This window comes from Georgenia muralis (assembly GCF_003814705.1).
In the GTDB taxonomy this organism is placed as follows: domain Bacteria; phylum Actinomycetota; class Actinomycetes; order Actinomycetales; family Actinomycetaceae; genus Georgenia; species Georgenia muralis.
The window spans coordinates 4,048,085-4,143,265 of the sequence record NZ_RKRA01000001.1 but is presented as its reverse complement, the minus strand read 5'-3'; the positions used below and the strand labels follow the sequence as shown (position 1 = coordinate 4,143,265).

The window sequence follows — 95,181 nt, the reverse complement described above, 5'->3', positions numbered from 1 at the left end:
TCCTGACGTCCCGCACGGGTCCCGGCCGCACGGTTCCCAGGCCGCGTCCCGCACGGTTGGGCCGCGTCCCGCACCGTCCCCAGGCCGTGACCCGCACGGTCCCCCGGGCCGCCCTGCTCGTGCGCGACCCCGAGGTCCTCGCGGCCCGCACCCGCACCGACAACGACATCTTCTACAACACCGACGGCGGTCTGCCCAGGGCCGAGCGTGAGCTCGCGGCCACCGCGACCAGCCGCCTCAACGGGTGCGTCTTCTGCGCCTCGGTCCACTCCCGCTTCGCCGCGCACCACTCGCGCCGTCCCGAGGACGTCCAGCGACTGCTCGACGAGGGCGTCTCCGCCGACCTCGGACCGCGGTGGGACGCGGTGGTCGCCGCTGCGGTCGCGCTGAGCAGCACCCCGCCCACGTTCGGCGCGCAGGAGGTCGGCGCGCTGCGCTCCGCCGGCCTCGGCGACCTCGAGATCGCCGACCTCGTCCATGGCGCGTCCTTCTTCAGCTGGGCCAACCGGCTCATGCTGTCCCTGGGCGAGCCGGCGGAGCCAGGCGTGTGAGGCAGTCCACATCCTGGTGCAGTCCACGCACCGGGACGGATGGTTGACACCTGAAGCGACGCCCACCTAGTGTCATATCGAGGTCAAGAGCGTCAGCGTCCAGCCCCGGCTCGCTGGCCGGCAACCCCCCACGTGCGGGGGGTGCCCCGGGTGATGACCTGGTCCCGCGAGTGCGCGGGACAACCGCCGAGCACGAAGGAAACTCAGGACGAATGAACACGCACCAGGGCCCCGGGCAGAACGTCTTCTCGCCGCGCCGCTCGATGTGCATGTGCATGTGTCGTCCCGGTATGTCCCTCTGACGACATACCCCGCGACGCCCCGGCACCTGCCGACGCGTCACCCCTGATCTCGAGCCCCCCGCCGCGGGCGATTGGCACGCCACGCGCGGGACCGGCCGGTCAGCCTTCCTTCCGCCGCGCCCATCGCCGGCGCGCCGACACCTGGATGTGTGCTCCCATGACCGCTCTGCTGCCCCCGCGTTCCGAGAACCGCCCCGCCCTGGTCGCCCTCGACCTCACCGCCCTCGGCGTCACCGCCGACGACGACCTCGGCGCGGACCTGCCCGTCGCCAAGGCCGACCTGGCCCGGCTCGCCTCCTACACCCGCGCCGCCCACGAGGCCGGCGCCGACTTCGTCGCCCTCGGCGAGGGCTTCCGTCTGCGCACGGACCGGGTCCTGCGTCCGGAGTCGTGGCTGGACCCCGTGGTCGCCGCCCGCCGCATCGGCCCGCACGCCGGACCGGGCGGGCTCGTCGCCGCCGTTCCGGCCGGCGCGGACCTGCGCCCCGTCGCCGCCGAGCTCGCCCAGGTGGGCCTGGTCGGCACGGCCTGGGCCGGCGTCCAGACCCGGGCCGGCGCCCCGGCGGCCCGCCTCGCCGGTGAGGAGCGGCCCGCCCGCGGCACCGGCACCCGCGTCGTCGTCGAGGTCCGCGACGAGGGCGACGTCGAGACCGCCGGCTCCTTCGCGGACGTCGTGCGCATCCGCGAGCAGGATCCCGCGTGGGCCCGTGAGCTCCGTTTCGCGGTGCGCGCCGCCGCCCGCTCCGCCGGGCGGGGGGACATCCCGGTCCTGGTCGACCTCCACGCCGTGGTCTCCACCCAGCGCAGCGCCGCTGTCGAGCGGGCCGCCCTGGTCGCCGACATCGCCGGCGGAGCCCCGTGGGCCGGGGCGCTGGCGGGCGTGGGCACGGTCGACGACGTCGCCGACACGATCGAGGCATGGGTGAGCGGCGGGTCCGCGGACGGGGTCGTCGTCGTCCCGGGCTCGGTCCCGGCCGACGTCGCCGCCCTCGTCCACGGGCTGCTGCCGGAGCTGCGGGGCCGCGGACTCCTGGCCACCCCGGCGGTGCGACCGGTCCGCCAGGCCCCCGCGCCGGCTGCCCGCGTCCCGGCAGCCAGGCGACCCGCCGCCGCCCGGGTGGCCGTCCCCTCCTGACAGGTCCGGTCCTGGACGGAGGCGCAGTCCTGGACGTGCGCCGTCACGGCGCTGCGGGCCGGTCCGCGGTGTCACGACACCGCGGACCGGCTCACGGCTCCTCGCGCCGGAAGATGATGATGAGGACCCGCAGGACGAGGATCACGGCGACGACGAACAGTGCGGTAGCCAGCACCGTGTAGAGGTTCACCGTGCCGGTGACCATCGGCCCGCCGGTGACGCTGAAGAGCACCACGGACATCATCCCGGCGGTCGCGCCGAGCACGGTGAGCAGGGTGCGGTGGACGAGGTGGGTGACGATCTGCCGGTCCCGCGGGTCGGCGAAGAGCCGGACGTTGGCCGTGAGGCGGCCGTGCTCGACGGCGTCGGCGATGCGGTCCACCCGCCGGGGGAAGCGGCGCAGGACCGGCAGCAGGCCGCTGACCTCCTGCTCCAAGGTCTCCTTCAGCCGCGCGGCGCCGGTGAGCCCCGCCATCCGCTCACGACCCATCCCCTTCGCCTCGGTGACCAGGTCGTAGGAGGGGTCGATCGCCCTCAGGGTGCCCTCGAGGGTGGCCATCGCGCGGAAGACGGCGGCGACCTCGGGCGGCACCCCCAGGTGGAAGGAGTTGATGAGCGCGAAGAGGGACGTGAACGCGGCGGCCCCCTCGGCGGAGCCGCCCGCCGCGTAGCGCAGGATGAGCACCCCGAGGGCCTGCTCGAGGTTGCGCTCGTCGATGTCCTCGGGCCGCTCCACGAGCTCGAGGAGCGCGTCGGTGGCCGCCATCGAGTCACCGGTCCCCACCGCGGCGAGGAAGTGGCCCATCGCCTGGCGGGTCTTGGCCCCCAGCCGGCCCACCGAGCCCAGGTCGAGCATGGACAGGGTGCCGTCGTCGGCCACCAGGACGTTGCCCGGGTGGAGGTCGACGTGGAAGATCCCGCTCTCGAGGAGCTGGTCCATGACCGTCTCGAGCAGGGTGCGGGCCAGCGCCGCCCGGCGCTGCGGGCCCAGCGCGGCGAGCACCTCCTGCGCAGAGCCGACGGGCAGGCCCGGGAGGCGGTCCATCACCAGGACCCGCGGTCCGCTCAGGCCCCGCACCGGGGTGGGGACGACGATCCCCTCCCTGCCGTCGAGCGCGGCGGCGACGCCCAGCATGTTGTCGCGCTCGATGGTGAAGTCCAGCTCCTCGCGCAGCGCGGCGGAGAACCCGTCCGCGAGGTCGACCAGCCCGACGTCGTGGCCCCAGTCGGTGCGGCCCTCCAGGGTGGTGGCGAGGCGGGCGACGATGTCGAGGTCCCGGTCCACGTCGTGCTCGATGCCGGGGCGCTGGACCTTGACGACCACCTTGCGCCCGTCGTGGAGGACGGCGGCGTGGACCTGGGCGACCGAGGCCGCGGCGAGAGGCGTGGGGTCGAGCTCTCGGAAGATCTCGCCCGGGTCGCGGCCGGTCTCCGTGGCGATCGTCCCGCGGACCACCTCCCAGTCGACCGGGGCGGCGTTGTCCTGGAGCTGGACGAGCTCGTCGATGAGCTCGCGGGGGAGCAGGTCGTTACGGGTGGAGAGCTGCTGGCCGAGCTTGACGAACGTCACGCCGCCGTCCTCGAGGGCCCGGCGGAGCGAGCGGGCCAGGTCCCGGCGCTCGGCGACGGTGCCCAGCGCGAGGTGCCGGCGCCCGCGCAGGAACCTGCCCAGGCCGTGCCGGGTCGCGATGCGCAGGATCTCGACGTACCGGCCCGAGCGGGTCATCCGGGCACGCCAGCTGCGCCAGGCGTCGAACGGCCCGGGCAGCGTCCCCTCGGGCACGAGGAGCTCCGCCAGCACGATGAGGACCATGGCGACGACGAACGTGAAGGCCCCGAGCAACGTCAGGTACAGACCGAGCTCCACCGACGGCACGGTGAGGACCGGCTCGCCCACGAGGGCGTCCAGGAGGGGGCGGGAGACCCAGATGGCGACGAGCGTGGCGACAGCCGTGCGCAGGAACGACACCCGCACCCCCAGGAGCCGTCGGACCACGCCCATGAAGAGCAGCGTGAAGACGACGTAGGACACGACCGCCAGGACACCGATGAGGCCACCTTGCTCGTTCACGCCCAGCAGTCTTCCAGCCCGCCGCGCTGTCGTCCGCCGAGTCGCGCGGGCCGGCCGGGCCCCCCGTCACGTCGAGCTGGGGGTTGTTGTCGCCCTGAGACCCTCGCGACCGCAAGAAGTCACAGGTCGACGACGACCGGCGAGATCACCTGCGACGCGCGGCCAGCAGGTAGCCGCCCGTGCCGGCGAGCAGCGCCAGACCTGCCGCGGCCGCGAGGAGGGCGAGGATCCCGGTGCCGTCGAGCACGAGCACGCCGGGCGAGAACGTGGCGTCACTGAGCGGCGTGTACGCCGTCCACCCGAACCGCCGCGGCCGCAGCGCGAACCAGGCTCCGGCCGCGAGCAGGACCACGCCGAGGAGTGCGAGGGCGAGGGGCTTGCGCATCTCGTCGACCCTATCGGGCGGCCGACGGCCGCGAGCCGGTCAGGCCGACTTCTTCTCCGTCTTCGCGCGGGTGGTCCGGGGCTTGCTCTCGGTCTCGGTGGACCGGCCGGTCCGGGACGACGAGGCCTTGGTCGTCCTGCCGCTGGAGCCGCCGGACTTCGCGCCGCTGGACTTCGCGCCGCTGGACCCCGCGCTGGTGGAGCCGCCGGACTTCGCGCTCGTGGAGCCGCCGGACTTCGCGCTGGTGGAGCCGCCGGACCTCGCGCCGCTGGACTTCGCGCCGCTGGACCGGGCGGTGCTGCCCGACCTCGCGTCCGACTTCGCCGCGGTCTTCGCGGCCCCACTCCGAGCAGTGGAGCTCTTGGCCGGAGCCTTCGCGGAGGAGCCCTTGGTCGTGGAGCCCTTGGCGGCCGATCCCTTGGCCGGGGTCCGCGCGGACGTGGACCGCCGACCCTCGGTGCCGGTCGCCCCTTCCTCCTCGTCCACCTCGGCTGCCGAGTCCTTCTCGTCGTCGGCCGCCTCCTCGGCGGCATCCTCGCCACCGGCCCGCTTGCCGCGGGACGCCGCGACGGAGCGACGCAGGGCCTCCATGAGGTCGAGCACCTCCCCGCCCTCCTCCTCGGCCGGGGCGCCAAAGGTCTCCTCGGTGTCCAGGGCCTCGCCCTGCTCGAGCTTGGCCTGGATGAGCTGCTGGAGCTGGACCTGGTACTCGTCGGTGAACGTGCCCGGGTCGAAGTCGGACTCGAAGCTCGACACGAGCGCCGCCGACATCTCCATCTCCTTGCTCGACAGCGTCACGGAGTCGTCGATGTCGAAGTCGGCCGCCCTGACCTCGTCCTCCCACAGCAGGCCCTGGAGCACGAGCACGCCGTCGCGCACGCGCAGCGCACCCAGCCGGGTCTTCTGCCGCAGCGTGAACGTGACGACGGCGGTCCGCTCGGTCTCCTCCAGCGTCCGGAGCAGCAGGACGTAGGACTTCGAGGACTTCGAGTCCGGCGCCAGGTAGTAGGCGCTCTGCATCATGATCGGGTCGATCTGCTCGCTCGGGACGAACTCGATGACGTCGATCTCCCGGGAGCGCTCCACCGGAAGGGACTCGAGGTCCTCGTCCGTGAGGACGACGGTGCGGTCGCCGTCGTCGTACGCCTTGTCGATGTCGGAGTAGGGCACCACCTCGCCGCACTTCTCGCAGCGGCGCTGGTACCGGATCCGGCCGCCGTCGGCGTCGTGGACCTGGTGGAGCGAGATGTCGTGGCTCTCGGTGGCGCTGAACAGCTTCACGGGCACGTTCACGAGACCGAAGGTGATCGCACCCTTCCAGATCGCGCGCATGGGTCAGCCTTCCGACGTCGGAGCGTTGCGCCCAGTCAACCGCCCGGCGTGTCGTGACGCCACCCCATCCGACCTGCGACCTTGCCGTCCGCCGCCGCCCTCAGTCGTCGCGCTCCTCCTCCAGGACCGCCAGCACGTTGCCCGCGGGGTCGGTGAACCACGCGATGAGCGGACCGCCCCCACGGAAGATGCCGTCGTCGTCGGTCTCCACGGCGGTTCCCCGGTAGTGCTCGAAGGCCACCCCGCGGGCGGTGAGGTCGGCGACCGTGGCCGGGAGGTCGGGCACGGGGAAGTGGATGACGGTGTAGGAGGCGGGGGTGTGGTCGGGCTTCTCGTACGCCATGACCTCCGCCCCGCCGGGGATCCGGAGGGAGAGGATGCCCGGCATGGCGCCCTCGGAGACCGAGAGCCCGAGCACCCCCTCGTAGAAGTCCTTCGCCGCGGCGGCGTCGTCCACGGAGAAGCTGCTGAAGGCCTTGGTGTCCTCGAACATCTCGTGCTCCCTTGCACTCGGTGCCCTCACGATCCCACCGCGGGGCGGGTCGTGTCGACGGCGTCACGCCGGGCCGGACGGCGCCGTTCGGTATAGAACTGACCCATGACCTCCTTGCACACCGTTCCCGACATCACCCTCAACAACGACGTCCTCATCCCGCAGGTCGGGCTCGGCGTCTTCCAGGTCCCCGACGGCAGTACGCAGGAGGTGGTCGAGCACGCCCTCGAGCTGGGCTACCGCCACGTCGACACCGCGGCCGCGTACCGCAACGAGGAGGGTGTGGGCGCTGCCGTGCGGGCGTCGGCGCTGCCGCGCGAGGAGCTGTTCATCACCACCAAGCTCCGCAACGGCGACCAGGGCCACGACTCGACGCTCAAGGCCTTCGACGCCTCACGCCGGGCGCTGGGCCTCGACGTCGTCGACCTCTACCTCATCCACTGGCCGCGGCCGGACCTGGACCTGTACGTCGAGACCTGGCGCGCGCTGGAGAAGCTCTACGCCGAGGGTGCGGTCCGCGCGATCGGGGTGTCGAACTTCCTGCCCGAGCACCTCGAGCGGCTCGTGGCCGAGAGCGACGTCGTCCCGGCGGTCAACCAGGTCGAGCTCCACCCGACGTTCCAGCAGCCCGCCACGCTCGAGGCCACCCGCCGGGCCGGCGTCGCCGTCGAGGCATACTCCCCGCTGGGCCAGGGCCGGGACCTCGAGTCGCCCGCGGTGACCGAGGTCGCGGCCGCGCACGGGGTGACGCCCGCCCAGGTGGTCCTGCGCTGGCACGTCCAGCAGGGCACGATCGTCATCCCCAAGTCGGTCAACCCGCGCCGGATGGTGGAGAACATCGACCTCTTCGGCTTCGAGCTGAGCGACGAGGAGATGGCGGCCGTCGTGGGACTCGACTCCGACGAGCGCATCGGAGCGGACCCGGCGACGTTCAGCTACTCGCAGTACTGACTCGAGGGCCGGGCGTCGTCCCGGTCGGGCTGCGGCCGAGGCGCCCCTGCCGGTGGGCCCGGCGCGTCGCTTTGGTACGGCCCGGCATGTGCGGCCCGGTGGCCGGCGGCTCTCCGGTCACCCTGTTCACGCGGGTGGTGTCACGCGGTCACACTTCACGCGGGTGATGTCGCGTTGTTGCGACGGTTCGGCCACCGCGAACAACCGCACCGTGACATCCCGTGCTGGCCGACCGGTGCCTCGTCGAGTTGGACGTTGTGGTCGTCGGGATGACCTCCTGGACGACCACAACCCCCAACTCGACGACTGCACACCAGGCCGACACGTCCGAGACGGCGCACCCCCTGGCTGCGGCTACGGTGCGCACCCCCTTGCCTGCGCCTGCGCCTAGGGCTGCCCGGCGCCCCGCCGGGTCGCACCGCACGCGGACAGGCGGTTCTCGGGGTCGATCTTCGGCACGATCGTGTCGAAGATCGACTTCAGCTGGCGGGTCTGCTCCGGGCTCAGCCCCTCGAAGACGAGGCTCCGCACGGCGTCGACGTGCCCGGGCGCGGTCTCGACGACTTTCTCCCAGCCCGCGTCGGTGAGCCCGGCCATCGTGCTGCGCCCGTCGCCCGGGACCGGCCGGCGCTCCACCCACCCGCGCGCCTCGAGGCGGTCGACGAGGTGGGACAGGCGCGACATCGACATGCTCGCCATCTCCGCGAGCCGCCGCATCCGGATCTGCCGCTCGGGCGCCTCGGAGAGCGCCGACAGGACCACGTAGCCGCCGTGCGTGAGGCCGGCGTCGCGCTGGAGCTGGGCGTCCAGGGCCCCGGGCAGCAAGAGGATCGCGGCCATGAGGGACCGCCACGCCTGCTCCTGCTCGGCCGTGAGCCACACCGCGGAGTCGTCGTCCATACCCACCAGGGTACCCGTGGGTCTTGACCGTTCAACGGTGTGCGGCGGCCGAGCGGGGGTGTGTGGCGGGCCGAGCGGGGGCGCGTGGCGGGCCGAGCGGTGTGCGGCGGGCCGGGCGGTGTGTGCCGGGCCGAGCGGTGTGTGGCGGGCCGAGCGGTGTGCGGCGGACGAGCGGGGGCGCGTGGCGGGCCGAGCGGGGGTGTGTCGCGGGGTGCAGCGGCCGAGGCGCGAGCAGGGCAGTCACCCAAGATGGTTGACAGGTCAACTAGTGCCAGTTAGAGTCTCAGTTGTACCTTCAAGTAATCAGGCCCCGCCGCCCCACGGTGAGGCACGTCAGCCCGAGAGGACCCCATGGGCCTGTTCGATCTGTTCCGCCGCACGCGTAGCGCGGACCCCGCGCCGCGCAGCGCGGCGACCACCGCCTCTGAGACCACGCAGGACACCACCCCCGAGACCACCCAGACCACGACCCCGAGGAGCACCATGAGCACCCTGACGATCATCGGCGCCGGCAACATGACCCGCGGCATCGCCACCCGCGCCCTCGCCGCCGGCCACACCGTGCAGATCCTCGCCCGGGACGCCGAGGCCGCCGCCGCGCTGGCCGCGGAGCTCTCCGGCGACGTCACCACCGGTCCGGTGGACGCCCCGATCGCCGGCGACGTCGTCGTCCTCGCGCTGCCCTACGGCGCCGCGCTGGAGGTGGCGGGCCAGCTGGGCCAGGCGCTGGCCGGCAAGGTCGTCGTCGACATCACCAACCCGGTCGACTTCGCCACCTTCGACACCCTCGTCGTGCCCGCCGGCACGTCGGCCGCGGAGGAGATCGCCAAGGCCGCCCCCGAGGCGAAGGTCGTCAAGGGCTTCAACACCACCTTCGCCGGGACGCTCGTGTCCGGTGAGGTCGCGGGGCAGCCGCTCGACGTGCTCGTCGCCGGTGACGACGACGCCGCCAAGGCCGAGGTCATCGCGCTCGCCGACTCGGCCGGCATGCGCGGCGTCGACGCCGGCCCGCTGCGCCGCGCGCAGCAGCTCGAGGCGGTCGGCTTCCTGCACATGACCCTCCAGGGCACCCTCGGCAACACCTGGAGCACCGGTGTGAAGGTGCTCGGCGCCTGACCGACGCCTCAGCCAGGTCACCGGCCCGGGCCGGCGCACGACTCGCGCCCGCCCGGGCCGGTCTGACCCTGGACGGCACGGACGCCGTGCCTCCTTGCTCGACAGCACACCGGTCCGAGCGGCCGGCCGACCCACCAGGAGCATCATGACCGTGTTCGCCGTCACCGGAGCCACCGGCCCCTTCGGACGCACCGCGATCGACCAGCTCATCAGCAGGGGGGTGGAGCCGTCCGACGTGGTGGCGGTCGTGCGCACGCCCGAGCGTGCCACCGACCTGGCTGCCCGGGGTGTCCAGGTGCGCCGGGGCGACTACGACGCGGCCCTGGACGACGCGCTCGCCGGGGTCGACCGGCTGCTCCTCGTCTCGGGCTCGGAGGTCGGACGGCGGGTGCCGCAGCACCGCAACGTCGTCGAGACCGCGGGGCGGGCGGGCGTCTCGCGCATCGCCTACACCTCGGTGCTCCGCGCCGCCGAGACGCCACTGGTCATCGCCCCCGACCACCGGGCGACCGAGGAGATCCTGGCCCGCTCCGGGATCGCTCACTCGGTGCTGCGCAACACCTGGTACACGGAGAACTTCACCGGGGCGCTCGCGGCGTACACCGCCTCCGGTGCGGTGACGCACGCCGCGGGCGCGGGCCGGGTCGCCGCGGCGACCAGGGCCGACCTGGCCGAGGCGGCCGCCGTCGCCCTCATGGAGGACGACGGCGGTGACATCGTCCGCGAGCTCGCCGGCCCGGCGTTCACCTACGCCGAGCTGGCCGCGGCGGTCAGCGAGGGCACCGGGACGAGTGTGGTCGAGCGGTCGGTGTCGGCGGAGGAGCTGTCGGCCGCGCTCACCGCGGCGGGCCTCGACGCGCCGACGGCGAGCTTCCTCGTCGCGGTGGACGCCAACATCGCCGAGGGTGCGCTGGACGGCGACGCCGCGGAGCTGGAGTCGCTGCTCGGCCGCCCGGCCACCACGTTGGCCGACGCGGTGCGTGCGGCGCAGGGGTGAGAGCCGACCGCCGGCTCAGCCCGTGAACCGCGCGAGCAGGCCGCGCCGCCGCTCCTGCTCCACCGGGTCCGGGACGGGCACCGAGGCGAGCAGGCGCTGGGTGTAGGGGTCCTCGGGGGAGCCGAGAACCTGCTCGCCGGTGCCCTCCTCGACCAGACGCCCGCGGTAGAGCACCGCGATGCGGTCGGCGAGCATGCCCACGACGGCGAGGTCGTGGCTGATGAACAGGGTCGCGAAGCCCAGCCGCTCCTGGAGCTCGGTGAAGACCTCGAGCACCCGCGCCTGGACCGAGACGTCCAGGGCCGAGGTGGGCTCGTCGGCCACGAGCAGCTCGGGGTCCAGCGCGAGCGCCCGGGCGAGGGACGCGCGCTGGCGCTGCCCGCCGGAGAGCTCGTGCGGGTACCGGGCGCCGTAGGACGTGGGCAGGTGGACGGCGTCGAGCAGCTCGCGCACCCGCGGCCGGGCGGCGGCGAGGTCGCGCGCGCGGCCGTGGACGACCAGCGGCTCGGCGATGCACTCGTCGATCGTCAGCAGCGGGTTGAAGCTCGTGGCCGGGTCCTGGAAGACGAACCCGATCCGCGCCCGCAGGGGCCGGAACCCCCGCTCGCGGAACCCGACCATCTCGTGGCCCAGCACCGACAGCGACCCGCCGGTGGCGCGGGTCAGCCCCGCGATGGCCCGGCCGATCGTCGTCTTCCCGGACCCGGACTCGCCCACCAGCCCCAGGACCTCGCCCGGCGCGATCTGGAAGGACACCTCGTCCACGGCGCGGAAGCCGCCCTGCCCGAGCCGGCCCGGGTAGTCGATGGTGAGCCCCCTGGCGCTGACGACGGCGTCGACCCCGCCGGCGGCGGTGGCGGCGGCACTGTCGGCGGCCGCCGCGGCGACGGCGTCGGCGCCCGAGACGTGCGCCCCGCCGCGCGCCGCGGGGGAGGGCCCGGGTGCCCAGGCCTTGGTGTGCTCCCCGAGCTTGGGCACCGCGGCGAGGAGGGCCCGGGTGTACTCGTGCCGCGGGTCGGCGAAGAGCTCACGGGCGTCCGCCTCCTCGACGACCTCGCCCTTGTACATCACCGCGACCCGGTCGGCGAGGTCGGCCACGACGCCCATGTTGTGGGTGATGAGGACGATCGCCGAGCCGAACTCGTCGCGGACACGGCGCAGCAGGTCGAGGATCTCGGCCTGCACCGTGACGTCCAGGGCCGTGGTGGGCTCGTCCGCGACGATCACCTTCGGCCCCAGCACGAGCGCCATGGCGATGACGATGCGCTGCTTCTGCCCGCCGGAGAACTGGTGGGGGTAGTGGTCCACCCGCTTCTCCGGCTCGGGGATGCCGACCCGGCCGAGGATCTCCACCGCGCGGGCGCGGGCCTCCTTGCGTGAGACGTTGCCGTGGGCGCGCAGGCCCTCCACGATCTGCCAGCCCACGGTGAAGACCGGGTTCAGCGCGGTGGAGGGCTCCTGGAAGATCATGGCGACGTCGCGTCCGCGCACGGCGCGGAGCTGCTGGGCGTCGAGCTGGACGACGTCGTTGCCGGCCAGGACGACGGCGCCCTCCACGTGCGCGGTCTCGGGCAGCAGGCCGAGGATCGAGCGCGCGGTGACGGTCTTGCCCGAGCCGGACTCGCCGACGATCGCCAGGACCTTGCCCGGCTCGACCGTCAGGCTGACCCCGTCGACGGCGACGACGGGGGCGGCGTCGGTGGCGAAGGTGACGTGCAGGTCGCGGATGTCGACGACGGAGCTCATGCGGTCGCTGCCTTCGGGGTCGGCGTCGTGGCCCGGCGCCGGATGCGCAGACGCGGGTCGGACAGGTCGTTGAGGGACTCCCCGACGAGGGTGATCCCCAGGTTGAGCAGCACGATGGCGGCGCCGGGGAACACGCCGGTCCACCAGATGCCCGAGGCGACGTCGGACAGTGCCCGGTTGAGGTCGTAGCCCCACTCGGCGGCGGCGGTGGGGTTGATGCCGAAGCCGAGGAAGCCCAGGCCCGCGAGGGTGAGGATCGCCTCGGAGGAGTTGAGCGTGACGATCAGGGGCAGCGAGCGGGTGGCGTTGCGCAGCACGTGCCGGGTGAGGATACGGGTGGTGGGGGTGCCCACCACCCGGGCGGACTCGACGAACGGCTCGGACTTCAGCCGCACCGTCTCGGCGCGCACCACCCGGAAGTACTGCGGGACGAACACCACGGTGATCGACAGCGCCGCGGCCATGATGCCGCCGAGGAAGCTCGACTGCCCGCCGGAGATGATGATGGAGACGACGATCGCCAGCAGCAGGGTGGGCATGGCGTAGATCGCGTCGGCGATCGTCACGAGCACCCGGTCCAGCCAGCCACCGAGGTAGCCCGAGACCAGCCCGAGGGCCACGCCGAGGAAGATCGAGGCGACGACGGCGATCACGACGGTGAGGATCGCCGTCTGCGAGCCCCAGATCACCCGGGAGAGGACGTCGTAGCCGCCGACCGTGGTGCCCCACAGGTGCTCCGGGGACGGCGGCGCCTGCCGGGGGAAGCTTCCGTCGGGGCCGCTGAGCTGGTTGTAGCCGTACGGGGCGAGCACGGGGGCGAGGACGGCCAGGAGGACGAACCCGGCCACGAGGACCAGGCCCGCCACGAGCATCCCGCGCTGCAGGCCCACGCTGCGGCGCAGCTGCCACACCACGGGCAGCTTCTTCCACCGCGGCTCGGCGGCGGTGCCGTGCGGGACGGCCGTGGCGGGCGCCTCCTGGACGAGCTCGTCGGCGTCGGGGGCGGCGCTGCCGGGCACCGCGGTCCCCAGGTCGGTGCCGGTGTGGTCGTCGGCGCGCATCAGTACCTCACCCTCGGGTCGACGAGCGCCGCGACGACGTCGACGACGAAGTTGGTCACGGCCACGATGACCGCGAGCAGCGCCACGATGCCCTGCACGGCGACGAAGTCGCGCGAGGCAAGGTACTGGGCGAGCTGGAAGCCCAGCCCGCGCCACCCGAACGTCGTCTCGGTCAGGACGGCGCCGGCGAGCATGAGCGCGATCTGCAGGCCCATGACCGTGATGATCGGGATGAGGGCGGGCTTGTACGCGTGGCGGCGTACCAGGCGCGACTCGGCCACGCCGCGGGAGCGGGCGGCGTCGACGTAGTCCATCTGCAGCGTGCCGATGAGGTTGGTGCGCACCAGCCGCAGGAACACCCCGGCGGTGAGCAGGCCCAGCGCCGTGGCGGGCAGGACGGCGTGGGCGAGGACGTCGGAGATGAGGTCCCAGCGCCCGGTGCGCAGGGCATCGATGATGTTGATGCCGGTGGACCCGGAGATGCGCCCGAGGACGAGCTGGACGTCGGTGCTCGCCCGCCCGCCCAGGGGGAACCAGCCCAGCCAGACGGAGAAGACGAGCTTGAGGATGAGACCCAGGAAGAACACGGGGGTGGCGTAGGCGAGGATCGCCGCGACCCGCAGCACCGCGTCGGGCCACCGGTCGCGCACGTAAGCGGCGACCATGCCCAGCGGCACGCCGAGGACGAACGCCACGACGAGGGAGAACAGGACGAGCTCGAGCGTGGCCGCGCCGTAGGTCAGCAGGATGTCGCTGATCTCGCGGTTGTCCGTGATCGTGCGGCCGAAGTCCCCGGTGAAGACCTGCCCGAGGTACTCCACGTACTGCACGAGGATCGGCCGGTCGTACCCGGCCGCCGCGAGCCGTTCGGCGAGCTGGTCCGCACTCAGCCGGCCGCCGACCGAGGCGGTGATGGGGTCGCCGGCGACCCGCATGAGCCCGAACACGAGCGTCACCAGGATGAAGATGGTGGGGATGATGAGCAGGAACCGCACGAGGATGTAGCGGCCCAGGCCCGACCCCCCGCCGGTCTTCGCGGCAGCGGTGCTGCCGACGGCGCGGTCGTCGACGATCGTCACGGACGTCTCCTCTCACGCGCGAACGGGATGCCGCCGGTGGGCGGCATCCCGTTCGCGGGTCGTCAGCCTCGGGTCAGCGGGGCGTAGCGGAACTTGAACGACGCGTCGAGCGTGACGCCGTCGATGTCCGTGCCGGACACCGCGACCTGGGCGCCCTGGAGGTAGGGCAGGGTCGAGAGCTGCTCGGCCACCGTGGTCTGGATCTCCTCGATGAGGGCGGTGCGCTCGGCCTCGTCCTCGGTCGTGGCCTGCTCGAGGATGAGCTCGTCCACGGCCGGGTCGGAGAAGTGGTTGCCGAGGAAGTTCTCCGTGAGGAAGAACGGGGTGAGGTAGTTGTCGGCGTCGGAGTAGTCCGGGAACCAGCCGAGCTGGTAGGCCGGGTAGAGGTCCTCGCGGCGCTCGGTGGAGTAGGTGTCCCACAGGGTCGACTGGAGGGTGACGTCGAAGATGCCGTCGGCCTCGAGCTGGGACTCGATGAGGGCGTACTCCTCGTCGGAGGAGGCGCCGTAGTGGTCGGGGCTGTACTGCAGGCTCAGCGCGACCGGGGTCTCCACGCCGGCGTCGGCGAGGACCTGGGCGGCCTGCTCGGCGTCGGGTCCGCCGTCGCCGTCGCCGTAGAGGTCCTTGAGGGGCTCGACCGCACCGGTGAGGCCCTCCGGGACGTAGGAGTACAGCGGGGTGAAGGTGCCCGCGTAGATCTCCTCGGACAGGGCGTCGCGGTCGAGCAGGTGCGCGGCGGCCTGGCGCACGGCCAGCGCCTTGTCCTCGTCGGCCTCCTCGGTGGTGGCACCGAAGGGCTGGGTGTTGAAGTTGAAGACGATGTAGCGGATCTCCCCGCCGGGGCCGTCGTGGACGACGACGTTGTCGTCGCCGCGCAGGTCCTCCAGGTCGGTCGGGCTCAGGGAGCGGAACGCGACGTCGACGTCGCCCTCCTGGACGGCGAGCTTGAGCGAGGTCTCGTCGGCGAAGTACTGGGCGGTGACGTTGGCCGTCTCGGCCGGGCCCAGGACGCCCTGGTAGTCCTCGAACGCCTCGTAGGCGATGAGCTCGTTCTCGGTGTAGTCGGTGATGGTGTACTGCCCCGCGAAGGCGTTGCCCTCGACGATCTCGTCGGCCGGGGTGAGCGCGTCGGCGGCGAAGACGTCCTCGTCGACGATCGGGCCGGCGGGGGAGGAGAGGATCTGGGGGAAGATCTGGTCGTTCTCGCTCTTGAGGTGGAAGACGACCGTGAGGTCGTCGACGGCCTCGGTGCTGTCGAGGTTGTACAGCAGCGACGACGGCCCGTTGCCGTCGGCGATGGCGAGCTGGCGGTCGAAGCTGAACTTCACGTCCGAGGCGGTCAGCTCGTTGCCGTTGGCGAAGGTCAGGCCCTCCTTGAGGGTGACCGTGTACTCCGTGGGGGAGGTGAACTCGGCGCTCTCGGCGATGTCGGGCTCGACGTCGGGGCTGCCGTAGGGAGTGTTCATGATGAACGGGAAGACCTGGTTCTGCACCGCGAAGGAGCCGTTGTCGTAGCTGCCCGCGGGGTCCAGGGAGGTGATGACGTCGGTCGTGCCGACGGCGATCGCCTCGGAGCTGCCGCCGCCGTCGGTCCCGGCGTCGCCGCCCGCGGCGTCGTCGGGGCTCTCGGTCTCGGCGCAGGCGGCGAGGACGAGCGCGAGGGCTGCGGAGACGCCCAGGGCCGTCAGGCCTCGGCGCCGGTGTCCAGCTGATGCCATGGTCCACTTCCTTGGTTCGATGATCGGCCCGGGCCGACGTCGGTCCGGCCCTGGGCGGGTCCGACCCGCTCAGGTGTGGAGGACTGTCTAGCACAGGTGTGTTTCGGGGAAGGGGCCCCCTGACGATCGTCGCGGAATCGCAACCAACGAGAGATGCGGCCGGAAGGATGCGCAGGTCAGCGGCGCGCGCCACGATGAGGCATGCCCGCGACCACCCAGACGGTGAGCATCGACGGCCGCCGCCTGCGGCTGAGCAACCTCGAGAAGGTCCTCTACCCGGCGACCGGCACCACGAAGGCCGACGTGCTCGCCTACTACGCCGAGATCGCGCCGTACATGCTGCCGCACTGCGCCGGCCGGCCGGCCACCCGCAAGCGCTGGCCGGACGGGGTGGGCACGGACGACGAGCCCGGGGCGGTGTTCTTCATCAAGAACCTCGAGGCCGGGGCGCCCGAGTGGGTGGTGCGGGCGGACATCGAGCACTCCTCCGGCCCCAAGACCTACCCGCTCGTGGACAACCCGGCCACGCTCGCCTGGCTCGCGCAGGTGGCCGCCCTGGAGATCCACGTCCCGCAGTGGCGCTTCGCCCACGACGGCACGCGCCACAACCCCGACCGGATGGTGCTCGACCTCGACCCCGGCGAGGGCGCCGGGCTCGCGGAGTGCGCCGAGGTGGCCCGGTGGGCGCGGGATCTCCTGCGGGGGATGGGCCTGGAGCCGGTGCCGGTGACCTCGGGCTCCAAGGGCATCCACCTCTACGCGGCCCTGGACGGCACACACACCTCGGACGAGATCAGCGCCATCGCGCACGAGCTCGCGCGGGCGCTCGAGGCCGACCACGGCGACCTCGTCGTCTCGGACATGAGGAAGACCCTGCGGGCCGGCAAGGTGCTCGTCGACTGGTCGCAGAACAACGGCAGCAAGACCACCGTGGCGCCGTACTCGCTGCGCGGCCGGACCCGACCGACCGTGGCGGCCCCCCGGACCTGGCGCGAGCTGGCCTCGCCCACGCTGCGCCACCTCGAGCTCGCGGAGGTCCTCGACCGGGCCCGGCGGCGCGGGGACCCCATGGCGGCGATGTTCCCCGCCCGGGACGGCGAGTTCGGCCAGGGGGTGCCCGGTCACGACTTCCTCGGCACCTACCGCTCCATGCGCAACCCCGGACGCACCCCCGAGCCGGTGCCCGACGCCGTCGCCCCCACCACCGGCGCGACCCAGACGTTCGTCATCCAGGAGCACCACGCCCGCCGGTGGCACCTGGATTTCCGCCTCGCCCACGACGGTGTGCTGGTCAGCTGGGCGCTGCCCAGGGGAGTGCCCACCGACCCGGCCCAGAACCACCTCGCGGTCCAGACCGAGGACCACCCGATGGAGTACGGCTCCTTCGCCGGGACGATCCCCGAGGGGGAGTACGGCGCCGGGGAGGTGCGGATCTTCGACTCCGGCACGTACGAGTACGACAAGTGGCACGAGGGCAAGGAGGTCATCGTCAGCCTCACCGGGCAGGAAGGTGGCGGCCTCGAGACCGACGGTCCCGGGCGGACCGCGCGGCTCGCGCTCATCCACACCGGCGGGCGCGGTGGGCAGGAGCCGCGCAGCTGGCTCATCCACCTCATGGCCGACGGCCGGCGTGCTGCGCCGTCGACGGAGGCGCCGTCGACGGCCACCGCGGCTCAAGGCACCGCGGCTCAAGGCACCGCGCCGAGAGGCACCGCGCCGAGAGGCATTGCGTCGAAGGGCACCGCGCCGCGGAGCCCGGTGTCGAGGAGCCCCAGGGCTGCGCCGGGGCCCGCCGGGTCGACGTCGCCCCGGGCCGCGAGCCGCGCCGCCCGCCGTGACGTGCCCTCGCCGATGCTCGCCACCGCCGGCGACGTCGGCGACCTCTCCGCCGGGCACGACTGGGCGCTGGAGATGAAGTGGGACGGCGCCCGGGCGGTCGTCGTCGTCGAGGGCGACGACGTGCGCCTCCTCAGCCGCAACGGCAACGACGTCACCAAGCTCTACCCCGAGCTCGCCGACGTCGCCGGCTGCCTCACCGGCGCCGGCGAGGCGGTCCTCGACGGCGAGATCGTCGCGCTCGACCGGCGCGGCCGCCCGAGCTTCTCCCTGCTCCAGCAGCGGTTCAACCTGGTCCGGCCCCGCGACATCGAGCGGGCCCGCGCCTCCGCGCCGGTCCACCTCATGCTCTTCGACCTCCTCGAGGCCGACGGCGAGTCGTACCTGCGGCGCACCTACGACGAGCGGCGAGCGCTCCTGCGCGAGCTCGTGGACGCCTCCGCCGACTCCCGGGTGGAGGTCCCCGAGGCCTTCGACGGCGACGTCGACGCCGCCATGGCGGCGAGCCGGGCCTGGGGCCTGGAGGGGGTCGTCGCCAAGCGGCGGGACTCCGCCTACACCCCCGGGCGGCGCTCGGGCGCCTGGGTGAAGATCAAGCACACCCTCTCCCAGGAGGTGGTCGTGGTGGGGTGGCGACCCGGGCAGGGCAACCGCTCCGGGGCGGTCGGCTCCCTCCTGGTCGCGGTGCCGGGGGACGACGGCGAGCTGCGCTACGCCGGGCGCGTGGGCACCGGCTTCACCCAGCGGGAGGCCCGCACCTGGGCCGAGGAGCTCTCGCGCCAGGAACGGCGGACCCCGCCCGTGGCGGACGTGCCCCGCCCGGACGCGAAGGACGCCCGCTGGGTCACCGCGAACCGGGTCGCGGAGGTCGAGCTCTCGGAGTGGACCGGCGAGGGCCGGCTGCGTCACCCGCGCTGGCGCGGGTGGCGACCCGACAAGGAGCCCGCGGACGTCGTCGTCGAGTCGCGATGACCACCGCCCCGGGAGGGCGTGGGGGCGGGAGAGCGAAGCCTTGCCTGCGTTGCCGCGGGGCCGGGGCCGGTGGTGTGCTGGGCCCATGACGCAGACCCCGCAGGCCCCGGTCGAGCCGCACACCCGGACCAACCTCGCCCAGCGTCTGAACTGGCTGCGCGCCGGCGTCCTGGGCGCCAACGACGGCATCGTCTCCACGGCCGCCGTCGTCGTCGGCGTCGCCGGTGCGACGTCCGCGACCGGACCCATCGCGACGGCCGGTGCGGCGGCACTCGTCGGCGGGGCGATCTCGATGGCGCTGGGCGAGTACGTCTCGGTGAGCAGCCAGCGCGACAGCGAGAAGGCGCTCATCGCCCGGGAGACCCGTGAGCTGGCGGAGGACCCCGAGGGTGAGCTCGACGAGCTCGCGTCGATGTACGAGGCCAGGGGCCTCACCCCGCGCACGGCCCGTCAGGTGGCGACCGAGCTCACGGAGGTCGACGCCCTCGCCGCCCACCTGTCCATGGAGCTCAACATCGACCAGGATGACGTCGTCAGCCCGTGGCACGCGGCGTTCGCCTCGGCGATCGCCTTCACGCTCGGTGCGGTGCTGCCCCTCCTGGCGATCCTCCTGCCCGGGCCCGGCGTGCGGGTGCCGGTCACGTTCGTCGCCACCCTGGTCGCGCTCGCGGCCACCGGGACGGTGGCCGCGTGGATCGGCGGCGGGTCGAGGGCCCGGGCGGCGGCCCGGGTGGTCGTCGGCGGAGCGCTGGCGCTCGCGGTGACCTTCGCGGTGGGCACGGCGCTCGGTACCGCGGGGGTCGTGTGAGCCCGGGACCCGCCACGTCGGGCACGACGCATGGGGCGGGTGCGGCCGTCGTCCGGGAGGTGGCGTGGGACCACCCGGCGGCCGTGGCGCTGCGCGCCGGCATGGGCGCCGAGATCGACCCGCGGTACGCCGACCAGGCGCACCGGCTGGGTCCCGCGCTCAGTCCCGACCCGGCGGAGATGGTCCTGACGCTCGTCGCGTTCGACGGCGAGGTGCCCGTCGCGTGCGGGTCGCTGCGGCACCTGCCCGAGCCGGTGGACGTCGCCGGCGTGGCCGCGCCGCTGGAGGTCAAGAAGCTCTTCGTCGCCACCACGCACCGCCGGCTCGGCCTCGCCTCGCGCATGCTCACCGAGGTGACCGCCGCGGCGACCCGCCGGGGAGCCGGGGCGCTCGTCCTGCACACCGGGACCCGTCAGCCCGAGGCGGTCGCCCTGTACGAGGCGGCCGGCTGGGCGGTGATCCCCGTCTACGGCGAGTACGCCGTCATCGCCGACGTCAGCCTCTGCTTCGGGCGGGTGCTCGGCCCGGGCGGGTAGCCGCCGGCGCTCAGGGGGCGGCGGCGCGGCCGGCGTACCGCCCCAGGACGTAGTCCCAGCCGGGGTCGTACTCCGTCCGGGCGAGCTCGCCGTCGGGCCGGGCGGACCACCGGGAGTGGGTGAGCTCGACCCGGGTGCCGCCGTCGGCGGGCACGAAGGTCACCTCGAGGTGCGTGGCCTCCTTCTCGGGGTGCCCGGGGAACCAGTCGAGCGCGACGCGCCCCGGGGGTTCCCAGGCGGTCACGCGGCCCCACACCTCCGACCGGCCGTCGTCGACCCACTCGGTGACGGCGCCGCCGACGGTGCCGTCGACGAGGACGGCGTGGGCGTGGTCCTCACCGACGGAGTGGGAGTCCAGCGGCCACCACCGGCTCATGCCGGCCGTGAAGAGCTCGAACGCCTGCTCGGGCCGGAGCGGGACGACGAGGGACTTGACCAGGGGGGCGTCGGCGTCCGCGGGCTCGTTGCTCATGGCGGCCTCCTTGCTCGGTCCCACGGTAGTCCGCCCCGGGCGCGGGGCCCAGGGCGGCCGCCGGCGGGGCCGGGCCGCAGGCCGGTGACCAGCCGCGCTCGAGGTGCCGGGCTCAGCGGGCGTGCACGGACCCGGCGCCGTCGACCTGCTCGGTGACGTCCGCGCCGCCGGCGTAGGAGATCGAGCCCACGCCGTCGACCCGGGCGTCGAGCGAGCCGGTGACCAGGACGTCGGCGCTGCCGGCGCCGCCGACGACGACCTCGGCGTCGACGGAGTCGAGGTTCTCACCGGAGTAGGTGCCGACCCCGCCCAGGGTCACGGACTGGCGCTGCGCGCTGCCGACGAGCTCGACCTCCCCGGCCCCGTCGATCGCGACGCGCAGGACCTCGACGTCGACGCCGTCGGCGACGATGCGGCCGGCTCCGTCGAGCGAGACGGCGAGGGCGTCGCCCGGCTCGAGGAGGGCCTCGACGTCGCCCGCGCCCCCGACCGTGATGCCCTGGACCTCCGGCAGGACGACGTCGTAGGTGATGTCCTGGTTGGCCATGCGCAGGCCGCCGCCGCGCACGTCGAGGTGGAGGACGCCGTCGCGGACCTCGGTGACGACGTCGTCGAGGACGTTGCGGCCGGCGGTGACGCGCAGGGACGGCTCTGCGCCGACGGTGAGCCGGACCCGGCCGAAGCCGTCGAGCTCGACGGCGGTGACGGCGCCGTCGATGTCGCGGTCCTCGCCGGTCCGCGGGCCGGAGGTCAGCGGCGTGGAGCAGCCGACGAGGAAGACCGAGCTGACGAGGGCGGCGATGAAGAGGGGGAGACGGGGGAGCAGCATGAGAGTTCCTCGGTTCGTGTTCGGGGTCGTCTCGAGCCTGGCACCGGCGAGGTGGGCGGTCATCGGGGATCGGCCCTGAACGGTCCCTGAGATGCCCCCTGACCCGTGCCCCGCGGCCGGCCCGTCCCGCTCGGGGTCCCCACCGCCGCGCGCGTCGGCTCTCGGCCGCGATCGGGGCGGCGGCGGCGCGCCCGACGCGCCCGGACACGCCGGGGGGAAGCCGCGGCGCGATCGTGACCTGCGCCGACATCGCCTGTGTCGCACCTCACCCGTCGGTTGCCCCGGTCCCGGCTCGCGGCCCAGCAGAATCCGTGCCGGCGCTCGAAGAGGCCACCGTCGAGAGGAACACCGTGATCAAGCAGTCCACCGCCCCGGCCGCCGGCCGCCGGCTCACCTTCGCCCTCCCGGCCGACCACCCGGCCGGCGTCGTGAGCGTCGTCGGGACGTTCAACGACTGGACCCCGGGCGCGCACGTGCTCAGGCGCCGCAGCAACGGCACCATGTCCGTCGCCGTGACCGTGCCCGCCGGCACGGACGTCCACTTCCGGTACCTGGGCGAGAACGGCACCTGGTTCGACGACCCGGACGCCGACCGCATCGCCGCCGACGGCGGGTACGTCACCCTGTAGCCGGGTGACGGGCCGCGCCGGACGTGCTCCCGCACGTCCGGCGCGACCCGTCCCGGGCGGCTCAGTGCGCCAGCGTCCAGCGCTCCTCGACGCGTACCGGGTGGCGCAGCCACGTCCCGAGCTCGCGCAGCGCGCGGCCGGTGGGGCCGGTGGGGCGGGGCGCACGGGGCCGTGCCTGCAGCCGCCGGTAGCTCTCGGCCTCGGCGATGAGCTCGGCGTGGCGGACGGAGCTCAACATCACGGTCGCGTATCCCCAGCTGTGGTCCACGGTCCATCTCCTGGTGCTCGTGTCTGGCGTCGTCGCCTCGGCACTGTGGTGCCGGGTGGGTGGTCGGAGCGGGTGACCCGACCCGGGAGTAACCTGTTAGCAATGTGATACAGGTTACCCGAGATGTAACCCTATGACAAGGTGTTGCGGGTTACAACCATGGGGTGCGCCCTTCTGTTCCCGTCCCGGTGGCGGATGGGGGTCCGATCTCATGTAACCCCAAGAGCGGGTGCGGGGGGTTACCATGGCGGTATGGCCACCGTCCCGCGGCTCGACATCACCGCCGTCGTCGACTTCGTCAACCACTACTCGGTCCGTGCCCGCCGGGCGGCGCACGACGAGGACAAGGGCTACCGCGCCCTCGACGAGGTGCTCGGGCCGGTCGCACAGGACCTGCCGCCGCTCGCCGTCGGGAAGCTCCACGCCTTGGCAGACGACGCGTACGAGGTGTTCGTGAGGTCCGAGCACGGCGAGGACGTCACGGCGGCGGTCAACGACCTGCTCGCTCCGGCCGGACCGACGCCGCGCCTGGGCACGGACGGCCAGATCGCCTGGGAGGTCACCGACGGCCGCGCCGCCCTGCGCGCCGCCCTCGGGGTGGGCCTGCTCGACTGGGTGCACGTGCGCGGCGAGGACCGGCTGGGCCTGTGCCAAGGGGTGCGGTGCGCGGACGCCTTCGCCGACTCCTCGCCGGCCGGCCGGAAGAAGTTCTGCTCGGCCGGGTGCCTCAACCGCCACAAGGTGGCCGAGCACCGTCGGCGCGCGGCGGCCCGGCCCGCGTAGCGCTCAGGGCCGGGCGCGCCGAGCGGTCGGCGTTGCCGGGGATCATGCCGGGGAGCATTCGGCGGCGGTGCGCCGTCGAATGTCACCCGATCCGCTGCCTCTTCCCCACTGAGCCGGTGAGGGCCTGGGACCGACCGGACCGAGCCGGTGAGGACCCTGTGGGACCGACCGGGCGACAGGGCCCGCCCAGCGACGGCGACAGGGCCCGACCCCGTGCGGGGTGGGCCCTGTCGGTCGTGCGATCGCGGGGGGCGCCGCGCCAGGAGGCGGGTCAGCGGCCGCCGCAGCGCGTCAGTGGTGGTGGCTCTCCTCGTGCTCGGCGATCTGCTTGCGCACGTCGTCCATGTCCAGCTCGCGCACGCCGTCGACCAGCTGCTCGAGGGACTTGGCCGGCAGCGCCCCGGCCTGGGAGAAGACGAGGATGCCGTCGCGGAACGCCATGAGCGTGGGGATCGCGGTGATCTGGAGCTGCTGGGCGAGCTCCTGCTCGGCCTCGGTGTCGACCTTGGCGAAGGTGATGTCCGGGTGGGTCTCCGACGCCTCCTCGAACACGGGGGCGAACCGCTTGCAGGGCTGGCACCAGTCGGCCCAGAAGTCGACGAGGGTGATGCCCTCGGCGCTGACGGTCTGCTCGAACTGCTCCAGCGTGATGTTCTTGGTAGCCATGCTTCCTCTTCCGGGTCGGCGGACGGCGGGTCGGTCTCAGTGGTGTCAACACTGCCGCGCCGAGATCATTCCGGCACGCCGGTGCGAGGTGGGCCACCCCCGCGGGACCGCCCGAGCTCGTACCCCACGAGGAGAGCGAGGGTCAGTGCGGTGATCGGCAGGGCGAAGACGAGCATGACCGTGCTGAACGGCGCGAGCGCGTCGTGCCCCGCGGAGTCCAGGAGGAGGTAGGCGGCGTAGGCGGCGTAGTAGGCCACGAACAGCGCCGCCTCCCAGCGGGCGACCGTGAAGCCGGTGAACGCCACCGGCAGCAGCGCCACCGCGACGGCCACCATGACCGGCAGGTCGAACCGGACCGCGCCGGGGTCGACCGGGACACCGCCGGGGGCGAGCACGGCTGCGCCGCCCATGACGGCCCCGATGTTGAAGATGTTCGACCCGACGACGTTGCCCACCGCCATCTCCACCGAGCCGCGCACCGCCGCGATCACCGACGTCGCCAGCTCCGGCAGCGAGGTCCCCACCGCCACCACCGTCAGACCGATGACGAGGTCGCTCATGCCCAGCGCGGTGGCGACGTCGGTCGCGCCGCTGACCATCCACCGCGCCCCGAGGACGAGGAGGGCCACCCCGGCGGCGACGCTCAGCAGGTCCAGGACCAGGCGCCGGGGTGTCCGCGGAGCCTGGTCGGCCGGGACGACGTCGGACCGGCGGCTCCCCAGGACCGTCCACACGACGTAGCCGAGGAGGACCGCCATGAGGACGACGCCGTCGACGGGTGTGACCGCACCGTCGAGCGCGAGGAGCAGCAGGAGCACGGACGTCCCGATCATCACGGGCACGTCGCGGCGCACGAGCGCGCTGCGCACGGCGAGGGGCAGGATCAGCCCGGACACCCCCAGCACGAGCAGGACGTTGACGACGTTGGACCCCACGACGTTGCCGACCGCCAGTCCGGGGCTGCCGGAGAGGGCGGCGTCGACGGTGACGGCGAGCTCGGGCGCCGAGGTGGCGAAGGAGACGACGGTGAGCCCGACGACCAGGGGGGACATCCCCGCCGCACGGGCGAGGCCACCGGCGCCGCGGACGAGCACCTCCCCGCCGAGGACGAGCAGGACGAGGCCGGCGAGGAGGAGCAGGACGGTCACGAGCACCAGGGTGCTGGGCCGCCGCCCCGCGCGCACCTGGGACGGGTCCGTTCGTGAGACGGGGCCTGCCACCGCGGGGTCGGCGCGTCTAGCCTGGGTCCATGAGCGAGACGATGACGACCGCACCGGCCGGCGCGACCGGTCCGGGCCCCGACGCCCACGCCGCCGTCACGGCGATCGCGCGCGAGGCGAAGAAGGCCTCCCGCGTCCTGGCCACCGCCACCCGCGCGACGAAGGACGCGGCGCTCCACGCGATGGCGGAGGCGCTCGTCGACGCCTCGGACCGCATCGTCGCGGGCAACGCCGAGGACCTCGAGCGGGGCCGGCGGGGCGGGATGAAGGAGTCCCTCCTCGACCGCCTGGCGCTCGACCCGCTCCGGGTCGCCGCGATCGCCGACGCCCTGCGCGAGCTGGCCGCCCTGCCCGACCCGGTCGGGGAGGTCGTGCGTGGATCCACCCTGCCCAACGGCCTGCGGCTGCGGCAGGTCCGTGTGCCGATGGGCGTGGTCGGCATGATCTACGAGGCGCGGCCCAACGTCACGGTGGACGCCGCCGGGCTGGCCCTGAAGTCGGGCAACGCCGTCATCCTGCGCGGCGGGTCGGCGGCCGCGAGCTCGAACGAGGTCATCGTCGAGGTCCTCGGCGACGCGCTGGCCGCTCAGGGGCTGCCCCGCACGCTCGTGCAGTCCATCGACGCGTTCGGCCGGGCGGGCGCCGTCGAGCTCATGCGCGCCCGCGGACTGGTGGACGTCCTCGTGCCCCGGGGCGGTGCCGACCTCATCCAGACCGTGGTGCGTGAGTCCGTCGTGCCCGTCATCGAGACCGGCGTGGGGAACTGCCACGTCTTCGTCGACGCCACGGCCGACGTCGCCAAGGCCGTGCCGATCGTGCTCAACTCCAAGACCCAGCGCACCGGGGTGTGCAACGCCGCGGAGACCCTCCTCGTCCACCGCGACGTCGCGGCGACCTTCCTGCCGGCCGTGCTGGCCGCGCTCGGCGAGAAGGACGTGACCATCCACGGGGACGAGGCCACCGCCGCGGCCCTGCCGGCCGGGCTGCGCTTCGAGCCCGCCACCGAGCGCGACTGGGAGACCGAGTACCTCTCGCTCGACCTCGCCGTGAAGGTGGTCGACTCCCTCGACGAGGCGCTGGAGCACATCTCCCGCTACTCCTCGGGCCACACCGAGGTGATCTGCACGCAGGACGTCACCTCGGTGCGCCGGTTCACCACGGAGCTCGACTCCGCGGCGCTCATCGTCAACGCGTCGTCGCGTTTCACCGACGGCGGCCAGTTCGGTCTCGGCGCCGAGATCGGGATCTCCACGCAGAAGCTTCACGCCCGGGGGCCGATGGGGTTGGCCGAGCTGACGACGACGACGTGGATCGTCGAGGGCGACGGCCAGATCCGTCAGTAGGGGCTAGCGGTCGCTCGGACCGGCCGCTGGGAGGCAGACGCCGTCGGTGCACCAGCCTGCGTCCGGGTCGGGCGCCAGGAGCTCCAGGCCCCCGGGCTCCAGGTTCCCGAGCCCCAGGCTTACCGGCGCCACGGCCGCCGGCGGCAGGGAGCGGACGCCCGGGTGGCCCGACCGGTCGGCCGCGCCCACGGCGCTCATCGCACCGCCCCGGCGGGTGCCGCGTCCTGGGTGCCGACGTCGCCGGAGGGTCCGTCGCCGACATGTGCAGCGGTGCGTCGCTCATCGGCGACCTTGCGCAGCACGGACAGGAAGGTCTCGGGGGACTGGGCGCCCGAGACGCCGTAGCGCCCGTCCACGACGTAGAACGGGACGCCGGTGATGCCCAGCCGTCGCGCCTGGTCGATGTCCTCCGCGACCCGGTCGGCGTAGGTGCCGGCGGTCAGGGCCGCGCGGACGTCCTCGGCGTCCAGGCCGACCTCGGTGGCGAGCTCGACGAGGTCGTCGAGGTGGCCGACGTGCCGGCCCTGCTCGAAGTAGGCGGAGAAGAGCGCCTCGACCATCGGCAGCTGCTTCCCGCGCTCCAGCGCGAGGTGCATGAGCTCGTGCGCCTTGAGGGTCTTGGTGTGCCGCACGGCGGCGTAGTCGTAGCGCAGCCCCTCGGCGGCGGCGAGGGCGGTGACCTGGGCGAGCATCTGCTCCACCTGCTCGGCGGGGAGGCCCTTGTGGCCGGCGAGGAAGTCCGCCGCGCTGCCCGTGAAGTCGACCGGGGTGTCGGGGGAGAGCTCGAAGGAGTGGTACTGCACGGCGACCTCCCCGTCGTAGCCGGCGACGGCCCGCTCGAAGCGGCGCTTGCCGATGAAGCACCACGGGCAGGCGACGTCGGACCAGACGTGGACGGAGATCGGTTCGCTCATGACCGGGACAACACCCTCCGAACGGCGGTTGTTCCGTTCCCGTCCGATTTCCCGGCCCGGCCCGGCTGCGGCACGGCCACCGCCCGGTGGCCCGGGTGACGGGACGGCTCCCGACGGATATTGGTCCGGCCAAACCCTGGCGGAGCGCTGGCCGTGTGCGCTCTCATTGTCCGATGACCTTCTGCAGCCACCTCGACACCATCGACCACGACGTCGTTCCGGACGCCGCCCCGGGGTGCGAGGACTGCCTGCCGATGGGCGCGACGTGGGTGCACCTCAGGGCCTGTCAGGCGTGCGGGCACATCGCGTGCTGCGACTCCTCGCCGAACCGGCACGCGACGGCCCACCACCGCATGACCGCCCACCCGATCGTCCGGTCCTACGAGCCGGGCGAGGAGTGGTTCCACTGCTACCCCGACCAGCTCACCTTCGAGCTGCACAACGCCCCCACCGCCCCCTCGCACGCCTGACGGGCCGGGCGCCGCACGCCGACGTCGCGGCCGACCGCCCCGTGGCGCCGCCGCCGCGGGGCGTCCCGCCGCCCCGCCGCCCCCGCCGTGCGCGTCGCCCCGCCGGACCGTACGGTCGTCGCACCGGACACCAGCGAGGGGGAACCATGGCTGAGACCGCCGTCGACGACGCCCTGTGGGACGACTTCCACGGGCTCGTCACCATGACCGCACCGGAGCTGCGCGAGTGGCTCACCACGACAGCCGGCGGGCAGGACGTCGAGGCGCTGCCCGACCACGCCGGCCCCGAGCGCTCCCGGGCCCTCCTGGAGGTGCTCGACCGGCCGCGGGAAGAGCTGAGCGACGACGACGTCGTCGTCATGCGCTCGGTCGTGGAGGAGATCCGCAGCCTGCTGGAGGGGGGCGCGGCGGACCCGGACCGGGAGGCCACGCTGCGCTCCCTCGGGCACGACCCGTCACGCTGACCTGCGGCTTCTCTCGCAGCGGGCCGGCGCGACCGGACCGACAGATCCGGGCGTGCCACCTGTGAGACATCCCCTGTTCACACGAGGGGCCATGGTGAGGGACGATGGAGGCATGGCCTCACATGCACCGACCGGTCGGAACTACCTCCCCAACAGCCCGTTCAACGCCGGGCGCGCGGCCGAGGTGCGCCCCGGTGACCCCATCCCGGTGGGCGAGCGCGTGTGCCACGAACGGCACGGCGTCGGCCGGGTCGTCACCCTCGAGGCGGACACCGTCGTCATCGACTTCGGCGGCGGTCACCTGCGTCGCGTGGCCCTCAACAGCCCCCGGCTCGAGCGCCTCTGACGTTCCTCGCCCCTCGGCGAGCTCGAGCGCCTCTGTCACACCTCGGTGAGCTCGAGTGACGCTCACCTCACCCCAGCTCGGTGAAGAGCGTGAGGTGCAGCCCCGCGGGGACGTCGAGCCGGGCATTGAGGGAGTCCCACGGCGTGCGCACCGGCGGGGCGACCAGCTCCGCGCCCGCCGCCACCGCCCGCTCGGTGGTCCCCGCCGAGTCGTCCACCTCCAGCGCGAGCCGGATGTGCGGGGCCACCTGGCGCCCGACCTCGACGTCGTCGATCATCCGCTTCTGGGCCGGGTTGGCGATCTCGAGGGTCGCGCGGCCGGCGTCGAGGATGACCACCGACGCCCCTCCCTCGCCGGCGTAGGCCTCCTGCTCCGGCATGCCGAGGACGTCGCGGAAGAACGCGACCGCCTCGTCGTAGTCCTCGGCCTCGACGACGACACGGAGCTGGCGTACCTGGCCCATGCCGGTAGCCAACTCCTCCACGTGTGTCGGGGCAAGAGCGGTGACGGGAGTGCGGAGCCGCGCCGCCCGGGGGAGGATGTCGTCCCGTGACGACCTGGCACGAGCACGCGATCTTCTGGCACGTCTACCCCCTCGGGGCCCTCGACGCCGAGCCCGTCCTCGAGGAGGGCGCACCGGTCACCCACCGGCTGCCGCGCCTGGTGGAGTGGCTCGACTACGCCGTGGAGCTGGGGGTCTCGGGGCTGCTCCTGGGGCCGGTCTTCACCTCCCGCAGCCACGGGTACGACACGATCGACCACTTCGAGGTCGACCCACGCCTGGGTGACCGCGCCGACCTCGACGCGCTCCTCGCAGCCGCCCACGACCGAGGGCTCAAGGTCGTCCTCGACGGGGTCTTCAACCACGTGGGCTCGCGTCACCCGCTCTTCCTGCGGGCCCTGGAGGGCGGCCCGACGGCGCCCGACGCCGCGCTCTTCCGCCTCACCTGGCCCGAGGGGGGCGGCGAGCCGGCGCACGAGAGCTTCGAGGGCCACGAGGCCCTCGTCGCGCTCGACCACGACGACGACGGCGTCGCGGAGCTGGTGACCGAGGTGATGGAGCACTGGCTGCGCGCCGGGTTCGACGGCTGGCGGCTCGACGCCGCCTACGCCGTCCCGGTCCCCTTCTGGCAGCGGGTGCTGCCCGCCGTGCGGGCCGCGCACCCGGAGGCCTACCTCCTCGGCGAGGTCATCCACGGCGACTACGCCGGATTCGTCGCGGGGTCCGGGGTCGACTCGGTCACCCAGTACGAGCTGTGGAAGGCGATCTGGAGCGCCCTCAACGACGCCAACCTCTACGAGCTCGACCACGCGCTCACCCGCCACGGGGAGATGCTCGAGACCTTCGCCCCGCAGACCTTCGTCGGCAACCACGACGTCACCCGCATCGCCACCCGACTGACCGACCGCCGTCACCTCGCCCACGCGCTGGTCGTCCTCCTCACCGTCGGCGGGACGCCGTCGGTCTACTACGGCGACGAGCAGGCGTTCGAGGGGGTCAAGGAGGAGCGCCTCGGCGGCGACGACGCCATCCGGCCCGCCCTCCCGGAGCGGCCGGCCGACCTCGCGCCGTACGGCTGGGACACCTACCACCTCCACCAGGAGCTCATCGCGCTGCGGCGCCGGCACCCGTGGCTGCACCGGGCGCGCACCGCCGGCGTCACCCTGTCCAACGAGGTCCTCGCGTACGAGGCACGTGACGGCGAGAACCGCCTCGTCGTCGCGCTCAACATCTCCGACGAGCCCGCGGAGGTGCCCGTCGTCGGCACCGTGGTCGCGGGCCAGGCGGAGGTGGCGGGCGGGGCGGGCACGCGCGTGCCCGCGCACGGCTGGGCGGTGCTCGAGCCCTGAGCGGCCCTCGGGTCCGCAGCCGTCGGGTCCGCTGCCGTCGGGTCCGCCGCCGTCGGGACGACCCCTGTTCAGGGGGAGCCGGGCGGCCGTACGGTGAGCCCACCCGGCGAGCGTGAGGAGCGGTCATGAGCCACTACACTGTCCTGCGGGACATGAGCCTGGCCCGTCCGGCCGACCCCTGGCGCGGTGCGGCGGCCGAGCGCGGCCCGTCCGGCCCGGCGGTGCCGTCGGTGGAGACGGCGGAGCTGGACCGGTCCGACCTGCGTGAGCTCACCCGGGACCCCGAGGTCCGCGCGGTCGCCCCGGTCATCCCCACCTCGCTCATCTTCCCGGTCCCCACCGCCGGACCCGCCGCCACCGCCGTCCCCGGACCCACCTGGGGGGTGACCGCGGTGGGTGCGGACGTCTCCGCGCGCACCGGCGCGGGCGTCACGGTGGCGGTGCTGGACACCGGGATCGACGCCGCCCACCCCGCCTTCGCCGGGGTCGAGGTCGTCGAGGAGGACTTCTCCGGCTCGGGCAACGGCGACCGCCAGGGGCACGGCACGCACTGCGCCGGGACGGTCCTCGGCCGGGACGTCGGCGGCACGAGGATCGGTGTGGCGCCGGGGGTGAGCCGCGCGCTCATCGGCAAGGTCCTCGGCGACGACGGCGGCGGCACCTCCGAGATGATCTTCCGGGGCATCCAGTGGGCGCTGGAGCAGGGCGCCCGGGTGACCTCGATGTCGCTCGGGTTCGACTTCCCCGGGCTGGTCCAGCGCCTCGTCGACGACGGCTGGCCCGCCGACCTCGCCACCTCCGCCGCCCTGGAGGGCTACCGCGCCAACCTGCGCATGTTCGACGCGCTCATGGGCCTCGTGCGCTCGCAGGCCGCGTTCGGTCCCGGCATGATCCTCGTCGCCGCTGCCGGCAACGAGTCGCGGCGCACGGTCGACCCCGACTACGAGATCGGCGTCTCCCTGCCGGCCGCCGCCGACGGCGTCGTCTCCGCCGGGGCGCTGGCGCAGGGCGCCCAGGGGCTGGAGATCGCCCCCTTCTCCAACACCTTCCCCGGCATCGCCGGCCCGGGTGTGGACGTGCTGTCCGCCGAGGCGGGCACCGGCGGGCTCGTCTCCCTCAGCGGGACGTCGATGGCCACCCCACACGTCGCGGGCGTCGCCGCTCTGTGGTGGGAGGAGGTCGGTACCTCCGCGCTGCCCTACCGGGCGGACACGGTCGCGGCGCGGATGCTCGCCCGCGCCGACGTCACGGCGCTGGCCCCGGGGGTCGACGTCGCCGACCGTGGGGTGGGGCTGGTCCGCGCGCCCTGAGCCGCGCGGCGGTGACCAGCGGCACAGGCCGGCAGGGGCCCGGGCCGGGGGAGCGGACCACGGCGGCGGATATCCTCGTCATCGCCCGCCGAGCGAGAGGTCGTCCATGCCCACCAGCCCTCCGGCGGAGGCGCGCGGCCTGCGCCCGGCCCTGCCGGGCCTGCTCGCGCTCGCGCTGGCGGTGTTCGTCGCCATCACCACCGAGATGCTGCCCGTGGGGCTCCTGCCCCAGATCGGCCGCGACCTCGGTGTGGGGGAGGGCCGCGCGGGCCTGCTGGTGACCGTCTACGCCGTCATGGTCGCCGTTCTGGCGGTGCCGATGACCATGGTGACGGCGCGGCTCCCGCGCAAGCCCGTGCTCCTGGCGACCCTCGTCGGGTACACGCTGAGCAACGTCCTCGTCGCGCTCGCCCCCGGCTTCGCCACCCTCGCCCTCGGGCGGGCGCTGGGCGGGGTCTCCCACGCCCTGTTCTTCTCGGTCGCCATCGGGTACGGCCCGCGCCTGGTGCCGCCGCTCCTCGTCGGCCGCGCCATCACGATCGTCCTTTCGGGCGCGTCCCTGGGAAACATCCTCGGCGTGCCGCTGGCCACCTCCATCGGAACGGCGATCGGCTGGCGGCCCGCGTTCGTCACGGTGGCCGCGATGGCCGCCGCGCTGACCGTCGTCGTCGCCCTCCTGCTGCCCGCGGCCGAGGGCGTGCCACGGCGCACCGGGCCGCGCCCGACCCGGTCGTGGTGGCGCCCGACCATCACGGCCGTCGGCGGGGCAAACGCCCTCGTCTTCCTCGGCCACTTCGCCGCCTGGACCTACATCGCCCCGCTGCTCCTCGCCGCCGGCGCACGGGAGAACCAGGTCGGTCCGGTCCTCCTCCTGCTCGGCGGCGTCGGCATCGTCGGGGTCTGGGGGGCGGCGCTCTTCGTCGACCGTCGGCCCCGGGCGGGGCTCGTCACCACGCTCACGGCGATGGTCCTCGCGCTCGTCGCCCTGTGGCTCGGGCAGGACTCGCTGGGCTGGGTGGTCGCGGCGGCGGTGCTGTGGTCCGCGGCGATGGGCTCGGTGCCGACCCTGACCCAGGCGGCCGCCCTGCGCACCGGGGACGTCGGCCCGGACATCGCCGGCGCCCTGGTCAACGGCACGTCGAACCTGGGCATCGCCGTCGGCGCCGCCCTGGGTGGGTTCGTCGTGGGCTCGGCCGGCGTCGGGCCGGTCCCGCTCGTCGCTGCGGGCGTGCTCCTCGCGTGCCTCGTGGTGATCTTGCTCGCACGGCGCGGGTTCCCCACGCGGCCCTGACGCGCCACCTGCGACGTCGTCCGGCCGAGAGCTCTCGGCGGGGCCGCGACACCGTCGCCCGGTACGCGTTCGGCCTCCACGACCGGGCGCCGACCGTGCAAGACTGGCCCCCTCTCAGGACCGTGGTTCGGAAGGATCTTCGATGAAGAGCTCGCTCATGACGTTCGCCGCCCAGGAGGCCGAGCAGGCCGCCGAGGCGGCCGAGGTCAGCCCGTACCTGCTCGGCGGGATCACGCTGGTGGCCTTCCTCGTGCTGCTGCTCTTCGTCTACGGGTTCCGGAACATCCGTACCCGCCACCGCTGAGCCCGTGCCGGACGCGATGAAGGACCGCGCGAAGCGCCGGGTCGGTGTCATGGGTGGCACCTTCGACCCGGTGCACCACGGGCACCTCGTCGCGGCCAGCGAGGTCTCGAACACCTTTGGGCTGGACGAGGTCATCTTCGTGCCCACGGGCATCCAGCCCTTCAAGGTCGACCGCGAGGTCACCGAGGCCGAGCACCGCTACCTCATGACCGTGGTGGCGACGGCGTCGAACCCGCGGTTCACCGTCTCGCGGGCGGAGATCGACCGGCCCGGCACCACCTACACGATCGACACGCTGCGCCGGCTGCACGCCGAGCTGCCCGACGACGAGCTCTACTTCATCACCGGCGCCGACGTCCTGCCGGAGATCCTCACGTGGAAGGACGCGGACGAGCTGTGGTCGCTCGCCCACTTCGTGGGGGTGACGCGGCCCGGTCACGAGCTCGACCTCGGTGCGCTGCCCTCGTCGGGCGTCTCGCTCATGGAGGTCCCCGCGATGGCGATCTCCTCCACCGACTGCCGCGCGCGGGTCGCGGCCGGCCAGCCTGTCTGGTACCTCGTGCCCGATGGTGTGGTGCAGTACATCAACAAGTACGGCCTGTACCGCGACGGGGCGGCGCCCCACGGGCGGACGGGCAGCAGGAACGAGGGCACGACGGCGGGGCTCCCGCCTCGGCGTGCCGTGGGGGCCGAGCAGTGAGCGAGCAGCAGGAGAGCCGCGGGGAGCGCCGCCGCCGGCGGCAGGTGCAGGAGGAGGCGCGGCGCGCGGCCGAGGCCGCCGGCGAGGTGCGCATCACGCGCAAGGAGATGCGTCGGCGTGCCCTCGAGGAGCAGGCACGCCTGGAGGCGATCGCCACCGGTGAGCTGCCGCTCGTCGGCGAGGACGGCCGCCAGCTCGCGCCCGAGGAGGCGCTCCGGCTGGCCGGCGCCGCTGCGCGCGACGCCCGCCCCGCTCAGCCCGACCAGCCCGCGCAGCCCGACCAGCCCGACCAGGGTGACCATCCCGCTCAGGTCGACCAGGCCGACCAGCCCGAGCAGGGCAACCAGCCCAACCCGGTGGACCGGACCGGACAGCCGGGTTCCGCCGACCGGCGGCCCGCCCAGCGCGCCGTCGTCCGCCGGCCGGTCGTGCGGACGCCCCCGATGGCGAAGGGCGTGCGGACGCTCGACTCCACCGGGACGATCACCGACGTCCAGCCCGTCACGCCAGCCGGGCCCGAGCCGGCCCCCGCCGCCGCGCGCACCGGCGACGTGCCGCGCCCTGAGTCCGTACCCGAGCCCGTGGCCGAGGTCAGCGCTGACCCGGTGTCCTGGGAGTCCGCCGTCTCCCTACCCGTGGTGCCCGACGACGAGCACACGATCCGCGTGGAGGACCACCTCGCGGAGCACACGTCCGAGCCCGAGGCGGCGCGCACCACCGAGCCTGAGGGCGCGCACCTGCCCGAGAAGGCCGACCGGGCGGCGGACGGGACGCGATCAGCGGGCAGCGAGCCCCGCACGGCGACCGGGGGCTTCGCGTCGCCACGCTGGTCGGCGGTGTCCGCGTCGTCGCCGGACGCCGTCTCCGAGGTCGACCGCACCGTCGCGATGCCGCCGGTCTCGCCGCGCTCGGCGGGCTCGGCCCGCTCGGCGGCGAGCAGGCCCGAGGCCTACGCCGCTGCCGCCCTCGCGGCGGAGGACGACGACGACGCGCCGCTGCGCCCGAACTGGTCACCGGTCAGCGGCTTCACGGCCGCCTCGGGCTCCTCGCCCGACGAGGCCGAGGCCACCACCAGCCGCCGGGACCGGCGAGAGCCGGCGCCCCGGCGCTCGATGCGTGAGCGGGTGGCCGCGGTCGCCGACCAGGTCTCGGCGGCCAGCGCCGCGGAGGCCGAGGACGACGCCGCCTACGTCGAGGAGATGCGTCCGCGCAACCCTGCCGCGTCGGTGGTGCGCATCGTCGCGCTCGTCCTCGCCGCCGTCATCATCGGCCTCCTCATCGGCCTGCTCGCCTTCCGGGACCCGGCCGGGGCCGCTGAGGCCGACCACGCCGCGGCGGCGGTGATGCGCGACACAGCGGGCGGGACCGGCGGCGTGGGTGTGGTGACGGTCCCGTAGGATCGCTCTTCAGCCCCCGTTCCGTCCTGAGGAGTCCCGTGTCCGCTGACGACAAGTCGCGCCACCTCGCCGTCGTGGCCGCGCGCGCCGCGGCCGACAAGAAGGCCAAGGAGATCATCGCGCTCGACGTGAGCGAGCGGCTCGTGCTCACCGACGTCTTCCTCGTGGTGTCCGGCAGCAACGAGCGCCAGGTCAAGTCCATCGTCGAGGCCATCGACGAGGCGCTCCACAAGGAGGGTGCGCGGACCGTCCGCAAGGAGGGTGTCACCGAGGCCCGCTGGGTGCTCATGGACTACGCCGACATCGTCGTGCACGTCCAGCACGAGGAGGACCGCGAGTACTACGCGCTCGAGCGCCTGTGGAAGGACTGCCCGGTCGTCGAGCTCCCCGCCGACCTCTACGCCGCGGCGGAGGACGAGGCCGGCGACTCATGACCGCCGGCACGGTCGTCCTGTGGCGCCACGGCCAGACCGACTTCAACAAGGAGCAGCGACTGCAGGGGCAGGTGGACATCGCCCTCAACGACGACGGACGTCGGCAGGCGACCCTGGCGGCGACCGCGCTGACCGGGCTCGAGCCCACCCGCATCATCACCTCCGACCTCGTGCGCGCGACCGAGACGGCCAAGGCCCTCGCCGACCTCACGGGCATCGTCCCGGTCCCGGACCCCCGGCTGCGCGAGCGCAGCTTCGGCGCGTGGGAGGGCCTGACCCAGGGCGAGATCAAGCAGGGCTGGCCCGACGCCTTCCAGGCGTGGCGCCGCGGCCGTGAGCCCGAGGGCGTCGGCGCGGAGACCCGCGGCGACTGCGGCGCGCGCGTCGCGCAGGCCGTCGTCGAGGCCGCTGCCGATCTCGGCGAGCACGACACCCTCGTCGTCGTCGCGCACGGCGCCGCGATCACGCTGGGGCAGACGGTGCTCATGGGCCTGGACCCGATGGAGTGGTTCGGGCTGACCGGCCTCGAGAACTGCGCCTGGACCCTCATGCACCCCAACCCCGGCCGGGAGCCCGTCTGGCGCCTGAGCGCCTACAACCTCGGCCTGGACTGAGAGCTCGTCCGCGGCTCGCCCTCAGGGGGCGGACGAGCGCGTTCTGGGCGCGGTCGAACAGGTGCTGCGCGTAGGCGATCGCGCGTTCCTCCGCGGCGCTGTTGCTCTCGCTCATGCCCGACACGGTAGACCGCCGACACGCCGGTCGGTCTCCCGTGGTGAGGGTCACGTCGGAGCGGGGCGGACCGATTTGGTGTTGGCCCCCACCGATGGCCTAAAGTAGTCCACGCCCCACGGGGCAGCGGGGCTATGGCGCAGTTGGTAGCGCGCTTCCATGGCATGGAAGAGGTCGAGGGTTCGAATCCCTCTAGCTCCACAGATCTGCGTGTCGACGAGCCCGGATCCTCTGCCCGAGGAGCCGGGCTTCGTGCTTCTCGGCCGCTCCCATGAGCCGTGCCCTGGGACCTCGGTGCCTGGCCGCCCGGCGGGCGGCGGGCGGAGGCTGGTGGTGGGCGGACGTCCGCGCGTCACCCTGCGTGCGCGTCGCGCCCCTGCGCGGACAGGAGGACCGATGGCGGCCGTGGAGGTCGAGGGACTGCGCAAGGTCTACGGCGACGTCACCGCCGTCGACGGGCTCGACCTCACCATCGACGACGGCGAGGTGGTGGCGCTGCTCGGTCCCAACGGCGCGGGCAAGACCACCGTGGTGGAGATCCTCGAGGGGTACCGCCGCCGTGACGCCGGCACGGTGCGGGTGCTAGGCACGGACCCGGAGACCGGCGGTCGCGAGTTCCGCGAGCGGATCGGCGTCGTGCTGCAGGAGGCGGGCTTCGAGGAGCTGTTCACCCCCCGCGAGCTCGTCCGGCTCCACGCCGGGTACTACCCCCGCCCGCGCGCCGTCGACGAGGTCCTCGTCCTGACCGGCCTGGAGGAGAAGGCCGACGCCCGGGTGCGGACCCTCTCGGGCGGGCAGCGGCGCCGGCTCGACCTGGCACTGGGGATCGTCGGCCGGCCCGAGATGCTCTTCCTCGACGAGCCCACCACCGGGTTCGACCCCTCGGCGCGGCGCCGCGCCTGGGAGCTCGTGGACCGCCTGCGCGACCTGGGCGCCACGATCCTGCTCACGACCCACTACCTCGACGAGGCCGAGCACCTGGCCGACCGTGTCGTCGTCGTCGACCACGGGCGGGTCGTCGCCGCGGGGACGCCCGCCGAGCTCGCCACGGCGGCGGGCCTCGCCCCGGTCATCTCCTTCCGGCTCCCGCCCGGGACGGGCCTGGGAGAGCTGCCGTCCCTCGGGGTCGACCGGCGGCAGGTGGGTGACCTCGTCGAGGTGCGCACCCGCTCCGCGACGGCGGACGTCGCGGCCCTCGCCTCCTGGGCGCTGGGGCGCGGCGTCGAGCTGGCCGACCTCGCGCTGGTCCGCCCGAGCCTCGAGGACGTCTACCTCGACCTCGTGGGTGAGCGGGCCGGGGGACCGGTGACCTGATGGGCCGCGACGCCGGGATCCTCGCGCGCCAGGTCCGGCACGAGCTGGCCACCCTGCTGCGCACGCCGATCACCCTCATCCTCTCCGTGGCCTTCCCGCTGGCCTTCTTCGTCCTGCTCGCCGCTCTCCTCGGCAACGAGACCATCGACGTGCGCGGCGGGGTGCGCCTGGCGCAGTTCCTCGCCCCCGGCATGGCGTCGTTCGGGGTGGTCATGGCCAGCTTCTCCTTCCTCGCCGTGGGCCTCGCCGAGGCACGGGCCACCGGGGTCCTCAAGCGGCAGGGCGGGACGCCGCTGCCGCGCTGGGCGCTGCTCGGCGGCCGGGTCGGGGCCGCGGTCCTCCTCGGTCTCCTCGCCTGCGGGCTCGTCCTGGGTACCGGCGCGGCCTTCTACGGGGTCCAGATCCTCGGCCGGACCATGCTCGCCGTCGTCGTCACCCTCGCGGTGGCCTCGCTGACCTTCAGCATGCTCGGCCTGGCCCTCGCGCTGCTGCTGCCCACCCCGCAGGCGACCCTGGCGGTGACCAACGGGATCGTCATCCCGCTGGCGTTCGTCTCCGACATCTTCATGGTCGGTGGACAGATGCCCGCCTGGATGGAGTCGCTCGGGTGGGCCTTCCCGCTCAAGCACCTCGTCGCGCTCTTCGGTGACGCGCTCAACCCCTTCCTGGCGGGTTCGGGGTTCCAGCTCGACCACCTCGCCGTCCTGGCGGCGTGGGGAGTGGCCGGCGCCGCGCTGGCCGCGTGGGCGCTGCGGCCGGGCCGTCCCGAGGCGACGGCGAGGACGCGACGGGTCCGTGCGCGCCCCGGCGACGCCGTGCCCCGTCGCGCGGCTCGTCCGTCCGCGGCGGCCCTGGTCGGCGGTCAGGTCGCGCACACCCACGCGACGCTGTGGCGCGACGCCTCGGCGGTGTTCTTCGCGGTGGTCTTCCCGGTCGTCCTCGTCGCCGTCGTGCCGACGGTCAACGGCGGCGGCGACCTCGTCATGGACGACGGCCAGCAGCTGGGGGTCTTCTACGCCGCGACGATGGCCGTCTACGGCGCCGCGGTGACGGCATACGTCAACATGCCGTCCACCCTGGCCGAGGACCGCGAGCGCGGCGCCCTCAAGCGGGTGCGCGGCACCCCGCTGCCGACCTGGGCGATGCTCGCCGGGCGGGTGGTCGGCGCGCTCGTCGTCGCCCTCCTCACGCTCGTGCTCATCGCCGTCCTTGCCCGGGTCATGTTCGCGGCCCCCCTGCAGCCGGGCTGGGCGGTGGCGCTGGGGACGTTCGTGCTCGCGGCCGTCTGCTTCGCGGTGCTCGGCATCGCGGTCGCCTCGCTCGTGCGCTCGGCCCAGGGCGCCGTCGGCGTCGCGCTCGGCACCCTGCTGCCGCTGGCGTTCATCTCCGACATCTTCGTCGTCGGGGTGGCCTACCCGCCCGTGGTCGACGCCATCGGCTGGTTCTTCCCCCTCCGGCACGCCGCCCGGGCCATGACCGACGCCGTTGCACCCGGCGCCGCCGGCCCGGCGTGGGCGCACCTCGCGGTCCTGGCGGCGTGGACCGTCACCGGCGTCGTCGTCCTCGCGCTGCGGTTCCGGTGGGAGCCGCACGAGGCGGGGGCGCGACCGGGCCGACGCACGCGGGGCGAGCGGCGCAGGCGGGGCGAGCGGCGCTCGCGGCGTCCACGGGCGGTGGCGCCCGCGCGGGCGGACGCCCCGACGTGATGGACTGCTCCCCGACGAGGGGAGCACACATGGAGTACGGCCCCAGCCCTCAGCGGTGGGTGCGTGAGCAGGTCGAGGAGTACGAGGCCTCGGGCGGGACGCGCGGGACCACCCTGCGCGGGCACCTGCCGGTCGTCGTCATGACGATGCGGGGCGCGCGCAGCGGCAAGGTCCGCAAGGTCCCGGTCATGCGGGTCGAGCACGAGGGCGCCTACCTCGCCGTCGCCTCCCAGGGCGGCGCCCCGGCCCACCCGGCCTGGTACCACAACCTGCTCGCCGACCCCGCGGTGCGCCTGCAGGACGGCCCCGAGGTCGTCGACGTGCGGGCCCGGCTGCTCACCGGGGCCGAGCGCGCCGCGTGGTGGGAGCGTGCCGTGGCCGCCTTCCCGGACTACGCCGCGTACCAGGAGCGCACCGAGCGCGAGATCCCGCTGTTCGTCCTCGAGCCGCAGACCTGACTCAGCGCCCGGGCTGCCCGCTCTCCGGCGATCCCTCGGCAGCCTCGTGGGCGTCCAGCCGTGCCCTCAGCCGCGCGTTGTCGGCCTCGAGGTCCAGGACGGCGGAGACGCCGGCGAGGTTGAGACCGTCGTCGAGGAGGGCACCGATGCGGGCGAGCCGGGCGACGTCGTCCGCGCTGTAGCGACGGGTGCCGCCCGGGGTGCGGGCCGGCTCCAGGAGGCCCCGGCGCTCGTACAGGCGCAGGCTCTGGGGGTCCGCCCCGACGAGCTCGGCCGCCACCGAGATCCCGTACACGCCACGGGCGGGGTCGGCCGCGCGGTCGGCTACGGGCCCGGGACGTGTGGTGGTGTCCCCGGCCGTACGGGACCCTCTGCGCGGCATGCCTGCTCCCTCGTCGGCTCTTGAAAACACATCGTAGTGGTGCTATAAGAAATGTGTGGCGGTCACCACAGATCGGTGACCGGAGGTGGACAACCTCGGACGGACCCGGCAGGTGGATCGACGATGACCGTGCAGCGAGCGACGTCGCCCGTCGTGCCCGGCGGCGCGACCGTGCGGAACGAGGAGTTCCTCGAGCTGGTGATCGAGGACGAGCTCCTGCTGCGCGCCGAGTTCGACGAGATCGTCGCGGAGGCCTGGGACGGCCCTCACCCGCCCCGGGAGCGCCTCCCCGCCGGCCGCGGAGCCGCCGGGCAGCACGTGGCCGCCCGGCGATGGCGCGCCGCGGCGGTACCCGCCCTCTCCCTGCGCCCCCACGGACCCGGCACCGACGGCTGGGCGCACCAGCGGGCACCTCCGCGGCGCACGGACGGCCACGTCGCGCGGCACGGGGAACCGTGCCGCGCGACGCTTTCCGTACGCCCAGGAAGGCCACCAGTGAACCCGGACCCCGACGACACCGACCTCGGCAACCGCGACCCCGACGACCGCCACCCCGACGACACGGACCTCTACGGCGTGCTGGGGGTCGGCCCGGCCGCCGGCGCGGACGCGATCAGCCGTGCCTACCGCACGCTCGTGCGTGAGCACCACCCGGACAGCCGCGCGGCCGCCGGCCCGGCGGGCGACGCGGCGCACGACCGGGCGCTGGGGCGGGTCATGGCGGCCTACGAGGTCCTGCGCGACCCCGGGCGCCGCGCCCGGTACGACGGCCAGCAGGGCAGACCGCCGGCACCCACGCCCGGGCCTGCCCGGGTGCCCGTCCGGCGGACCGGGCGGGCCCGCGCCCCGCGTGGCGCGGACATCTGGGTCGGGCCCGAGGTGCGGGTCGGCTGAGCCGCTCAGCCGCCTCCGCCCGCCGCTCGGTCGCCTCCGCCCGCCGCTCAGCCGGCCCCGCCGAGCTCGGTGTACTTCGCGTTCGAACCGCGTGAGAGATCGGGCGGGTACTTCTGCGCGTTCTTCGAGATCTTGGCGTGGACGGCCTCGTCGAGGTCGATCCCCACGGCCTCGGCCACCCCGACGAGGTAGGAGAACACGTCGGCGAGCTCGTCGGCGAGGGCCACCTTCCCCTCGTCGGTCCGGGCGTACGCCAGCACCTCCTCGTCGGTGCGCCACTGCACGAGCTCCGCCAGCTCGCCGACCTCGCCGACGAGCGCGAGCACGAGGTTGCGCGGGGTGTGGAACTGCGCCCAGTCGCGTTCCGCGGCGAACTCGTCCAGCCGGCGGCGCACGTCGTCGATGTCCATGGGGCAGGTCTACCGCATGCCGTTCGTCCCTTGAGGGATCGGGCCGGTGCCCCCACGCTTGAGGGGTCCGGGAACCGGCCCACGAGGAGGCGGCGATGCCGATGACGGAGGGTGGGCGCGCGGCCGGCACGCTGGCGCCCGGGACGTCCGGGGCCCGGCAGCGCTGGCGTCGGCCGCGTTCGTGGCGGCGGCGGCGCTGGCAGGCCGCGCTCGGGGTGCTCGCCGTCGTCCTCGGGACGGTCCTCGCGGCCGTCGGCCTGGGGATCGGCCTGCCCCGCCTGGGGGTGGGGATCGTCGGTGCCGTCCTCGCGCTGTCGGTCGCCGTCGTAGGCGTCGTGCTGGTCGTCGCCGGCACCCTCGCGCTGGTGCGCGTGAGCCGGGGGTGGTGGCGGGTACCGGTGGCGCTCGTCGCCGCCGCCGCGTCCCTGCTCGGCGTCTACCTGCTTACGACCCCCGTCATCGCCTCCGTGCCGCCCCGCAGCGCCGCCGAGACCGCCGCGCCCCCGGCGGGTGCGGAGGAGGTCTTCTTCCGCACCGCCGACGGTGTCCGGCTCGCCGCGTGGTACGTCCCGTCGGGAACGGGGGCTGCCGTCGTGCTCATGCACGGGTCCGGCTCGTCCCGGGCGGCGGTCGTGGACCACGCCGAGGTGCTGGCGGGGGCGGGCTACGGCGTGCTCGCCGTCGACGCGCGCGGGCACGGTGAGAGCTCCGGCCGCGGGATGCGGTGGGGCTGGTTCGGGGACGCCGACGTCGGCGCCGCGGTGACCTACCTGACCGGGCGCGACGACGTCGACCCGGCGCGGATCGCCGCGGTGGGGCTGTCGATGGGCGGCGAGGAGGTCATCGGTGCGGCCGCCGGTGACGAGCGGATCCGTGCCGTCGTCGCCGAGGGAGTGACGGGGCGCTCGGCGGCCGACCTCGGCTGGCTCTCGGAGGGCTACGGGTGGCGGGGCTCGCTGCAGGAGGCGCTGGAGGTGGTGCGCACGGCGGCCGCCGACCTGCTCAGCCCGGCCGACCCGCCGCCCCCGCTGCGCGACGCCGTCGCCGAGACGGCCCCGCGGCCGGTGCTGCTCGTCGTCGCCGGCACGGTCGAGGAGGAGGCCCTGGCGGCTGCCGACCTGGCGGACCACGGGGTGGTCACGGTGTGGACGGTGGACGGCGCCGACCACATGGGCGGCCTGGGCGCCGACCCGGACGGCTGGACCACGACGGTCGTGGGGTTCCTCGACGCCAACACGCGGTGAGCCCCGCGGCGGCCGCGCGTGCGTGGGAGGTCACGCCCGCCCGGACGTCAGCCGGTGCCTACGATGGGCGCTCGCGGAGCCTGGCTGAGGAGGTGGCGACCGTGACCGGCACCCCGGGGGAGCTCGTGGCGGGGGGCGTCCCCACCGAGCTGACCGCGGACTGCTCGCGGTGCGTCGCGCTGTGCTGCGTGGCCCTGCCGCTGGTCGCCTCCGCGGACTTCGCGATCGACAAGGCGCCCGGCGTGCCCTGCCCGAACCTGCGCGCGGACCTCGGCTGCGGCATCCACGCCCGGCTGCGCGAGGAGGGCTTCCCCGGCTGCACCGTGTACGACTGCTTCGGCGCCGGGCAGAAGGTCGCCCGGCTGACCTACGGCGGGCGGGACTGGCGCGACCACCGCGGCGACGCCGAGGAGATGTTCGCCGTCTTCGCCGTGGTGCGCCAGCTCCACGAGATGCTGCGACACCTCGACGAGGCGCGACGGCTGGCCGTCCCGCCGGCCCTCGCCGACGAGGCCGACCGCGCGTTCGGCGCCGTCGACGCGCTCACCCGGGGTGCCCCGGGGACGATCCTCGCGCTCGACGTCGCCGCCCGCCGCGGCGCCGTCGGTGAGCTGCTGGAGCGGGTGAGCGCGCACGTGCGTCGGGCCTACCTGCGGGAGGCGCACATGGACGAGGGACGGGCACGTCGCGCACGGGACGTGCCGGCGGGGCGGGACCTCCGCCGGGCGGACCTCGTGGGCGCCCGGCTCGCCGGGACGGACCTGCGCGGTGCGGACCTGCGGGGCGCGCTGCTCGTGGCGGCGGACCTGCGCGGGGCGGACCTGCGGGCCGCGGACGTCCTCGGTGCGGACCTGCGCGGTGCCCGGCTCGCCGGGGCCGACCTGCGGGAGGCGCTGTTCCTCACCGGCCCGCAGCTCGCCGCCGCGCAGGGCGACGGGGCGACGAGGGTCGCGCCGCACCTGGGCCGCCCGGAGCACTGGGGCCGCGACGTCAAGACGTAGGACTCTCGGTCCGGCCACGGGACAGGAGGAGAGTTGACCCGAGGTGATGGGTCCAGATCGAGCTCGAGGACGTCAACAGAGCCGGCTGGTGGGCCCAGCACCTGAGCGCGCGTCACAGCGTGATGGCGGCGCGCCGCTCGGTCCGCCGGCCCATCGCGACGACGGCGGGCGCGAGGAGCACGCACACCGCCACGCCGATCGCGAGGTCGCCCAGGTGGTCGCCCAGGGTCGTCCCGGCGTTCGCCATCTCGTAGATCGGACCGAGGAAGTAGTACGTCGGCACGAGGCGAGCGACCCACTGCGGCAGGGCGGGGAAGAGGAAGAAGAACGCCGGCAGGGCGATGAGCAGCCCGCCGCCCTTGATGGCGCTGAAGAGGGTGTTGCTGTCGCGCGCCCAGCAGCCCAGGACGAGCCCGATCTCGGCGACCATGACGGCGCCGAGGAGGAGGAAGACCACGACCCCCGGCCCCCGTCCGGTGAGTGCGCCGTTGAGCCAGAGCGTGATCACCCCCATCGCCATCGCCAGCGAGCCCCCGAGGACCCCCTTGCCCAGCAGGACCTCCGACATCCGGGTGGGGGTGACGAGCACGGCGTCGAGCGTGCGCTTCTCCCGCTCGTCCACGAGCGAGGCCGCCGGCAGGAACATGCCGGCGATGACGACGGCGTAGAACACGATGAGCGGCAGCAGCCGGTCCTCGACCGGGACGACGTCCGCGTCGCCCACCTGGGTGACGACGACGTCGACCGGTGGGCTCTGCCCGCCCTGCTCGCGCAGCACCGACACGGTGGTCACCCCGAGGATCACCCGGTCCGACGTCAGGGACGAGCCGGAGACGAAGAACTCCAGCTCCGGCTGACCGCCGGCGGCGAGCGTCTCGTCGAACCCGGCGCCCAGCACCAGGCCGGCGTCGACGTCGTGCGCCTCGACGGCCGCACGCAGCTCGGTCTCGTCGTCGACCTCGACCACGACCAGGCCCTCGGCGTCGCGCAGGGCCGAGGTGACGGCCGAGCCGCCGGCGTCGACGATCCCCAGGCGCGGCGGTGCGGCGAAGAGGGTGCCGAAGACGGCGGTGAGCACGAACGTGAGCACGACCGGCAGGAGGATCGCCCACAGGAAGATCGGCGACCGCGGCCCCAGCCGGAGGTCCTTCTCCGTCACGCGCAGCGCACGGCCGAGGCTGAAGCCGGCACCCGTCCGCGCGGCGGTCGCGGCACCTGCCCGCTCGGTGCCGGCGGTGACCGAGGCGTTCACAGCCGCGCCACCTTCCGGCCCAGGACGAGCGCGCCGACGGCGAACGAGGCCACGCACCACCCCGCCAGCAGGAGCAGCGACCCGGCGACGTCGGACCACCCGGCGCCCTGGGTCGTGACGCGCACGATCGTGTCCACGAGGGGGAAGGACGGCAGCGCCTGCACCCAGCCCGACGCGCTGCCGGGGAAGAGGGCGGCGAAGCCGGGGATCATGAGCGGCACCATGAACATCACCGACAGGAAGAGCACGGTCATGAAGTCCCGGCCGTAGGCGCCGGCGATCATCCCGAACCCGGTGACGAGCATGGCGCCCAGGAGCAGGGCGAGGAGCAGGATGGGGGCGCCGGTGGCGAGGCCGCCGATGAGTGCGGTGATGAGGACCGCCTCGACGAAGGCCATGGCCGTGCCGAGGATCCCCTTGGCGGCGAGGAAGTCGGTGGTGGTCGCGGGCGTCACGAGCACCGCGGTGACGGTGCGCTGCTGCACCTCCGCGGCGACGAGCGCCGCGAGGGCAAGGGTCTCGGTGAGCAGCACGAGGAACGCCAGCAGCGGGCGCAGCTGCTCGCGCAGCGTCACCTGGTCCCCGGCCCGGTCCTCGCCGAGGACCACGATCTCCGTGCGGGGGTCGACCGGCGGGGCCTGCCCGGCGACGGCGTAGGCGATCTCCCCGACGAAGGCGCGCATCGTCCCGCTCAGCTCCGGCGGGGTCGCGGCGCCGAGGAGGAGGGTCACGGAGGTGCGCTCGCCGGCCGCGGTCGCCTCGACGAAGTCGGCGGGGAAAGCCAGGCCGGCCACGACGTCGCCCGCGTCGACCGCGCCCTCGAGGGTGGCGACGTCGTCGAACGCGACGACGTCGAGGCCGCCCTGCGCGGCCGCGTCCCCGCCGAGGAGGTCACGGACCTCACCCGGTGCGACGCCCAGCCTGATCGTCTCGTCCACCGTGGCCGGCAGCAGCCAGAACACCAGCGGGTAGAGCACCACCGAGGCGGCGGTGATGAGGACGTAGAACCGGTCCCGGCGGAAGGCGGCGAGGTCCTTGCGCAGGATGGCCGTGACGATGGCGGCGTTCACGACGCCAGCCCCCGGCCGGCGTAGAGGACGAAGATGTCCTCGAGCGTGGCCTCCTCGGTGTGGACGGTGAGCACCTCCCCGGCGCGCACGGCGGCGCCGATGCGCTCGGCGGTGTCCGCGGCGTCGAGGAGGACCAGGTGCTCGGCCACCGCGCCGTCGGAGCCGAGGCTGCGCACCCGGACCGAGCGCTCGCCGTGCGCGAGCTTGAGGCGCTCGGGGGTGTCCAGGACGAGGACACGCCCGGCGTTGATGAAGGCCACCCGGTCGGAGAGCTCGTCGGCCTCGACCATGTCGTGGGTGGTGAGCAGGACGGCGGCGCCGCGCCGTGTCTCCTCCACGACGAGGGCACGGATGGTCCGTGCCGAGACCGGGTCAAGTCCGTCGGTGGGCTCGTCGAGGAAGAGGACGTCCGGGGTGTTGACCAGGGCGCGGGCCATCATCAGGCGCTGGCGCATGCCCTTGGAGAAGTCGGACACCCGGTCCTTCGCGCGCTCGGCGAGCCCGACCCGCTCCAGCAGCGGGGCCGGGTCGAAGCCGCGGATGCCGAAGAGCCGCGCGAAGAAGCGCAGGTTCTCCGCCGCGCTCATGGCCGGGTAGAGGTTCTTCTCCTCGAAGCAGACCCCGATGCGCGACTGGATCTCGGTGCGGCGCGCCGGCATCGGCAGACCGAGGACCTCGACCGTGCCACCGCCCGGCGCGAGCTGCCCGGTGAGCATCTTGATCGTGGTGGACTTGCCCGCGCCGTTGGGGCCGAGGAAGCCGAGGATCTCGCCCGGTGCGACCGCGAAGGTCACCCCGTCCACCGCGCGGTGGTCGCCGTAGGAGAAGGACAGGTCCGTCGCGACGATGGCCGGCTGGCCGCTCATGGGCATCTCCTCCGAGGACCATCGTTCCCCTCCGCGGGCGTGCGCGGAAGGTCTTGCCCGGCGAGGCCCGACGACGAACGGCGAGGCGGGGGAGCCGGTCAGTCGTGCGGCGAGCTCCCGGCCGAGCCGCCGCCGAGGCTGAGCCGCGTGAGCACACGGGGGAAGCCGCCGGAGACGGCGCCGGTGTCGGCGGCCTTGACGAAGCCCGCCTTCTCGAAGAGGCTCCTCGTGCCGACGTACGCCATGGTCAGGTCGACCCTGCGGCCCCCGTTGTCCACCGGGTAGCCCTCGATCGCGGGGGCGCCCTCGGCCCGTGCGTACGCCACCGCGCCGTCGACCAGCGCGTGCGCGATCCCTCGGCCCCGCTGGCCGGGCTGGACCCGGATGCACCACAGGGACCACACGGGAAGGTCGTCGACGTGCGGGATCTTCCGGGAGCGGGCGAACGGCAGCTCCGCCCGCGGCGCCACGGCCGCCCAGCCGACGACCTCGCCGGCGTCGTAGGCCAGGACCCCGGGTGCGACCGCGCGACCGCAGAGCTCGCGCACGTACGCTCCACGGGCGCGGCCGACCAGCTCGCGGTTGGTCCTGGAGTCGACCCGGTGGCTCAGGCACCAGCACACGGTGGACGTGGGGTTCCTCGGCCCGAGCATGGTCGCCACGTCCCCGAACCGTTCGAGCGTGGCCGGCCGCACCTCGATGCTCACGCAGCCACGGTAGCCCGCCGGCGCCACGCGGCCGGGTACCCGGCCCCGGGCCTGCCGCCGGCCCCGGCCTGGGCCCCCGGCCGCCCGGCCCCGGCCTGGGCCCCGGCCCCGCCCCGCCCCGCCCGGCCCGGACGTCCCCGCTCCGGTTGCCGTCCGTCGCGAGGGCGGCAGGATGAGGCTCCCCACCTACGGAAAGGACGCCCCATGCCGGACATCGTCGAGGTCATCAAGGGACAGCACCGTCAGGTCGAGAGGCTGCTCGCCAAGGCGCAGGAGGGTGGCGCCGAGGCCGCTGCCGCGCTGCAGCAGGTGAGCGACCTCCTCATGCCGCACTCCGAGGCCGAGGAGTCGTTCGTGTACCCGGCGATCCGGGAACGGCAGGGCGAGGAAGCCGACCAGGTCCACGACAGCGTCGAGGAGCACAAGCACATCGAGGGCATGCTGGCCGAGCTCGTCGCGGGCGACCCGGACGAGGCGGGCTGGGACGGCAAGCTGGCCGCGATGGTCGGTGAGCTGGAGCACCACGTCGAGGAGGAGGAGCAGGACCTCCTGCCGGTCCTCGAGAAGGAGTTCAGCGCCGCCGAGCGCGAGGAGATGGGCGCCCGCTTCGTCCGCGAGACCGGCGCCGGCGTCCCGGCCGGCGGGTCCGGCTCGACGGGCGGGTCGGACGAGCCCACCAAGGACGAGCTCTACGACAAGGCCAAGGAGCAGGACGTCCCCGGACGCTCGACCATGACGAAGGACGAGCTCAAGGACGCCGTGGAGGACTGACGGTGGGGCACACCCGACGAGCGACGGCGCCGGCCGGACCACGCGGTCCGGCCGGCGCCGTCGTGCGTGCCGGCCCGGCGTCCTCGCTCGCGGCGGCCCGGGGACCTCCGACCCTGGGACCGCGTCCCGTGCCGTGCGCACCATGGAGGTCGGGGCGTGGGTGAACCGGCGCCCTGGAGGTGGCGATGGTCCGCACGACTGCGGAACCGCCGGCCCGGCCGGCCGTCCGGGCACCGACCCGGCTGAGTCGCTGGGTGCTCCTGTGCGCCGGGGCGGAGGCGGTCGGCATGACCGCCGCGGCCGGTGCTGCTCGCGCAGCCACCGCGCTGGCGCCTCGCCGCACGGCGCTCGCCTGGGGCCTCGTCGTCGCGGCCGGGCTCGGCCTCCTCATGGGCGGCGTGCTCGGCGCGGCACAGGCGGGCGCGCTGCGCGGCACGGTCGCCCGCCCGTGGCGCTGGGTCGGGGTGAGCGCGGTGGCGTGGACACCGGCGATGGTGGTCATCTTCGCGGGTGCGACGGCGGCGCCCGCCGCATGGTCCGACCTCGCCGACGTCGCGCTCGGAGCGTGCACCGGTGCACTCGCCGGTGCCGTGCTCGGAGCGGTCAGCGGAGTCCTCGTGCCCGTGCTCGGACGGGTGCAGGACTGATCGACCGGTTGGCGGACCGGTCGACCGGCCGGTCCGGAGAGAGGCAAGGAGGTGGCCCGTCATGGAGATGACGGTGGTCTACGAGACGGTGTACGGGACGACCCGTGAGGTCGCCGAGGCGATCGCCGACGGCGCCCGTGGGGCGGGTGCGACCGTGACGGTGCGGGACATCGCCGACGGGCTCGCCGAGCGGGCGCCGGACCTGCTCGTCGTCGGTGGCCCGACCCACGTCCGCGGGATGAGCACGGCCTGGTCCCGGGGGAAGGCGGCCGAGGACGCGCCGCCCGCCGGCGCGCACGAGGGGGGTGGTGCTGGAGGCGCGGACGCCGGCGTCGGTGACGACGCGCACGGCGGAGGTCGCGACGACGCGGACGAGGCGACCTCGCAGGGGGTCAGGGAGTGGCTCGCCCATCTGGGAACCACCGGCGGCAAGGCCGCCACCTTCGACACGCACCTAGGCAACCCGCTCGCCGGTGGCGCTGCTCGTCCGATCGCGCGGGCGCTGCGCCGGCACGGACGTGACGTCATCGCGCGGGAGGGCTTCGTCCTGGACGGCGGCAAGGGCCCGCTGCGGGCGGGTGAGCTCGACAGAGCCCGTGCGTGGGGTGCCGAGCTTGCGGGACTCGTCGCCTGAGCCTCGACGAGGCGGCGGTGGCGCCATGACCGTGAACGAGCTGCCCGTGGAGCCGGCCGACACGCACGCGGCGTGGGTCGCCTACCTCGTCCACCCCCTCGTCCTCGTCGCGATCTCCCCATCGGCCCGACCGCTGCCCTGGTCGCCGGCGGCGAAGTTCGTCCTGGTCGCGGTCGCGGGGGCCCGACGGTGTTCGCGCTCGGTCATCTCGTCGCCCGGCTGCCCGGGGTGCGCCGAGTCCCTGTGATCGGGGTCCCGGCGCACAACGAGCTCGGATCAGGAACGAGAGAGAGGCCCCTTGTTCGGTGACTGCGACGTCGCGCACCGGCGACCGCTAGTAGGGCGGTGTGGAGGTCGGTCTGGTGGGGTCGTGCTGAGGGTCGGTGCGCGGCTGTCGGGGGAGGTGGGGGTTGAGGTAGGTGACGCTGCCGTCTTGCTCGCGGCGGTAGGTGTGGCCGGTCAGGGCGGAGGTCCACTCGAAGACGCCGTTGGTGATCTGTCGGACGGCGAAGTGGCCGCAGGTCTTGAGGTCGTGGTCGCCGTCGCAGGCGGAGCCGAGGTTGGTCAGGGCGGTCGTGCCGCCCTGGGACCAGGCGAGGGAGTGGTCGAGCTCGCAGCGGGTGGCGGGGGTGTTGCAGGCGGGGCGGATGCAGGTGCGGTCGCGGGCGCGGACGAGGTCCGCGAGGTCCTTTGGGGGTCGGTAACGGGTGCGGCCGTGGTCCAGGACGGCGCCGGTGAGGGGGTCGGTGACCAGGCGTCGCCAGGTTCCCCCGAGGGCGAGGGCGCGGGCGGTGACGGGGTCGATGGGGCCGTAGCCGTCCAGGACGGCTGGCTCGCCGCCACCGAGGAGGGTGGTCAGGGGAATGGTGACGAGGATCGTGACCGGGGTGGTGCCGAGCCGGATGGCCGTCAGCGGCACCGGGCCGGGCGCTGAGCCCGGTGACGGCGCTCGGGACGGCGGTGTGGGTGAGTCGTGGGCTGCCTGCCCGGGCGCGGGACCGGACGCGATCGTCGGCGTGTGTGCCGTCCCGGCCACCTGGTCAGGTGCCGGGACGGTGAAGTGGATCTCGCCGGTGGTCAGCGCGTTGACGGCGATGGTGGCGAGGGTGTCGGCGCGGAGCTGGTCGAGGGTACGGGTGTCGCCGGTGGCCTTGGCGTGACGGGCGGCGTTGTCGAGGGTGAGGTCGATGGCGATGGCGTCCTCGGCGGGCAGGACTGCGTAGAGGGAGGCCATGCCGTCCGGGAGCGCTTTGGGGTGGCAGACGCGACGGGTGGTGCGGGCGCGGCGGTGGCGGTCCTCGGCGTGGTGGTGGTCGGCGGCGATGAGGGCGTGGGTCAGGTCTCGGCGCAGCTGGGCGGGGGTCCGGCCCTGGGCGCCGGGCAGGACTGCGTCCTCGATGTCCCAGGCGATCTGGTGGGGGATGTGGTGGAGGGCGTCGGCGATGATCTGGGCCTTGACCGGGTCGATCGCGCCGTGCTCGAGGCTGGCGCCGGTGGCGGTCAGGGGGCCGGTGAGCATCGTGGCAGTGGTGATCATGCGGGTGGCGGCCTGCTTGGTGGTGGTCAGGCGCATCGAGATCTCGGTGGCGGCAACGGTGACGGGGTCGACGGTGGGGCCAGGAGTGTGGCGGGCGTGCTCGGCGGCGGCGTCGGCAAGGGCGGCGGCCGCCTCCCCCCGGCGGGCGGTGGACCAGGAGATCACGCGGTTCCAGTGGGCGACGAGCTCGATGAGGACGGAGGGGTCCTGACCCTGCGCCGGGACCTGGTCCAGGGCGGTCGCGAGCGGGGCGCCGTACAGACCCGCGGCCCGCGCCAGCACCGCGGCGGCGGCGGTGATCTCCTCCGCGGTTGGCATCCCCGTGTCCTCGGCCTCGGCCTCGTCCTCGGCCTCGTCCTCGGCCTCGGGGTCGGTGCCGGTCCGGTTCCCGGTGTCGACGGTGGTGTCGGGCTCGGCGCCGGTGTCGAGCCCTGCGTCGGCGTCGCTGTCGGGCTTTAGGAACGCGACGGCCAGCTCGACGGGCTCGGCGTAGACCGCGTCCACGAGCCTGAGCCGCCTCGGGCCGGCAGCGGGGACGGGCGTCGGCGTCGCACCCGCCGTTCCAGTGTGGGCGTGCGCGGCGTCGCGGATCTCGGCGAGGTAGGCCTCGACCAGGCTGTCCCAGCCCCGGGCCCTCGCCGCCGCGAGGTCGATCTTGCGACCGCGTCTCGAACTCATGCGTCGAACGTAGGTGCGACCACTGACACTGATGATAGGAAGCGTGTTCCGAGGGGTCGTGACCCGCCTACTGACTGGCGCCCTGCTGGGTTGCCTTCCAGTTGATCTGTCCGGCCCCTCGGGCATGGCACCGGCCGGGCCGGTCATGACCTGATAAGAGCTTGGCAGTTCCTCACCAGTGTCCTGTCTGAGCGTCCCGACCGGCGTCGACCCCATCGACTCCAGCGAAAGGGCGGTTCCAGCATGACAGCGGCACCAGGAGATGACGACCGTGACGACGGGGCCGAGGAGGTCATCGGAGGCATCGACACCCACGCCGAGACCATCCATGTGGCTGTCGTGAGCGTGCTGGGGCGGGAGATCGCCGACGCCGAGTTCGCGACCACTCCGGCGGGCTACCGGGCGGCGTACGACTTCCTGAACAGCCACGGCGCGATCGAGCGGGTCGGCATCGAGGGCACCAGCTCCTACGGGGCCGGGATCGCCCGGGCATGTGCCGCCGGCGGGCTCGAGGTCCGAGAGGTGCTGCGCCCCGACAAGACCGTCCGCCGCCGCCAGGGCAAGTCCGACCCCATCGATGCCTATCACGCCGCCCGTGCGGTGCTCTCCGGCCGGGCGACCTCGCCACCCAAGGACGAGAAGATCCTCGGCCTGCGCGCCCTGCACCTGGCCCGCCGCTCCGCGGTCAAGGCACGCACGGCGACGATCCACCAGATCCACCAAGTCCTGGTCACCGCACCGGACTCGATCCGGCAGAAGTACCGTTCCATGACCAACACCAAGCTGGTCACCGCACTGTCCCGAAGCCGCACCACCCGCTACGACCCAGTCGGCGCGGCCATCATGCGCGCGTTGAAGGACCTCGCCGCACGACACGAGTTCCTCACTAGTCAGGCCGCTGACCTCGAGCGCGACATCCGTACCGTCGCGGAGTCCATGAACCCCGGTCTGCTCGCCGCCCACGGCGTCGGCCCAGACACCGCTGCCCAGCTGCTCATCACCGCCGGCGCGAACCCCGACCGGCTCAGCAACGAGGCCTCCTTCGCCGCACTGTGCGGCACCGCACCGGTGCCCGCTTCCTCGGGCAAGACCCGCCGCTACCGGCTCTCCCGGGGAGGGGACCGCGCCGCGAACAACGCCCTGCACCGCGTCGCCCTGGTCCGCATGTCCAGCGACCCCACCACCCGCGCCTACGTTCAGCGACAACGCGCCAGAGGCCGCTCGAGCAAAGAGATCCTCCGCACCCTCAAACGTGCCCTCGCCCGGGAGATGTTCAAGTACCTCACCCGAGTCGTCACGGCCCCCGCGACCGCGGACTTGCGCCCCGCCCGACAGGCCAAGAACATCACCCTGACCCAGGCCGCCGCCCACTTCGGCGTCTGGCCCATGCACATCTCCACCATCGAACGCGGCACCCGCCGCGACGACGACCTCGCCCGCGCCTACCGCCAATGGCTCCAAGCAGCTTGACAACCAATAGGAGCATCATCGACCTCGAACCGGGCAGAGCGCCAGGTCAGGAGCGCGGCGCACCGGAGGGGAGGGGGTCGCGCCCGCGCAGCGGGGCCGGTGGCCACGCACGGACGGAGGTGGCCCGGCAGCGCTCGGTGCCGGGCCCCCGCAGGTGACGGTCGGTGTCCGCTTAGCGCGACGTCGTCGCCGGCAGCAGCGGAGGTCCCGGCCGCCGGACTCGGGGCGAGGAGCCCGCTCCGGCCGCAGGCGCCGACGCATGCTGCGCTTCCGTGATCGGAGGCGGGGCAGACAAGCCGTCGTCGACCTGGGACGCCCGCCCCTTCCCTGACCGGGCCAAGCGCGCCACAGTTGGAGTCACGAGCAAGAACGGGAGACGACCGGAGGAGTGGTCATGAGGGCTCAGCGTGGAGACCACATCGTTCTCGCTGCCGAGCACGTCGGGGAACCGGTGCGCGACGGCGAGATCGTCGAGGTGCGCGGCGGGGACGGCGAGCCGCCCTACCTGGTGCGATGGAGCGACGGGCACGAGGGCCTGATCTTCCCCGGACCCAGCGCCGAGCTGCGCACCACGCACACCGAGGCGGAGTCCGCGGCGGCGGAGGTCGGGGAGCTCCGGCCCGTGCACGAGTGGCAGGTGCGGGTGTCCGTCTTCGAGCAGGGCGACGACACGACGGCCACCGTGGCCCTCATCAGCGACGCGCTGCCGGGCATCAGCGCGAGCGGGGAGAGCCGTCGCAGCCCCGCCGACCCACGTGTCTCGCGCATCGGTGACGAGGTCGCCGTGGCACGGGCCCTGCGCCACCTCGCCGACCAGCTCATGGACCGCGCGAGCCACGAGGTCGAGGACGTCACCGGCGAGGAGGACGTGGTCATCCGACCTCGGTGAGGGTGTCGGCGCGCAGGAAGCGCTACCCGAGGACGACCAGCGCCGCGACGACGGCCGCGACGACGGCCGCGACGACGAGCACCGTCACGGCCCATCGTCGGAGGCTCCACCCCGCCGCCGGGCTCGTCCGCGGTCGCATCGAGCCCCGCTCGCCCCCTGGCTCGAACCCGGACGGGATGTGCTCGCCGTCGAACATGGCCGCGCTCCTTCCCCGTGGGATGGGACAAGTGTGCGCCGTGGGCGACGTCGAAGGAAGGCGTCAGGTGGCGGGGACCTGCTCGGCCAGGAGCTCGTCGAGCCGCTCGTACCCCTCGGTGATCCCACCCTCCATGCCGTCGGCAAGGTACCGCTCCCGCGCCTCGAGGCTCGGGTAGACGGACCGACCGGTCAGCCGGCAGCGACCGCCGGGCAGGTCCTCGAACCTCATGGACTCCAGGGTGACGACGTCCGGGTAGCCCTCGTACTCGAAGGTCTGGAGGACGAGCTCGGCGGGCCGCACGGTGTGGAAGACCCCGCGGAAGGCGTACTCGACGCCGTCGTCGCCGTGCTGGATGAACCGGAACGTGCCACCCGACCGGCACTCGTAGCGCTCGACCCGCGTGCTCAGCCCCCGAGGGCCGATCCACCGCGCGAAGAGGTCGGGGTCGGCGTGGGCCCGGAACACCTCGGCCACCGGGTGGTCGAACTCGCGCTCGTAGTCGATGAAGGGCAGCCCCTCCGGGACGGAGAGGTGAAGGGCGTTGCTCATCTCGCTCACTCCTGCTGGTTGGTGGTGCGGAGCACGGCGTCGAGCGAGCGGTACTGCGCCTCCTTGACCAGCCGGTAGCGGTCGATCCAGGAGGTCAGTTCCTCCAGCCGTGCGGGGTTGAGGTGGACGGGCCGGCGCTGGGCGTCGCGCGTGCGCGTGACGAGCCCGGCGGACTCGAGGACCTGGATGTGCTTCGAGACCGCCTGCTTGGTGATCGCGAAGGGTTCGGCCAGCTCGTTGACCGTGGCCGGCCCCCGGCTGAGCCGGGCGACGATGCGACGGCGGGCGGGATCGGCCAGGGCCGCGAAGGCCCGGTCGAGGAGCTCGTCGTCGTCAGCCACGTGATCAACGTCCTTGTTGTTCAACCGATCAGTTGTTTACAACAATGCGCCGGCCTCAGTCCGCTGTCAAGCCCCTGCTAGCGTCCGTCCATGGAGCACCTGCGCGAGACCCGGCCGACCGTCTCCCGCGGCCGGACCGCGGCGCGCCTCCTGCTCGGTGCCGTGCTCCTGCTCGCCGGCACAGGTCATCTCACGGTGGCCCGGGAGGAGTTCCTCGCCCAGGTGCCGCCGTGGCTGCCGGTGGACGGCGACACCGTCGTCGTGGTGTCGGGCGTGGTGGAGCTGGCGCTCGGGGGCGCCCTCGTCGCCCTGCCGCGTCACCGCGTGGTCGTGGGCTGGGTGGTCGCCGCGTTCTTCGTCGCGATCTTCCCAGGCAACGTCTCGCAGTACCTCACCCGGACCGACGCCTTCGGGCTGGACACGGACACGGCCCGGGCCGTCCGGCTCCTCGGTCAGCCCGTCCTCGTGGCCTGGACGCTGTGGTCGACGGCGGCCTGGCGCGACCGGCGGTGGTGGCGCGGCTGAGCGCGCGGGCGAGCCCGACTACGACGGCTGGGTGCCGCCGTCGCCGGCGATGTTGACCATCCAGGTGACGCCGAACCGGTCCTGGCACATGCCGAAGTAGTCACCCCACGGTGCCTTGTCCAGCGGCATGGTGGCGGTCCCGCCGTCGACGAGCCTGTCCCAGTAGCCGCGCAGCTCGGCCTCGTCCTCGCCGCTGAGAGACATGGAGATGCGGGAGCCGTCGTCGTACCCCATGGCGTCGGGCGTGTCCGACGCCATGAGCGTCAGGGCGCCGGCCTCGAGCTGGCCGTGCATGATCTTGTCGGCCTCGGCGGGGTCCTCGCTCGCCTGGAACTCGGCGAAGGTGCTCATGGTCAGCTCGCCGCCGAAGACGTCGCGGTAGAACTCCAGCGCCTCGCGGGCGTTGTCCTTGAAGCTGATGTAGGGGTTGAGCCGGGTGGTCATGGGTCCTCCTCGCTCGACGTTGTCGGCGCAAGTGTGGACCTCCCCGGCCCATGCTGACCAGGGTATCGGGCGGGAGGTCACTCGCCCCCGGTTCTTCTCCGGACGACGGGTGCCGTCAGCGGTTGCTGACGACGGGTGCCGTCAGCGGTTGCTGACGACGGGTGCCGTCAGCGGTTGCTTCGCGTTGGCCCGCTGGATGGCGTCGACGAGCTCGTCCTTGCTCATCCTCGACCGGCCGGAGATGTCCAGCCGCTTCGCGAGGTCGTAGAGGTGCTCCTTCGAGGCGTTGGCGTCGACACCGCCCTTCGTGCTCCCGGCGGAACCACGGCTGCCTGCGGCCTTCTTGTCCGAGGGGCCCTTCTCGTCCTTCGCCTCCCAGTGGTCGCCGACCTTCTCGTAGGAGTGCTTCAGCGCGGAGTAGGCGGTCCGGTTGGCCCGCTCGCCCTCGCCGTACGTCTCCGCGGCGGAGTCGTGCGCCTTGGCGAAGGTGCGCTGCGCCTTCGCCTCGGACTTCTTCAGCGTCGAGGGCAGCTCGCTCTGCTTCGCTGAGCCGTCCTTGTTGGTCTTCGGCATCGCTGGCCTCCCGTGCCTGCGACGGGCGACGACGGCGCCCGTGTCGGTTCGCTTCGTCACCAGGGTGGTCCGACGCCGGACGAGCCGCATCTCGGCGCGGTGGACGGACGACGGGGAGCCGTGGGGCGGCCGTCGGGGACAATCGCCGTATGGGCAGCAGCGGTCGCATCGTCGTCGTCGGCTCGGCCAACGCCGACCTCGTCCTCGACGTCGACCACCGGCCGTCCGCCGGTGAGACGGTGTTCGGCTCCGACGTCCGTGTCACCCCGGGTGGGAAGGGTGCCAACCAGGCCGTCGCGGCCGGCCGGCTCGGCGGGGACGTCACGTTCGTCGGCTGCGTCGGCGACGACGACCACGGCGCCATGCTCCGCCGGTCGCTCGAGGCGGCCGGCGTCGACGTCGGCCACCTGCGCACCGTGGGTGCGCCGACCGGGAACGCCGTCATCCTGCTCACCCCCGACGGGGAGAACGCGATCATCGCCTCGCCCGGCGCCAACCGGCACGTCACCCCCGCGCTCCTGACCGGCTCCCGCGCCGCGCTGGCATCCGCCGACGTCGTGGTCGTCCAGCTGGAGATCCCCCTGGACACGGTCGAGCAGGTCGCGCGCGAGGCGCGGTCGGCGCGGGTCGTGGTCAACGCCGCCCCGGCGGCCACGCTCCCGCCGGAGGTCCTCGCGGTCGCCGACCCGCTCGTGGTCAACGAGTCCGAGGCCGCCGTCCTCCTCGGCGAGGCGCACCACGGGATGGTGCCCGCCGGGTCCGGCCCCGCCGGCACGATCCCCGCCGGGTCCGGCCCCGCCGCGACCGTCACCGCACTGCTCGCGCTGGGCCCGCGCTCCGTGGTGGTCACGCTCGGTGGGGCCGGGGCCGCCCATGCGGTCGCCGGTGGCCGCACGGAGCACACCCGGGCTCGGCCGGTCGACGTCGTCGACACCACCGGCGCGGGCGACGCGTTCGTCGGGGCCCTGGCCCTCGAGCTCGCGCGGGGCGCCGACCTGGGCGACGCCGTGGTCGCCGCGACCGGGGTGGCGGCGTTCGCCGTGGGCCGCCGCGGTGCCCAGGAGTCGTACCCGCACCCGCACCAGCTGAGCGGGTGACCGGGAGCCGGGTGGTGCGAGATCAGGACGCGGGCGTCGCGCCCGCGGTGACGGCCCGCCGCCCGGACGGCACCACCACGGCGACGGTCGCGACGAGGAACATCAGGGCGCCGGAGACGACGAGCAGGGACTGGACCGTGAACCGGTCGGCCAGCGGGCCGAACACCGCCATGCCCAGCGGCATGGACACGGCCATGACGATGCCGACGAACCCGAACACCCGGCCCTGACGCTCCGGCTCGATCGTCTCCTGGAGCACGGTCATGGACGGGGTGGAGAAGGCCGGCACGGCGAGCCCGACGAGGAACATGAGGCCGATGAAGACCCACAGGTGGGTCGAGAGGCCCATGCCGACGGCGAGCGCACCGAAGACGAAGGTGGACCCGAGCACCATGACTACCCGGTTCTGCAGACCGCCCCAGGCCGCGATGGCCGCGCCGCCCAGCATCATCCCGACGCTGAACGCCAGCTCCAGGGCGGTGAGCCTCCAGACCTCCTCGCCGAAGGTGCGGACCATCATCAGGGGCGTGAGGTACGACGGGGCCACGACGAGGAGGAAGACGACGGCGTAGAGCGCCAGCAGCCAGCGGACGAACGTGTGGGTGAGGACGTAGCGGACGCCGTCGACGAGGTCGTCGAGGTAGCCGGGGCGCTCGGCCGTGGCGGTGGCGCGCGCGAGCGGCGGCACGGACAGTGCGAGCAGGAGCCCGATGCCGACCACGGCCGTGACGACGTCGACGAGGAACACCGCCACGATGGAGAAGCTCGCGTACACGGCGGCGGCCACGGCCGGCGCGAGGAGCATCATCGCCGACTGGATGGAGCCGTTGATGCCGTTGACCCGCATGAGCCTGGTGGTCGGCACGATCTGCGGCAGCAGGGAGGCGACGGCGGGCATCTGCACACCGGCGCCGACCGAGCGGATGGCGAGCGCGAGGTAGATCAGCCACAGGTCGTCGATGCCGCTGAGCATGAGCAGAGCGAGGCCCAGGGTGGTCACCGCGATGGCCGCGTCGGCGCCGATGATGAGCCGACGTCGGTCCATGCGGTCCGCCCAGACGCCGGCGAAGACGGACACGACCGCCTGGGGCAGGAAGCCGAACACCGAGGCCAGGGCCATGACGGCGCCCGACCTCGTCTCGAGCGTGAGGTGCCACATGATCGCGTACTGCACGAGCATCGAGCCGAACAGCGACACGGTCTGGCCCGAGAGGAAGATCGTCGCGTCGCGGCGCCAGGTGGGCAGGTCCGCCTCGGTGGTGCCGGCGGCGCCCGTGGCGGCAGCCTCGGCGGGGTCGCTCGGGTTCCCGGCGCCGGGGACCGGCGGCGTGGCGGGGTCGACCGCGGACGGCGGAGGGGTGGTCACCGGGACATTCTCACCGAGGGGTCCGACACCGGTCGATCCATCTCGGTCGGGCTCAGAAGCCGTACCGCTCCCGCTGTGCCGCGAGCCACCGCCCCGCCAGCGGGATCTCCCACTCCCGGCACAGCGTGGCGGCCCGGTCGGCGTGGCGCCCCGCCGCGGCGAGGTCCCCGGCCGCCGCGGCGGCGAGCGCGAGGTAGGCGTCCACCGGCCCGGACGCGTTGGCGGACCCGGCCGAGCAGCTGAGCCCGGCGTAGGGGACCGCCCGCTCGTACGCGGCCGCCGCGAGCGCGGCGTCGCCCAGTCCCAGCGCGGCCTCGCCCGCCATGCACCAGCCCAGGAGCGCCACGAAGCTCTCGTCATCCAGCCCGGCGGGGTGCGCGGCGAGGTAGGCCCGCGCCTCGTCGACGAGGCCGGCGCGCAGGAGAAAGACGGCGACCGTGGTCGCGAGCGGCTGGGGGCCGGCGTCCATGGCCATGAGCGCCGGGACGGACTCGGCGCTGCGGCCCTGCCACAGCCGCAGCGCGGCCATCGCCCCGGCCAGGGCCTCGCCGGACTGGTGGATCCCGGTCACCCGGTCGAGGTCCTCCAGCCCGGCGACCCACTCCTGCGCCTCGTCGAACCGGCCCGCCATCGCCAGCCACGGCACCTCGAGGTTCGCCAGGACGATGAGCCCGAACGGGACCCGCAGCCGCGTGGCGAGCAGGCGCGCCTCGGTGATGGTCGCGCGCATCGGCCCCACCATCCCCAGCTCGCCCTCCACGCCCGCCCGGAGGCACAGGGCCACGAGGTAGGTGCGCTCGTACCCGATGCGGCCGGCGATGCGCGCCGCCTCCTGCGACCACGCCAGCCGCTCGTGGACGGTCGCCGGAGCCTGGAGGGTCGCGCAGGCCACCTCGCACGCGTCCAGCAGCAGCACGTCCTCGCCCAGCCGCCGGGCCATCGCGATGGCGTCCTCGAGCAGCGCCCGTCGCTCGGCGACGCCCGCGCCGTGGTAGAGTTCGTTCGCCAGGCTGAGCAGCGCCCGGCAGCGCACCGCGCCGTCGCCGGGCCCCACCCGCTCGAGCGCGCGCCGCAGCGTCGCGACCATGCCGGCGTGGACCTGCCCCTCGGGGGCCGACTGCCACAGCGCGCCCACGGTCGGGGCCGACGCCGCGCGGACGAGGAGCTCGACGTCGCCGATCTCCTCCGCCACCGCGACGGCGCGCTCGGCGGTGGCCACCAGCCCCTCCCAGCTGCCCGCCCACCGGTAGGCGTCGACGAGGTCGAGCAGGATGTCGTAGCGCTCGCGCGCCGTGGCGCCTCCGGCGACGTCGATCGACGCCAGCGCGGCCGTGAGCAGCTCGGCCGCCTGCTCGTACGCGTGGAACCGGCGGACCGCCGCGGCGGCGGCGACGGCGGCGCGCCAGGCGTGCGCGGCGTGCGCGGGCCCGGCCGCGAGCCAGTGGTGGGCGGCCTCGACCTCGCGTCCCGGCAGCCCGGCGAGGTGCGCGGCGACGCTCGCGTGCGTGCGTGCCCGCCGGGTCGAGCTGAGCTGGGAGCGCACCGTGTCGCGCACGAGCGCGTGGGAGAAGGAGAACCGGTCCACCCCCTCGTCGCGGACCAGGCCGGCCGCGAGGGCGAGGTCGAGGTGGTCGAGGAGCTCGTCCTCGTCGCCGCCCGCCGCCGCGGCGAGCGAGGAGACGTCGAAGCGCCGACCCACCACCGAGGCGGCCCGCAGCGCCGCCACCGTCGGCGCCGGCAGGCGGTCGAGCCGGCGCAGCAGCACCTCCCGCACGGCCGAGGGCGGGTCCGGCTCCGCGAGGAGGCCGGGCAGGTCCCGCCGCTCGCGGGCCAGTCGGGCGTACTCGACGAGGAAGAACGGGTTGCCGTCGGTCCGCTCGCGCAGCGCGTCGGCCTCGGCCCCGGTCGGGGTGGTCTCGGCGACGGCGGCCACGACCGTCGCGACGGCGCTCGCGTCGAGGCCGTGCAGGCTCAGGCGCAGCGCGTGCCGGCGGGCGAGCGCCTCGGCGACCTCCGCGAGCGGGCCGACGGGCTGAGGGTGCTCGCGCCAGGTGCACAGCACCAGGAGCCGTCCGGACTCCACGGTCTCGGCCAGCAGGCGCAGCACCCGCAACGAGGCGGGGTCGGCCCAGTGGAGGTCGTCGAGCACGACGACGACGGTGCGCTCGCGGGCGTCGGCGACCAGCGCCGTCACGATCGCCTCCCAGGTGCGGAAGCCCGCGCCCTCGTGATGCCCTCCCTCGCCCTGCCCGCCCGGCCCGAGCGGCAGGTCCTCGCCGAGCCCGCGCAGCACCGCCGCCCACGGCCACAGGGGCGGTGCGCCGTCGTCCTGCGAGCACCGGCCCACGAGGACCTGGGCCCCGCGGGCGCGGGCGAGGACGAGAAGCTCGTGGCTGAGCCGGGACTTGCCGATCCCCGGCTCCCCGACCAGGGCGGCGAACGACGGGCCGCCGCCGTCCGCGACGTCCAGCAGGCCCGTGAGGGCGACGAGCTCGGACTCGCGCCCGGCCATCGGCCACGAGGGCAGCCGGGGGAGCGGGGTGAGGTCGGCGCGGTCCGAGCCGGGGCGCGACGGGCTCGTGGGCGACTCCCCGGGGCCCTGGCTCGCCGGCGACGTGGCGGTGTGCGCGGGGGGTGCGGGTGCGCCGGCCGCCCGGTCGGTGACGGGCGGGGGTACCCACGCCAGGGCCGGGTCCTGCGCGAGGACGGCCGCCTGGAGCGCGCGCAGCTCGGCCCCCGGATCGAGACCCAGCTCGTCGGAGAGCACCTCGCGCACCTGCCGAAGGACGTCGAGGGCCTCGGCCTGCCGGCCCCCGCGGGCCAGGGCGAGCGCCCGCAGCGCCCACAGGCGCTCCCGCAGCGGGTGCGCGGAGGTCAGGGCATCCAGCTCGGCGGCCGCCTGGCCGTGCCGGCCGAGCGCGAGCCGGGCGACGGCGAGGTCCTCCAGCGCGAGGAGGCGCAGCTCCTCGAGGCGGGCCCGCTCGGCGACGGCGGAGGGGGCGTCCCCGAGCTCGACGTAGGGCTCGCCGCGCCACAGGTCCAGGGCCGACTCCAGCCGGGCAGCGGCGTCCTCGAGGACGCCGGTCGGCAGGGCCTCGGACCGCCGGCCGGCGGGCGCGGCCCGCGCCGGAGCGGTCCCTGCGCCGGCGGTGGTGAGTCCCGCGGGCGCGAGCAGCCGCCGGGCGTGCCCGCTCACCTGCTCGAACACGGCGGCGTCGAGGTCCTCCGGGGCCAGCCGCAGGGCGTAGCCGGGCTCGAGCGTCACCAGGACGGTGGCCGGCGCCCGAGCGGGCCGGTCGGGCTCGAGCACCCGGCGCAGTCGGGCCACGTACGCCTGGAGCGTCCCGGCGACGGCCTCGGGCGGGTCGTCCCCCCAGAGCAGGTCGATGATCGTGTCGACGGCGACCGGCCGGCCGCGGTGCAGGGCCAGCGCGGCGACGAGGGCGCGCTGCTTGCGCGTCCCCAGGTCAAGCGGGCCGTCGAGGAAGGCCTCGACGGGGCCGAGCACCCCGACCCTCACAGCGCCGAGCATAGGACGCCGCCCCGGGGCGGCCGGCGGGTTCGGCCGGCCGCCCCGGGCGGTCCGTCAGCTCGCGCCCGAGTCCGGCGGACCGTCCGCCGCCCCGACGCCGGCGCTCAGCGACGAGGACCCGGCTCCGCCGCCCCCGGCGGCCGGCCCCGCCCCCGCGGGGCTCGCGGGGGCCGGTCCCGGCGCCGCCCCCGCGCCGCTCGGCGCCGTGGCCGTGCCCGGCACCGGCGGACCGTTGGGTGCCGCGTCGGCGGCCGGCGTGCCCGCGCCGGGGACGGGTGCGCCCTGGCCGCCGAGCCCGTCGTCGGCCGCCGGGTTCGTGCCGGCGTCCCCGGCCCGGTCGGTGGCTCCCTCGTAGACCTTCTTCTGGACGAAGCCGAACGGCGAGAGCTGGACGTCCTGCACCGCCCAGCCGTCGGCCGTCCTGACGAGGTTGACCTGCACGAGCGGCTTCATCTCGAACCGCTCGGAGAAGGCCTGGAGGGACCTCGCCCGGTCGGTCCCGGAGAACCGCACGAGCGCCTGCCACAGCCGGGACGACCGCGCCAGGTCGGCCTGGAAGGCCGCCGCCTTGCCGGCGGCCGCGAGCCGGCCCACCGCCGCCGCGATGCCGGGTGAGCGCAGGTCCGCCCCGGCTGCGTCGGGTGCGTCCCCACCGGGGTCGACCAGGCGCAGCGGGCTGGACTGGGCGTAGGAGTACGCCGGGAGCAGCGCCGGATCGGCCGCGGCCGCAGCCGGGTCACGGTGGAGGATCGGGTCGGGGCTGTAGAAGATCCCCTCGCGCGGCTCGTACCACCGCTGCCCGAGGCTGACGAGGTCACGCACCTCGTCGAGGTACCCGCCCGCGTAGAGGTACGGCGTGCGGTGGACGTTGGAGTCCTCCCGGATCCACGGCTCCCCGCCGGGCAGGTACTCCCAGTGCTCGAAGACCTTGCCGGTGTCGTCGGTGACGACGTTCGTCGAGCCCTGGAGGTCCTTGTGCAGGTAGTACTGCTGGTGCTCGTAGTCGTCGTCGAACGAGCGCTTGGAGCCCAGCCGGTCGTCCCCGGCCCAGATGTTCTTCCACGGGACGGAGCCGTTGCGCACCGTGTACCACCGGTTGACGAACGAGGTCTCGCCGTCGGGGCCGCGCTCGATGGCCCGGCGCCCGTCGGCGTCGTAGGTGTAGTCGGTGGTGTCCGAGCCGTCGTCGATCCGCGTGATGCGGTCCTCGGCGTCCCAGGTCACGGTGCGGGTCTCGTTGGTCTCGGAGTCGTCCCAGCCGGTGAGGTTGCCGTTGGCGTCGTAGGTGTACGAGCGGGGCCCGTTGAGCGTGAGCTGGTGCGGCCCGTCGCCGGCGAAGTCCATGCCGAAGGTGTAGGTGGTCGGCGTCTGGACGAGGGCCTTGCCCTTGCCGTTGGCCTTGCGGATGACGTCCGTCTGCTCCTTGCGGGTGACGTTGCCGTGCTCGTCGTAGGTGAGCGCCAGGGTGAACTCGCGCACCTTGGCCGGCGCCACGTCCGCCGAGCCCTCGGCCGAGCTGAGGCGGTAGTACGGGTCGTAGGTGTAGCTCTGCTCGCTCGGCCCGACGTAGAGGCTCGGCACGGCGGCCGGGACCTCGTTGACCATCGACAGGACGTTGTCGACCTTGTCGTAGGAGTAGGTGAGGTTCTGGACCTGGCGCACGTCGGTGTCGGTGACGAGGGTCTCGAGCCGGCCGATGTAGTCCATCGCCCACTGGCTCACGACGCCGTTGCCGGTGCGGCGGAGCCGCCGGTCGAGGAACTCGTCGTACTCCTGCCGATCGAGGTAGCGGTAGGTGCACGTCACGGCGACGTCGGAGGTGATCGTGGCCCCGGCGGCGTGCGCCTGGGCCGTGGGGACCTCCGCGGTGCCGTTGATGCCGCGGTCGACCGTGTAGGTGTACTGCCCCGGCGTCCCGGTCGCGACCCGGTCGGTGACCCGCAGCTGCTCGCCACCGATCGTGATCGTGAACGGCAGCGCCGGCACCGACGAGGCCCGCTCGGTCACGGTGATCGTCGTGGCCACGGCGTCGACCGGTGCGGCCAGCGCGCCCAGCTCGGTGCAGTCCTTGGCGCCCTCCATCCCGGAGAGCAGCCCGCCGGAGTCGTACTCGTGGGCGAGGACCTCGCCGTCGGGGTAGGTGAGGGTGTCGAGCCGGCCGAACGAGTCGTAGGTGAAGCCCGTGGTGAAGGTGAGCTTCTCGGCCGTCTGGGGCCCCAGGTTGTGGGCCTTCATCGTCGTGGTCTCCTGCGCCACGCTGCCCAGGGCGTCGTAGGTCAGCGACTGCAGGCGGGCGCCGTCCTCGAGCGCCACCACCCGGCCGGCCCCGTTGCCCGGGGCGCCCGGGCCCCCGTAGGTGTAGGAGACGTCGGGGGTGCCGGCCGGGTAGTCGATCCGCACGAGACGGTCGACGTCGTAGGCGTAGTCGATGCTCAGGCCCTCGGCACGCAGGTTCGGCGTGACCTCGGAGACGAGGTTGCCCGCCGCGTCCCACGCGAGCTCGCGCAGCCCGCCGTCGGGGGTCTCGGTCGACAGGCGCCGGCCGAGCCCGTCGTAGGTGTGCGCGGTGACGTTCTCGGCGCTGTCGACGACGGAGACCAGCTGGCCGAGGGCGTCGTAGCCCATGCGGGTGCGCAGCCGGTCCGCGCCGGTGGGCTCCTCGTCGACGACGAGGAGGTTGTCCCGGACGTCGGTGTAGGTGACGTGCTGCTTGCCGGTGGTGGCGTCCTCGTTGCGGTTGGCGTCGGTGGTGGTGGTGACGAAGAGCCCGGCGGGCACCCCGGTCACCGAGCCGAAGGAGTACTCCAGGGTGGTGACGTGGACGTCGGTGCCGTCCTCGCCGTTGGGCACCGAGACCTCCGCGACCTGGTCGAGGAGCGTGTACGAGGTGGTGGTCGGCGGGTAGCCCGACGTCGTCGCCTGGTACTCACCGATGGTGCCGAGCGGCTCGACGGTGGGGAACCACTCCGCGACCTCACGGCCGAGGGCGTCGAACTCCACCGCGCCGGCGACGATCATCTCGTCGGTCGAGGGGTCCGCCGGGTCGCCGGCGAGGATGTCCGCGTCGTGCTTGGTCTGGGTGACCCGGCCGATGCCGTCGACGAACGCGACCGTGTCGATCGTGTCACCGGGGTTGAAGCGGTCGTGGTGGCGGGCGATCGCGTAGCCGTAGGCCGCCGCCGTCGGGGCGTACTCGTACGCCACGGTCGGCGGACCCGCCGGGTCCTGCTCGTACGGGCTGCGGATGGTGGCGAGCCGGCCGAACGTGTCGTAGGTGTAGCTCGTCGTCGCCCCGTTGGCGTCCACGCGGCTCGTGACGCGCCCGGCGGGGGAGTACGTGGCGGTCGCGGTGAGGCCGTGGCTGTCCACGACCTCGGCGACGTCGGTGTGCCGGTCGGCGTCGTAGACGTAGTCGACGGTGTAGCGCTCGCCGTCGGCGTTCTCGGGGTAGGTGATGCGGTCGTAGCTGCCCCAGGCGTCGAACTCGAGGTCCGTGACGGCGACCGTGCCGTCGTCGATGCGCTCCTCGAGGTGGATGGGCACGGCGTTGAGGCACAGGTCGGTCGAGCCGTCGCGGTCGCGCAGCACGGCGCCGTCGTGGTCGAGGACCGTGAAGGTGGCGGGCGAGGAGACCCACGAGCTGTCGCGGCACTCGGAGTAGGTGGTGACGGACGTGAGGTCGTCCGCGAAGGCGTCACCGGCCTGACCGGGGTCGCCCTGCTCGATGACGTTGCCGAGGTCGTCGTAGGCGAAGTGCGACTCCCGGGAGGTGCCGAGGTCGCCGCCGGCGTCGTACCAGGACTGGACGACCTTCGTGCGGACCACGCCGTGGGCGTCGTCGAGGAGTGCGAGGGCCTCGGCACCGGTGGTCGGGCGGCTCACGAGCGCCTCCACCGCGTCCGTGGCCGCCGAGGCCGCCACGTTCTCGGTCAGCTCGGTGAGCATCCACGTCGACGTCGTCGACGAGAGCCGCTGCCCGGTCCCGTCCTGGAGGACCTCGGACGTGACCAGGCCCGAGTCGAAGACCGTGTCGGTGGCGTAGGTGCGCACCGTCTGGCGCAGGACGGCGGCGTCGAGGGCGCCGTCGCGCTGCTGCTCCGTGACGGTGGAGTACCCCATCTGCTCGCGCTCGACCGGGTCGAACCGGCCGCCCTCGTAGAGGTACGTGGTGGCCTGGACGTCCGGGCCGTCGCCGGGCCGGTGGTCGTCGACCTCGACCGACGTCATGAGCCAGACCGGGTAGGGCTGGTCCTCGGTGTTGCCGTCGCGGGTGTAGCCCAGGCGGATCTCGCCGCCGAGGGGGTTGGTGACGGACCGCAGGAGGTTGGTGCGGCCGCGGTTGTTGGCCCGCACGGTCATCGAGCCGTCCGCGGTGCTCCGCACGGAGTCGGGGTACCCGTCGCCGTCGACGTCGGTGAGCTGGACCTGCGTGGAGGACAGGCTGCGCTCGTAGCTGGCGCCGGGGTTGACGATGATGTAGCAGCCGGGGCCGATCGGCGGGGGGCACAGCGGCCCGACCGGGATCATGAAGTCGAAGCCCCCGCCGAGGCCGCGGCTGCGGTCCTGGGCGGCCTGCTCGCCGAGCGGGATGTCGCCGACGAGCTCGAGCTCGCCGGAGACCATCGTGCCGTAGTCGACCTCCGGCGCGAGGCCGCTGCCGGAGCCGAAGGCCACCATGGTGCCGTCGCCGGCCTTGCGGATGCGGTCCAGGACGCCGTCGCCGTCGACGTCGACCCAGGAGTAACGGGCCTGGTCGATGCCCTCGCTGTAGGACAGGCCGCCGGAGAACTCCTTCTTGTTGTAGTTGAAGCCCAGCAGCGGGCCGACGGAGCCGGAGTAGGACTCGCCGTTCTCGAAGGCGCCGCCGGACCACTTCACCGCGGTCGAGGAGAACCGGTAGCCGAGGTTGAGGTAGACCGAGACGCCGTCGAGGCTCGCCACGACCTGGTCGGGCAGGCCGTCGCCGTTGACGTCGGCGAGCTCGCGCTCGAGCGGTGCGTCGGTGTCGAGGTCGGTGGCGCCCAGGCCCTCGTTCCAGTCGGCGCTGAGCGAGCCGGGGTTGGTGAACTGGGCCGTGATGCCGAGGCTGGCGCCGACGTTGGCGCCCGACTCCTGGGTCTCGGCCGGCTCGCCCTGCTGCGCCGAGCCCCCGGCGGTGGGCTTCTTCCCGGCGCCGGAGGTGGAGGCGGTGTCCTGGGCGGTGTTGGCGTCGCCCTTGGAGTTGCCCTTGACGTCGATCGCGGTGCCCTCGAAGCCGCCGCTCACGGCGAAGGTCGTGTCCTGGCCGACGACGTCGGGGCCGTCGCCCGAGCCGGGCAGGTAGCCGCCGCGGGGGGTGGTGTAGGTGATCCGGCCCGGTGCGACGACGTCGGGGAAGGCGTCGCCGTTCATGTCGACGTAGTCGAGCAGCCCGAAGCTCGGCCCGGCGCCGAAGGCTCCGGAGAGCGGGCCGATGCCGGCGACGAGGCCGAGGATCGGCGCGGAGACGCCCACGCGGCGCACCGCCTGGACCCCGGCGCCGGCCGCGGAGCCGGTGACGCCGACGCTGTCGGCGCCCGTGCGGGAGGAGGACATGAAGCCCGCGCCGCCGGCGAGGTTGTCCTTGATCCCCCGCCAGATCGGCACGGTGTCGACCACCCCGCCGGCCCCGACGACGTCGAGGACGTACGGGGTGTAGGTGTAGGCCTCGCCCTGGGCGGGGTCCTGGTAGCTGTCGTCATCGAAGCCCGTGGGGGCTGCCTCGGGGTAGTCGGCCCGGTCGAACTCGAAGGCCTGCTCGTCGATCGCGTCGGTGGAGCGGCCGTCGGCGTTGTAGCCGGCGTAGGCCCAGCCGCGGTGCGCGATGGGGAAGATGCCCTGGCGTCCCGCCCAGCTGAGGGTCTGCGGGACGTCGCGGTCCTGGGCCGCGCCGTCGTCATCGGTCCAGCTGATGGTGACGTCGCTGCCGGTGATGTGGTCGGAGAGGCCCGGCTCGCGCACGGTGAGGTCGAACCAGTAGTCCTCGTCGGGGGCGAGGTCGACGGTCAGGCTCGTCGACCCCCCGGTCGGCAGGCCGGGCAGCAGCGCGGCGGGCACGTCGAAGGTGCCCTTCGCGACGAGCTCGCCGGGGTCGCCGTCGGCGGTGCGCCGCTTGACAGTGAGCACCACGGCGCCGGGCTCGGTCGAGGAGACGGCGCCGAGCTCGGCGCTCACGGTGACCTCGCGGGTCTCGTCGAGCTCGGACGCCCACGGCTCGGCGGGCGCGGTGAGGTCGTTGCGGGGGTAGATGTCGATGTCGTAGGGGACCTCGAGCTCGAGGGCCGGCTCGTCGGCGACGAGGTCACCGTCGAGGTCGGCGAGGACCGGGATCTCCGTCGCTCCGTCGAAGGCCTGGGTGTAGTACAGGCGGGGCGCGAAGGAGACGGCGGTGGGGTCGACGGGGGAGTCGGCGGCGATCCGCAGGACGATCGAGTCGGCGCTCCCGGGCTGGGCCGGGTCGCCCTCGACACCGGGGACGGGGGCGGCGACGTCGATGTCGGCGGCGACCGGGACGTCGCCGGTGGCCCCCGCGGCGACCGGCACGGAGTGGACCACGGCGCCGTTGTGGAGGACGAGCACGGTGAGGTCGTCGCTGGTGACGGCGGACTTGGTGAGGGTGCCCTCCACGCGGACGGTGCCGGCCAGCGGCATGAGCACCGGGGTGTCGGGGCGCCCGGCGAGGGTGAAGTCCTCGGCGGCGGCGAAGCGGGTCTGGCTCAGCCCGTTGGCGTCGACGCTCGGGGTGCCCAGCGAGGTGTAGGTGACCACGGGCTCCCAGCGCAGGAGGTCCTCGGCGCCGTCGTCGACCGAGCCGACCCGGAAGTACAGGGCCCGGCCTCGCTCGACGGCGACCGTGTCTACGCCCGTGGGCGTGGCGCTCGCGCCGGGGGTGGCCAGGTTCGCGGCCCACAGCTCGGTGCCGCGGTACTGCACGGCGGCGCGGACGCCGTCGCCGGTGTAGTCCGCCCCCGAGGGCGGGTCGAGGGTGGCGCCGCCGGTGATCTGCACGGTGCCGGTGAAGGGGGCGACCCAGCGGCGCACGACGTCCTGGAGCGGGGAGTTCGCCCGCTGGAAGTCCTCGAACTCCTGCAGCGCCTCGATGCCGGCGAGGCTGGCGGTGCCGGGGTCGATGGGGACGGCGGTCCCGGAGCTGTCGCCGCGGAACTCCACCCCGCCGCTGCCGTCGGGCGTGTTGAACCACACCTTGCCGGCGCTGACGTAGTCGGGCCGGCCGTCGTTGTTGACGTCGGTGAAGTACTGCTCGCCGATGGCGACGTCGGCGGCGATGTTGAACTGCACGGAGACGCCGAAGTAGGCCTCCGGGCCGCCGGAGATGCCGATGGAGGCCTCGGTCGAGAGGGTGCCGATGCCGACGACCGACTTCGCGGGGCCGAAGGTCGTGCCGCCGTCGGGGCCGGAGGTGTTGAGGCGGTACTGCACGCCGGCGCCGGTGATGTTGCTCCGGAAGACCTTGTCGGGCAGGAGGTCGCCGTTGAGGTCGATCATCTCGACCAGGCCGCCGGTACCGCCGCCGCTGACGGAGATCGACCCGCCGAAGGAGCCGGTCTTCGACGGTGCGGTCGCGTTGAAGCCGATGTAGGCGTGGCCGTCGCCGCTGTTGGTCTCCGAGGCGCCGAGAGCGGAGAGGTCCACCTGACCGAGGAGGGTCTGGTTGAGGTCGTTGGTGGCTGCTCCCGCGTCGGTGGTGCCGCCGGTGATCCACGGGTCGGCGTCGGCGAAGCCGTCGTAACCGGTGTCGTACCCGACCTCGTCGTAGTAGTCGAACGTGTGGGACCCGGCGACGACGCCGTCGGACCCGACCTGCTCGACGGTGCGCAGGAGGGACTTCCCGAACGCCTCCTCGGCGTAGGTGAGGTTCCAGGCCTTGACGACCGTGTCGTGGGCGGGGCGGGCGGTGCCGTCGGCAGCGGGCGCGCCGTGGCGGACCTCGACCCGCCGGAGCAGGTCGGAGGTGACCTCGAGGGCGCCGGTGGAGGCGTCGACGACGACGTCCGGCCGGCGCTCGGTCACGCCGACGTCGCCGTCGCGCAGGAAGGCGATCTCGTACGCGGGGTCGTCGGGGACGCCGGCGGCGAGGGAGCCGGTGTACCGGATCGAGCGGGGGTAGAAGCCGGTGCCGAGGGTGGCGTCCTCGGCGCCGACTCCGGTGCCGGCGGGCTTGTCGTAGGTGATCCGCATGATGTTGCTGGAGATGTCGCGCACCCCGGACAGGCCCCACCGCACGGCGTTGCCGGCGTCGTCGGTGAGGATCGCCTGCGGGTCGCGCGCGCCCTCCGGCGTGCCGCCGTAGTAGCGCGTCGTCCCGGTCTTGTCGGTGACCTCCCACCAGTAGGTGCTCGGGCTGTCCCCGTGGCGGACGATGCGCTCCCACTGCGTCTCGACGCGCCGGGTCCAGTCGTCCTTCTCGCCCTCGCGGTCGGCGAAGGGGTACTGCACGGCCGTGGGGCTGAGCTGGTCGCCGTCGAGGAGGTAGGTCTCGCTCTCGACGTCGCGCTCGCCCTCCGGGCCGCACATGGCGCCCGCGGCGGGGCAGAACAGGGGGGTGCCCCAGCGGGTGTCCACCTCGACGGCGCCGAGGCCGAGGTCCCAGCCGGTGCCGAGCCAGCCGTTGCCGCCGCCGGAGTCGTAGGCGAGCTCGAGGGTGGGCTCCACGCCCGCGCGGCCGGCCGGGACGCCCAGCGGGTGGCTGAGCGCCGCGCCGCCCTGGTTGTCCGCCTCGGGCGGCGCCACCAGGTCGAGGTTCTCGGTCGGGTCCGCCAGCTGCAGGCCCTCGAGGGTGTCCTCGCCCAGCTCGGCGGGGGTGATCTGCGGCTCCTGGCCGAGCGTGGCGGGCTCGGCCCCGGAGAGCACCTCGGAGGTCGCCGGTGGGGCGGTCGCGACCAGGGACAGCACCAGCAGGGTGCTCAGTCCGAGGAGGGAGAGGGGGCGGTGGGGGGTACGGGCGCGGCGGGGTGTGCGGGGGCTCGGCACGGGGGACTCCAGGCGGGACCGGTGGTGCGGTACGGCGGTCACCGACGGCAGGTCCCGGGCGCGCAGAGGCTCGCGCTTCCGAGGGATCCGGGCCGGCACGTCGGGGTGCTCGGCGTGGCTCCCCCCCGGTGCGCACGACGAAGATGTCCCGGCGCTTCCCTGATGATCCGGGAGCGCCGGAAGGGCGGTGTGTGGTGGAGACTCACCGGCGTCGACCGGTGTGGCCCCCGCCACGAATCGGACACTACCGACCCCACACCCGACGCGTAAAGGTTTCGTCCCGCCGGCGGCGCGTGGCCGCCCGGACACGGCTCCACCCCGCCGCGGCGATCGCGGCGGGGCGGAGCTGAGGTCGCCGGCAGGTCGGGGACCCTGGCGCGGTGGTCGGTGGAGCGCGGTCAGTCGTCGAGCTCGAACCGCAGGATCGAGCCGTCGGTCCCGGAGACCGTCTGGGTGGAGACGTACACGGTGTCGTCATCGACCGTGATGCCGCCCGGCGCGAAGAGGACGGACATGCCGTCCTTCGTCAGCGGGTCGCCGTTGCCGTCGACGAGGAGCTCCTGACGCACCGAGGTGTCGTCCTTGTCGACGACGTGCAGCGCGCCGGTGAAGTCACCGGTGCCGAAGGAGGTGAGCAGGCCGGCCCGGCTGATCTGCAGGACCAGCAGGTCGCCGTCGTCGGTGAAGGCCAGGTCGATGATGTTCGTGAAGCCGTCGGCGTAGACCTCCGGGGCCTGGCCCGGCACGATCCGCCAGACCGTCGCCGTCCCCGGCACGAAGGGGAAGCCGGTGAGCTGGCCGACGTAGAGGGCGCCGTCCGGGCCCTTGACGACGGCGTTCGGTACGGGCTGCGGGGCGACCATGACCCCGGGCGGGGCGAACGGGTTCTGAACCTCGTCCTCGTCCGGGAAGATCACGAGGTCGTCGACCATGCCGTCCTTCACGCTCAGCAGCGTGTTGCCGCCGGCGTCGGCGACGACGTGGCCGTGCCTGCTCGCGACGAGCGAGTGCGGGTTGGTGTCCGGCCCGCGGCCGTCGGGGTCGGTCGCCTCGAACTCGCCGATGTCCGCCACCTGCTCGACGTCGCCGCGCCGGTCGACCGTGACCACGGAGGCGAGCAGCTCCGAGCCGGGGAGCCCGAAGAGAGGTCCGCCGTCCTCGAGGATGGCCGGGTCGGCGCCCAGGCCGATGGTGGCGAAGAGGCGGCCCCGCTCGTCGAAGGAGACGTCGCTGGGGCCGATCGCCTCGAAGCCGGTGGGACCGGCGAGCGAGGGGAGGTGCTCGGCGACCATCTCGAAGCCCTTGACGCGGTGCCCGGCGACGTCGAGCCTGCCGATGCCGCCGGTGTCACCGAGGCAGATGGTGCCGAACTCGGGGTGCTCGATGCAGGCCGCGTCGGGTGCCCCGGGGTCGGCTGCGCCGCGGCCCGCGAGGGCGACGTAGACGTCGCCGTTCCTGGCGACGTCGAGGCCGCGCGGGCTGGCAAGGCCGGTGGCGACGGTGGTGAGGTCGTCGACCTCGTAGTCGAGCCCGTCATCGCCCTTGTGGGCGGAGCTCGACGTGGCGACGAACAGGGGGGCGACGAGGCAGGTGGCCGCGACGCCGAGCAGAGCCGGACGAGACCTGAGCATGTTCTACCTCCGTCCGCGGCTCGATGGGCTCGCGTGCCGCGGACGGGTCATGGATGGAAGTGGCACGCTCAACGCCCCCGCGGTGAGCGCGATTCTGCTCGCGGGGCCGAGTGACGGTCAATGCCCCATTTTGGGGGAGTTTGCGGGGCGGTTCCGCCGTCTTCCCCGGGTGTGGGTGGGCCGACTGCGCGGCTTGCGGCGCTCCCGCAGGTCAGCGGTCCGGCAGGTAGACCGTGGTCACGCGGCCGTCGTCGCGGACGAGCGCGTCGGCGGGCACGCGCGCAAAGGCATGGGCCTGCAGCGCGTCGCCGGCCGAGCCGGCGACGTTGAGGACCAGGACCACGTAGACGGTGAGGAACAGCCCCGACGGGAGGTCCCGCAGCAACGTCAGCAGCACCAGGCCCCAGAGCACCACCGGGGCCAGTGCGACGGCGATCGCCTGGCGCCGCGAGATCAGCGCCGGGCTCCCCGTGACGAGGTAGGGCAGGCGGACGGCGAACGTGGGGCGGACCTTCGTCAGCCACCAGAGCACCGCGCCGTGCGTGGCCTCGTGCACCACCATGTAGACGACGCAGGCCACCACGGTGATCGCGGCGACGACGGCCGGGTGCCAGGAGCCGTCGAGCGGGAGGTCGAGCAGGAAGGCAGCCGCGACGAGACCGGCGACGGCGGCCGCGAAGCCGACCCGGATGACGGCCGCGGCGCGCCGGTCCTCCTTGAGGTCCAGCGTGGTGTGCAGGCGGTAGCCCGCCGGCACCTCGGTCGGGGCGGTGCTTGCGGCGCTCATGGTTGTCCGTCCGGTCGTCGTCCGGTCCACTCTTCCGCCGGCCCCGGGTTCCGGACAGGCCCGAAGGTCCTGGCCAGGGGCGCGCCGGCCTCATCCTCCGCCCGTCCGTCGCCGCCGCTCGCCCACACGCAGAAGACTCCGTCAGGGTGGGTTCTCGTGGTGGATGCAACACCTTGAGAATCGAGGTGTCGTATGGGTTGTCGTCCTCCGGTCCGTCGTGAGGTGCAGCGGGAGTTCTGGCGTTTGGTGGCCGGGGGTGTCTCGACGGCGGCGGCCGGGGAGGCGGTCGGGGCGAGCCTGACGTTGGCGCACCGGTGGTTCCGTGATGCTGGCGGAATGGCACCGATGTCGCTGGCAGACCCCACGGGCCGCTACCTCTCCTTCGAGGAGCGGGAGGTCATCTCCCTCGAGCACGCCGGCGGTGTCTCGGCCCGAGGGATCGGTCTGCTCCTGGGCCGTTCCCCCTCGACGATCACCCGCGAGCTGGCTCGTAACGTCGGCGCCCGGCAGACCGGCTACCGCGCCTCTCGCGCCCACGCCAAGGCCGCGGAGCGGGCCCGGCGGCCCAAGCCGTCGAAGGTCGAGACGAACGAGGCGCTGCGCGCCTACGTCCAGGCCAAGCTGGCCGAGGACTTCTCCCCGGAGCAGATCAGTCACCGCCTGCGCGTGGACTTCCCTGAGGATGAGTCCATGCGCATCGGCCACGAGGCGGTCTACCGCTCGCTCTATCTCCAGACCCACGGCGCGCTGACCCGTGAGCTGACCAAACACCTGCGCACCGGCCGGTACCTGCGTCAACCACGCAAGCGCCTCGACGGGCGCACCAACCGGTCCTTCATCACCGAGGACATCCACATCAGCGCCCGACCGCCCGAGGCGGCGGACCGGGCCGTGCCCGGGCACTGGGAGGGCGACCTGATCGTCGGCCACGACAACGGCTCCGCGATCGGCACGCTCGTCGAGCGCACGACCGGGTTCACCATGCTGCTGCACCTACCCGTGAACCACGCGGCACCGACCGTTGCCAGCGCCCTGGCGGCCAAGATCCAGACCCTGCCCAAGGCGCTGCGGGCCTCCCTGACCTGGGACCAGGGCATCGAGATGTCCAAGCACGAGCTCGTCACCGCCGAGACGGGGCTGCAGATCTACTTCTGCGACCCCCACTCGCCGTGGCAGCGCGGGACGAACGAGAACACCAACGGCCTGCTGCGCCAGTACTTCCCCAAGGGCGGCGACCTCTCGGTCTTCCCGCCCGACTACCTCGACTACATCGCCGCCAAGCTCAACGCCCGACCACGCAAACGCCTACAGTGGCGAACACCGGCCGAAGCCATGGACAAGTTCCTCACCGAGGCCACCTGACCAGCAGTGTTGCAACCACCACGAGAATTCACCCAGGCGGTGCCTGACGGAGTCTTCTGCGCGGTGCGCGGTGCGCGGTGCGCGGTGCGCGGTGCAGCTCGGTGCAGCTCGCCTCACACGAGGACGTCGTCCTCCACGGCCCGGCCGATCGGGTGGTTGGGCACGAAGAGCTCGTCCGGGTCCACCACGGAGCGGATCGCGGTGAGGCGATGCCACGCCTCGACGTCGTACCCGGTGCGCGGGTCGATGGCGTCCTCGGCGAAGTTGAGGTAGTTGCGCCCGTTCGCCCATCCGGCCAGGGCAGACATCAACGCGTCCGCGTCCGCCTGCCCCGCGGCGGCCATCTCCGGCGTCGCGGCGAGCCCGCCGCCGAAGGCGAGGAAGTCCCCGACGAACCGGTCGAGCGCGCCACCGCCCTCGTGCCGCCGGCCGACGGCCCCGCCGAGCTGGCGCAGCTCGGCCATCATGAGGCTCGAGGTGGAGCCCGGACCGACCTCGGCGAGGAAGGCGTCCACCGCGGCGTCGGGGAAGGAACCGAGCATCGCGGTGCCCGAGACGAGCGGCGTGGGCTCCTCCGGGTCCATGTGCAGCCGGGCGAGCGAGGCTGCCGGCACCCGGGCGAACGTGTCGACCTCCGGGCGCAGCGCCCGCAGCTCGCCGAGGATCGCGCGGGCCCGCTCGTCGGTGCCGAGCACCGCGCCGTCGATGATGGCGATGTGCCGGCCGCGCAGGAAGTCCGGCAGCTCCGGCAGCGGCGGGAGCTTCATCATCCGGAAGGCGGTGGTGACCTCGTCGGGGGCTCCCGGAGCCCAGGCGGACCAGGTGCGCAGGACCTGCTCGGCGTCGGCGGCGTCCCACAGCAGGAAGCCCGCGTAGGCGGTGGCGATCGGGTACAGCCCGAACTCGAGCGCCGTGACGACGCCGAACCCGCCGCCGCCCCCGCGCAGCGCCCAGAACAGGTCGGGGTCGTGCTGGGCGTCGGTGCGCACGAGCGCGCCGTCGGCGGTGACGAGCTCGACCGCGGTGAGGCTGTTCGCGGCGAGCCCGAGCTTGCGGGCGTACCAGCCGAGGCCGCCGCCGAGGGAGTACCCGGCGATCCCGACGTCGGGGGAGGAGCCGTGCAGCGTGGCCAGGCCGTGGGCGGCCGCGGCCTCCACGGCCGGGAGCCACACGGTGCCGCCGCCCACGCGGGCGGTGAGCCGGTCGGGGTCGACCTGCACGTCGTTCATCGCGCCGGTGCGGACGAGGACGACGTCGTCGAGGCCCTGGGCGGCGAGCGGGCCCGGGTTGTGGCCGGTGCTCTGCGGGGCGACCTGCAGTCCGGCGGCGCGGGCCGCCCGCACGACGGCGGCGACCTCGGCAGCGCTGGTGGGGGTGGCGACGGCGGCCGGGCGCTGGTCCACGCCGCAGCTCCACGCGAGCCGGGCCGCGTCGTACCCGGGGTCGCCGGGCAGGTGCAGGGCGCCGGTGCCGGCGGTGCGAAGCGTGGTGGGGGAGAGCAGGTCGATGGTCACGGTGGTTCCTTCGTCGGTGGTGTCCGGTTGACGTCACCACCATCGCGAGCAGCGCTTGCGCGGCACTTGCGGTCGACTTGCGGCGGGTGCCCCGCGGAGGTGCCCGGTCGGCCGGCGGCCCGCCCCCAGCGGCGCCGGGCTCCGGTGCGCTGCATGATGGGGCAGGTGAGAGCCCCGACCGCCGCCGGCTGGAACCTGCCCGACATCGAGCCCGGGCAGCTCGGCGTCGGCGCGCTGACGGTGCTGGCCGGGTACCTCCTCTCCCGGGTCCTGCGTGCGGGCCTCCAGCGGTACTGGCGCTGGCGCGGTCGCAGCCCGAGCTTCACCGCGGTCTTCTCGGCCATGGCCGGCTGGCTGCTGCTCGCCCTCGCGATCGGCGCCGGCCTGACGGTCGCGTTCCCCAGCGTGCAGCCGATCAACATCCTCGGCGGGCTCGGCGTGATCTCGATCGCCGCCGGCATCGCGTTCCAGGAGGTGCTCGGCAACCTCTTCGCCGGGGTCCTGCTCATCAGCCGGGAACCGTTCCGGGCCGGCGACCAGATCGCCATCGGGGACGTGCGCGGGACCGTCGTCGAGATCAACCTCCGCGAGACGGTCGTGCGCACCTTCGACGGCCGGCGCGTCCTCATCCCCAACGCCACGATGAGCAGCGGCGTCCTCACGGTCCAGACGGGCTACGAGAAGGTGCGCACGTCGGTGGTCGTCGGGGTGGCCTACGACGCCGACCTGGAGCGGGCGCGGACCCTCGCGCTCGCGGCGGTCGACGGCCTGAGCACGGTGGCCGACGACCCGCCGCCCCAGGCGCTGATCACCGAGCTCGGTGCCTCGACGATCAACATCGAGCTGCGGTTCTGGTCGGGCGCCCGGCAGCTCGAGACGCTCGAGGCGCAGGACCAGGTGATCGCCGCCGTCGTCCGGGCGCTGAGCGACGCCGACATCTCCATGCCCGCGGACATCCGGGTCCTGGAGTCCTCGCCCAGCTTCACGGCAGCGCTCGCGGGCATCGGCCGGGACGACGACGGCGGGCCGCGGCGCGAGGACGGCCACGGCGCGCCGCAGCGCCGGGACGATGACCGCGCGACGCGGGACGACGACCTCGCGCCGCGAGACGCCGCGGACGCCTGATGCGCCCTTACGGCGCGAAGAGGGTCGTCGCGAAGCTGTAGCGGGAGGCGCGGTAGAGGTGCACCCCGTGCTCGATCGGGCGCCCGGCCGGGTCGTAGGCGGTGCGCTCCATGGTGAGCAGCGCCGCGCGCGGCTTCTCCCCGAGGACCCGCGACTCCGCGGCCGTCGCGGCGCGCGCCCCGATCTGCTGGCGCGCGAGGTGGATCTCCACGCCCTGGGAGCGCAGCGCGGCGTACAGCCCCACGTCCGCGAGCTCGTCGTAGGTCGGGGCGATCTCGCGCGGGAGGTGGTTGGTCATGAGCGCCAGCGGCTCGCCGTCGGCGAAGCGCAGCCGGCGCACGGTGACGACCTGGGAGTCGGCGGGCAGCTCCAGCGCCGCCGCGACCTCCGGCGTCGCAGCGCCCACGCTGTACTCCAGCACCGAGGTGCTGGGGTGGCGCCCCGCGTTGGCGAGGTCGTCGTAGAGGCTCGTGTGCTCGACCTTCCGGCGCACCCGCACGGGCGCCACCTGGGTGCCCACGCCACGACGGCGCACGAGCATCCCCAGGTCCACCACCTCCTGCAGGGCCCGCCGGGCCGTGGGCCGGGAGACGCGCAGCCGGTCCGCCAGCGCGATCTCGTTCTCCAGCCGCTCGCCGGGGGCGAGCTGGCCGGACTCGATGCTGCGCTCGATGGCCTTGGCCATCTGGTGGTAGAGCGGCACCGGGCTCGTGCGGTCCAGCTCGATGTGCAGCTGCGTCCCCTTGTCAGACATGGGCCCCGGTTCTTCGTCGGACGGATCGGACACGGCTTTGTGTCCGGACATTAGGAGGATCGTACCTGTTCTGAGCGGACCATGTGAGGTCGTGGTGACCGGCGTCGGACGACGCCGGGCGGCTGCGGTGCTGCCGATCTCGGCCCACAACGGCGCTCACAGCATGTCAGGACAAAGTTTGACTTCGGTGCCCTTGTCAGGGCAGAGTTCCCCTGACGCCGCCGGAGCCGCCCGGCCCTGCGGCGACGTGACGATGCGGCACGGACCGCGAGGACGAGGAGGTGCCGCGGTGGGGATCGACGTCCTGACGGTCGGCCGGAGCGGTGTCGACATCTATCCCCTGCAGACCGGCGTGGGGCTGGAGGACGTCACCAGCTTCGGCAAGTACCTCGGCGGGAGCCCGATGAACGTCGCCGTGGCCTCCGCCCGGCTCGGGAGCAGCGCCGCCATCCTCACCGGGGTGGGCGACGACCCGTTCGGTCGCTACGTCCGCCGGGAGATGCGCCGGCTCGGGGTCGACGACGCCCACGTCGTCACCTCGTCCGAGTACGCCACCCCGGTGACGTTCTGCGAGATCTTCCCGCCCGACGACTTCCCCCTGTACTTCTACCGGCGCCCCTCCGCCCCCGACATGCAGATCCGCCCCGAGGACGTGCCCGTCGACGTCGTCCGCGAGGCCCGGCTGCTCTGGCTCTCCGGCACGGGGCTCTCGGAGGAGCCGAGCCGCTCGGCGCACCACGCCGCCCTCGCCGTTCGCGGCCGGGCCCGGCACACCGTGCTCGACCTGGACTACCGCCCGATGTTCTGGGCGTCGCCGCTCCAGGCCCGTGAGCAGGTCCGCGCCGCGCTCGCCGGCGTGACGGTCGCGGTCGGCAACCGCGAGGAGTGCGAGGTCGCCGTCGGCGAGCGTGACCCCGAGCGCGCGGCGGACGCCCTGCTCGAGGCGGGCGTCGAGCTCGCCGTCGTCAAGCAGGGACCGGCCGGGACGCTCGCGAAGACCCGCGAGGAGCGGGTCGAGGTGCCGCCCACGCCCGTGACCACCTTCAACGGCCTCGGCGCGGGCGACGCGTTCGGCGGCTCGCTCGTCCACGGGCTCCTGTCGGGCTGGTCCCTACGGCGCACCATCGAGGCCGCCAGCGCGGCCGGGGCGATCGTCGCCTCCCGCCTGGAGTGCTCCACCGCCATGCCCACCGCCGCCGAGCTCGAGGCCGTCCTCGCCGGCACCCCGGTGGCCGAGCTCAACGGGGCCCGGACGGGCGCCCGATGACCACCACCGAGGCCACCCTGGCGGCCGAGCTGGCCGAGATCCTGCGGATCCGGTCCACCGACCCCGGACGCATCGCCGCGGCGCTGCGCGAGCGCCCGCGCGGTCGGGTCCCGGCGGGGGAGAAGCTCATGGTCATCGCCGCGGACCACCCGGCCCGCGGGGCGCTGGCCGCCGGCCCGGACCCCGCCGCGATGGCGGACCGGCGCGACCTGCTGCGCCGCTGCGTCGAGGCCCTCGCCCGGCCCGGCGTGCACGGCTTCCTCGGCACCGCCGACCTCGTCGAGGACCTCACCCTCCTCGGGGCGCTGGACGGCAAGCTCGTCTACGGCTCGATGAACCGCGGCGGCCTGGCCGGCGCCTCGTTCGAGATCGACGACCGCTTCACCGGCTACGACGCCCGCGGCGTCGTCGGCTCGGGCCTCGACGGCGGCAAGATGCTCCTGCGCATCGACCCGGCCGACCCGGCCACCGCGCGCACCCTCGAGGCCGCCGCGCACGCCGTCGACACCCTCGCCGAGGCCGGGGTCACCGCCATGGTCGAGCCGTTCATCTCCCGGCGCGACCCCCGCGGGCGGGTCGTCAACGACCTCAGGCCCGAGGCCGTCATCACCTCGATCGCGATCGCGTCGGGCCTGGGCCGGACCTCGGCGTACACGTGGCTCAAGCTGCCCGTCGTGGCGGACATGGAGCGCGTCATGGCCGCCTCGACGCTGCCGGCCCTCGTCCTCGGCGGCGACGTCGACCCCGACGCCGACGCCGCCCGCGCGGGCTGGGCCCGCGCGCTGGCCATCCCGTCGGTGAGAGGCCTGGTCATCGGCCGGTCCCTGCTCTACCCGCCCGGTGACGACGTCGCCGGCGCCGTCGACGCCGCCGTGGAGGTCATGAGGTGACCGTGAGTGAGATCCTCCTGCGCGCCGGGAGCACCGGCCACGGGCCCTACTCGGTGGACGTCACCCCCGAGCGGGCCGGGTGGGCCTTCAGCGGTCTCAAGGTCCTCGAGCTGGCGCCGGGGGAGAGCCACGAGCTCGGCACCGGGGACGACGAGCTGCTCGTCCTGCCCCTCGCCGGCGGGTGCGTCGTCGAGGTGCTCGAGGCGCCCGGCGGTGGGGCTCACGGCGTTGGGGCTCGCGACGGCAGGGTTCCCGACGGCGCCGACGCCGCCCGCCTCGAGCTCATCGGCCGCCCCGACGTCTTCACCGCCGTCACCGACTTCCTCTACCTGCCGCGCCGGACCACCGCCGTGATCACCGCCCCCGACGGCGCCCGGCTGGCCCTGCCGACGGCGCGCGCCACCCGGGACCTGCCCGTGTCCTACCAGCGGGCGGACGCCGTGCGCACCGAGCTGCGCGGTGCGGGCGCGGCCTCCCGGCAGGTCAACAACTACGCCCTCGGCAACGACGTGCGCACCGACCACCTCCTCGTCTGCGAGGTCCTCACCCCGGCCGGGAACTGGTCCTCCTACCCCCCGCACAAGCACGACGAGCACACCGGCGACGAGCGCGAGCTCGAGGAGATCTACTACTTCGACGTCGCCGCCGGCCCCGGCGGTCCCGGCTTCGGCTTCCACCGCTCCTACGGCTCGCCGGGCCGGCCGCTCGACCTGGCCGCCGAGGTGCGCGCCGGCGACGTCGTCCTCACGCCCCACGGCTACCACGGCCCGTCGATGGCGGCCCCGGGGTACGACCTGTACTACCTCAACGTCATGGCCGGCCCCGCCGACGACGGCGCCTGGCTCATGACCGACGACCCGGCGCACCACTGGGTACGCGGCACGTGGGAGCGCGAGCAGGTCGACCCCCGTCTGCCGATGACCCGTCCCGTCCCTGCGCAGGAGGCACCGTGACCACGCCCGACGCCGTGACCACACCCGAGGCCGAGCGGCCCACCGTCCGCCTCACCGTGGGCCAGGCCCTGCTGCGGTTCCTCGCCAACCAGCACACCGAGCGCGACGGCGTCGAGCGGCCCCTCCTCGCCGGCGTCATGGGGATCTTCGGCCACGGCAACGTCGCCGGGCTCGGGCAGGCCCTCGCCGAGAACCACCTCGACCCCGAGCCGGGCGAGCGCACGGTCCCGTACTACCTGGCCCGCAACGAGCAGGCGATGGTCCACACGGCCGTCGGCTACGCCCGCACCGCCGACCGGCTCCAGGTCATGGCGTGCACCGCGTCCATCGGACCCGGGTCGACCAATATGGTCACCCCCGCCGCGCTGGCCACCATCGACCGCATCCCGGTGCTCCTGCTGCCCTCGGACACCTTCGCCACGCGGGCGCCGGACCCGGTTCTGCAGCAGCTCGAGGACCCCCGCAGCCCGGACGTCTCGGTCAACGACGCCTTCCGGCCCGTCTCGCGCTACTGGGACCGCATCAACCGGCCCGAGCAGCTCATCGCGTCCGCGCCGGCCGCGATGCGGGTCCTCACCGACCCCGCGGAGACCGGCGCCGTGACGCTGTGCCTGCCCCAGGACGTCCAGGCCGAGGCCTACGACTGGCCGGTCGCGTTCTTCCGCCACCGGGTCTGGCACGTGGCCCGGCCCGTCCCCGAGCCCGCCGCCCTCGCCCGGGCCGCGGAGGTGATCCGCTCGGCGCGCCGGCCGCTCGTCGTCGCCGGCGGGGGCGTGGTCTACTCCGGCGCCGCCGAGGAGCTGCGCGCCCTCGCCACCGCGACCGGCATCCCGGTCGCGGACACCCAGGCAGGCAAGGGCGCCATCGACCACGACCACCCGTGCTCCGTCGGCGGCGTGGGCGCGACCGGCAGCGCGGCGGCCAACGCGCTCGCCGCCGAGGCCGACGTCGTCATCGGCGTCGGCACCCGCTACACCGACTTCACCACCGCCAGCCGGACCGCGTTCCGCCACCCCGACGTGCGGTTCGTCAACATCAACGTCGCCGCGTTCGACGCCGCCAAGCACTCCGCGGAGATGGTCGTCGCCGACGCCCGGGCCGCGCTGCCGGCGCTGACAGAGGCCCTCGCCGGGTACCGGGTCCCGGACGCGCTCACCGCCGAGGTCGCCGAGGTGCGCGCCGGGTGGGACGACGTCACCCGCGCGCTCGTCGCACCGCAGGGCGGGGCGCTGCCCGCCCAGGTCGAGGTCTTCGGCGCGCTGAACGACCTCCTCGGCGACGACGACATCGTCATCAACGCCGCCGGCTCCATGCCCGGGGACCTCCAGGCCCTGTGGCGGGCGCGGACGCCCTCGCAGTACCACCTCGAGTACGGCTACTCGTGCATGGGCTACGAGATCCCCGCCGCGATGGGCGCGAAGCTCGCCGCCCCGGACAGCGAGGTCGTCGCGATCGTCGGCGACGGCGGCTACCTCATGCTGCCCCAGGAGCTCGCCACGATCGTGGCCGAGAACCTCAAGATCATCGTCGTCCTGCTGCAGAACCACGGCTTCGCCTCCATCGGGGCGCTGTCGGAGTCGCGCGGCTCGCAGCGGTTCGGCACCTCCTACCGCACCCGCAACGCCTCCACCGGGATGCTCGACGGCGGCCCGGACCCGGTCGACCTCGTCGCCAACGCCCGCAGCCTCGGCGCCGACGTCATCGAGGCCGCCGGCATCGACGACTTCCGCGCCGCCTACGCCCGGGCCGCCGCCTCGGAGCGCACCACGGTCATCCACATCGAGACCGACCCGCAGGGACCCAACCCGCCCGAGAGCTCCTGGTGGGACGTCCCGGTCGCCCAGACGGCGCGGCTCGCCAGCACGCGTGACGCACACCAGCGCTACGTCGAGGCCAAGCGCGCCCAGCGTCCCTACCTCTGAGCCGTCGCCGGCTCCCCCCCACCCCGCCCACCCCACGGAAGGCCCGCCATGACCACCACCGACGAGCGCGTCGAGACCACGATCGGGCACTGGATCGCCGGCGCCGAGATCACCACCGGACGCACCCAGCCGGTCCACGACCCCGCCACCGGCGAGGTGATCGCCCGGCTGGTCCTCGGCGACGCCGGGACCGTCGACGAGGCCGTGCGCGCGGCCGCCGCCGCCCAGGAGGCCTGGGGGCGCACCTCCCTCGCCCGGCGCACCGAGGTGATGTTCCGCTTCCGCGAGCTGGTCGTGCGCCACGAGGACGAGGTCGCCGAGATCATCAGCCGCGAGCACGGCAAGACCGTGGCGGACGCCCGCGGCGAGATCGCCCGGGGGCGCGAGTCGGTCGAGTTTGCGACGGCGCTGAACCAGGCGAGCAAGGGCGAGTTCTCCGCCGACGCCTCCACCGGCGTCGACGTGCACTCCCTGCGCCAGCCGCTCGGCGTCGTCGCCGGCATCACCCCGTTCAACTTCCCCGTCATGGTGCCGATGTGGATGCACCCCATCGCCGTCGCCGCGGGCAACGCCTTCATCCTCAAGCCCTCCGAGCGCGACCCCTCGGCGTCGAACCTCGTCGCGCGCCTGTACCGCGAGGCCGGCCTGCCCGACGGCGTCTTCCAGGTGGTCCACGGCGGCCGCGAGACCGTCGACGCGATCCTCGACCACCCCGGCATCGCCGCCGTGTCCTTCGTCGGGTCGACGGCGGTCGCCCGCCACGTGCACACCCGCGGCACCACGAACGGCAAGCGCGTCCAGGCCCTCGGCGGGGCCAACAACCACGCCGTCGTCATGCCCGACGCCGACATCGACGGCGCCGCCGCCCAGATCGCCGCCGGCGCGTTCGGCTCGGCGGGGGAGCGGTGCATGGCCGTGCCGGTCGCCGTCGCCGTCGGCAGCAGCGTGGAGCCGCTGCTCGAGGCGCTGGCGCGCGAGGCCCGGGCGATCACGGTCGGCCCCGGCAGCGACCCCGCCACGGACATGGGCCCGGTCATCACCGCCGAGGCGCGCGACCGCGTCGTCGACTGGACCACGGAGGCCCTCGAGGGGGGCGCGCGTGCCGTCGTCGACGGCCGGGGCGTCACGGTGCCCGGGCACGAGGGCGGGTACTTCGTCGGCCCGACCGTCCTGGCCGACGTCGCGCCCACGATGCGCGCGTACTGCGAGGAGGTCTTCGGACCCCTGCTCGTCGTCATGACCGCCGCCACGCTGGACGAGGCGCTCGAGCTGGTGAACTCCTCCCCGTACGGCAACGGCGCGGCGATCTTCACCTCCTCCGGCGAGCACGCCCGCCAGTTCACCCGGGAGGTCCAGGCGGGCATGGTCGGCGTCAACGTGCCCATCCCCACGCCCGTGGGCTACTACTCCTTCGGCGGTTGGAAGGATTCACTCCTGGGTGACCACCACGCCCACGGCCCGGAGGCGGTGCGCTTCTACACGCGGGCCAAGGTGGTCACCACCCGCTGGCCCCACCGGGACGCCGTCTCGGACGCCTCGATGAGCTTCCCCACCCACCGGTGAGGACGGCGGGCCGGCCGACACGCCTGCCCACACTCTGGAAAGTATGTTCATACGTTCGGACATAGTGCTACGGTGAGCGCCCGACCGGATACCGGGCGCAGCCGCTCACGGACGAGCGGCACGGACAAGAGGCCGCAACGACTGCGGCCCGTAAAGGAGAGATCCATGTTCAGATCGCGACGCGTCACGGCGGCCATCGCCACCGGCGTCCTGCTCAGCGCCGTGGCCGCGTGCGGCGGCGGCGGCGACACCGAGGGCGGCGACGCAGCCCCCGAGGAGCCGTTGCAGTTCTTCCTCTCCGGCGACGCCAACCAGGGCGGCGGCTACGCCCACATGGCGGAGAAGTACGAGGAGGAGACCGGGGTGACGGTCGAGATCGTCGACCTCGCCAACGAGGACCTGCCCACCAAGCTCAAGAACGCCGCACAGGCCGACGACATGCCGGCCCTGGCCCGGGTGGGCGGCGTCGACCCGGTGTGGCGCGACATCACCATGGACCTCTCGGGCATCCTCGAGGGCAGCGACATCCGCGAGGACCTCGCCGCGATCGACGAGGACGGCAAGGTCCTCTCCCTCCCCTCGGACATCACGGCCGTGGGCCTGTTCATCAACAAGTCCCTCTTCGACGAGGCCGGCGTCGAGTACCCGACCTCCGCGGACGACATCTGGACGTGGGACGAGTACGTCGCCGCCGTCAAGGAGGTCCAGGAGAAGACCGACACCACGTACGGCATGGTCATGGACCGGTCCTCGCACCGGCTCAAGGCCTTCCTGTACGAGTTCGGCTCGGAGTACTTCCAGGCGGACGAGAACGGGGAGTTCTCCACCAACGACGCCACCAAGGAGGCGCTGGAGTACTTCAACTCCCTCAACGACGACTCCTTCATGCCGCGCTCGGTGTGGCTGAGCGACGCCGACGGCAACGCCCTGTTCAAGAGCGGCGACGTCGTGTCCTACTACTCCGGCTCCTGGCAGATCGCCGACTTCGCCGAGAACATCGCCGACTTCGAGTGGGCCTCGGTCCGCCTGCCCGCGCAGCCGGTCCGCTCGACCAACTTCGGCAACGCCGCGTCGGTCGTCGTCTTCGAGGGCACCGGCCAGGAGCAGGCCGCCTACGACTTCGTCGAGTGGCTATACGAGCCGGAGAACTACCGCGAGCTGTCCGAGACCTCGGGCTTCCTGCCCGCGATCGACGGCCTCGAGGTCACCTACGCCGAGCATGCCGACGCGTTCGAGCTCTACAACGAGGAGATCTCCTCCTCCGACCCGATCGCCGGCGAGATCAAGCGTCGCGACCTCGCCTACGAGATCCTCGGCCGCGCCACCGAGGGTGACCCGGTCCGCGACGAGACCGTGAAGTACCTCAACGGCGAGCAGGACGTGGACACCACGATCGAGAACATCAACGCGCTGCTGACCGACCAGCTGGGCGAGCTCCCGTAGCATCCCGCCGGGGCCGGCCGTCCGCGGCCGGCCCCGGCGCTGCCCCCGGGCCGGGACGGCCCGTCCCCACCCGCCGACCGTCCGCGCGAGCGAAGGACCCGACCATGACCGCACTGACCACGCCGAGGGAGGCCTCGGACCGTGGCGGCCCCGTCGCCGACATCGGCCCGCTCCCCGCGCGCCGCGGCCGGCGGCAGCACCGGCTGGCACCCCTGATCTTCATCTCGGCCGCGGTCGTGCTCTTCATCCTGTTCTTCCTCTGGCCCGGGGCGCTGGGGCTGCTGTACTCCTTCACCGACTACCGCGGCGTGGGCGACCTGAACTTCATCGGCACGGAGAACTACCGCGAGCTCGTCGGCGACGACGACTTCTACCGGGCCCTGGGGCGCACCTTCCTCTACACCGCCCTCGCGGTGCCGGCCCACTACGTCGTCTCCCTCGCCGTCGCCGTGCTGCTCACGAGCAAGACGGCGAAGGGCAAGTCGATCGCCCGGGTCGTGTTCTTCCTGCCGTGGCTCCTCTCGCCGATCGTCACCGGCGTGGTGTGGCGGTGGCTGTTCGGGGAGAACTTCGGCTTCGTCAACCACGTCATCACCCAGCTCGGTGGCTCCTCGGTGGCCTGGCAGACCGACGGGACGCTGGGCCTGCTCGTCGTCGTCATCGCCGGCACGTGGGCATCCACCGCGTTCAACATGCTGCTGTTCATCGCGGCGATCCGGAACATCCCGCGCTCCTACCTCGAGGCCGCGGAGATCGACGGCGCGAGCCCGGCGCAGCGGTTCTTCAAGATCCAGCTGCCCCTGCTGGCCCCGACGTCCTTCCTCGTCATCCTGCTGACGACCATCGGCGCGATGAAGGAGTTCGCCATGATCCAGGCCCTCAACGGCGGCGGCCCGGGCACGGAGAACATGCTCATGGTCCAGTACATCTACCGCACCGGCTTCGAGCGGGCGGACATCGGCTACGCGAGCGCCGTCTCCATGGTGCTCATGCTCATCCTCGTGGTCGTCGCCCTCATCCAGATGCGGTTCGACCGGAAGAGCGCCCTCTCATGAGAAACGTCCGCTCGATCCCCACCACGATCGTCCTGTGGGTGGTCGCCGCCCTCTACCTGTTCCCGGTGGCGTGGTTCCTCCTCAGCTCGTTCAAGCCGGGCTCGGAGCTGTTCAGCCTACCGCTGTCGATCCTCCCGGAGAACTGGACGGTGTCCGGTTACTCCACCGCGTGGTCGCGCTTCGACTTCCAGCTCTACTTCCTCAACACCACGATCGTCGCGGTGGTGACCACCGTGCTGACGGTCATCGTCTCGGCGGCGACGGGGTACGCGTTCGCCAAGTACAAGGCGTGGTGGCTGCGGATCTTCTTCATCTGCATCCTGGCCACGACGATGCTGCCGACCGAGGTGATCATGCCGTCGTCGTTCGCCGTCGTGCGCGACCTCGGCCTCTACGACACCCTCGCCGGCATCATCGTGCCGTCCATCATCACCGCGACCGGCATCTTCATGTTCCGCCAGTACTTCTCCACCGTCCCGGACGAGCTCATGGAGGCCGCGCGGATCGACGGCGTGGGCGAGATCGGGCTGTTTCTGCGGATCATGCTGCCGCTGGCCAAGCCGATGATGGTGGTGCTGGCGATCTTCTCCTTCCAGTGGCGCTGGAACGACTACATCTGGCCGCTGCTCATCCTGCGCGACCCGGACCGGTACACCCTCCAGGTGGCGCTGCGCAGCATCGTCGGCGCGGACAACATCGACTGGTCGGTGCTGCTCTCGGCCTCGGTCATCTCGCTCATCCCGATGATCATCCTGTTCGCGATCTTCCAGCGACAGATCATGAGCGCCGACATCAACTCCGGCCTCAAGGACTGACCCGGCGCATGGGTGAACGCACCGACGACGCCGTCGACACCGCGGCGGTGTGCGCCCTTCTGGCCGCGGCCGACGACGAGACCGCCGGGCTCCTCGACGGCACCCTCGAGCCCGCCGCCCGGGCGCGCGGCCACCGCGGCGTCATGGCCATGGTCAAGGCCGCCGTCGTGGGCGTCCTGCACCCGGGCTCGCGGTGGCACGGCGACGCCGCCGTCGTCGCCCGGGCGCGGGAGTGGCTCGCCGACCTCGAGGCGCTCCAGGCGCCGAGCGGGCTGTTCTCCTCCGGCGACAACCTCGCGTCACCGCCCGACTCGGCCTTCACCATCACCGACGTCGCGGCCGTCACCCGGCTGCTGCGCGTGCGCGGGTACGGCGACGATCCAGAACTGCGCGAGCTGCACGACCGGCTCACGGCCGTGCTCGAGGCGGCGGCCGGTGCACTCGTCGTCGGCGGGGTCCACACGCCCAACCACCGGTGGGAGCTCGGCGGGGCCCTGGCTCGCACCGGCGCCCTGCTCGGCGACGACGCGCTCCTCGACCGGGCCCGCACCTGGCTCGCGGAGGGGGTCGACGTCGACGACGACGGCCTGTACTCCGAGCGCAGCCCCAACTACGCCGCGTTCGTCTCCAACCACTCCCTCACCACGCTCGCCGACGTCCTCGACCGGCCCGACCTGCACGAGGTCGTCCACCGCAGCCTCCACACCCAGCTCGACCTCACCGACGACCGTGGGAACGTCGAGACCGTCCAGTCGCGCCGGCAGGACCAGAACGGCCCCTACCCGCTCGGCCCGTTCGCCGGGCAGCTGCGCCGCGCCGCCGTCCGGCACGCGTGCGCCCGGTGCGGGCGCGGGGCCCGGCGCGCCGCCGAGGCCCCCGAGCTCGACGCCGTCGACCTGCTCGTCCAGCAGCTGACCGAGCCCGATCTGGCCGGCCCGCTCCCGGGCACAGGTGCCGTCCTGGCCGCCGACGCCGCCCCGGACCGCCTGGCGCCCCCGGCCGCGGCGGGTGACGGCCCAGGGCTCGGCGGCACGGCGCCGGACGCGCCCGCGCGCCGGCACCTCCGGGACGCCCGGCTCCTCGTGGACCAACGTCGCGGCGGCGCCCGGCTCACCGTCTACGGCGGCTCCGACGTCCCGGCGATCGGCCGTGTCGCGTCCGGGCTGGCGTGCAACCCCACGTTCCTCCGGGCCCGGCTCGGTGGGACCGGTGTCGAGTCCGTCCGGCTCTCGCGCGACTTCTTCGGCCTCGGCCCCTTCCGGGCCTCGACCATGGACGTCGACGGCGACCGGGTCGTCCTGCACGAGGAGGTCTCCGCCGCGTACTACCAGCCGCTCGCCGGCCCCGCGCTCGATCCCGCCGGCCGCTACGCCCTCGAGCACGAGGGCCGCTTCGCCGCGGCGATGAGCTTCTCCCGGCGCGCGCGCGACGTCGTCACCCTCACCACCAGCGTGACGGTCGACCTCCGCGACGACGGCGCCGATCTCACCGTGACCACGGACGCTCCGGCCACCGGCCACGCCCTCGAGCTCGCCCTCGCTCCCGGCGGGGAGCTCACCGGCGCCGAGGATCGCGGCGACGGCCGGTACGAGCTCGTCGACGGCCTTGCGCGGTACGTCCAGGGCGGGCAGGCGCTCGTCGTCGGCCCGGGTCTCGGCAGCGGGCCGGACCGCCCGGCCCTGTACCGGCCGGGTGAGGTCTACACCTTCCTCGGCGGCACCGACGCCCTCGGCGGGACACGGCTCTACCTCACGTGGCGCTCGCCGGGGACGGTCGCGGTCAGTCTCCGACTGGAGTAGCCGCGGGCGATCCGCCGCCGCGGGGCGCTCTGTGGGGAGGATTCGACCGCTCAGAGCCGCCGATTCGTCCCCAGACCGCCGATTCCTCCCCAGACCGCCGATTCTTTACCTGGACCGCCGGATCTTCCCCGATCGGGTCAGAGGTCGCTCGCCGACAATCGCTAGCGTGGCGCTCTGCGGGGAGAATTCGACTGCTCAGAGCCGCCGATTCTTCCCCGGACCGCCGGATCTTCCACGCTTCGACAGGTGGATCTCCCCATCGGTCGACGCACGCCCGCGAACCTCGGCAGGCGAACGACCCGATGGAAGTTCAGCCGGCGAGGCTGCGCAGGTACGCCAGTGAGGCGGCGACGTCGGCCACCGGGCCCTCGCCGGACGGCGCACCGTCGAGGATGGTGTCCTGCTCGAGGACGTACCAGCCGTCGAACCCGGCCGCGGCGAGGTCGCTGACGATGGAGGCGAGGTCGACGTCGCCGTGGCCGAGCGGGACGTAGATGCCGCGGCGGACCGCCTCGGTGTAGGTCAGGTCCTCGGCCTGGACGGAGGCGGCGAGGTCGGCGCGCACGTCCTTGGCGTGGACGTGGTTGATGCGCCCGGCCCAGTCGCGGGCGAGCTCGGCCGGGTCGGTGCCACCGATGAGGAGGTGGCCGGTGTCCAGGCACAGCGGCACGGCGGAGCCCTCGAGCACGCGCAGGACCTCGGCGCGCTTCTCGATCATCGTGCCGACGTGCGGGTGCAGGCTGGCGCGGATCCCGCGGCGGGCCGCGACCTCGGTGAGGCGGTCGAGGTTGGCCAGCAGCGTGGCCCAGCCGTCGTCGTCGAGCTCGGGACGCTCGTCGTAGCCGTCCTGGCCGGTGGCCGCGGCGAGGACGAGCACGTCGCCGCCGGCGACCTCGAAGCTGTCGAGCTCGCGCTCGACCTCCGGCACCGGGTCGTGGCCGGGGTCGTGCAGCACGACCGGGACGAACGCGCCGACGGCCTTGAGCCCGTACGGGGCGATGGCGGCGGCGCGCTCGGCGGGTGCCTCGGGCAGCCAGCCCTGCGGGCCGAACTCCGTGGCCTCGAGGCCGACGTCGCGCATCTCGGTCAGGACCCGCTCGGGGTCCAGCTGGTGGCCCCAGCCGGGCACCTCGCACACGCCCCAGCTGATGGGCGCTCCGGCGATCCTCATACCGTCTCCTTCTCCATGGGTGCGGAGGACCGCAGGCGCACGGTCTCCCCGGTGGCGGCGCTGAGCGTCGCCGCGTCGGCGAGCTCGAGGGCGGCGCGGCCGTCCGCGAGCGTGGGGCTCGGTGCCTCGCCGGCGGTGATCGCCGTGACGAAGTGGTCGAGCTCTCGGGCGTAGGCGGTGGCGCACCGCTCGAGGAAGAAGTCCAGGTACGGCCCGGTGGCCGCGCTCGTCGTCGCCCCGTGGTGGCGCACGGTCGTCGCCCGGACGTTGCCCACCTCGAGCGAGCCGAGCGCGCCGAAGACCTCCAGTCGCTGGTCGTAGCCGGTGGCGCAGTGGCGCGAGTTGACGATCGTCACGACGGCGCCGCTCTCGGCGACCAGGGTCGTGACGGCGCCGTCGACGTCGGGCTCGGGCACCGTGCCCACGCGCTGGCCGACGGCGTGGACGGAGGCGATCTCGCCGACGAGGAAGCGCGCCATGTCGAGGTCGTGGATGGCCATGTCGCGGAACAGACCGCCCGAGCTCGCCACGTACTGCGCCGGTGGCGGGGCGGGGTCGCGGCTGATGATCGTCACCTGCTCGACCGGGCCCACCTCGCCCGACCGGGCGCGGACCTCGGCGAAGGCCGGGTCGAAGCGGCGGTTGAACCCGACCATGACGCGCCGGGCGTCCTGGCCCACAGCAGCGATGCACGCGTCGACCCGGGCGATGTCGAGGTCGACCGGCTTCTCGACGAGCACCGCCTTGCCGGCGGCGACGGCGGCGGTGAGGTGCTCGACGTGCAAGGGCGTGGGGGAGCCGACGATGACGGCGTCGACGTCCCCGGCGGTGTAGACGTCGGTGACGTCGGCCGTGGCGTGGGCGCCGAACCGGCTCGCCAGCCGGCCGGCGGCCTCGAGATCAGGGTCCGCGACGAGCGCGAGGCTCGCGCCGGGATGGGCGGCGATCGAGGCGCCGTGGACCGCGCCGATCCGGCCGGCTCCGATGAGGGCGAAACGCAGCACCGGGACTTCCCTTCCTTGGGTGGTAAGGCACGAGTGGCCGGGGCTTTGTCAGTACGTCCGGACAAGCGTAGCAGCGGGCTCGGGTGGTGGGGGGACGGGTGGTCATGCACCGGCGAGTGTGGGGACGACCGCCGCGACCCGGTGGAGAAGGCTGGTTGGTCCACTAGACCACGTGGCATGGTGAGCGAGGTGAACGTCCACGAGGCGAAGACCCACCTCTCCCGACTTCTCAAGCGGGTGGAGGCCGGCGAGCGCGTGGTGATCTCCCGCGGCGGCACCCCTGTGGCAGACCTCGTGCCGCACGTCCGGTCCACACCGGGGCCCGGACTGCTCAAGGGGCGGATCCGCTACGACTCGGCGACGTTCGACGATCCTGACCCCGAGCTCGTCCGGGCGATGGTCGAGGTGCCCGTCGACCCGGCGGAACCCTGACGGTGCCCCTCGACAGCCACGTCCTGCTCTGGTGGATGACCGACGACCCGCGGCTGGGCCCTCCGCCCGTGCGTCCATGGCGTCCTCTGTGCGACCGTCCTTCTCGGCGCCGAGCATCTGGGAGCTGCTGCTCCTGACGGGCTCAGGCGAGCGCGCCGCGCACCACCAGGCCGAGCACGGGCCGCGGGTCGGTGTCGTCGTGCCGGGCGACCCGGTGCAGGAGCAGGCCCTCGAAGCATGCGGCGACGGCAGCCGCCGCCGTGCGGGGGTCGCGGGCGCCCAGCGTGGCGAGGCCGGCGACGCCCATGGCCTCCAGGGTCGCCCGTCCGCGGGAGAGGACCTCGCGGAGCGGTGCGTCGTGGCTGGCCTCGAGGAACAGGACGAGCCGTGCCGTCGTCGGGACGCGCGCCGGCCCGGTGAGGAGCTCGAGGAGGCTGCTGAGGCCCTCGACGAACTCCTCGGGCGAGGTGGGCTGGAACGCCGTGCCGACGCCGGGCATCTCGCGCTCGAGGATGCGGTCGGCCGCCCCCTCGACGAGCGCGCGACGCGTGCGGAAGTAGTTCGAGGTCGAGCCCTTGGGCAGCCCCGCCCGCTCGTCCACCCGCACGTGCGTGAGCGAGCGCAGGCCCTCGGTGCCGAGCAGCTCGACGGCGGCGTCGAGCGCCCGGGTTCTCGTCGTCGTCACGCTCGCACTATAACGGTAGTGACTCCCGGTAACGGACGTAGTAGCGTCGGTTCATGGCGCGACCTCCGCGACTCAGCTCTCCTCGCTCCCGCCCTCGATCGCCACGGTGGTGAAGGTGACGCCCGCCGCCGCCTCGCCGTCGCCGGTGCGCACCAGCAGCTCGAGCTTGTGGGCACCGGCCTCGGGGGCCTCCACCCACGCCTCCTCGCCCGCCGCGACCTCATGACCGTCCAGGACCCATCGGATCTCGGCGTCCCGGCCGACGTCGACGCCGGGCACGGCGGCCCACAGCTGCAGCGCGCCCCCGGCGGGAAGCGTCTGGTCGTCGACCGGGTGCATGATCGCGACCGACGGCGCGCGCGCCGGTACCTCGACGCGAACGGTCTCCGAGACCGCCGTGGTGAAGCCGTCGTGGGCCAGGACCCGCAGCTCCACCGCCCCGGCGGGGAGCGCGCCGGCGTCGACGACGACCCCGTCGCCGGTGACCCCGGTCGCGACGGCGTCCCACGTCCGGCCACCGTCCTGGGTCGCCTGCACCCAGAACTCCGGCTCCTTGCCCGCGTGTGCCTCCCACCGCACGTTCGTCGACCCGTCGTCGCCGGGCTCGGCCGTGACGTGGTGGACCTCGGCGGGCTCCTCGGGGGCGTGCCGGACCCAGAGCTCCCCGGCGTCGCCGTCGATCGTGAGCGCGTCGCCGACCTCCACGTCCGGGACGAACGCCTGGAAAAGGTAGGAGGACGTGTCGTCGTCGTCGCACCCGCACCCGCCGCCGTGGGTGGTGAGGCGGACCAGGGGCGCCTGGGCGAGGACCTCCCCGCCGCGTCCGCGCAGGGAGACCGTCAGGCCGGTGCGCCGGCCGTCGAGCTGGGTCGAGGCCGCCACGCGCGCGACGGTGAGCACCTCGGGACGTCCGCCCGGGTGGACGACGCCGGTGACGGAGATGACCTGCTGGGCGCGCATGTCCGCCCTCCTCCACGGGTCCGGCGGGTAGGGAAGGTCCTCCTCGACCCGATACTTCCGCCACTCCCGGTACGT

At 73.8% G+C, this 95,181-nt stretch carries 86 protein-coding genes, 1 tRNA gene, 1 pseudogene and 1 riboswitch (1 of these 89 running past the window's edge); of the genes and pseudogenes, 49 read left to right on the top strand and 39 right to left on the bottom strand.

Annotated elements, in window-relative coordinates:
- Positions 1 to 101 precede the first annotated feature (101 nt).
- Positions 102 to 551, top strand: a pseudogene (locus EDD32_RS18645) (peroxidase-related enzyme); the annotation flags it as partial.
- Positions 552 to 632: 81 nt separating this feature from the next.
- A riboswitch (SAM riboswitch) is annotated at positions 633 to 743 on the top strand.
- Positions 744 to 1,010: 267 nt separating this feature from the next.
- Positions 1,011 to 1,988 carry an LLM class oxidoreductase gene (locus EDD32_RS18640; RefSeq protein ID WP_123919968.1) on the top strand — a complete coding sequence of 326 codons (978 nt, stop codon included), beginning with the start codon at positions 1,011 to 1,013 and terminating at the stop codon, positions 1,986 to 1,988.
- 91 nt (positions 1,989 to 2,079) lie between these two features.
- Here the strand turns inward: EDD32_RS18640 and EDD32_RS18635 are convergent, their stop codons facing one another.
- From EDD32_RS18635 to EDD32_RS18620, 4 genes are all read right to left on the bottom strand, one after another.
- On the bottom strand, positions 2,080 to 4,059 hold the full coding sequence (locus tag EDD32_RS18635; protein WP_211338890.1) for an ABC1 kinase family protein: 1,980 nt from the start codon (positions 4,057 to 4,059) through the stop codon (positions 2,080 to 2,082).
- A gap of 145 nt (positions 4,060 to 4,204) precedes the next feature.
- The gene (locus tag EDD32_RS18630) at positions 4,205 to 4,444 is read right to left on the bottom strand and encodes a hypothetical protein (protein WP_123919966.1); all 240 of its coding nucleotides are present in this window, start codon (positions 4,442 to 4,444) and stop codon (positions 4,205 to 4,207) included.
- 39 nt (positions 4,445 to 4,483) lie between these two features.
- Entirely contained in the window at positions 4,484 to 5,776 is a 1,293-nt protein-coding gene (ku, locus tag EDD32_RS18625) for a non-homologous end joining protein Ku (RefSeq protein ID WP_123919964.1), read from the bottom strand.
- A 100-nt stretch (positions 5,777 to 5,876) separates the two neighbouring features.
- Positions 5,877 to 6,269 carry a VOC family protein gene (locus tag EDD32_RS18620; protein ID WP_123919962.1) on the bottom strand — a complete coding sequence of 131 codons (393 nt, stop codon included), beginning with the start codon at positions 6,267 to 6,269 and terminating at the stop codon, positions 5,877 to 5,879.
- Positions 6,270 to 6,374: 105 nt separating this feature from the next.
- Between EDD32_RS18620 and EDD32_RS18615 the strand changes: the two genes are divergently transcribed.
- Positions 6,375 to 7,220, top strand: coding sequence for an aldo/keto reductase (locus EDD32_RS18615; protein ID WP_123919960.1), 846 nt, complete (start codon positions 6,375 to 6,377; stop codon positions 7,218 to 7,220).
- A gap of 387 nt (positions 7,221 to 7,607) precedes the next feature.
- On the opposite strand, the gene EDD32_RS18610 is transcribed toward EDD32_RS18615, so the two are convergent.
- Positions 7,608 to 8,120: a MarR family winged helix-turn-helix transcriptional regulator gene (locus EDD32_RS18610; protein ID WP_123919958.1), complete on the bottom strand. Its 513-nt coding sequence runs from the start codon at positions 8,118 to 8,120 to the stop codon at positions 7,608 to 7,610.
- 351 nt (positions 8,121 to 8,471) lie between these two features.
- Between EDD32_RS18610 and EDD32_RS18605 the strand changes: the two genes are divergently transcribed.
- Together EDD32_RS18605 and EDD32_RS18600 are read left to right on the top strand one after the other, a co-directional pair.
- A complete protein-coding gene (locus EDD32_RS18605) occupies positions 8,472 to 9,236 on the top strand; it encodes an NADPH-dependent F420 reductase (protein WP_123919956.1) in 765 nt (254 codons plus the stop codon).
- Between the two features lie 145 nt (positions 9,237 to 9,381).
- Positions 9,382 to 10,233, top strand: coding sequence for an NAD(P)H-binding protein (locus EDD32_RS18600; RefSeq protein WP_123919954.1), 852 nt, complete (start codon positions 9,382 to 9,384; stop codon positions 10,231 to 10,233).
- A 15-nt stretch (positions 10,234 to 10,248) separates the two neighbouring features.
- On the opposite strand, the gene EDD32_RS18595 is transcribed toward EDD32_RS18600, so the two are convergent.
- The 4 genes from EDD32_RS18595 to EDD32_RS18580 form a co-directional block, all read right to left on the bottom strand.
- The gene (locus EDD32_RS18595) at positions 10,249 to 11,979 is read right to left on the bottom strand and encodes a dipeptide ABC transporter ATP-binding protein (protein ID WP_123919952.1); all 1,731 of its coding nucleotides are present in this window, start codon (positions 11,977 to 11,979) and stop codon (positions 10,249 to 10,251) included.
- A complete protein-coding gene (locus EDD32_RS18590; RefSeq protein ID WP_123919950.1) occupies positions 11,976 to 13,040 on the bottom strand; it encodes an ABC transporter permease in 1,065 nt (354 codons plus the stop codon). Before EDD32_RS18590 ends, EDD32_RS18595 begins: the two co-directional genes overlap by 4 nt.
- Entirely contained in the window at positions 13,040 to 14,119 is a 1,080-nt protein-coding gene (locus tag EDD32_RS18585) for an ABC transporter permease (RefSeq protein WP_447925058.1), read from the bottom strand. The genes EDD32_RS18590 and EDD32_RS18585 overlap by 1 nt, the downstream gene beginning before the upstream one ends.
- Positions 14,120 to 14,181: 62 nt before the next feature.
- On the bottom strand, positions 14,182 to 15,837 hold the full coding sequence (locus EDD32_RS18580) for an ABC transporter substrate-binding protein (RefSeq protein ID WP_123919948.1): 1,656 nt from the start codon (positions 15,835 to 15,837) through the stop codon (positions 14,182 to 14,184).
- Positions 15,838 to 16,038: 201 nt separating this feature from the next.
- Between EDD32_RS18580 and EDD32_RS18575 the strand changes: the two genes are divergently transcribed.
- From EDD32_RS18575 to EDD32_RS18565, 3 genes are all read left to right on the top strand, one after another.
- Entirely contained in the window at positions 16,039 to 18,645 is a 2,607-nt protein-coding gene (locus tag EDD32_RS18575; protein WP_123919946.1) for an ATP-dependent DNA ligase, read from the top strand.
- 85 nt (positions 18,646 to 18,730) lie between these two features.
- A complete protein-coding gene (locus tag EDD32_RS18570; RefSeq protein ID WP_123919944.1) occupies positions 18,731 to 19,453 on the top strand; it encodes a VIT1/CCC1 transporter family protein in 723 nt (240 codons plus the stop codon).
- A complete protein-coding gene (locus EDD32_RS18565; RefSeq protein ID WP_123919942.1) occupies positions 19,450 to 19,989 on the top strand; it encodes a GNAT family N-acetyltransferase in 540 nt (179 codons plus the stop codon). Before EDD32_RS18570 ends, EDD32_RS18565 begins: the two co-directional genes overlap by 4 nt.
- Positions 19,990 to 19,999: 10 nt before the next feature.
- On the opposite strand, the gene EDD32_RS18560 is transcribed toward EDD32_RS18565, so the two are convergent.
- A complete protein-coding gene (locus EDD32_RS18560; RefSeq protein ID WP_123919940.1) occupies positions 20,000 to 20,461 on the bottom strand; it encodes an SRPBCC domain-containing protein in 462 nt (153 codons plus the stop codon).
- A gap of 112 nt (positions 20,462 to 20,573) precedes the next feature.
- Positions 20,574 to 21,290, bottom strand: coding sequence for a head GIN domain-containing protein (locus tag EDD32_RS18555; RefSeq protein ID WP_170175362.1), 717 nt, complete (start codon positions 21,288 to 21,290; stop codon positions 20,574 to 20,576).
- Between the two features lie 350 nt (positions 21,291 to 21,640).
- Here EDD32_RS18555 and EDD32_RS18550 point away from each other — a divergent pair, with 350 nt between their 5' ends.
- The gene (locus EDD32_RS18550) at positions 21,641 to 21,919 is read left to right on the top strand and encodes an isoamylase early set domain-containing protein (RefSeq protein ID WP_123919936.1); all 279 of its coding nucleotides are present in this window, start codon (positions 21,641 to 21,643) and stop codon (positions 21,917 to 21,919) included.
- A 61-nt stretch (positions 21,920 to 21,980) separates the two neighbouring features.
- On the opposite strand, the gene EDD32_RS19000 is transcribed toward EDD32_RS18550, so the two are convergent.
- Positions 21,981 to 22,157, bottom strand: a complete 177-nt coding sequence (locus EDD32_RS19000; protein ID WP_170175361.1) for a hypothetical protein — start codon at positions 22,155 to 22,157, stop codon at positions 21,981 to 21,983.
- A gap of 282 nt (positions 22,158 to 22,439) precedes the next feature.
- On the opposite strand from EDD32_RS19000, the gene EDD32_RS18545 reads away from it, so the two are divergent.
- Positions 22,440 to 22,970, top strand: a complete 531-nt coding sequence (locus tag EDD32_RS18545; RefSeq protein WP_170175360.1) for a CGNR zinc finger domain-containing protein — start codon at positions 22,440 to 22,442, stop codon at positions 22,968 to 22,970.
- A 291-nt stretch (positions 22,971 to 23,261) separates the two neighbouring features.
- Here EDD32_RS18545 and trxA read toward each other — a convergent pair whose 3' ends face one another.
- Both trxA and EDD32_RS18535 read right to left on the bottom strand, forming a co-directional pair.
- Positions 23,262 to 23,636, bottom strand: coding sequence for a thioredoxin (gene trxA, locus EDD32_RS18540; protein WP_123919932.1), 375 nt, complete (start codon positions 23,634 to 23,636; stop codon positions 23,262 to 23,264).
- Positions 23,637 to 23,701: 65 nt separating this feature from the next.
- Complete coding sequence (locus EDD32_RS18535; RefSeq protein WP_123920664.1) at positions 23,702 to 24,793, bottom strand: calcium/sodium antiporter; 1,092 nt, start codon at positions 24,791 to 24,793, stop codon at positions 23,702 to 23,704.
- A gap of 104 nt (positions 24,794 to 24,897) precedes the next feature.
- Here EDD32_RS18535 and EDD32_RS18530 point away from each other — a divergent pair, with 104 nt between their 5' ends.
- A complete protein-coding gene (locus EDD32_RS18530; protein ID WP_425459504.1) occupies positions 24,898 to 26,199 on the top strand; it encodes a glutamate-5-semialdehyde dehydrogenase in 1,302 nt (433 codons plus the stop codon).
- Positions 26,200 to 26,393: 194 nt separating this feature from the next.
- On the opposite strand, the gene EDD32_RS18525 is transcribed toward EDD32_RS18530, so the two are convergent.
- Complete coding sequence (locus EDD32_RS18525) at positions 26,394 to 27,113, bottom strand: DsbA family oxidoreductase (RefSeq protein ID WP_123919928.1); 720 nt, start codon at positions 27,111 to 27,113, stop codon at positions 26,394 to 26,396.
- A gap of 173 nt (positions 27,114 to 27,286) precedes the next feature.
- Between EDD32_RS18525 and EDD32_RS18520 the strand changes: the two genes are divergently transcribed.
- The 3 genes from EDD32_RS18520 (at position 27,287) to EDD32_RS18510 (ending at position 28,393) form a co-directional block, all read left to right on the top strand.
- The gene (locus EDD32_RS18520; RefSeq protein WP_123919926.1) at positions 27,287 to 27,583 is read left to right on the top strand and encodes a UBP-type zinc finger domain-containing protein; all 297 of its coding nucleotides are present in this window, start codon (positions 27,287 to 27,289) and stop codon (positions 27,581 to 27,583) included.
- Between the two features lie 146 nt (positions 27,584 to 27,729).
- Positions 27,730 to 28,047: a DUF3140 domain-containing protein gene (locus tag EDD32_RS18515; protein ID WP_123919924.1), complete on the top strand. Its 318-nt coding sequence runs from the start codon at positions 27,730 to 27,732 to the stop codon at positions 28,045 to 28,047.
- A 112-nt stretch (positions 28,048 to 28,159) separates the two neighbouring features.
- Entirely contained in the window at positions 28,160 to 28,393 is a 234-nt protein-coding gene (locus tag EDD32_RS18510) for a hypothetical protein (protein ID WP_123919922.1), read from the top strand.
- A 67-nt stretch (positions 28,394 to 28,460) separates the two neighbouring features.
- Here EDD32_RS18510 and EDD32_RS18505 read toward each other — a convergent pair whose 3' ends face one another.
- On the bottom strand, positions 28,461 to 28,856 hold the full coding sequence (locus tag EDD32_RS18505; RefSeq protein ID WP_123919920.1) for a VOC family protein: 396 nt from the start codon (positions 28,854 to 28,856) through the stop codon (positions 28,461 to 28,463).
- An 86-nt stretch (positions 28,857 to 28,942) separates the two neighbouring features.
- Here EDD32_RS18505 and EDD32_RS18500 point away from each other — a divergent pair, with 86 nt between their 5' ends.
- From EDD32_RS18500 to EDD32_RS18450, 12 genes are all read left to right on the top strand, one after another.
- The gene (locus tag EDD32_RS18500; RefSeq protein WP_123919918.1) at positions 28,943 to 30,244 is read left to right on the top strand and encodes an alpha-amylase family glycosyl hydrolase; all 1,302 of its coding nucleotides are present in this window, start codon (positions 28,943 to 28,945) and stop codon (positions 30,242 to 30,244) included.
- A 125-nt stretch (positions 30,245 to 30,369) separates the two neighbouring features.
- The gene (locus EDD32_RS18495; RefSeq protein WP_123919916.1) at positions 30,370 to 31,554 is read left to right on the top strand and encodes a S8 family peptidase; all 1,185 of its coding nucleotides are present in this window, start codon (positions 30,370 to 30,372) and stop codon (positions 31,552 to 31,554) included.
- A gap of 106 nt (positions 31,555 to 31,660) precedes the next feature.
- On the top strand, positions 31,661 to 32,845 hold the full coding sequence (locus EDD32_RS18490; RefSeq protein ID WP_123919914.1) for an MFS transporter: 1,185 nt from the start codon (positions 31,661 to 31,663) through the stop codon (positions 32,843 to 32,845).
- Between the two features lie 142 nt (positions 32,846 to 32,987).
- Entirely contained in the window at positions 32,988 to 33,149 is a 162-nt protein-coding gene (locus tag EDD32_RS18995; RefSeq protein ID WP_170175359.1) for a hypothetical protein, read from the top strand.
- Between the two features lie 16 nt (positions 33,150 to 33,165).
- Positions 33,166 to 33,849, top strand: coding sequence for a nicotinate-nucleotide adenylyltransferase (gene nadD, locus EDD32_RS18485; RefSeq protein ID WP_123919912.1), 684 nt, complete (start codon positions 33,166 to 33,168; stop codon positions 33,847 to 33,849).
- Positions 33,846 to 35,246, top strand: coding sequence for a hypothetical protein (locus EDD32_RS18480; RefSeq protein WP_123919910.1), 1,401 nt, complete (start codon positions 33,846 to 33,848; stop codon positions 35,244 to 35,246). The genes nadD and EDD32_RS18480 overlap by 4 nt, the downstream gene beginning before the upstream one ends.
- Positions 35,247 to 35,284: 38 nt before the next feature.
- Complete coding sequence (gene rsfS, locus EDD32_RS18475) at positions 35,285 to 35,680, top strand: ribosome silencing factor (RefSeq protein ID WP_123919908.1); 396 nt, start codon at positions 35,285 to 35,287, stop codon at positions 35,678 to 35,680.
- Positions 35,677 to 36,294 carry a histidine phosphatase family protein gene (locus EDD32_RS18470; protein WP_123919906.1) on the top strand — a complete coding sequence of 206 codons (618 nt, stop codon included), beginning with the start codon at positions 35,677 to 35,679 and terminating at the stop codon, positions 36,292 to 36,294. The genes rsfS and EDD32_RS18470 overlap by 4 nt, the downstream gene beginning before the upstream one ends.
- Before the next feature lie 243 nt (positions 36,295 to 36,537).
- A tRNA-Ala gene (locus EDD32_RS18465) sits at positions 36,538 to 36,610 on the top strand.
- A 195-nt stretch (positions 36,611 to 36,805) separates the two neighbouring features.
- The gene (locus EDD32_RS18460) at positions 36,806 to 37,723 is read left to right on the top strand and encodes an ABC transporter ATP-binding protein (RefSeq protein ID WP_123919904.1); all 918 of its coding nucleotides are present in this window, start codon (positions 36,806 to 36,808) and stop codon (positions 37,721 to 37,723) included.
- Positions 37,723 to 39,429: an ABC transporter permease gene (locus tag EDD32_RS18455; RefSeq protein ID WP_123919902.1), complete on the top strand. Its 1,707-nt coding sequence runs from the start codon at positions 37,723 to 37,725 to the stop codon at positions 39,427 to 39,429. Before EDD32_RS18460 ends, EDD32_RS18455 begins: the two co-directional genes overlap by 1 nt.
- A 29-nt stretch (positions 39,430 to 39,458) precedes the next feature.
- A complete protein-coding gene (locus EDD32_RS18450) occupies positions 39,459 to 39,887 on the top strand; it encodes a nitroreductase family deazaflavin-dependent oxidoreductase (RefSeq protein ID WP_123919900.1) in 429 nt (142 codons plus the stop codon).
- 1 nt (position 39,888) lies between these two features.
- On the opposite strand, the gene EDD32_RS18445 is transcribed toward EDD32_RS18450, so the two are convergent.
- Positions 39,889 to 40,269: a MerR family transcriptional regulator gene (locus tag EDD32_RS18445; RefSeq protein ID WP_123919898.1), complete on the bottom strand. Its 381-nt coding sequence runs from the start codon at positions 40,267 to 40,269 to the stop codon at positions 39,889 to 39,891.
- 123 nt (positions 40,270 to 40,392) lie between these two features.
- Here EDD32_RS18445 and EDD32_RS18440 point away from each other — a divergent pair, with 123 nt between their 5' ends.
- The gene (locus EDD32_RS18440) at positions 40,393 to 41,163 is read left to right on the top strand and encodes a J domain-containing protein (protein WP_123919896.1); all 771 of its coding nucleotides are present in this window, start codon (positions 40,393 to 40,395) and stop codon (positions 41,161 to 41,163) included.
- A gap of 47 nt (positions 41,164 to 41,210) precedes the next feature.
- Here EDD32_RS18440 and EDD32_RS18435 read toward each other — a convergent pair whose 3' ends face one another.
- The gene (locus EDD32_RS18435) at positions 41,211 to 41,573 is read right to left on the bottom strand and encodes a nucleotide pyrophosphohydrolase (protein ID WP_123919894.1); all 363 of its coding nucleotides are present in this window, start codon (positions 41,571 to 41,573) and stop codon (positions 41,211 to 41,213) included.
- Between the two features lie 95 nt (positions 41,574 to 41,668).
- On the opposite strand from EDD32_RS18435, the gene EDD32_RS18430 reads away from it, so the two are divergent.
- The gene (locus EDD32_RS18430; RefSeq protein WP_123919892.1) at positions 41,669 to 42,817 is read left to right on the top strand and encodes an alpha/beta hydrolase; all 1,149 of its coding nucleotides are present in this window, start codon (positions 41,669 to 41,671) and stop codon (positions 42,815 to 42,817) included.
- Positions 42,818 to 42,918: 101 nt separating this feature from the next.
- Positions 42,919 to 43,818 (top strand): pentapeptide repeat-containing protein, encoded by a 900-nt coding sequence (locus tag EDD32_RS18425; RefSeq protein WP_246006220.1) that lies wholly within the window; start codon positions 42,919 to 42,921, stop codon positions 43,816 to 43,818.
- A 112-nt stretch (positions 43,819 to 43,930) separates the two neighbouring features.
- Here the strand turns inward: EDD32_RS18425 and EDD32_RS18420 are convergent, their stop codons facing one another.
- The 4 genes from EDD32_RS18420 to EDD32_RS18405 form a co-directional block, all read right to left on the bottom strand.
- Entirely contained in the window at positions 43,931 to 45,070 is a 1,140-nt protein-coding gene (locus EDD32_RS18420; protein WP_170175358.1) for an ABC transporter permease, read from the bottom strand.
- The gene (locus EDD32_RS18415; protein WP_123919888.1) at positions 45,067 to 46,140 is read right to left on the bottom strand and encodes an ABC transporter permease; all 1,074 of its coding nucleotides are present in this window, start codon (positions 46,138 to 46,140) and stop codon (positions 45,067 to 45,069) included. Before EDD32_RS18415 ends, EDD32_RS18420 begins: the two co-directional genes overlap by 4 nt.
- Positions 46,137 to 47,006 carry an ABC transporter ATP-binding protein gene (locus EDD32_RS18410; RefSeq protein WP_123919886.1) on the bottom strand — a complete coding sequence of 290 codons (870 nt, stop codon included), beginning with the start codon at positions 47,004 to 47,006 and terminating at the stop codon, positions 46,137 to 46,139. The genes EDD32_RS18415 and EDD32_RS18410 overlap by 4 nt, the downstream gene beginning before the upstream one ends.
- A 98-nt stretch (positions 47,007 to 47,104) precedes the next feature.
- Positions 47,105 to 47,713 carry a GNAT family N-acetyltransferase gene (locus EDD32_RS18405; protein WP_123919884.1) on the bottom strand — a complete coding sequence of 203 codons (609 nt, stop codon included), beginning with the start codon at positions 47,711 to 47,713 and terminating at the stop codon, positions 47,105 to 47,107.
- A 204-nt stretch (positions 47,714 to 47,917) separates the two neighbouring features.
- Here EDD32_RS18405 and EDD32_RS18400 point away from each other — a divergent pair, with 204 nt between their 5' ends.
- The 4 genes from EDD32_RS18400 to EDD32_RS18385 all read left to right on the top strand — a co-directional run bounded on the left by EDD32_RS18400 (position 47,918) and on the right by EDD32_RS18385 (position 50,012).
- Positions 47,918 to 48,484 (top strand): hemerythrin domain-containing protein, encoded by a 567-nt coding sequence (locus EDD32_RS18400; protein ID WP_123919882.1) that lies wholly within the window; start codon positions 47,918 to 47,920, stop codon positions 48,482 to 48,484.
- Positions 48,485 to 48,669: 185 nt separating this feature from the next.
- Complete coding sequence (locus EDD32_RS18395; RefSeq protein WP_123919880.1) at positions 48,670 to 49,131, top strand: hypothetical protein; 462 nt, start codon at positions 48,670 to 48,672, stop codon at positions 49,129 to 49,131.
- A gap of 61 nt (positions 49,132 to 49,192) precedes the next feature.
- Positions 49,193 to 49,765, top strand: coding sequence for a flavodoxin family protein (locus EDD32_RS18390; protein ID WP_123919878.1), 573 nt, complete (start codon positions 49,193 to 49,195; stop codon positions 49,763 to 49,765).
- A gap of 25 nt (positions 49,766 to 49,790) precedes the next feature.
- Entirely contained in the window at positions 49,791 to 50,012 is a 222-nt protein-coding gene (locus EDD32_RS18385; protein WP_123919876.1) for a hypothetical protein, read from the top strand.
- 87 nt (positions 50,013 to 50,099) lie between these two features.
- Here the strand turns inward: EDD32_RS18385 and EDD32_RS18380 are convergent, their stop codons facing one another.
- Entirely contained in the window at positions 50,100 to 51,980 is a 1,881-nt protein-coding gene (locus EDD32_RS18380) for an HNH endonuclease signature motif containing protein (RefSeq protein WP_123919874.1), read from the bottom strand.
- 243 nt (positions 51,981 to 52,223) lie between these two features.
- Here EDD32_RS18380 and EDD32_RS18375 point away from each other — a divergent pair, with 243 nt between their 5' ends.
- Positions 52,224 to 53,450: an IS110 family RNA-guided transposase gene (locus tag EDD32_RS18375; protein WP_123919872.1), complete on the top strand. Its 1,227-nt coding sequence runs from the start codon at positions 52,224 to 52,226 to the stop codon at positions 53,448 to 53,450.
- A gap of 394 nt (positions 53,451 to 53,844) precedes the next feature.
- Positions 53,845 to 54,339: a DUF1918 domain-containing protein gene (locus EDD32_RS19945; protein WP_123919870.1), complete on the top strand. Its 495-nt coding sequence runs from the start codon at positions 53,845 to 53,847 to the stop codon at positions 54,337 to 54,339.
- A gap of 22 nt (positions 54,340 to 54,361) precedes the next feature.
- Here the strand turns inward: EDD32_RS19945 and EDD32_RS18990 are convergent, their stop codons facing one another.
- From EDD32_RS18990 to EDD32_RS18360, 3 genes are all read right to left on the bottom strand, one after another.
- Positions 54,362 to 54,535: a hypothetical protein gene (locus EDD32_RS18990; RefSeq protein WP_170175357.1), complete on the bottom strand. Its 174-nt coding sequence runs from the start codon at positions 54,533 to 54,535 to the stop codon at positions 54,362 to 54,364.
- 63 nt (positions 54,536 to 54,598) lie between these two features.
- Positions 54,599 to 55,087: an SRPBCC family protein gene (locus EDD32_RS18365; RefSeq protein WP_123919868.1), complete on the bottom strand. Its 489-nt coding sequence runs from the start codon at positions 55,085 to 55,087 to the stop codon at positions 54,599 to 54,601.
- 5 nt (positions 55,088 to 55,092) lie between these two features.
- Entirely contained in the window at positions 55,093 to 55,428 is a 336-nt protein-coding gene (locus EDD32_RS18360; RefSeq protein ID WP_123919866.1) for an ArsR/SmtB family transcription factor, read from the bottom strand.
- Positions 55,429 to 55,518: 90 nt separating this feature from the next.
- Here EDD32_RS18360 and EDD32_RS18355 point away from each other — a divergent pair, with 90 nt between their 5' ends.
- Positions 55,519 to 55,953: a DoxX family protein gene (locus EDD32_RS18355; protein WP_123919864.1), complete on the top strand. Its 435-nt coding sequence runs from the start codon at positions 55,519 to 55,521 to the stop codon at positions 55,951 to 55,953.
- An 18-nt stretch (positions 55,954 to 55,971) separates the two neighbouring features.
- Here the strand turns inward: EDD32_RS18355 and EDD32_RS18350 are convergent, their stop codons facing one another.
- The gene (locus tag EDD32_RS18350; RefSeq protein ID WP_123919862.1) at positions 55,972 to 56,397 is read right to left on the bottom strand and encodes a VOC family protein; all 426 of its coding nucleotides are present in this window, start codon (positions 56,395 to 56,397) and stop codon (positions 55,972 to 55,974) included.
- A gap of 141 nt (positions 56,398 to 56,538) precedes the next feature.
- Entirely contained in the window at positions 56,539 to 56,970 is a 432-nt protein-coding gene (locus tag EDD32_RS18345; RefSeq protein ID WP_123919860.1) for a ChaB family protein, read from the bottom strand.
- 149 nt (positions 56,971 to 57,119) lie between these two features.
- On the opposite strand from EDD32_RS18345, the gene EDD32_RS18340 reads away from it, so the two are divergent.
- The gene (locus EDD32_RS18340; RefSeq protein WP_123919858.1) at positions 57,120 to 58,067 is read left to right on the top strand and encodes a ribokinase; all 948 of its coding nucleotides are present in this window, start codon (positions 57,120 to 57,122) and stop codon (positions 58,065 to 58,067) included.
- A gap of 22 nt (positions 58,068 to 58,089) precedes the next feature.
- Here EDD32_RS18340 and EDD32_RS18335 read toward each other — a convergent pair whose 3' ends face one another.
- The 5 genes from EDD32_RS18335 to EDD32_RS18315 all read right to left on the bottom strand — a co-directional run bounded on the left by EDD32_RS18335 (position 58,090) and on the right by EDD32_RS18315 (position 74,392).
- Entirely contained in the window at positions 58,090 to 59,433 is a 1,344-nt protein-coding gene (locus EDD32_RS18335; protein ID WP_170175149.1) for an MFS transporter, read from the bottom strand.
- Between the two features lie 52 nt (positions 59,434 to 59,485).
- Positions 59,486 to 62,953, bottom strand: coding sequence for an ATP-binding protein (locus EDD32_RS18330; protein ID WP_170175356.1), 3,468 nt, complete (start codon positions 62,951 to 62,953; stop codon positions 59,486 to 59,488).
- Positions 62,954 to 63,019: 66 nt separating this feature from the next.
- Entirely contained in the window at positions 63,020 to 71,974 is an 8,955-nt protein-coding gene (locus EDD32_RS18325) for a SpvB/TcaC N-terminal domain-containing protein (protein WP_170175355.1), read from the bottom strand.
- A gap of 398 nt (positions 71,975 to 72,372) precedes the next feature.
- Positions 72,373 to 73,605: a ScyD/ScyE family protein gene (locus EDD32_RS18320; protein ID WP_123919850.1), complete on the bottom strand. Its 1,233-nt coding sequence runs from the start codon at positions 73,603 to 73,605 to the stop codon at positions 72,373 to 72,375.
- Between the two features lie 211 nt (positions 73,606 to 73,816).
- Positions 73,817 to 74,392, bottom strand: a complete 576-nt coding sequence (locus EDD32_RS18315) for a DUF3267 domain-containing protein (RefSeq protein WP_123919848.1) — start codon at positions 74,390 to 74,392, stop codon at positions 73,817 to 73,819.
- A 192-nt stretch (positions 74,393 to 74,584) separates the two neighbouring features.
- Between EDD32_RS18315 and EDD32_RS18310 the strand changes: the two genes are divergently transcribed.
- Entirely contained in the window at positions 74,585 to 75,754 is a 1,170-nt protein-coding gene (locus EDD32_RS18310; protein ID WP_425459492.1) for an IS30 family transposase, read from the top strand.
- 113 nt (positions 75,755 to 75,867) lie between these two features.
- Here the strand turns inward: EDD32_RS18310 and EDD32_RS18305 are convergent, their stop codons facing one another.
- Positions 75,868 to 77,268: an FAD-binding oxidoreductase gene (locus EDD32_RS18305; protein ID WP_123919844.1), complete on the bottom strand. Its 1,401-nt coding sequence runs from the start codon at positions 77,266 to 77,268 to the stop codon at positions 75,868 to 75,870.
- 165 nt (positions 77,269 to 77,433) lie between these two features.
- On the opposite strand from EDD32_RS18305, the gene EDD32_RS18300 reads away from it, so the two are divergent.
- Positions 77,434 to 78,393 carry a mechanosensitive ion channel family protein gene (locus EDD32_RS18300; protein WP_246006219.1) on the top strand — a complete coding sequence of 320 codons (960 nt, stop codon included), beginning with the start codon at positions 77,434 to 77,436 and terminating at the stop codon, positions 78,391 to 78,393.
- A 7-nt stretch (positions 78,394 to 78,400) separates the two neighbouring features.
- Here EDD32_RS18300 and EDD32_RS18295 read toward each other — a convergent pair whose 3' ends face one another.
- Complete coding sequence (locus EDD32_RS18295) at positions 78,401 to 79,147, bottom strand: GntR family transcriptional regulator (RefSeq protein ID WP_123919842.1); 747 nt, start codon at positions 79,145 to 79,147, stop codon at positions 78,401 to 78,403.
- A 253-nt stretch (positions 79,148 to 79,400) separates the two neighbouring features.
- Here EDD32_RS18295 and iolC point away from each other — a divergent pair, with 253 nt between their 5' ends.
- The 9 genes from iolC (at position 79,401) to EDD32_RS18250 (ending at position 90,854) form a co-directional block, all read left to right on the top strand.
- Positions 79,401 to 80,414: a 5-dehydro-2-deoxygluconokinase gene (gene iolC / locus EDD32_RS18290; protein WP_123919840.1), complete on the top strand. Its 1,014-nt coding sequence runs from the start codon at positions 79,401 to 79,403 to the stop codon at positions 80,412 to 80,414.
- Positions 80,411 to 81,304 (top strand): Cgl0159 family (beta/alpha)8-fold protein, encoded by an 894-nt coding sequence (locus tag EDD32_RS18285; protein WP_123919838.1) that lies wholly within the window; start codon positions 80,411 to 80,413, stop codon positions 81,302 to 81,304. The genes iolC and EDD32_RS18285 overlap by 4 nt, the downstream gene beginning before the upstream one ends.
- Complete coding sequence (gene iolB, locus EDD32_RS18280; RefSeq protein ID WP_123919836.1) at positions 81,301 to 82,257, top strand: 5-deoxy-glucuronate isomerase; 957 nt, start codon at positions 81,301 to 81,303, stop codon at positions 82,255 to 82,257. Before EDD32_RS18285 ends, iolB begins: the two co-directional genes overlap by 4 nt.
- The gene (gene iolD / locus EDD32_RS18275) at positions 82,254 to 84,179 is read left to right on the top strand and encodes a 3D-(3,5/4)-trihydroxycyclohexane-1,2-dione acylhydrolase (decyclizing) (RefSeq protein ID WP_246006218.1); all 1,926 of its coding nucleotides are present in this window, start codon (positions 82,254 to 82,256) and stop codon (positions 84,177 to 84,179) included. The genes iolB and iolD overlap by 4 nt, the downstream gene beginning before the upstream one ends.
- A 48-nt stretch (positions 84,180 to 84,227) precedes the next feature.
- On the top strand, positions 84,228 to 85,742 hold the full coding sequence (locus EDD32_RS18270) for a CoA-acylating methylmalonate-semialdehyde dehydrogenase (protein WP_123919834.1): 1,515 nt from the start codon (positions 84,228 to 84,230) through the stop codon (positions 85,740 to 85,742).
- A 165-nt stretch (positions 85,743 to 85,907) separates the two neighbouring features.
- The gene (locus tag EDD32_RS18265) at positions 85,908 to 87,185 is read left to right on the top strand and encodes an ABC transporter substrate-binding protein (RefSeq protein WP_123919832.1); all 1,278 of its coding nucleotides are present in this window, start codon (positions 85,908 to 85,910) and stop codon (positions 87,183 to 87,185) included.
- Positions 87,186 to 87,289: 104 nt separating this feature from the next.
- Complete coding sequence (locus EDD32_RS18260; RefSeq protein WP_123919830.1) at positions 87,290 to 88,240, top strand: carbohydrate ABC transporter permease; 951 nt, start codon at positions 87,290 to 87,292, stop codon at positions 88,238 to 88,240.
- On the top strand, positions 88,237 to 89,055 hold the full coding sequence (locus tag EDD32_RS18255) for a carbohydrate ABC transporter permease (protein ID WP_123919828.1): 819 nt from the start codon (positions 88,237 to 88,239) through the stop codon (positions 89,053 to 89,055). Before EDD32_RS18260 ends, EDD32_RS18255 begins: the two co-directional genes overlap by 4 nt.
- A gap of 8 nt (positions 89,056 to 89,063) precedes the next feature.
- On the top strand, positions 89,064 to 90,854 hold the full coding sequence (locus EDD32_RS18250; protein WP_123919826.1) for a hypothetical protein: 1,791 nt from the start codon (positions 89,064 to 89,066) through the stop codon (positions 90,852 to 90,854).
- Between the two features lie 310 nt (positions 90,855 to 91,164).
- Here EDD32_RS18250 and EDD32_RS18245 read toward each other — a convergent pair whose 3' ends face one another.
- Positions 91,165 to 92,025: a TIM barrel protein gene (locus tag EDD32_RS18245; RefSeq protein ID WP_123919824.1), complete on the bottom strand. Its 861-nt coding sequence runs from the start codon at positions 92,023 to 92,025 to the stop codon at positions 91,165 to 91,167.
- Positions 92,022 to 93,029: a Gfo/Idh/MocA family oxidoreductase gene (locus EDD32_RS18240; protein ID WP_123919822.1), complete on the bottom strand. Its 1,008-nt coding sequence runs from the start codon at positions 93,027 to 93,029 to the stop codon at positions 92,022 to 92,024. Before EDD32_RS18240 ends, EDD32_RS18245 begins: the two co-directional genes overlap by 4 nt.
- Positions 93,030 to 93,206: 177 nt before the next feature.
- Here EDD32_RS18240 and EDD32_RS18235 point away from each other — a divergent pair, with 177 nt between their 5' ends.
- A complete protein-coding gene (locus tag EDD32_RS18235; RefSeq protein ID WP_123919820.1) occupies positions 93,207 to 93,461 on the top strand; it encodes a type II toxin-antitoxin system Phd/YefM family antitoxin in 255 nt (84 codons plus the stop codon).
- 142 nt (positions 93,462 to 93,603) lie between these two features.
- Here EDD32_RS18235 and EDD32_RS18230 read toward each other — a convergent pair whose 3' ends face one another.
- Together EDD32_RS18230 and EDD32_RS18225 are read right to left on the bottom strand one after the other, a co-directional pair.
- Positions 93,604 to 94,146, bottom strand: coding sequence for a TetR/AcrR family transcriptional regulator (locus tag EDD32_RS18230; RefSeq protein ID WP_123919818.1), 543 nt, complete (start codon positions 94,144 to 94,146; stop codon positions 93,604 to 93,606).
- Between the two features lie 72 nt (positions 94,147 to 94,218).
- A protein-coding gene (locus EDD32_RS18225) for a hypothetical protein (protein ID WP_123919816.1) crosses the window boundary here: on the bottom strand, positions 94,219 to 95,181 show its 3' portion. The gene runs 1,287 nt beyond the window's last position; only the last 963 of its 2,250 coding nucleotides appear in the window; the start codon falls outside the window, past its right edge; its stop codon occupies positions 94,219 to 94,221.

What these genes read in the sequence shown, in the direction of transcription:
- EDD32_RS18640 (WP_123919968.1), top strand. Translation starts at nt 1,011, where the DNA reads ATGACCGCTCTGCTGCCCCCGCGTTCCGAGAACCGCCCCGCCCTGGTC.
- EDD32_RS18630 (WP_123919966.1), bottom strand. Translation starts at nt 4,444, where the DNA reads ATGCGCAAGCCCCTCGCCCTCGCACTCCTCGGCGTGGTCCTGCTCGCG.
- ku (WP_123919964.1), bottom strand. Translation starts at nt 5,776, where the DNA reads ATGCGCGCGATCTGGAAGGGTGCGATCACCTTCGGTCTCGTGAACGTG.
- EDD32_RS18620 (WP_123919962.1), bottom strand. Translation starts at nt 6,269, where the DNA reads ATGTTCGAGGACACCAAGGCCTTCAGCAGCTTCTCCGTGGACGACGCC.
- EDD32_RS18615 (WP_123919960.1), top strand. Translation starts at nt 6,375, where the DNA reads ATGACCTCCTTGCACACCGTTCCCGACATCACCCTCAACAACGACGTC.
- EDD32_RS18610 (WP_123919958.1), bottom strand. Translation starts at nt 8,120, where the DNA reads ATGGACGACGACTCCGCGGTGTGGCTCACGGCCGAGCAGGAGCAGGCG.
- EDD32_RS18605 (WP_123919956.1), top strand. Translation starts at nt 8,472, where the DNA reads ATGGGCCTGTTCGATCTGTTCCGCCGCACGCGTAGCGCGGACCCCGCG.
- EDD32_RS18600 (WP_123919954.1), top strand. Translation starts at nt 9,382, where the DNA reads ATGACCGTGTTCGCCGTCACCGGAGCCACCGGCCCCTTCGGACGCACC.
- EDD32_RS18595 (WP_123919952.1), bottom strand. Translation starts at nt 11,979, where the DNA reads ATGAGCTCCGTCGTCGACATCCGCGACCTGCACGTCACCTTCGCCACC.
- EDD32_RS18590 (WP_123919950.1), bottom strand. Translation starts at nt 13,040, where the DNA reads ATGCGCGCCGACGACCACACCGGCACCGACCTGGGGACCGCGGTGCCC.
- EDD32_RS18580 (WP_123919948.1), bottom strand. Translation starts at nt 15,837, where the DNA reads ATGGCATCAGCTGGACACCGGCGCCGAGGCCTGACGGCCCTGGGCGTC.
- EDD32_RS18575 (WP_123919946.1), top strand. Translation starts at nt 16,039, where the DNA reads ATGCCCGCGACCACCCAGACGGTGAGCATCGACGGCCGCCGCCTGCGG.
- EDD32_RS18570 (WP_123919944.1), top strand. Translation starts at nt 18,731, where the DNA reads ATGACGCAGACCCCGCAGGCCCCGGTCGAGCCGCACACCCGGACCAAC.
- EDD32_RS18560 (WP_123919940.1), bottom strand. Translation starts at nt 20,461, where the DNA reads ATGAGCAACGAGCCCGCGGACGCCGACGCCCCCCTGGTCAAGTCCCTC.
- EDD32_RS18555 (WP_170175362.1), bottom strand. Translation starts at nt 21,290, where the DNA reads ATGCTGCTCCCCCGTCTCCCCCTCTTCATCGCCGCCCTCGTCAGCTCG.
- EDD32_RS19000 (WP_170175361.1), bottom strand. Translation starts at nt 22,157, where the DNA reads ATGTTGAGCTCCGTCCGCCACGCCGAGCTCATCGCCGAGGCCGAGAGC.
- EDD32_RS18545 (WP_170175360.1), top strand. Translation starts at nt 22,440, where the DNA reads ATGGCCACCGTCCCGCGGCTCGACATCACCGCCGTCGTCGACTTCGTC.
- trxA (WP_123919932.1), bottom strand. Translation starts at nt 23,636, where the DNA reads ATGGCTACCAAGAACATCACGCTGGAGCAGTTCGAGCAGACCGTCAGC.
- EDD32_RS18530 (WP_425459504.1), top strand. Translation starts at nt 24,898, where the DNA reads ATGACGACCGCACCGGCCGGCGCGACCGGTCCGGGCCCCGACGCCCAC.
- EDD32_RS18525 (WP_123919928.1), bottom strand. Translation starts at nt 27,113, where the DNA reads ATGAGCGAACCGATCTCCGTCCACGTCTGGTCCGACGTCGCCTGCCCG.
- EDD32_RS18520 (WP_123919926.1), top strand. Translation starts at nt 27,287, where the DNA reads ATGACCTTCTGCAGCCACCTCGACACCATCGACCACGACGTCGTTCCG.
- EDD32_RS18515 (WP_123919924.1), top strand. Translation starts at nt 27,730, where the DNA reads ATGGCTGAGACCGCCGTCGACGACGCCCTGTGGGACGACTTCCACGGG.
- EDD32_RS18510 (WP_123919922.1), top strand. Translation starts at nt 28,160, where the DNA reads ATGGCCTCACATGCACCGACCGGTCGGAACTACCTCCCCAACAGCCCG.
- EDD32_RS18505 (WP_123919920.1), bottom strand. Translation starts at nt 28,856, where the DNA reads ATGGGCCAGGTACGCCAGCTCCGTGTCGTCGTCGAGGCCGAGGACTAC.
- EDD32_RS18495 (WP_123919916.1), top strand. Translation starts at nt 30,370, where the DNA reads ATGAGCCACTACACTGTCCTGCGGGACATGAGCCTGGCCCGTCCGGCC.
- EDD32_RS18490 (WP_123919914.1), top strand. Translation starts at nt 31,661, where the DNA reads ATGCCCACCAGCCCTCCGGCGGAGGCGCGCGGCCTGCGCCCGGCCCTG.
- EDD32_RS18995 (WP_170175359.1), top strand. Translation starts at nt 32,988, where the DNA reads ATGAAGAGCTCGCTCATGACGTTCGCCGCCCAGGAGGCCGAGCAGGCC.
- nadD (WP_123919912.1), top strand. Translation starts at nt 33,166, where the DNA reads ATGAAGGACCGCGCGAAGCGCCGGGTCGGTGTCATGGGTGGCACCTTC.
- EDD32_RS18470 (WP_123919906.1), top strand. Translation starts at nt 35,677, where the DNA reads ATGACCGCCGGCACGGTCGTCCTGTGGCGCCACGGCCAGACCGACTTC.
- EDD32_RS18460 (WP_123919904.1), top strand. Translation starts at nt 36,806, where the DNA reads ATGGCGGCCGTGGAGGTCGAGGGACTGCGCAAGGTCTACGGCGACGTC.
- EDD32_RS18455 (WP_123919902.1), top strand. Translation starts at nt 37,723, where the DNA reads ATGGGCCGCGACGCCGGGATCCTCGCGCGCCAGGTCCGGCACGAGCTG.
- EDD32_RS18450 (WP_123919900.1), top strand. Translation starts at nt 39,459, where the DNA reads ATGGAGTACGGCCCCAGCCCTCAGCGGTGGGTGCGTGAGCAGGTCGAG.
- EDD32_RS18445 (WP_123919898.1), bottom strand. Translation starts at nt 40,269, where the DNA reads ATGCCGCGCAGAGGGTCCCGTACGGCCGGGGACACCACCACACGTCCC.
- EDD32_RS18440 (WP_123919896.1), top strand. Translation starts at nt 40,393, where the DNA reads ATGACCGTGCAGCGAGCGACGTCGCCCGTCGTGCCCGGCGGCGCGACC.
- EDD32_RS18435 (WP_123919894.1), bottom strand. Translation starts at nt 41,573, where the DNA reads ATGGACATCGACGACGTGCGCCGCCGGCTGGACGAGTTCGCCGCGGAA.
- EDD32_RS18430 (WP_123919892.1), top strand. Translation starts at nt 41,669, where the DNA reads ATGCCGATGACGGAGGGTGGGCGCGCGGCCGGCACGCTGGCGCCCGGG.
- EDD32_RS18410 (WP_123919886.1), bottom strand. Translation starts at nt 47,006, where the DNA reads ATGAGCGGCCAGCCGGCCATCGTCGCGACGGACCTGTCCTTCTCCTAC.
- EDD32_RS18400 (WP_123919882.1), top strand. Translation starts at nt 47,918, where the DNA reads ATGCCGGACATCGTCGAGGTCATCAAGGGACAGCACCGTCAGGTCGAG.
- EDD32_RS18395 (WP_123919880.1), top strand. Translation starts at nt 48,670, where the DNA reads ATGGTCCGCACGACTGCGGAACCGCCGGCCCGGCCGGCCGTCCGGGCA.
- EDD32_RS18390 (WP_123919878.1), top strand. Translation starts at nt 49,193, where the DNA reads ATGGAGATGACGGTGGTCTACGAGACGGTGTACGGGACGACCCGTGAG.
- EDD32_RS18385 (WP_123919876.1), top strand. Translation starts at nt 49,791, where the DNA reads ATGACCGTGAACGAGCTGCCCGTGGAGCCGGCCGACACGCACGCGGCG.
- EDD32_RS18380 (WP_123919874.1), bottom strand. Translation starts at nt 51,980, where the DNA reads ATGAGTTCGAGACGCGGTCGCAAGATCGACCTCGCGGCGGCGAGGGCC.
- EDD32_RS18375 (WP_123919872.1), top strand. Translation starts at nt 52,224, where the DNA reads ATGACAGCGGCACCAGGAGATGACGACCGTGACGACGGGGCCGAGGAG.
- EDD32_RS19945 (WP_123919870.1), top strand. Translation starts at nt 53,845, where the DNA reads ATGAGGGCTCAGCGTGGAGACCACATCGTTCTCGCTGCCGAGCACGTC.
- EDD32_RS18990 (WP_170175357.1), bottom strand. Translation starts at nt 54,535, where the DNA reads ATGTTCGACGGCGAGCACATCCCGTCCGGGTTCGAGCCAGGGGGCGAG.
- EDD32_RS18365 (WP_123919868.1), bottom strand. Translation starts at nt 55,087, where the DNA reads ATGAGCAACGCCCTTCACCTCTCCGTCCCGGAGGGGCTGCCCTTCATC.
- EDD32_RS18355 (WP_123919864.1), top strand. Translation starts at nt 55,519, where the DNA reads ATGGAGCACCTGCGCGAGACCCGGCCGACCGTCTCCCGCGGCCGGACC.
- EDD32_RS18350 (WP_123919862.1), bottom strand. Translation starts at nt 56,397, where the DNA reads ATGACCACCCGGCTCAACCCCTACATCAGCTTCAAGGACAACGCCCGC.
- EDD32_RS18345 (WP_123919860.1), bottom strand. Translation starts at nt 56,970, where the DNA reads ATGCCGAAGACCAACAAGGACGGCTCAGCGAAGCAGAGCGAGCTGCCC.
- EDD32_RS18340 (WP_123919858.1), top strand. Translation starts at nt 57,120, where the DNA reads ATGGGCAGCAGCGGTCGCATCGTCGTCGTCGGCTCGGCCAACGCCGAC.
- EDD32_RS18320 (WP_123919850.1), bottom strand. Translation starts at nt 73,605, where the DNA reads ATGCTCAGGTCTCGTCCGGCTCTGCTCGGCGTCGCGGCCACCTGCCTC.
- EDD32_RS18315 (WP_123919848.1), bottom strand. Translation starts at nt 74,392, where the DNA reads ATGAGCGCCGCAAGCACCGCCCCGACCGAGGTGCCGGCGGGCTACCGC.
- EDD32_RS18310 (WP_425459492.1), top strand. Translation starts at nt 74,585, where the DNA reads ATGGGTTGTCGTCCTCCGGTCCGTCGTGAGGTGCAGCGGGAGTTCTGG.
- EDD32_RS18295 (WP_123919842.1), bottom strand. Translation starts at nt 79,147, where the DNA reads ATGTCTGACAAGGGGACGCAGCTGCACATCGAGCTGGACCGCACGAGC.
- iolC (WP_123919840.1), top strand. Translation starts at nt 79,401, where the DNA reads ATGCGGCACGGACCGCGAGGACGAGGAGGTGCCGCGGTGGGGATCGAC.
- EDD32_RS18285 (WP_123919838.1), top strand. Translation starts at nt 80,411, where the DNA reads ATGACCACCACCGAGGCCACCCTGGCGGCCGAGCTGGCCGAGATCCTG.
- EDD32_RS18270 (WP_123919834.1), top strand. Translation starts at nt 84,228, where the DNA reads ATGACCACCACCGACGAGCGCGTCGAGACCACGATCGGGCACTGGATC.
- EDD32_RS18265 (WP_123919832.1), top strand. Translation starts at nt 85,908, where the DNA reads ATGTTCAGATCGCGACGCGTCACGGCGGCCATCGCCACCGGCGTCCTG.
- EDD32_RS18260 (WP_123919830.1), top strand. Translation starts at nt 87,290, where the DNA reads ATGACCGCACTGACCACGCCGAGGGAGGCCTCGGACCGTGGCGGCCCC.
- EDD32_RS18255 (WP_123919828.1), top strand. Translation starts at nt 88,237, where the DNA reads ATGAGAAACGTCCGCTCGATCCCCACCACGATCGTCCTGTGGGTGGTC.
- EDD32_RS18250 (WP_123919826.1), top strand. Translation starts at nt 89,064, where the DNA reads ATGGGTGAACGCACCGACGACGCCGTCGACACCGCGGCGGTGTGCGCC.
- EDD32_RS18245 (WP_123919824.1), bottom strand. Translation starts at nt 92,025, where the DNA reads ATGAGGATCGCCGGAGCGCCCATCAGCTGGGGCGTGTGCGAGGTGCCC.
- EDD32_RS18235 (WP_123919820.1), top strand. Translation starts at nt 93,207, where the DNA reads ATGGTGAGCGAGGTGAACGTCCACGAGGCGAAGACCCACCTCTCCCGA.